The following is a 112,851-nucleotide window of genomic DNA, read 5'->3' as shown; positions in this document are numbered from 1 at the left end:
CGACCCTGTCCGGTGCGATCAAGTACAACAAGGTCAGCGGCGACGATCAGCTCGTTCAGACCGCTTTCGTCGGGCTGCCCTCCAGTGCAACGCCCGTCGATGGCTTCGACATGAACTGGGTGACGGCGGATGTCGGGATCGACGTGCCGCTCAGCCAGACCGGGACGTTCTCCTCCAGCCTGCATGCCGGGATCTCGGGGACCTTCTCGAGCGACTATGAGAGCCACGCGCTGCAGCTTTCCTTCAACGCGAAGTTCTGAGCGCTCACAGGCCTAAACGAAGACACCGCGGCGCTTTTCGGCGCCGCGGTGCATTTATATTCACAGGTCGATAACGGCTATTCCGCGCCGAGCGGGCGTTACCCCTGCATCCCGATCCGTTCCCGGCGCAGCGTCGACGCCCCGGATTTCGCATGGCTGGCGATCTCTTCCATCGGCGCGAACCAGACGTCGCCCGCCTCCACGGCACGCTCCAGCAGACGCTCCATCTCGCGCCAGCGCGCCAGACGGCCCGTCAGGAACGGGTGCAGCACCGGCATCCAGAACCCGCCCGCCTCGTGCATCGCGTCGAATTCCTCTGCGAAGGCACGGATGCCATCGGAGGGCGCGCGGATCGGCATCAGGTAGTCGATCTCGCCGAAATGCGCGAAGGGCGGCCAGTCATCGGTGCCCCAATGCGGCGGGACCTCGATCAGGCTGCCTTTCGGCGTCTCGACCAGATAGGGCAACTCGTCGGCCATCATCGAGCTGTCATAGAGAAACCCGTGCTCAATCAGCCGGTTAAGCATCGCGGGCGTGAAGGAATAGACCGGGGCGCGATAGCCGCGCGGCTTGCGGCCCGTCATCGTGACATGGACCTCCAGCGCGCGTTCGAACAGTTCCGCTTCGCGTTCGTCGGAATGCTCCATCGGATCTTCGTGCATCCACGAATGATGCCCGATCTCGTGCCCTGCTTTCAGGATCGCCTCGACCGTTTCCGGGTAGGTCTGCATCACCCAGGCGGGCATGAAGAAGGTCTGGGTCAGGCCCAGACGACGATAGGTCTCGAGGATGCGCGGCACGGCGACCGTCGGCCCGTAACGGCCCATCGAGATCGGCTGCAGACGCAGTTCGGCGTCCTCGGGCCGCGCCGTACGGATCAGCGAATCCGCGTCGATATCGAAGGTCACGCAGGCGGCGCTGCGCTTGCCCTCGGGCCAGGTGATCGGGTTGAGAAACATGTCACTCTCCGCTCAGGAAGGATCGGCAGGCACCGGGAGCGTCACCGAGAACAGCGCCACGAGATCGTTGCGCAGCCAGGTCTCGATCTCGTCCCGGCGCGCGGCGTCGGTGGAAATGAACTGGATGAAACGGGCGTTTTGCAGCTGGAACAGCGCCCGGCCCAGATGAAGCGGGTTCAGATCGGCGCTGAGCCTCCCGTCCCGCTGCATCGCCTCGATCCGGCGCACCAGCACCGAGGCAAGCTGTTCGTCGAGCTTGAAATAGGCCTTGGAAAGCTGCGTCCCCGCCTCGATCGTCACTGCCGCGATGACCTGACGCCAGATGTCTTTCTCCAGCGTCTGCATCGCGTGAACCATGATCTCGTGCGCGAAGGCCACCGTCAGCTCGACGAGCTCTGCCTCCGGTCCGGGCAGCGTCGAATCGAGCCGTTCCAGCAGCTGTTTGTCGCTTTCGATCACCAGCGCGAGCAGCACCCCGGCCTTGGTTCCGTAGTAGTTATGGACCGTCACGCCCGAGACGCCGGCCGCCACCGCGATCGCCTCGATCGTCGTCTTGTCATAGCCCTTCTCGCGAAAAAGCTCTTTGGCCGATGTGACGATGCGGTTGCGACGGTCTTGTTTTTGTTGGGCGCGCAGGTTGCTCACTAAGTCCTCCTAGGGTTGCGAACAGTTTTCGGCAATTGCCCATCTTTGGTCAAGACAAATTTTTTATTGCATAAAAGTTTTTATCGAATAAAGTTTTTGCACAAGATCAAGAATCCATACCAACAGCGAGGTCCGCTTATGCGCTCCGTACTCAAACTCGCCGCCGCCTCCGCGGTCGCCCTCTCCGCGGGCAGCCTCTCCGCTGCCGCCGCTGAAACCGTCAATGTCGGGGTCTGCGTCTCCTGGCCGGGCTATGCCATGCTCGAAGTCGCCAAGGAAAAGAACCTGATCCCCGATTACGACCTGAACATCACGATCTTCGAAGATCCGCTGGGCGGTCATGCCGCCCTCGCCGCAGGTCAGCTCGACGTCTATGGCTGCACCGCCGATTACACGCCGCTGGTCGTGGATCGCGGCACCGATGTGGTGAACGTGGCCCAGCTCAACCCCTCCTACGGGGTCGATCACGTCATTCTCGCGCCCGACACCGAGCCCGCCGACCTGCCCGGCAAGAAGGTCTCGGCCCCGCAGGCCTATATCGGTCAGCTGCTGATGGGGATCTGGCTCGATTCCGAGGGCATCACCCCCGATCAGGTCGAGTGGGTGAACCTGAATGCCGATGAAGCCGTCGGTCCGATGATGTCGGGCGATCTGTCGGCTGCCTACATGTACGAGCCGTGGATCTCCAAGGTCCTCGAAGCCAAACCCGGCGCGCGGTCCATCGTGAACACCGCCGATCCGGAGATGCTGAAGACCGGGATCTTCATGGACGCTCTGTATATGAACAAGAACTTCATCGCCAATGACCGCGAGGCGGCGCTGGCCGTGCTGAAAGCGCGTTGGGAAGGGCTGGCCTACTGGAACCAGCACACCGAAGAGACCAACAAGATGCTCGCGTCGTTCCTGCAGTGGCCCGAGGAAGATATTGGCTACGTCATCGGGACCAACGGCAAGTCCTTCGAGGGCGGCATCTACATGATGGACTTCGACGAATCCGCCCGCCTGTGCGGCGTGCTCGACGGCGAAGGCCCGCTCGGCATGGCCAACGGTTCGATGGTCGACTCGATCGCGATGACCAATGACTGGTGGATCAAGCTCGGTCTGATGGAAAACAAGATCGACGCGTCGAAAGGCATCGACTGCTCGCTGATGGGCGATCTGGTCAAAGCCGGATACCGCCAGAGCCTGACCGCACACTGACCCCCTCGGGAAGCGCCGATGCCCGGCGCTTCCCTTCCCCCCAAGCCGGAGCATCTACCTTGAGCGCCCGACCCACTCCCTTTCTCCAGCTGCGCAAGCCCGTGAGCCGCCGTCAGAAGCTGCTTTCCGCGCTCGCCATCTGGGTGCTGTTCTTCGGCATCTGGATCGTCGCCTCGGCCAGCGGTCTGGTGAACCCGCTTCTCGTCCCCGCCCCGCAACAGGTCTTCGCGACCACTTTCGATCTGTTCTTCAGCCGCGGGTTCGGCAGCGACGTCCTGATCTCCATCAGCCGCGTGCTGATCGCCTTCGCGCTTGCCAGTGCGGTCGCGGTGCCGCTGGGCGTGATGATGGGCTCCTTCCCCGCGATCGAGGCTTTCTTCGCCCCCTTCGTCTCGGCCTGGCGCTACCTCCCCGCGCCGTCCTTCATCCCGATCCTGCTGATGTGGTTCGGGACCGGCGAGGCGCCGAAACTGGCGCTGCTGTTCCTCGGCGTGATCTTCTTCCTGATCACCCTGATCATGGATCACACCAAAAATGTGCGCGAGGAGCTGGTCGAGACCGCCCTGACGCTGGGCGCACCGCGCCACAAGGTCGTGGCCCGGGTGATCTTCCCCGCCGTGCTGCCCGATATCGTGACCGCGATGCGCCAGATGCTGGCGATGACCTGGACCTATCTGGTGATCGCCGAGATCGTCGCCTCCACCACCGGTATCGGCGCGATGATGATGCGCGCGCGGCGCTTCCTGAACACCGATGAGATCCTGTCGGGGATCGTCGTGATCGGGGTGCTGGGGCTGCTCTTCGACCTCACTTTCTCCGCCCTGCACCGCTGGGCCTTCCCCTATCTGAGAAAGGCGTGACCATGAGTGCCGAAACCGCATTGGAAATCCGCGAGATCTCGAAGGAATTCGAACTCTCGGGCGGCCGCAAGCTGGTCGCTGTCGAGGGCGCGGGCTTCACCGTCGAACGCAACTCCATCTGCGTCCTGCTCGGCCCGTCGGGCTGCGGGAAATCGACGATCCTACGCATGATCGCAGGGCTCGAGACCCCGAGCGGCGGCGAGATCGTCATCGGCGGCCGCCGCGTCGAGGGACCGGGCCGCGACCGGGGCATGGTCTTTCAGGCCTATACCTCCTTCGACTGGCTGACGGTGCGCAAGAATGTCGAGTTCGGGATGCAGATCAACGGCGTCCCGGCCGCCGAGCGCCGCGAACGCGCGGAACGTTTCATCAATCTCGTGGGGCTCGGGAAATTCGCCGAGGCCTACCCGTCGCAGCTCTCGGGCGGGATGCGTCAGCGCGTGGCGATCGCGCGCACGCTGGCCAACGACCCGGAAGTGCTGCTGATGGACGAGCCCTTCGGCGCGCTCGATGCCGAGACCCGCTGGCTGATGCAGGAGCTGATGATCGACGTCGCCGAGAAGACCAACACGACGATGGTGATCGTCACCCACGATCTGGAGGAGGCGATCTTCCTCGCCGACAAGATCGTTTTCCTGTCGAGCCATCCGGGCCGCGTGAAAGAGGTGATCGTGCCCGAGTTCAAGAAAGGCGCACGGATCGCCGACAAGGAAAGAGCCGTGAAACTTGACGGCTATTCCGATCTGGAAGCCCATCTGATGCGGCTGATGCGAGAGGAAGGACGCGGCAAGGAATGAGCGTGACATTCGACTTCACCGGCAAGACCGTTCTGGTCACCGGCGCTTCGAGCGGGATCGGTTATGGCATTGCCGAAGGCTTCGCACGCGCCGGCGCCGATCTGATCATCCTCTCCGAAACCGAGACTATCTATGAGGCTGCCGAAAGCCTGCCCGGCAAGGTCCGCGCGATCCGCTGCGATATCGCCGACGCCGCGATGGTGACCGAGGCGCTGGCCGATATCGAACGCGTCGATGTGCTGGTGAACAATGCAGGCCTCGAACGCCCTACCCCGCTCAACGGTGCGAACCCGTTGGGCAATGCGACCTTCGAGCGGATCGTGGCGATCAACATCACCGGCACGCAGAACGTGACCGACGCGCTGATCTCGCGCATCCCCGAAGGCGGGCGCATCCTGAACACGGCCTCGATCTGGGCGCGCACCGCCGTGCCGGGCTTCTCGGCCTATGTCGCGAGCAAACACGCGCTTCTCGGCCTGACCCGGACATGGGCGCAAGAACTGGGCCCCCGCGGCATCCGCGTCAACGCGATCTGCCCGGGCTGGGTAAAAACCGGACCGGCGGCCAATTCACTGAGGGAGCTGGCGGAATCCAGCGGCCGCAGCGAGGCCGAGGTCGAAGCCGAGATCATGGCCGCACAAGCAATCGACGGGCTGATGGTGCCCGCCGATATGGCCGATCCGTATATGTTCCTCGCGTCCGAGGCGGGCGCGAATATCACCGGTCAGGCGCTCAACGTCGACCGCGGCGAGGTAATGTCATGAGCCTTCAGGGAAAAGTCGCGCTGGTCACCGGCGGCTCGCGCGGGATCGGGCGCGCCATCGCGCTGGCGCTGGCCGAACAGGGCGCGAAAGTCGCCTTCTGCCATCCCGACGATGCACAGGCGCATGACACGCTGGCCGAGCTTCAAAAGTTGACCGAGGCGGAATCCCTGCCCGCCGATGTCGCCGACGAGGCGCAGGTCGAGGGGATGTTCGACGCCGTCATGTCGCGCTTCGGGCGGATCGACATCCTCGTGAACAACGCGGGCATCCTGCGCGAAAGCCCGCTCGCCGAGACGAAGATTGACGAATTCGACCGCGTGATCGCGGTGAACCTGCGCGGCACCTTCCTCGCCGCACGCGCCTTCGTGCGCCGCACCGAGGAAGGCCGGATCATCAATATCGCAAGCGATCTGGGCATTCTCGGGCGCGAAGAAATGTCCGCCTATACCGCCTCGAAAGGTGCGATCATCGCTCTGACCCGGACGTTGGCGCGCGAGCTGGCGCCGAACACCCTCGTCAACGCCATCGCGCCGGGCTCGATCGAGACCGATATGACGAGCCCCGCCTCGATGAGCCCCGAACAGCTGGCAATCGACATGGCGACGCCGCTCGCCCGGTTCGGCCAGCCCGAGGATATCGCCGCGATGGCCTGCTATCTCGCAGGCCCGCAGAGCAATTTCATCACCGGTCAATGCTTCGGCGTGAACGGTGGCAGTGTCATGACCTGACAGGAGCGACCCCATGTCCAGCGATTCCTTTTTCCACCCGGTTTCCGGCTTCGATCTGCCGCGCTTCGCGGGCGTGCCGACCTTCATGCGCCTGCCGCATGTCGAACTCGACAATCCGCGCCTGAAGGATGTGCAGGTCGGGTTCATCGGCAGCCCCTGGGATTCCGGCACCACCAACCGTCCCGGCCCGCGCCACGGGCCACGCCAACTGCGCGATCTCTCGACGATGATCCGCGCGCAGAACGGTGCGACCGGCGTGCGCCCCTTCGAGATGGTCAACTGCGCCGACCTCGGCGACGTGGCCCCGAACCCCGCCGACATTCAGGATGCGATGGACCGGATCACCCGGTTCTTCGAGACCGTCCGCGCCCATGGCATCCGCCCGATCACGGCAGGCGGCGACCACCTCAATTCGCTGCCGATCCTGCGCGCGCTGGGCACGCCCGAGCCGCTCGGCATGGTGCATTTCGACAGCCATACCGACCTGTTCCACAGCTATTTCGGCGGCAATATGTACACCCACGGCACGCCCTTCCGCCGCGCCATCGAAGAGAGTCTCTTGGACCCGAAACGCGTCGTGCAGATCGGCATTCGCGGCTCGACCTATGACAGCGAGGATCGCGATTTCGCCGATAGCGTCGGCGTGCGCGTGATCCCGATCGAGGAGTTCCATGCCCGCGGCGTCGAGGATGTGATGGCGGAAGCGCGCGAGATCGTCGGCACCAAGCCCACCTATCTCTCCTACGATATCGACTTCATCGACCCGGCCTTCGCCCCCGGCACCGGCACACCCGAAGTGGGCGGCCCGAATTCCTATCAGGCGCTGCAGGTGATCCGCCTGCTCGACAGGGTCAACATCGTCGGCGCCGATCTGGTCGAGGTCTCCCCGCCCTTCGACGCCTCCGGTGCGACCGCTTTCCTCGGCGTCTCGGTGATGTTCGAGATTCTCTGCCAGATGGCGGTGACAATGACCCGCGGGTGATCGCAGAGCTGCCCGCTCAGCCCACGCGGCGCATCCCGTCCGCACGGCTGCGATAGACCGGGGTCATGTTGTTGTCGAGGCTTGCGCCGAGGTCGAGATCCGACTCTTGCAGCCGGGCGACCTCCTGCAGGGCGAGGCCGAGATAGCGCGCGATTTCCTGCGTCGAGAGCCCGAGATCGCTCAGCGCCGAAACTTCCAGCGCGCGATCCGGTCCCGTTTTCTCAGCGCGCGCGCCCGACAAAGGCCAGGGAATGGTCTTCGTCGCGCGGCTGTCCTGCCGTGGCTTACGCGGCAGCGGTAGAAGGTCAGGGCTGTTTTCTGGGGTGATCCAACGAAACATCCGCACACTCCTTCGAGCTTGGCTATGAGGCCCGTTCAGCTAAACCGCATCCGGCCCGCCGCGCCATTGACCGCCGTCAATGCAAACCGCGCAGACCCGGTTCGGTGCGCTCTCTGGGCGGGGTTTTGCCAATCCACGCAGGGCGCCCGGAGGGGCAACACGTCTTTTCACACTTCAGGCACTGAACTGGGTCGGAGCGCGGACCGAAACCCGAGCGCTGATGCGCAACCTGACGAAGGGCCGCAGCCTGCGCGGTCATGGCTGCGATTGACGCCCAATAATGCCGCGCGCGCCGCGCGGGGGTATACTTGGATATTCGCGGAGGGTTGGGGCTACCTCACCCGTTCGAGTCTGCTCGAAGAGCCTTTCGCGAAACCCGCCGGCCACCGCGCGTCTGTCCCCAAGGCTCGGCCGGCGGGGCCGTTTTCATGCGCATTTCAAAACTCCGCCGATGGCGCACTGCAGATCAGTGAGCGCGCCACGATACGCAATATTATTGCGCGAAATGCCTCTCATATTTCGGGAATCTACATTTCTCTACAATTTCTCGCCTGACAGATGGCCCCTGAGGCGGCAAGATTCCTGCAGTCACAAAAGACGCGTGTTGCCCGACCACTGCCATCGATCGGGGGGCATAAAGGGGGGGAATATGTTCAATACTCAGGCCATACGGCCGCAAGTCGACGCGAAATGCGAGGACTGCATCGCGCGCCAGACAGGACTTTGTAGCGCCTTCGAGAGCGAAGCGCTCCTCGATTTTGCGCATCGAAGCTATCGTGAAACCTATCACCAGGGGGCCGAGATCGCGGCTCAGGGCGAAGTGGCGGAACGGGTCGGCATCGTCGCCTCCGGGCTGGTGAAGGTCGTCGTTCTGACCGAAGGCGGGGACGAATACGTTCTGCAAATCCTACGCGCGGGGCACCTGATCGGGGATCCGGACCGCGAGGTGAACGGGTTTTCCAGCGAGGCCGCCACCGATACCGCGATCTGCTGGATGCCGCGCCAGACATGGCACAATTTCCTGCAAACGCATCCGCAAATCTTCCGCGGCTGTCTGTCGGCGCTCAACCGGCAGTTCGAAGAGCTGCAGTTGAGCGTCGTGAAAATGCGCGGGCGCAGCACCGTGCAGCGGCTCGCGCTTTGGCTGATCGAACAGCTCCCCGGTGCACCCGACGGCAGCACACCGCAAATTCGCATCGTGCTGACCCGGCGCGATCTGGCGTCGCTGTTGGACATGACGGTGGAGACCCTGTGCCGCGCGCTGCACCAGATCGAAGAGCGCGGCGCGATCCGCCTGCTTGCGCCCGACCATCTCGAAGTCAGGGATCTCGGACGACTGCGGCGGCTTGCCAAATACCAGAACGAGCGGATCGGCGCGGCCCTTGCCGAGCCCGATCCCGCACCGCGCCTGTCTCAACGCGAGACATGGTCCAGGGGCGGAAAAGCCGCCGTCTCAAAGCTCGGGTCCGAGGGACATGCGCCCGGGCGCACACCGGACTTCGCCACACGCGGAGGGCAGCGATAGAACGAGGACGCGCCGGCCCGGAATGTCTCGGTGGATCACACATCGCGCAACCTGCATTGATCGTGGTCAATGCGCGCGGCCTCACGCGCGGCAAAGCTCGCGATGTGTCAGATCACATCCCGGGAGGCCCCTATGCCACGCAAATCCGACGCGACCGCCCGCACCAACGCGGGCTATGCTGAGCTCGTGAAGCGCCTGCTTCCGCCCGACGGGCCGGACCCGGCACTGCTTGGCCCGTTCGTCGCGATGCAAACTCAAGCGGCCGATCGACTGTTGCAGCTCAATCAGGAATGGCTGCGCTTCACCACCGATCGCATCACCTGCGACCGCGCCCTGCTCGCCAGCCTGTCCAATCCCGGCGATCCCGCTGCAATCGCCTCCGCCTGGTCGGAGTTTTACTCCGGCGCGATCGACGATTATTCCGCGCTCTATCGCCGCCTCTGGGGGCAATATGCCGAGGAGATGACGGAGGCGGTGTTCGACAGCCAGAAGCAGGTGCAGGACCTGTTAATGACCTCCCTGCAAGGGGCGGGTTTCGGCGAGCACCGCCACGCGACCCCGGTCTGAGCGACCGCAATGGGAAGGCCGGATCTGCTTCTCAGCGGCGGGCCCGGCAGGTATAGTTTTGTGCGATTTTTCGTCTTTCCTCCACGGCGGGACACGAAACCGAGTATGATTTCATGAGTGATCAGGGAGTGGTGCCAAGCGCGAAATGAGGTGGCGCCAGTGGTAAATTCCAAACGCGAAGAGACCGGATCGAAGACGCATGCCTCGCGCACGGCGCTTGCCGATGGTATGGGAGACATGATCTCTCTGATGCCGATCCCGGTCGCGGTGTTCGACACCGCAACGCGTCTGGTTGCGACCTCGGCGGCGTTTCAGGAGAGCTACGGCGTCGATCTCTCCGGCGCGAGCGGACCGGGTGACGGCGACCTGCTGCCCTGGCTGCCAGAGGGCTACCCCGCCGCGCGCGATAAAGCGCTCGCCGGAGAGGTCGTGCAATGCGACGAGACCCGGACGACGCTCCCCGATGGGCGTGTGATCCGGAACCGCTGGATTGCCGCACCGATCCACCGCGACGGCGGCGTCGCGGGGATCATCCTCATCATCGAGAATATCAGCGCCGGGAAGGAGCTACAGCCGCCGACCGCCCTGCGCGCGGAACGGATCGCCGAGGCGATGGATGCCGCCGGGATCGCCCTGTTCGAGGTGGATTTCGACCGCGATGCGTTCCTCGCGACCGGATCCGCCCGGCAGCTTCTGGAGACGCAGGAGGTGCCCGACAGCTACGAGAAATGGCTCGCCCTCGCCGCGCCGGAAGATCGTGCGCAGTTCGACGCGGTCTATCGCGCGGCGCTGGACCCGACGGGCAGCCGAAAGTTCTCGATCGAGTTCAAGCTCGCCGATAGCGCCGAGCCCAAAGTGATCGAGTTGCGCGGCAATATCCGGTTCGACGAGGCCTGCGATCCGCCCCGTCCGCTGGGCGTCGTCGGCGCGATCCTCGATCGCACGGAACGCGCGCGGATATCGGAGGCGCTGGTACAGGCGCAGCGGCTGGAAACCGTGGGCCGAATGGCAGGCCTGATTGCACATGACTTCAACAATTTGCTGACCGTCATCCTGTCCAATCTGGAGCTTGCCTCGCGCGCCGAGATGGCCGAGATCGCGCGTGACCATCTGGAACGCGCGATCGACGCGACGCAGATCGGCGCTGGGTTCAATCAGCGGCTTCTGGCGCTTGCCGGAGCGCGGACGCCGAAACCGGTGTGCTTCGACCTCGATGCGCAACTCGCCGAGACATGGACGCTGCTAGAGCGGGTGCTGGGCGAACAGGTGCATCTGCGTCTCCTGCCCGGCGCCGATCATGGCCAGATCTACATGGATCGCGGGGAGTTGGACGGCGCGCTGCTCAATCTCGTCATCAATGCGCGCGACGCGATGACGGCCACCGGTACGATCACCATTCAGACCGGCTGCGCGCGGTTTGACGCGCATCAGGCCGCCGAGATCGACGGCGCGCGGCCGGGCTGCTTCCTCACGGTGAGCGTGACCGATACCGGGCAAGGCATGCCCCCGGACGTGCGCAGGCAGGCTCTCGATCCGTTTTTCACCACCAAGGATGCGCATGTCGGGAACGGGCTCGGTCTGACCAGCGTGGCGAGTTCGGTCGCGCGGGCGGGCGGGTTTCTACACATCGACACCGCCCCCGACAAAGGCACCACGATCACGCTCTATCTGCCCGAGACCGAGGGGGAGCCCACGCCCGCGCCTGCCGACCATCACGACGCGCTGCGAATGGGCGATGGTCAGCTGGTGCTGGTGGTCGAGGACGATCCGCTCGTACGCGAGGCGGTTCTCGACCGGCTGGAGGCTCTGGGCTACGCGGTGATCGAGGCCGCGAACGCGTCCGAGGCGCTGGAGCAGATCGAGGCGGGCGAGCCGGTCGAGCTACTGTTTTCCGACGTCGTGCTGCCCGGCACCTTTTCGGGCTTCGACCTTGTCGATCGCGCCCGCGCCCGCGATCCCGCATTGCCCGTCCTTCTGACCTCTGGCCATACGTCCGAGCATTTCTCCGGGCGCCCCGAAGCCGAACGCGAGGTGGAATTGCTCACGAAGCCCTATTCTCTCTCGACGTTGAGTGCGGCGGTCGCGCGTGCGCTCAAGCCGGAGGGACCTCCCCCGTGATCTGGCCGGTGAAGACATAGCCCACGCCGCGTACGGATCGGATCATCCGATTGGCATCATCCGCCGGTTCGATCTTGCGTCGAAGCCGGGCGATATGGGTGTCGATGGTCCGGTCATAGGGCGACCAGTCGCGCCCGTGCAGCACCCGGTTGATGTCGTCGCGCGAGAGCACCTGCTCCGGGCGGCTGAGGAACAGTTCGAGCAGTTTCGCCTCCGTTCCGGTCAGATCCTCGCGGCGACCGTCATTATGCTCGATCACGCCGTGACGCAGGTCGATACTGCTGTGATCGATGCGCAGCCGCTCGCGCGGCAGGTTGCGGGTCCGATAGCCATCGAGCACCCGACGGATGCGGATCGCGACCTCGCGCGCGGCGAAGGGTTTGACGATGTAGTCATCCGCCCCCGCCTCCAGACCGCGCACCCGGTCGAGCGGTTGCCCTTGCCCCGTGATGAAGATGACGGGAATATTGCTGCGCCCGCGCAGGACACGGGCGAGTGCGAGCCCGTCATCCGCGCCCAGCCCCAGATCGAGTGTCACGAGATCGACGTCGCCCGCTTCGATCTCTTGCATCATGCCAGTGGCGTCCGATGCCTCGCGTACCGCCCAGCCTTCCGCCTCAAGGCAGTCCCGCAGCGCTCCGCGTACGCAAGGATCATCTTCGACGACGAGAATTGTCTGCTGTTCCACAGGCGCGACCTCCTATCCCCTCCGCACCTATCGGGAGCGTCCCGGCGCTTTCCATGGCACCGCAAACCCCTGTCCCGAATTATGTCATGATCGGCGCCCCCTGTCCGCCCTGTCTTTGATGGTGATCAAGCTTCAGAAACGGTACACGAAATTAAACGTGATCGTTCCCTCAAACCCGTGCCGCCACCGGATTTCGTCATGCCGGATGGTCTCGCCCGCGGTCGAGAGCGCCGCCGCCGAGACCGAACCGGAGCCCACCGTCGTCGTCCCCGAAGAGCGCGAAATGAGCGACGCCTGCCCCGTCTCCTGCACCCCCAGAGAGACGGCGAAGGCGCTGTTCCGGCCGATTTGCTGTTCGAACACCATGCCCGCCCGCAGGACCGGTTCCACACGGGAATATCGGGACCGCTCGGGCGCGTTGCTGGCCGAGGCGAGCCCCGGGATCGAGAGGGTTTCCTCACTGCGCCCGCTTGCCGACACCGCCTTCGCGCCGAGGTCGAGATAGAGGCCGAAGGACAGGTCGCTGGTCACCAGACGCCGCCCGCCCAGCCCCAAGGTGAGGCTCTGGCTGCGCTCGTGCAGGCGCGTGCGACGGGCGCTCTCGATGGCCGGGATGGCCCGGCTCGCCGTGAGGGAAGCCGTCGTCGTGTAGGTCTCGCCCGTGTGGCGCGACAGATCCCCGAAGCCGAGACGCGGGCCCCAGCTCCAGTCGCGGCTGTGACCCAGCGGGCTCGCGATCACGCCGCCCAGCTCGCGCACCCGGCTATGCGCGCTGACCCGTTGCGCGACCTTCACGCTGTCCGGTTCTCCAAGCCCGATGACGGAGAACCCGCCCGGATCGAACACCGCCGCCAGAGCTGTGGCCTCTCCGGAAGCGCCATCGAGACTGAGCGCCGCGAAGCCTCCTCCGCCTGCGCCGGGCGAAAACGCGTAGGTCTCGATGCGATTGCCAGTGACTGCGGGCGAGAAGGACTGTTGCTCGATATGAACGGTGCCGCCATGCCCGTCGGGAAGGGACAGCGAGGCTGTCGCATTCGCCCCCGACAGCGTGCCCCCCGCGCCAAGCATCGGGTTCAGATCGATCGCGATATTGCCCTGTCCCGTGCGCGGCCCCGTCAGAAGGAGCGTACCGGAACTCGGCAGACCCGACACAGCTTGCGCCTGCGCGAAACCGGAGCCGCGCCCGAAGCTCAGACCGAGTTGAGGCCGGGTCGAGAAATCCGGGGTCCAGCCCGCCTGCGGAAGGATTTGCAGAGGGCGCACGGGGCCTTGCAGCCCGAACTCCACGCCGCGCCCCTCCTCTCCGGTGATCTGAGAGCCCAGCCCCGGCACGAACGGTCCGCGTTGGGGCGGCGCGAGCGACCAGCCCTGCCACATCGAGGGCGGCTGCGCCTGAACCGGAGGCGTCAGAGCGGCCAGCGCGACCAGCCCGCCAAGGGCGCAGCCGAGGGGGTGAAATATGCGCTCACGCCGTCGCATTGATCGTAGCAAGGCGGCTCAGAAGGGCCACCAGCTCCTGTTGGCGCGACGTTTCGGTCTTGCGCATCACCGCCGCGAGCTGATTGCGCAAGGTTTCCTTCGACATCCGCCTGCGCAAAGCCAGCTCGCCGATCGACTCCCCCGCCAGCAGCGCCAAAGCGAGATCGGCCTCCTTCGCGTTCATGCCGAAGAGCCGCCAGAGAAAATCCTGATCCAGTTCGAGCGGCATATCGAGGTCTTCGTAGATCACCGCAAAATTCGGCCCGGCGCCCGGCAGGCCAACCGCCTCGCCCGCGGCCAGCCGGATGATTGTCAGGATCTCACGCGGCTCACCGCGATTTCGCGGCACGGACATGACCGCGACGCGCTGGCGCAGGCTGCCTTGCAGCGATTGGATCTGCGTCGCGAATTCGTCATCCACGATGGGATCGGACAGCCGCAACGTCCCGTCGGGCGAGACCTGCAGCGCGCGGCCATTGCGCAGGATTGCCCGCGCCCGCCCGTTCATCCGCGAAACGCTGCGCCGCTCGTTGCACAGCACCACCGAGAAGGGCAGGATTTCCAGAAGATTACCGCTCAGACGCTCGGCCGCGTCGAGCCGCTGGCGCACCTCCATGATCCGCGTCGCCACATCGAGCTGCCGGGCGAGCCGGGTCAGGAAGTCCTTCAAAGGCCGCCGCAGCTCCGCCTCCAGATGGCGCGGATAGCGCAGTTCGATCCCCAGAAGATGACGCTCACCACGATCGAACAGGACACCGGCGAGACAGGTTTTGGGCGGGCTCGTCCGGCGCAGCACCTGCCCCATCGGCCCGCCATTTACCGTCTCCGCACCGAGATCGCCGTCGTCATAGACCCGGCCGATCTCCTGCCCGTGCAGACTGTGCGCCCAGCCATCGGGGGCGCGCATCTCCTCGGCAAAGGCCCGGCGCAATTCCGGGTTCGGCGTATCGAGAAGCAGGAAGTTCCCTGCGCCCTGCATCCGTTCCAGCCCGACAATCATCGGCGTCGCTTCGGGAAAATTCATCGCGACGACCGCGAGCACGGACCGAAATAGATCCCCTTCGATGGCAGATGTGAAAATTTGATCGACCGCTGCGCCGTTCTCAGCGTGCATGCTCAAAGACATGGCGAAATCCCCTTAACCCTTTGATTAAGGAAATCCTCCGCCACGGAGAAATTTCGACAATGACAGTCATCAAGCCTGCCTATGCGCGCCGACAATGTGCGGCGCGGACAGAGGCGGAATCAGCGGGTCCCGACGATCACTTTTTTGCACTGCAGGTCACGCCACCCTCGCCTTCGACGTCCAGTCGCGCCGAGACGACGGCATGTGGACCGGCGGAGACATAGACCTTGGACAGCGTCTGCGCCTCGTCCGCGCGGGTGGCGAAAGCGCCGCCCTGCGTGGTGCTGGAGGTGCCGCCCGCACCGCTCGAGATCACGGTGAAGGAGTAGCGCCCGCGCATTGCGCGCGCCGATTGCACCCGCGCGGTCAGCTCGAGATGCGGAGCTGCGGGGCGCTCTGCGATCTCGCAGCTGAGAGGGGCTGCGCCTTGTGAGCTTTGCGCGCTCATCGCGAGCGCCATTCCGAATGGCATCCCTCCGATGAGGACAAGCAGCCCTCCGCGACGCAGGTAGTCGAGCATTTGCAGGTTCCGAGGCATGGTGTGCCTCCTTTCTCGTCCCCCTGCCCCGCACGCGTTGCGACGGGCGGGGCTAAACGGACGGCTATCGGTTTCATTTCAGCTCGAACTGAATGCCGATCGAGCCGTTTCCGCCAACGCCGCTCCCGCTGCGGGTCACGCCCAGACGCGTCTCACCCTGGAAATGGGTCTCCGTCTGGTAGTTGCCGAGCTGAGAGATCGAGCTGCCGAAACCAGAGCCCGATTGGACGGTGCCCGCGACATTGTTGTGGCCGCTCTGCGTGGTTGAGGCGTCATTATAGCTGCCCTGCTGCTGCGTGACGGCCACATTGCCGCGTGATGGCTGCGGGGTGATGGATGCGATGGGGGCGCTACTCGGATCATAGAAAGGCCGGCTCTGCGCCGCAGCTTCCTTCGCGAAAACGCCCAATCCCAGAGCGGCCAAAAGCCCGGTCGCGAGTATCGCGGGGGGCGCCGTGGGGGCTCTCATCTGTGTTGCGAAACTCATAACCTTTCTCCTTGTTGCTGTCGCGACGGCACAGCAGCCGCCTTCAAGACGTTGATCGGGCGGATCGCAGCCCGCCCGATCAACCATGGGACGTCAGTTCTGAACGGTGCTCGACACGTTGCCGACACCGGTCTGGACCGTGGCCGACGAGTTGCCGACATTGCCCTGAATGGTGGACGAGTAGTTCCCGAGGCCCAACTGATCGGTGATCGAGTTGTTGAACGCGCCGGTCTGACCGGTGCCCGAGAAGTTGGCGATCCCACGTTGCACCGTGGTGCTGGTGTTGCCGTAGTCGCGCTGCACGGTGATGGCCGAGTTGTTCATGCCAAGCTGCGTCGTGCTCGACCCATTGAACCAGCCCATCTGGTCGGTGAGCGACACGTTACCGCCTGCGAGGGCGGCCCCGGCGCCGGAGAGAACGACAGCGGTGGCGAGAAGCAGATGTTTCATGGTGATGGTCTCCAGACTAAAGAATGTTGATCGATCCGGATCCGCGTCCCGATCGTTCCTCCACGCTACGCCGGAGCTGCGCCGGGATCGGGGACGCAAACATCATCGAAGACGCCCCGATCGCCATGCGCTTCGGCCTGAACGCTGCCCCTTCGGCACCGCCCGACCGCGGACCGCCCGCGATAGTTCACCCACCGGCGCAAGTGGTCCGCCAGACGCGATATCCTTGGCCACTGCGCGCATATGGCCGCGCAGGTGCCCCGAACGGGTCATCGCGTGACGCGGGCGTGCGGAGCGTTGCAGCGGATGGGGTGCGGGCGATGGCGGTCTCGCTTGCGCCCGCGCAATGACGGAAGGCCCTCTGCGTGAGACGCAGGCCGCCATTCGGAGGGTTGCCCGGTGGCGAAACCCACAGCGCGTCCCGGCGCATTGACGCGCGACAAGACCCGGCCGGAAAACCGCACCGCGTCGATCGAGGCGCCTCTGGAAATCGGGAATATCTCGGGCCTGATTTGCGATATCGCTTGGTGGCGGCCGTGCTTGAGTAGAGAGCCGCGCGACTCGGGCCGGAGGGAATTGGGGAAGACCGACACGGACCACGCGGCGACGCGCCCCCGAAATGCGCAGCGCGCGCTCCCGATACGGAAACGCGCGCCACTCCCCCCTGACAGACACTGCGAGCGGTGTCTCTTTATCGACCCCTACCGCCCGCGCGGCCTGCCCCCACACACATGCCAGTTCCTCTCAATTGCGACGCTCCATCAGCAGCGCGACCAGCAGGCCGGTTCCGACCATACCAAGAAGCACCCCGGCCCACGGCACGGGATGGCTGCGAACGCTTCGACGCAAGTCATGCTGCGCCTCTGCCAGCGAGTGGCGCATTTCGAGCACCGCGTCGCGGGTATCCTCTACGAGATCGTGGCCCCGCCGCGTCGCCTCCGCGCCAAGATCGCTGGCCCGCAGCCGACCATGGCGGCGAAGCGCCTGCGCCAATTCGCCTACATCATCGCGCAGCTCTTCGAGATCGGCGCGGATCGCCTCGACCGCATGGCGTTCGTGGTCCTCGATATCGGCGCGTTCGTGTGCAGCGTCGCTGGATGTCTTGGCCATGGCGTTTCTCCTCTGATCCGGTTTTGAACCGTGCGACAGGTAGGCAGGATGCAAAGCCGCAAGGCGTCGCGCATTGATCGCCGTCACTGCAAAATGCAAAGGCGCGGCTCAGGTCACCTTCAGCGCCTCTTGCAGCTTCTCACGGAAATGGCGCGGCGAGAGGCTCGCGAGGTTGGAGTGGATCTCCCGGCTCACCCGCGCCGCCAGAGCCGCGGACATGGCGTCGCGCATTGCGCCCAGCATCCGCGGCGGCGCGACGAGGACGAGCGTGTCGAATTGCTCTCGCCCGAGGCTCTCTTCGAGACGATCACACAGCTGATGCGCGAAAGCGATCTCCGGCGCGTGGTCCGGATCGCCATGCGGCGCCATCGTGGCCCGCCGCCCGGGCGACCCGCTCGAGAAGCTGCGACCCGCCTTATCTCGCGGGCTCTCATGCGGCGCTTCCAGCTCGAAGACCGCCTTGCTTCCCTCGGCATCGGCCAGCACATGCGCGCTGGCGGCGTTCATCACCACGATCCATTCGGTTTTCTTCGGCTGTCGCATCGGCTCACCTATTTTGAGAACAGCACCGGCAGGTGGGATTTTTCCAACAGGCGCGTGGTCACCGCGCCGATCACGAAGTCATAGAGCCGCGAATGGCCGTAAGCGCCGACGGCGATCATCTCGGCCCCGCGTTCGCGCGCGGTGTGGAGCAACGCATCGCCCGCTTCCGAGGTCGTCTTCATCCGGTCCAGAAGCGTCACGTCGAAGCCGCGCCGGTCCAGCGCCGCCGCGAGGTCGTCGCGCAGATCGTCCACGGCCTCCCGCTCGCCTTCCGACGGCGACACGGAAAGCAGATCGATCCGCGCACCGTGCGCCGCAAGATAGAGCATGTCATGCACCGCCCGCATCGCCTCGCGGCTGCACGAAACCCCGACGAGGATATGCTGCGCGGGCCTATCGAGTTGCGCAGCCTCGCTCACCACCAGGACCGGACGCCCGGCCTGGCGGATCAGTTGCTCTTGCATACGCAGATCGCCCGCGCGCCCGGAATGGGCCGGCACCCGGGCAGAGATGACGAGGTCGGCGGCGCGGCAGCTATCGACGAGAAAATCGATCAGCGCGTCACGCACACCACTGGGGGTCCGAAATTCGCCCTGCACATCTTCGGCCTTGAGCGCATGTTCAAACGTCTCGCGGATCTCAGCCGCCTCCTTGCGTTGCCAGTCGACGAATTCGGGATAGACGATCGGATCGCTCGCAAGATCGCCGCCCAACAGCGGCAGCGGCTCGACGCCATGCGATCCGATCAGATGCGCCTCGAAGCGGCGACACAGCGCGGCCGCCATCGGGGCGAGCCAGCGGGCTTCGTCGGTCTCTAGAAAGGCAGCGGCAAGGGTGCGCGGAATCATCTTGGGGCTCCTGAATGGTCACATCGGCCCAAACCTACGGCGCTGCGCGCAAAATGGCATTGATCGTGCGCAACGTCGGATCCTTTCGCGAGGCCGCGCGCCGCTATGCGCGCCGTCAATGCGGGCGCCGCGCCGGTCATCAAAGCTTGATGCCGTTCCATCATTGAGATTCTTCGCACGGGAGATCCAGCATGACACCTCAAGCCAAAGAGATTGGCATCAAACACGAGAACACCCCGCCGACCAACAAGACCCCGAGTGCCGAAACACCCGCGAAAGGCGCCGCCACCAGCGCTTCTGCGCCCGCCCGCGGGCGCGATGTGTTCGGGATGTTGCGCGCGGAGATCGATCGCCTTTTTGACGATTTCACACATACCGGACGCGATTGGTCCCGCGCTCTGAGCCTGCCAGCGGGCTTTGGCGCTCTCTCCGCCCCGGCGATGGATTTCGTCGCGAATGACGGAAGCTACGAGCTGCGCGTCGACCTGCCCGGCCTCAAGCCGAGGAGATCGAGCTCAAGCTCGAAGACGGGCGGCTCAAGATCCACGGCGAACGCACCAGCGAGCGCGAGGCGCATGAGGGCGACTACGTCCTGCAGGAGCGGAGTTCCGGCAGGCTCGAACGCATGATCGCTCTGCCGCGCGAGGTCGACCCCGACCGCATCGAGGCGGTTCTGAGCGACGGGGTCCTGACCGTGACCCTGCCGAAAGCCGCCGAAGCGCGCGAGAAAGATCGCCGCATCGACGTCAAGGCGCGATGAGCGCGCATCACCCGGGCGGCCCTTCGCGCCCCGAACTGTCAGCGCGACGGACCGCCCCCTGAACCGGAAGGACAGTCCGATGACCAGAGCCATTCTTGCAACCCTCGCAGCCCTCGCATGGGCCCTTCCCGCCAGTGCGGAAGAGGCCTCCAGCAGCCCGATGACCGCGGCGCAGATGGGGGCCGATCTTTACCAAAATTACTGTGCCACCTGCCACGGCAAGAGCGCGGCCGGCGATGGGCCGCTCAGCGAATATTTCACCACGCAGGTGCCGGCGCTCACCCAGCTTTCGGCGAATAATAATGGGGAATTCCCGCTCGCGCGGGTCGTGCATCTGATCGACGGCGGCCAGCAGATGCCCTTCCACCGGGGCGCGATGCCCAGCTTCGGCCCGACGATGATGGAGGATACCGCAGGGACGCTCGGAGCGCTCAACGCGGAGGTCTATAGCCGCGGGCAAATCCTGCTGATCGCGGAATATCTCGCAAGCATTCAAAGCTGAGGCAGCGTCCTCAGCGCTCCAACCGGGAGGTTTGACCGATGAAAGTGACTGGCCTGAGTGCCATCGACCACGCCCCGCAGATCGTGGCGGAATGGCTCAACGATCTCGAATATCGCTTGGATAACAAGGACCGCAGTCACGCCTATCTGCTGCTGCGCACGACCTTGCATGCGATCCGCGATTTCCTGACCACCGCGGAAGCTGCCGATCTCGGGGCGCAACTTCCGGTGCTGCTGCGCGGGATTTACTACGACGGCTTCGTGCCCTCGCGCCAGCCCGCGCATCCGCGCAATCGCGACGCCTTTGTCGGACGGGTGGCGGAGGCGTTTGCCGACCGCCCGCTCGACGATCCCGAAGCGGAAGTGGCGGCGGTGTTCGATCTGCTGCATGAACGGATTTCCGAGGGCGAATACCGGCAGGTAACGCAAGCGATGCGCCACTCGCTGCGCAGCCTGCTGGCCTGAGCGGGAGGGACTACTAGGCCCGATCCTTGCGCGACGGTCGCGCCTGCGCCGTGGCGAGGATTTGCGCGACCTCCGCATCGGGAACCTGCCCGAAATAGGTGTAATAGGCCCCGACCGCCCCAAAATACGACGGCACCAGCGGGCAGATCACGCGGTCGGCCTCGGTGCGGATCGCCTCCAGAGCGTCCTCTGACGCGACCGGGATCGCGCAGACCAGCTCTGCGGGACCGGCGGCCCGAACCGCCCGCAGCGCCGCGCGCATCGTGGCCCCCGTCGCCACCCCGTCATCCACGAGGATCGCGACCCGCCCGGCCAGCGGCAGCCCCGGCGCGCCGTAGCGCTTGATCCGGTCCGCGATCACCTCGCGCTCGCGGGCGGCGAGGCTCTCCAAAGTCGCCTCATCGCAGCCGCTGGCGCGGATCACATCGGCGTTGCGCACCAGCACCTCGCCACGCAGCCCCGCGATCGCCGCAAGCGCCACTTCGGGATTGCTGGGCGCGCCGAGCTTGCGCACGAAGACAAGATCCAGCGGCAGATCCAGGCGCTCGGCCACCTCCCACGCGACCGGCACTCCGCCACGCGGCAGCGCAAGCACCACCGCGTCGCGCCCGCGATAGGCTTCAAGCTGACGCGCGAGGACGATCCCCGCCTCGGTCCGGTCGGTATAGCCTTCGAGATCACTCATGCGGGCCTCCTTTGCCCATGGGTGCAGTCGGAAGCCAGCGTGCCGTGCCATCGAGGGTGCGGCATTGATTTTCAACAACGGCACACCGACGCAATCGCCGCCTAACCGCGCCGTGCTCCGCACAAAGTGAAAAGAAATTCGGGACCGCCGCACCCGCGGCCCTATGTCGATTTTGAGTGGTCGCCGCATGGCAGAGCGCGACAGCTCGAGAACAGGAGATCAGCGCCATGAGTTTGAAAGATAACCGCATTCTCGTCGTCGGCGGCTCATCGGGCATCGGTTTCGGCGTGGCGCAGGCGGCGTTGGACCGCGGCGCACGGGTCACCATCGCCTCGCGCTCGGCGCAGAAGGTCGAAGGGGCCTGCGAACGGCTGGGCGGTTCCGTCGAGGGCGTGTCGCTCGACACCGGCGATGCCGCCGCACTGGAGGCATTCTTCGACGAGCGCCCCGAGTGGCACCACATCTATTGCTCGGCGGCCAGCACCAAGGTCGCCGCCGTGAAAGAGTTGCCGCTGGAAGATGCGCAAGCCTCTTTCGACTCGAAATTCTGGGGTGCCTATCGCCTCGCCCGCGTGGCGAAGATCGCGGATGGCGGCTCGCTCACCTTCACCTCGGGTTTCCTGTCGCAACGGCCCAAATCCGGCGCGGCGATTCAGGGCGCGATCAACGCAGGGCTCGAGGGGCTGACCCGTGGCCTCGCGCTGGAATTCGCGCCGGTGCGGGTTAACTGCATCTCCCCCGGGCTGGTGAAAACCGAGATGTACGAGAGCCTTGAGGGCGATGGACGCCGCACGATGTTCGACAATGCGGCCGAGCGTCTGCCCGTGGGCCAGGTCGGCCTGCCCGAACATATCGCCATTCAGGCGCTCGCCCTGATGGACAACCCTTACATGACCGGCTCCACCGTCTTTGTCGAAGGCGGCGGGCTGCTGATCTGAGCAAGCGAAAGGACCTCCCATGAAACGCACCCCCCTCGGCACGACAGGCTTCGAAATCGCCCCCATCGTCTTTGGCGGCAACGTCTTCGGCTGGACGCTGGACGAAGCCGAGAGCTTCCGCATCCTCGACGCCTTCGTCGACCACGGGTTCGATGCGATCGACACCGCCGACGTCTATTCGAAATGGGCCGAGGGCAATTCGGGCGGCGAGTCCGAGACCGTTCTGGGCCGCTGGTTCGAGGCGCGTCCCGGCATGCGCGAGAAGGTGAAGCTGTTCACAAAGGTCGGCTCCGATATGGGCGGACCGGGCGAGAAAGGTCTGGGCGCGGAGTGGATTTCCAAAGCCATCGACCGGTCGCTGGAGCGGCTCAAGACCGATCACATCGATCTCTATTTCTCGCATTGGCCCGATGACAGCGTCAGCCATGCCGAGACGCTGGGCGCCTATGACACGCTGCTGAAGGCAGGCAAGGTTCGCGCGATCGGCGCGTCGAATTACGATGCCGACCTGCTGACGGCGGCGCTGGAAACCGCCGATGCAGAAGGTTTGCCACGTTATCAGGTGATCCAGCCGGAATATAACCTTTATGACCGTGACGGCTTCGACGGGCCGCTGCGCGACCTCTGCCTGCGCGAGAATATCGGCGTGGTCACCTATTTCTCGCTCGCCGCCGGGTTCCTGTCGGGAAAATACCGCTCGAAAGCCGATCTGGAGGGCCGCAAGCGTGGCGGGATGGTCGAGAAATACCTGACCGATCGCGGCATGGCGATCCTCGACGTGCTCGAAGACGTCGCTAGCCAGAAAGGCGCGAAACCGGCCGAGGTCGCGACGGCATGGTTGATCAACCGCGAGGGCGTCAGCGCCCCGATCGCGAGCGCCACCAGCTTGTCGCAAGTGGAAAGCTTCGCGAAAGCCGTCGAAATGAGCCTGACCGACGAAGAGATGCGCCGCTTGACCGATGCGGGCGCTTAATCTTTCCTAACACTCGGGTGGCCGCCGGGCCGCCCGATCCTCCCCTCCCGACCGGACGCCGTTTACATGTATGAAACCGTATTGCTGATCGTGGCGGCTCTGATCGTCGGGATGTCGAAGGGTGGGCTTTCGACCGCCGCGGCCATCGCGGTGCCGATGCTGGCGCTGTTCATGAACCCGGTGAAGGCGGCGGCGACGCTGCTGCCGGTCTATATCGTGACCGATTGGGTGGGCGTCTGGCTCTACCGCCACCATTTCTCGAAGCGGAACCTGTTCATCCTCGTGCCTGCGATCCTCGCGGGCGTCGCCATCGCGACGCTCATCACGCCCTACACACCCGAATGGGCGCTGCTGATCTTCACCGGGCTGATCGGGATCTGGCATGTCGCGCGGGCGTGGTTAAAGCGGCATGACGATAGCCAAGCCGAGGCCCGTATCGTGCCGGGGCTGTTCTGGGGGACACTGACCGGGATCGCGAGCTTCATCACCCATTCCGGCGCGCCGCCGGTGCAGGCTTACCTCCTGCCGCAAAAGCTGCCGAAGCTCGAATTCGCGGGCACCATCGCCATCGCCTTCGCGATCGGCAATATCGTGAAACTCCCTGCCTATTGGGTGATCGGGCAACTCGACGGGCTGAACTGGTCGCTCGTCGCGGGACTTGCGGTGGCGGGGATCGCGGGCACCGTCGCGGGGCGCTGGCTGACCGCGCGGCTGTCGCAGCAGCTCTACATGCGGGTCATCCAGATCATGCTGGCGGTGCTGTCGGTTCTGCTGCTGATCCGCGGCGGGATGCAGGTGATGTGATCAGCGCGGCGGGTAATGGCTGCGCAGGGTCATCGCGTCCTGCCCGATCAGCCGCGTGACCGAATTCCCGTTTTCCGAGAAGATCGAGCTTTGCGTATAGTACGGGTCTTCCAGATCGGTCGAGAAACCCAGCGACTGCACGATTTCCTCCAGCACGACCGAGCGGATATCGCGCATCTGGATGTCTCGACTGAAGGCGATATCGGCATCGGTGATCCGGCCCGTATTCGTCTGCCAATAGAACGTCACCTTAGCGACCGTGCCCGGTCCTAATCGCCTGCCGTTGAGACGCATCGACGGCGTTCCCCGCACGGTGCCGCCCACGGGCGTGTCGGTCAGATAGAGATTGATATCCGCGGGACGCGCCCCGGCGTAGCTCAGATGTAGCGCGGCGCCGGTCTTGTTGATCTGGTCGATCGCCGCGCGGGCGGCCTCTTCGATGGCATGGGCGCGCTTCGCGGGGAAATGCTTTGAGCGGAATGCAAGGCCCACCGTCAGGTCGCGGCACTTGCTGGCGGCCCATCGGCGATAGGGCAAGGTGCAGGCGCCCCCGGGTCGCGCGGCGCAGGCCATCGCCCGGTAGAAGTCGCGATCGCTCATCTTGCCGGAATTGGCGATGTTGCGATCAGCGGCGGCGTCGCGCGCTTGCGCGGGGAGCGCGAGGCTGAGAGCAAGCGCAAGGCAGGTCGCGCCGGGGGCGACGCCGCGGGCAATACTTATTGATTTCTCAAATAGTTGCAGACCGATCTTAAAGCCCTCTCTTAACTCAGAACCGAACAGGCGCGGCGGGTGGCGAGGGCATAACCCTCGATCCCGAAGCCTGCCAAAACCCCCTCCGCGCGTTGCGAGATGAAGGAATGATGGCGGAAGTTTTCCCGCTTGTGAACATTGGAAATGTGCACCTCGAAGACTGGACCCTCGAAGGTGTTGAGCGCATCGAGGATCGCGACGGAGGTGTGGGTATAGGCGCCGGCGTTGATCACGATCGCGCAGGCCGCGTCGCGCGCGCGGTGGATCTGTTCGACGATCTCGCCTTCGAAATTCGACTGAAACAGCGCGACCTCGAAGCCCTTGGGCTGCGCCTCCTCGCGGCAGATCCGCTCCACATCCTCGAGCGTGTCCGAGCCGTAGATCTCGGGCTGGCGCTTGCCCAGAAGGTTCAGGTTCGGGCCGTTGAGGATATGGATGGTCTTCGACATTCTGCGCTCCGGATGGCGCGTGGGACGGGTGCGCCCTGCCCCCAGCGCGGATCATTTCCCAAAGCTATAGGGCCTTGCGCGGGTTCGCGTCCAGCAAAAGGGCGTGATCGGCTGGTGTGGTGGCGCCTTGGTCACGCTCGACGAACTGGCGCAGCTTGGAGAGGTTCTTGCGCGCGAGCACGCCGAGCGCCGAGACAGGCCCGCCCAGATGATTGGTGCGGATCGCCCGATAATCTTCGACCATCTTGCGGCGCAGGTGCGCCAGAGAGCGGTTGCTGACGCCGCCCAGCCGCATCTTGTAGAGAAGCTCGGGCAGGTAGACCGCGCGACCTTGGAGCGCGCTGAAGACACGCAGCATGAAGTCATAATCCGCCGCGATCCGGTAAGAGGTGTTAAAGCCTCCCAGCCGCGCATAGGTGGCGCGGCGCAGGTAGAGCGTGGGATGCGCGGGCGCCCAGCCCCGGCGCAGCTTGGCCGGGGTGAAGCCGCCATTGGCCCAATGCCGGATAACAGTATCCGGATCGCCGCGCAGGACATAATCGAGATTGGCGAAGACGGCCTCGACCTGCGGATCGGCAAAGGCGGCGGCGACATGGGCCAGCGCATCGCGATGAGCCAGCATGTCATCGGCATGAACGAAGCCCACGACCTCACCCGTCGCCCGCGCGATGCCCTTGTTGAGCGCATCGTAGAGGCCCCCATCGGCCTCGCTGAAAGCTATCATCCGAGAATGGCGCGCAGCCTCGATCGCCGCGAGAGAGCCGTCGTGCGAGCGCCCCTCGATGATAAGATGCTCGAGATTACGGTGGCTCTGCCGCGCGACCGAGGCGATGGCATCGCCGACGGTGTCCTCAGCGTCATAGACCGCAGTAATCAGGGAAATCTTCATCGACCTTACCCATCCGTTAGGAACTCCACTAACGCTGCGTCAACACGATTAAGAAATCCCTAACGCCACTCTGGCCCCGCCAACGCGCCGCATGGAAAGGCCGGGCGCTGCGGCCCGGCCTTCTCTCGTCATGGGTCTTGCGATCACTCCGCAGGGTTGGCCTGCGCCCCTTGCGGTGCCGGTGGCGGGGTCGGATCGGCCCCGTAGAGATCGCCCGGCAATTCGGATGGCATCGCGTGATCGGCCTCCTCGTCGCTCTGGTAGCGCTGGTTGTGGCGATAGAGCATCAAGGGGTCCCATCGCAGCGCTTTCAGCAAGCCGATGAGGATGAAGAAGCACACGATCGCGAAGGGGAAGCCCGCCACGACCGCCGCCGCCTGCAGCGCGTTCAGCCCGCCTGCGAGCAGCAGCACCGAGGCCACCGCGCCTTCCGTGACCGCCCAGAAGATCCGCTGCACCTTCGGCGGATCGGCATCGCCGCCCGCGGTCAGCATGTCGATCACGAAGGAGCCCGAATCCGAGGAGGTCACGAACCACATCACGATCAGGATCACCGTGAAGCCCGACATCACCTTCGCCGCCGGGAAATGGTCGAGCAGCGCGAACATCGCGTCGCCATAGGCGTTCTTCGTCGCGTCCACGATGGTGCTGTCACCGCCGAGCGAGATGTCGAGCGCGGTGCCGCCGAAGGCACAGAACCAGAAGAACATGATCGTCGTCGGCAGCAGCATCACGCCCACCACGAATTCGCGGATCGTGCGCCCTTTCGAGATACGCGCGATGAAGACGCCGACGAAGGGCGACCAGGAAATCCACCACGCCCAGTAGAAGATGGTCCAGCTATTCTGCCACGAGCCGTCCTTCTGCCACGCCTCGGTCCAGGAGCCCCAGCTGACGAGTTCCGCGATGTAATCGCCATAGCTTTGGACGAAGAGGTCGAAGATGAAGATGGTCGGGCCGACGATGACCATGAAGGCGAGGAACACGATCGACAGGCCGATATTGAGGTTCGACAGCCGCTTGATCCCGCCATCGAGGCCCGCCACGACCGACAGGGTCGCGGCCGCCGTGATGCAGGCGATGATGATGATCTGCACGAAGGGGGATTGGTCGATACCGAAGACGGTGCCGAGGCCCGAATTGATCTGCATCGCACCAAGGCCCAGCGAGGTCACGATCCCGAACATGGTGCCGAACACCGCGAGAATATCGACCGCAGAGCCCCACGGCCCGTAGATTTTCTCGCCCAGAAGCGGATAGAGCGCCGAGCGGATCGTCAGCGGCAGGCCCTTGCGGAAGTGGAAATAGGCCAGCGCCAGCGCCACGACCGCATAGATCGCCCAGGCCTGGAAGCCCCAGTGCATGAAGGCGATGGTCATCGCTTGCCGGGCGGAGGCTTGGGTTTCCGCCTCGCCGACGGGCGGGGCGAAGAAGTGATACAGGGGCTCGGCCACGCCCCAGTAGATCAGACCGATCCCGATCCCGGCCGAGAACAGCATCGCCGTCCATGAAAAAAGCCCGTAAGCGGGCTTGTCGGTCATGCGACCCAGTCGGATATCGCCATAAGGTCCGAAGGCGAGAAAGACGGTTGCGGCAAGGAATAGGTTCACCTCGACGATCAGCGCCCAACCGAGGTTGGTCGCGAGCCAGTCCTGCAAGCCGGTGAAGAGCGCCTTGGCCTGATCGCTGAACATGGCGCCGAAGATGATGAACCCGATGATGAGGACCGCAGAGACGAGGAACACCGTCTTGTGGACCTTGGGGAATATGAACAGCCGTTCTTGCGGCATCTTATCGTGCATTGGTCTCCCTTTCTGTTGGTGCGCCGGATCGCGTCGGTTGACGAGACTGGGCGCCCAATCCCCGCACGTCTCGGCAGGGTTCCCTCGGATCGATCAATGTTTCATGCGTGCGCCGGGTTCCGCCGATTTATGAAAAAGCAAATCGCACCCGACGGAATGGATGGGCTTGGCAGCGAGGCGGTTTTCGCTCAATCTGCCGCTCAGGGCTGAAGGCGATGGCGTCGCCGGCGCAGCTTGCGCCCGCCCTGTCTCACCCATCCTGCACGCCGGGATCTTGCTTTGTCGCAGCGCGCGACGGGGGAAGATCATCCCTCGGCGCGCTGTGGCCTCTGATAAGGAAGAGTGCCGATGGACCGTCCTGCTTTTTACCGATTTCACCAAGGCGAGCGCATCCTGCCCTTCGCCGCCACCGAATACGACGCACGGCTCGCGGGTCTGCGCGCGGCGATGACCGAGGCGGGCATTGACGCCTGCCTGTTCACCTCGATGCACAACATCGCCTATTACTCGGGCTTTCTGTATTGCGCCTTCGGGCGGCCCTATGCGCTGGTCGTGACACCGACCGACAGCGTGACAATCTCGGCGGGGATCGATGCCGCGCAGCCGTGGCGGCGCTGCCATGGCGACAACATCACCTATACCGACTGGGCGCGGAACAATTACTGGCGCGCGATCGCTTCGGTGACGGGCAAGCGCCGCGTGCTGGGCGTCGAATCCGATCACCTGACGCTTGCGCAGGCGGCGCTCCTGCAGGATTTCCTCGAGCCCTCGCAGACGCATGACATCGCCCCCGCCACGATGCGGCAACGGATGCACAAATCCCCCGCCGAGATCGCGCTGATCCGGCAAGGCGCGGCCGTCGCGGATGTGGGCGGCTATGCGATCCGCGAGGCGATCCGCGAGGGCGTGCGCGAGATCGACGTTGCGATGGCGGGCCGCGACGCGATGGAGCTGGAGATCGCCAAGCGCTTTCCCGAGGCCGAGTATCGCGACACCTGGGTCTGGTTCCAGTCGGGCATCAACACCGACGGCGCGCATAACCCGGTGACGGGACGCGTCCTGCAGCGCGGCGATATCCTGTCGCTCAACACCTTCCCGATGATCTCGGGCTATTACACGGCGTTGGAGCGGACGCTCTTCGTGGGCGAGGTCGACGACGCCTCGCGCGCGATCTGGGAGGCGAATGTCGCCGCCCATGAATACGGAATGAGCTTGCTTAAGCCCGGCGCGAGCTGCGCCGACGTGACCGAGAAGATCAACGCCTTCTTCGCCGAGCGCGACCTGCTGCAATACCGCACCTTCGGCTATGGCCACAGCTTCGGGGTGCTGTCGCATTACTACGGGCGCGAAGCGGGGCTGGAGCTGCGCGAGGATATCGACACGGTGCTGGAGCCCGGCATGGTGATCTCGATGGAGCCGATGCTGACGATCCCCGAGGGCCAGCCCGGAGCGGGCGGCTATCGCGAGCACGACATCCTCGTGATCACCGAGGACGGCGGCGAGGACATCACCGGCTATCCCTACGGGCCCGCGTTCAACGTGGTAGGATGACGTGACCCGGACACGCGGGCGGCGCGCCTGCCCGCGTGGACATGGTCGAAAGGAGATCACGCGCGGCCAGCGCAAAGCGGGTATTATTGGCGAATGCTGGGGGATTGTGGCGGAGCGGAAGGGATTCGAACCCTCGAGACGGTTCCCCGCCTACACACTTTCCAGGCGTGCGCCTTCGACCACTCGGCCACCGCTCCGCCGGCGGGTTTATCCGCAAATCCGGGCGGGATGCAAGACCCGATCCGGAATAATGCGCAGGTCATGAAAAAGCCCTGAAATCACGCGGGTTCGGCGCTTGCGCGCCTGCGCGGCGGCTCCTAGCATAAGAAAAACAGGTTACGCCCCCGTCAGGGTCAGGCACAGGAAGATGATGAAGATGAAGGACACTCCCGATGAGGGCCACCCTGCCCTGATCGATGGACGCGCGTTCGAGCCGCGTGCGCTCACCAATGTGCTTCTGGGCATCATCGCCTTCGCGCTGGCGCTGTTCCTGATGGTGCAGGCGAAATTCATCCTGATCTCTCTGGCCATCGCGATCATCCTGTTTTCGCTGACCTCCGAGGCGATCAACGCGGTCGGGCGGCTGCGGATCGGGCCGGTCTCGATTCCGCCGCGTCTGGCGTCGCTGGTGGCGCTGGCGCTGATCGCGGGCGGGCTGTTGACGCTGAGCGCGGTGCTGATCTCTCAGGTGAACACGGTCGTGACGATGGTGCTGAACTATGCGGGCCCCGCGCAGCAGGCGATCGCGCAGCTCTTCGGCTGGATGGGCCCCGAGGTCGAACAATCGGTTCTGGAATCGATGCAGAGCATTCAGGTGGCGGGCTATCTGACGACCTTGGCGGGTCAGGCCTCGAACCTGCTGTCGGCCACGATCCTGATCATTCTCTTCGTGGGCTTCCTCTTTGCCGAGCGGATCTGGTTCGACGCCAAGCTCAACTCGCTGATGGGTGATTCCGAGAGCGCCGAGCGGATCGCGCGAATGGTCGGCACGATCATGCGCCGGGTGAACCACTACCTTCTCGTGAAAGCCATCGTCAGCGCGGTCACCGCCGTCGCGGTCTATGGCGTCTTCACCGTGGGCGGGTTCGATCTGGCGCTACCCGTCGCGATCATCACCTTCGCGCTGAACTTCATCCCTTCGATCGGCTCGATCATCGCAACCGTCATCGCGACGCTCGCGGTCTATGTGCTGACGCAGAACCCCTACACCGCAGGCACGGTGCTGGTCGCGGTCGGCATCCTGCAATTCGTGATCGGCAACGTGATCGACCCGATGCTGATGGGCCATGCGCTGCGGCTGTCGAGCTTCGGGATCATCATCTCGCTCGCCTTCTGGGGGGCGGTCTGGGGGCTGCCGGGGATGTTCCTCGCCGTGCCGATCATGGTGGCGCTGATGATCATTTGCGCCCAAAGCCCGCGCCTGAGGCCCTTGGCGGTGCTGCTATCGCGCGAAGGCCTGCCCGATATGGACCATTGAGGGCTGCGGGTCATCCGCGGGGATTGGATTGACCGGCACATGGCTTAGATAGGGAGGCAAGGAGACCCCATGACCATTCCCTTCGACAACAGCTATGCCCGCCTGCCCGACAGCTTCTTCGAGCGTCAGCCGCCCCAACCGGTCAAAGCGCCCGAGCTGGTGATCCTGAACCGCGACCTTGCCGCGCGTTTGGGCCTCGATGCCGATTGGCTGGAAAGCCCCGAGGGGCTCGCGATGCTGGCGGGCAATACGATGCCCGACGGTGCCGAGCCGATCGCGCAGGCCTATGCGGGCCACCAGTTTGGCGGCTTCGTGCCGCGTCTGGGCGACGGGCGCGCGGTGCTGCTGGGCGAGATCGTGGCGCCGGACGGCGCGCGGTTCGATCTGCAATTGAAAGGCGCGGGCCGCACGCCGTTTTCGCGCGGACGCTCTGACGGGCGGGCGTGGATCGGCCCGGTGCTGCGCGAATATGTGCTCAGCGAAGCGATGGCGAAGCTGGGCGTGCCGACGACGCGCGCGCTGGCGGCGGTGCGCACGGGCGAGACGGTGGTGCGCGACGCCTCGGGGCGTCCCGGTGCGATCCTGACCCGCGTCGCGCGCAGCCATATCCGCGTCGGCACCTTCCAGTATTTTGCGGCGCGCAATGACCGCGATGGATTAAGGACGCTCCTCAACACATTGATAGAGCGCCACTATCCCGATTGCGAAACGCCGCTAGAGGTGCTGCGCGCGGTCGCAGCGAAGCAAGGCGAGCTGGTCGCGAAATGGATGGCAATCGGCTTCATCCATGGCGTGATGAACACCGACAACATGGCGCTTTCGGGCGAGACGATCGATTATGGCCCCTGTGCTTTCATGGACCATTACCATCCGGGGCGCGTGTTCTCTTCCATCGACCAGCAAGGGCGTTATGCCTATGCGCGCCAGCCGCAAGTAGCGGTCTGGAACCTCGCGCAATTCGCGACCTGTCTGATGCCGCTGATCGGCGAGGACGATGCCGCCATTGAGCAGGCGAGCGCCGCGGTCGACAGCTTCATCGGCGTCTATCAGCGCGAATGGCTGCGGCTGATGGGTCGCAAGATCGGCATCGCGGAGGCGACCGAAGACGATCTGCCCCTGATCGAAGACCTGCTGAACCGCATGTCGACCGAGAAAGCCGATTTCACGCGCGTCTTCAGTGCGTTGCGGCGCGATCCTAAGGCGGCGGGAAAGGAATTCACAGAGCCGATGGCCTTCGATCTCTGGCGCGAGGGCTGGGAGAAGCGGATCGCCAGCGAGGACGATCCGCGCTCCGTCATGGCCGCCGCGAACCCGCTCCGCATCCCGCGCAATCACCGGATCGAAGAGATGATCGCGGCGGCGGTCGATGGCGATGACGGCCCGCTCCATAGCCTCATGGCCGCGCTCGCGGATCCCTATGCTGAAGATCCGCGTTACGCCGAGTATGAAGCCGCGCCGAAATCCGATGAACGGGTGTATCGGACCTTCTGTGGCATATGAAGATCACCCTGTAAGGCACTCATAAAAATGACACTTCGGATCGCCTCCTACAATCTGCACAAATGCGTGGGGACCGACCGCAAGCATGATCCGGCGCGGGTCGTGAATGTCATCAATGCGCTGCATGCCGATGTGATCGCCTTGCAGGAGGTCGACAAGCGCATGGGCGAGCGACCGGCGGCGCTGCCGCAAAAGCTGATCGAGGAAGAAACCGACTTCATCCGCCACGACATGCCCCGCACCACCGCCGCCTCGTTGGGCTGGCATGGGCAGGTCGTGCTGGTGCGGCGCGGCTCGCGGGTGCTGGGGGTCGAACCGGTCACCCTGCCCGGTCTCGAGCCACGCGGCGCCATCGCGGTGAATATCGCGCCCGACAGCGGCGCGCCCTTCCTGCTGATCGCGGCGCATCTGGGGCTGCGGCGCACGGATCGGCGCGAACAATGGGCGCGGATCGCGGAGATCATGGCCGGGGTGAAACCGCACCCCGCTCTCGCCATCGGTGATTTCAACGAATGGCGCGCGCGGCACGGGTTCGAGGCGCTGACCGGGTTTCACATCCACGCGCCGGGCGCGACCTACCCCTCGCGCGCGCCGATCGGCCAGCTCGACCGGATCGTGACCTCGCCGGGGTTGCGGGTGGTGCGCAAGGGCGTACTGGATACGCCGCTGGCGCGGGTGGCCTCGGATCATCTGCCGATCTGGGCCGATATCGGCGGCATCGTCACCCGGGCGCATCCCAGTTCGTGACGCGCCTTGAAGGCCGATCACGCCCGCGCTAGGTGGGCCTTGACCATCCGGTCAGGAGCGCCCCATGATACCCGAACCCACCGACCACGACAACCTGCGCGGCTCTATGCTGATGATCCTCGCGATGGCGGGGTTCGCGCTTGAGGATATGTTCATCAAGATGCTCGCGGGCGACTGGCCGGTGGGGCAAATTCTCGCCGCCGTCGGGCTTGGCGGCGCGACGATCTTCGCGGTGCTCGCCAAGATGAAGGGCGAACGGATCTTCACCCGCTCGTTGCTGTCCTCGGCGCTCTGGCTGCGCAACGTTGGCGAGATCGTCGGCACCGGCTTCTTCGTCTCCGCCGTGGCTTTCACGCCGCTGGCCCAGGCGACTGCGATCCATCAGGCGACGCCGCTTGCGACCACGCTTGGCGCGGCGATCTTCCTCAAGGAGCGGGTCGGCTGGCGCAGGCTCTCCGCCATTCTGATCGGTTTTCTGGGCGTGCTGGTCGTGATCCGCCCCGGCACCGACGAATTCTCGATGCTCTCGCTTCTCGCGGTCGGCGCGGTCATCGGCCTGTCGATGCGCGATGTGACCACGCGACGCGTGCCGCGCGATGTGACCTCGCTGCAGGTGGCGACGCTGGGCTTCTTCTGCGTGCTGCCGCTGGGGTTGGTGCTGTTGGCGGTCCTACCCGAGCCGATCGTTGCGCCCGAGCCGATGGATTGGCTCTACCTTGCGGGCGCGCTCGCAATCGGGCCGGTGGGTTACTACGCGCTGATCGCCTCGGTGCGGCTGGGCGAGATCGCGGTCATCATGCCGTTTCGCTATTCACGTCTCGCCTTCGCGGTGGTAATTTCGACCGTCGTTTTCGCCGAGCCGCCGGATCGCTGGACACTGATCGGCGGGGCGGTGATCGTGGGCTCGGGCCTCTACGCGCTGTGGCGGCAGGCCAAACTGCGCCGGGAAGGCCGCCGTTAGCGGTAACATTTCTTCCAGAAATTGCCCTTACGGCCTTTTCGCAGGCGCAGCACGGGTGTATGCAGCTAGCCAAGCATCAACCGGAGCCCGAGGAGAGCGCCCCCATGAGCACCATCATCGACATCCACGCCCGCGAGATTCTCGACAGCCGTGGCAACCCCACCGTCGAAGTCGACGTGATCCTCGAAGACGGCACGATGGGCCGTGCGGCCGTGCCTTCGGGCGCCTCCACCGGCGCGCATGAAGCGGTCGAGCGCCGCGACGGCGACAAGGCCCGCTACATGGGCAAAGGCGTTCTGGAAGCCGTGATGGCCGTGAACGGCGAGATCGCGGAGAACCTGGTCGGCGAGGACGTCACCGAGCAGGTCGAGATCGACCGTGCGATGATCGAACTCGACGGCACCGAGAACAAGGGCCGCCTCGGCGCCAACGCGATCCTCGGCGTCTCGCTCGCCTGCGCGAAAGCCGCCGCCGATTTCTCGACCCTGCCGCTCTATCGCTATGTCGGCGGCACCTCGGCGCGTGTCCTGCCGGTGCCGATGATGAACATCATCAATGGCGGCGAGCATGCCGACAACCCGATCGACATCCAGGAATTCATGATCATGCCGGTCTCGGCGGGCAATATCCGCGACGCGGTGCGCATGGGCTCGGAAGTGTTCCACACGCTGAAGAAAGAGCTTTCGGCGGCGGGCATGACGACTGGTCTGGGCGATGAGGGCGGCTTCGCGCCGGAACTCAGCTCGACCACCGCCGCGCTCGACATCATCCTGAAATCGATCGAGAAAGCGGGCTACAAGCCGGGCGAGGACATCTACCTCGCGATGGATTGCGCCTCGACCGAATATTACAAGAACGGCAAATACGAGATGAAGGGCGAAGGCCTGTCGCTGACCTCGGAAGAGAATGTCGACTATCTCGAGAAGCTGCTGGGCGCCTATCCGATCATCTCGATCGAAGACGGCATGGCCGAGGACGACTGGGAAGGCTGGAAGCTCCTGACCGAGCGTCTGGGCGACAAGGTGCAGCTGGTGGGCGACGATCTCTTCGTGACCAACCCGACGCGTCTGGCCGATGGCATCAAGCAGGGCGTCGCGAACTCGATGCTCGTGAAGGTCAACCAGATCGGCACCCTCACCGAGACGCTGCAGGCCGTCGATATGGCGCATCGCGCGGGCTACACCAACGTGATGAGCCACCGTTCGGGCGAGACCGAGGACGCGACCATCGCCGATCTCGCGGTCGCCACGAACTGCGGTCAGATCAAGACCGGCTCGCTGGCCCGTTCGGACCGGCTCGCGAAATACAACCAGCTGATCCGTATCGAGGAATCGCTGGGCGAGACCGCGGAATATGCGGGGCGTTCGATCCTGCGCTAAGCGTACCTTGAATTGAGACACCCAAGCCCCCGGCGGAGCACGCGCTTCGCCGGGGGTTTTCGTTTCGCCTTCGGCGAGGATATTTGAGCCAAGCCGAAGGGGCGATTGCGCTGCGCCGCGATCCGCGTCACTGTCGGGCCATGATCAAGGCTCTGATTTTCGATGTGTTCGGCACCTGTGTCGATTGGCGCAACTCGGTCGCGCATGAGGTGGAGATCGCCTTTCCCGGGATCGATTCCCTTGCCTTCGCCGATGCGTGGCGCGCCGAATACGATCCTGCGATGCGGCGAATTCGGGACGGCGGACGCGGCTATGTGGCGCTCGACGACCTGCATCGCGAGAACCTGCACCGGGTGGCGAAACGCTTCGCGGTCTCGGCGCCCGATAGCCTGTCGCATGTCTGGGAGCGGCTCAGCCCGTGGCCCGATGTGGTCGGCGGTCTTCACGCGCTGAAGCGTCATGCGATCATCGCGCCCTGCTCCAACGGGTCCATCGCGCTGATGACGCGGCTTGCGCGCCATGCGCGGCTGCCGTGGGATTGCATCCTTGGCGCGGATATCGCGCGCGACTACAAGCCCAAGCCCGTGGTCTACCTGGCCTCCTGTGCCGCGCTGCGCCTGCCGCCCGAAGAGGTGATGATGGTGGCCGCGCATAATGACGATCTCGCAGCCGCCCGGCCCTTGGGGCTACGGACCGCTTTCGTTCCGCGCCCCACCGAATACGGGCCCGCTCAGGACAAGGACCTTGTGCCGAGCGAGGAATGGGACGCGATTGCGCCCGATTTCGAGACGCTGGCGAAGGAGCTTTTCGCATGAGTGAGGCCGACGCGATCATCGAAGCCCTCGGCCTCGCGCCCCATCCCGAGGGCGGGCATTACCGCCAGACCTGGGAGGCGGAGGCCGCAGACGGCGCGCGCCCTTCGGGTACGTGCATCTATTTCCTGCTCAAGGCGGGCGAGCGCAGCCATTGGCACCGGGTGGACGCGACCGAGATCTGGCATTTCCACGCAGGCGCCCCGGTGCAGCTCGACATTGCGCCGCAGGAGGCGGGGCCGGTGCTGGAACTACTGTTGGGCCCCGACGTGCTTGGCGGCGATCAACCGCAGGGGATCGTGCCCGCGGGCCAGTGGCAATCGGCGCGCTCGACCGGGGCGTGGAGCCTCGTCAGCTGCACCGTCTCGCCGGGCTTTCGCTTCGAGGGGTTCGAGCTGGCCCCGAGAAGCTTCGACATCCCCCGCTGATCACCAGAGCCCGATGCTCGCCCAGCGGGACAGTTGATCGAGCCAGCTGACCGGCGGCCACCAGAGCAGCGTCAGCACGATCACCGCACCCACCAGCCCGACCGCCAGCGCCAGTTCGCGCCGGTGGCACAGCGTCTGCGCCGCCGCCGACCACAGCAGGTTGCGGATCACCGGCCAGTGCAGCTTGATGTGCCAGACCCCGGCGAAGATGAAGAGCACCCCCATCGCGAAGTGCAAAAGCTCCCAATCGGCGCGGTTCAGCGCGAGGAGCGACCAGTCGATATCCCGCGCCACCCGGCCCGAGGGCGCGATGCTGACGACGAGGCCGGAGATGACCATGACGACGAAGCTGAGCCCCGCGAGAAAGACTGCGGCGGCCCGGTTCGAGAACGGGGCCTGCTTGCGCGCCTGCGGCGTGGGACAGGGATCGGTTGGAGTTTGAGACATAGAATTACCCTCTGCGTTGAGGCCAATCCTAGCGCCGTCCGCCGCGGCGCGGCATGATCGGCGTCAAGTGATGCGAAATTAGCCGGGCCGCGAGACCTTGCCGCCGCCGATCAGCGCCGAGACCCCGGTCGTGGAGGGCCCCGAGGTCGCCATGCCGCGCGCCACCCGCACCGCGAGATAGGCGAAGGCCTGTGCCTCGAGCATGTCGCCATCGAGCCCGATATCCTCGACGGGCTGCACCGGCACGTTCATGCGCCGCTGCAACGCCACCATCAGCGCGGTGTTGAGCCGCCCGCCGCCGCAGACATAGATCGCTTTCGGCGGCGTCGGGTAATGCTCGCCCGCGCGCGCGACCGAAGCAGCCGCACAGGCCGTCAACGTGGCCGCGGCATCCGCGTCGTCCAACTCCGCGACGCGGGTCAGGATGTCGTGGAAATCGTTCCGGTCGAGCGATTTGGGCGGCATTTTCAGGAAATAGGGATGCGTCAGGAAAGCCTCCACCACTGCCACGTCGACCGTGCCCGCCAACGCCAGCTCTCCGCCCGCATCGAACTCGGCCTTGCGCCGGAGCCGCATCAGGTCGTTGATCGGCGCGTTGGCGGGGCCGGTATCGAAAGCCAGAACCGCGCCGGGCACCTCTGCCGAAGGCTGGCGCGGATCGACCCAGGTGACATTACCGACGCCGCCGAGGTTCAGAAACACCGCTGGCGCGTCGAGCTTGGCGTATTTTGCGCAGGCGAAATGGAAGAACGGCGCGAGCGGCGCGCCCTGCCCGCCCATCTCCACATCGGTGGAGCGGAAATCCCAGACCACGGGGCGCGACAGCACCTCGGCCAGAACCGAGCCATCGCCTGCCTGATGGGTGCGGCGCGGACCCTGCATCCCGTAGGGATCATGGGCGAGCGTCTGGCCGTGAAAGCCCACGAGCTGCGCCTCTCCCAATCCGCTGAGCAGTTCCGCATGGGCGGTCTCGACCACCTCGCAGGCCTCTTCCACACCGGGCTCTCCGGGCCAATGCCCGAGAGCTGCATGGAGCGTCGCGCGCTCGGCCTCGGTATAGGGGCGATAGTCGCTGCGGCCGAAATCGAGAATGCGGGTTCCGTCGGTCAATACGAGCGCCGCGTCCACCCCGTCCAAGGACGTGCCCGACATGGCGCCAACTGCCCAGACCGGCCCGGATTTCAACATGGCTTCCCTCTCGTCGCCTGCCCCGATATACGCACGCTCAGACGAAAGGAACAAGCACGATGACCTACCATCCGAAATCAGACTTCATGCGCGTGATGATCGAGCGGGGCTTTCTGGCCGACTGCACGGATTATCAGGGGCTGGACGAGGCTTTGGCGAAGGGGGTCGTGCCGACTTATATCGGCTATGATGCGACGGCGAAGTCGTTGCATGTCGGCCACCTGCTGAACATCATGATGCTGCGCTGGCTGCAAAAGACCGGCCACAAGCCGATTACCCTGATGGGCGGCGGCACCACGAAGGTCGGCGACCCGTCGTTCCGCTCCGATGAGCGCCCACTGCTGACGCCCGAAGCGATCGACGAAAACATCGCCGGGATGAAGCAGGTCTTCGCGAAATACCTCGATTACGGCGACGGACCGACCGATGCGCTCATGCTGAACAACGCGGAATGGCTCGACGGGCTGAACTACCTCGAATTTCTACGCGATATCGGGCGGCATTTCTCGGTCAACCGGATGCTGTCCTTCGAGAGCGTGAAATCGCGGCTGGATCGCGAGCAATCGCTGTCCTTCCTCGAATTCAACTACATGATCCTGCAGGCCTATGACTTCCTCGAACTGAACCGCCGCTACGGCTGCCTGCTGCAGATGGGCGGCTCGGACCAGTGGGGCAATATCGTCAACGGGATCGACCTGACGCGCCGTGTGCTCGATCACGAGATCTACGGGCTGACCTCGCCGCTTCTGACCACCTCGGACGGCCGCAAGATGGGCAAGAGCCAGGGCGGCGCGATCTGGCTGAACTCGGACATGCTGAGCCCTTACGAGTTCTGGCAGTTCTGGCGCAACACGACCGACGCCGATGTGGGCCGTTTCCTGAAGCTTTACACCGAGCTTCCGGTCGAAGAATGCGAGCGCCTGGGTGCGCTGGAAGGCTCCGAGATCAACGCGGCGAAGGTGCGTCTGGCCAACGAGGTCACTGCGCTCTGCCACGGCTGGGACGCGGCGCATGCCGCCGAGGCGACCGCGCGCGAAGTCTTCGAGAAAGGTGGCGTGGGCGACGACCTGCCGACGCTCACGCTGACGGTCGAGGAACTCGGCGACGGGATCAGCCTCGCGCAGCTCGTGGTGCGCTCGGGCCTTGCGAAATCGGGTAAGGACGGCAAGCGGCTGATCGCGGAAGGCGCGCTCAAGGTCGACGACGAGACCTGCGCCGATCCGGGCCGCATGTTCACCGCCGCCGATCTGGAGACCCCGGTGAAGCTGAGCGCGGGCAAGAAGCGCCACGCGCTGGTCGAAGTCGAATAAACCTTTCGGGCGCGCCTCATGCGGGCGCGCCCAAGCCCCTTTCCCGATCCGGTCGGCTGTGGCACTCTTTGCCTATGAGCAAGGTCAGCAATCTCAATCAGTTTCGCAAACAGCAGGCCCGCGTGAAGAAACGCGAGCAAGGCTCTGTGAACGCTGAGAAATTCGGGCGCAGCAAGGCAGAGAAGACGCTGCAGGAAAGCCGCGCCACGAAAGAGCGGCGCGATCTCGACGGGCATCAGCGCGAGCACGACGAATGAGCCGACCGAAGAAACGCTCTCTGACGCTGGGCGGGCACCGCACCTCGGTCACGCTGGAGGACGAATTCTGGCGCGCCTTCCGCGATATCGCGACCGAAAAAAACCTTGGTCTCAACGAGTTGGCAGCCGAAATTGATGTGGATCGCGGCACCGAGACGGGGCTTGCCACGGCCATACGCCTCTACGTTCTGGCATATTACCGGGCGCGCGCGATCTCGTAAGGCAGCCCGCGGCGCACGGCGCTTTCCGCCGCCCATGCAAGCTCCTTGCGCGAGCGATAATCGGAGACGGAGAGCGGCGTGTGGAACACCACCTCGACCGCGCCTTGCCGCTTTTGGGCCAGCACTTTTATCAGATGCGGCCCGAAGCCCATATCGCCCCACCAGCCATAGAACCGCACGTCCTCGCCCGCGGGGGGCGTGTAGACGACGGTGACCGGCTGGATCTGCATCACGCGCTCCAGCCCGTGGCTGTAGAAGGCCTGAAACAGCGTCGGCTTGAAGGGTAGTACGCGGCGCGCATCGGTCGAGGTGCCTTCGGGGAAGAACAGCAGGTGATGGCCCGCGCGGATGCGATCCTCGAACAGGCCCTGCTGCGTCTTGGCCTCGCGCGGGTCGCGCTTGATGAAGACGGTGCCGGTGGCCCGTGCGAGCCAGCCGACGAAGGGCCATTTGGCGACCTCGGCCTTGGAGACGAAATAGACCCGCTGGCAGGCGTTGAGCGCGAAGATATCGAGCCATGACCCGTGATTGGCGACCACCGCGCCGATCTTGGTCATCGGACGCCCGGTGACGCGATAGGAGATCCCGAGGATCGGGAAGCTCATCCGGCAGACCGCCTGCGTGATCCACGGCGTCCAGGGGCGCACCAGCCCGTGAACCGGGCGCTCCACCAGACGCACCAGCAGCAGCACGATCAGCCCGATCAGCAGCATCAGCCCCCAGATCAGCCCCCGCAACACAGCCCGCGTCCAATCGAGCGCGCCAAGCGGTTTGGGATCGGGCTCGTCCTCGATCCAGCTCACGCGCGGCCCTCGAAACGACGGGTGTAGAAGCTGCGATGCTTGTCGCTCATCGCCTTGGTATCCATCAGCAAAAGGACATCGGTGGTGTTGAAGGGACGGTCGATGAAGGCACCCTCGCCCACGAAGCCACCAAGCCGCAGATAGGCCTTGATCAGATTGGGCATCTGAGCCAGCGCCGCGCGCCGGTCCAGCGCGTCCTCGGGCACGAGGTCCATCGGCTGATAGGCTTCGGGCCGTGCGCGCGGGCGCATATGTTCGGGCGCAAGATGGTGGTGATGCAACCACGAGAGCGGCGCTTTCAGCGTCTCGGCATCGGTGCCGTGGAAGGAGGCCACGCCGAAGAGAATCTCGATGTCATGGGCCAGCACGTAATCGGCCAGCGCGTTCCACAGAAGCAGCATCGCCGCCCCGCCGCGATAGTCCGGATCGACGCAGGAGCGGCCAAGTTCCAGGAGCTTGCGGCCGGTCCCGATCAGCGGCGCGAGGTCATATTCGCTGTCGCAATAGAACTGCCCCGCCCGCTCCAGCCGATCCGAGGGCAAGAGCCGGTAGGCCCCCACCACATGCTCGCCTTCCGCGCGTGCGGGATCGACCAGCAGCAGGTGATCGTAGACGGGATCGAGCCGGTCGCTTTCGAGACGATTTTCGTGATCGACCGTCTCACCGCCGCCGCCGAGCTCTTCGACGAAAACGCGGTAACGGAGCCGCTGCGACGCCACGAGATCGGCGGCATCACGGGCCAGCCTGATTTCGAATGCGGCGCTGTCGATCACGGGCGTCCTCCTGCCGATCTTCGATGGCCCGGTTTAGAAAGCCGCGCCCGGATTGGCAATATCGCGCGGTGCGCGCCGTGTCATCGGCGCATCACGGAGGGTTCAATCGCCACATCCCAAGGTTGAAGGTTTCCCACACGACCTCACGAAGCTGTTAACCATTCGTCAACTTTGTTCAGAGAAAACCAATTCCAGCGCGACCCGCCGCCCGTCCAGGACAAGCTTGCCTTGATGCTCGAAATTTACCGTCACTTTTTCGCCGATACGCGATTGAACCTGTCCGGTGCCCCAGTCGGGCTGGGCCGGGTTTCTGACCAGCATGCCGGGTTCGAGAATTTCATAGATCACATTTCACCTATTGGAGAGTTTAATGCCATTCGAGACCGCCAATGCCGGTACGGACGACGATGATTTGACCGCCCTTGTGGGCTCGCGCCTGTGTCATGACCTTATCAGCCCGATCGGGGCGATCGGCAATGGGGTCGAATTGCTCTCCATGACGCACGATACGCCCGGGCCCGAGGTCGAGTTGATCGCCCAAAGCGTGGCGGCGGCGAATGCGCGCGTCAAGTTTTTCCGGGTGGCCTTCGGGCGGGCCGGCGCGGAACAGCAGCTTGGCGAGGCGGAAGTCGCCGGAATGTTGGGCGAATTATCGGCGCAGAGCCGTCTGGACTACGAGTGGAAAGTACCGGGCGATGCGCCGCGCGCCGAGGTGAAGCTGGCGTTTCTCGCGATGCTCTGCCTGGAGACCGCGCTGCCCTTCGGCGGCACGCTACGCGCGCTGCCCTGCGGCGATGGTTGGATGATCACCGCGCGGTCCGAGAAAGCACGGCCTAACCGCGAGGTTTTCGCCGTGCTCGACGGGGCCCAGATGGAACTGACGCCCGCGCGGGTGCAATTCGCGATTCTACCGCGCGAGGCATCGCGGCAGGGCCGCAGGCTCGACTGGTCGGTCGACACCGACGGCGGCACGATCGCGTTCTGAGGTCTCAGGGATGTTCGGTGCGCCTTAGGGGCGCACCGTGCCATGCCCCGTCACCAGATATTTGAACGACGTCAGTTGCTCGGCGCCCACCGGGCCACGCGCATGCATCTTGCCGGTCGCAATCCCGATCTCTGCGCCCATCCCGAACTCGCCGCCATCAGCGAACTGGGTCGAGGCGTTACGCATCAGGATCGCGCTGTCGAGCCGCTCGAAGAAGCGGTCGGCGGCCGCGTCATTCTCGGTCAGGATCGATTCCGTGTGCTGGCTGCCATAGCGGCGGATATGCTCGATCGCGCCATCCACGCCATCCACGATCTTCGCCGCGCAGATCATATCGAGGAATTCGCGCCCGAAATCTTCCGCGCTCGCCTCGGTGACGCCCTCGATCGACAAGAGTTCGCCGGTGCCGCGCACCTCGACGCCCGCCTTCAGCAGATCTTCGATCAGCACGCCGCCATGGGTGTCCCAGAAGGCGCGGTCGATCAGCAGACATTCCATCGCGCCGCAAATCCCGGTGCGCCGGGTCTTGGCGTTCACCACCACGGCCCGCGCCTGCTCCAGATCGGCGGCGCCGTCGGCATAGATATGGCAGATGCCCTCGAGATGGGCGAAGACCGGCACGCGGGCTTCGGCCTGCACCAGCCCGACGAGCCCCTTGCCCCCGCGCGGCACGATTACGTCGATGAATTCGGTCGCGCGCAGCATCTCGGCCACGGCGGCGCGGTCACGGGTCGGCACCAGCTGGACCGCCGCTTCGGGCAGACCCGCGGCACGCAGACCTTCGAGCAGGCAGGCGTGAATGGCGCGGCTGGAATGGAAGCTCTCCGAACCGCCGCGCAGGATCACCGCATTGCCCGATTTCAGGCACAGCGCGCCCGCATCCGCGGTCACGTTGGGCCGCGATTCATAGATCACGCCGATCACGCCAAGCGGCGTACGCACGCGCTTGATATGCAGCCCCGAAGGCATGTCCCATTCCGCGATCGTGTCGCCCACCGGATCGCGCTGCGCCGCCACCGCCCGCAGCCCCTTGGCGATCGCCTCGATCCGCGCGTCGTCCAGCATCAGCCGGTCCATCATCGCGGGGCTCAGCCCCTTCTCGGCACCGTAGGCCATATCCTCGCCATTGGCGGTGATGATCTCGCCCTTGCGCGCGAGCACCGCATCGGCGGCCGCTTCCAGCGCCTTTTGCTTCACCTCGGCGCTGGCAAAGGCCAGCTCCGCGCTCGCCGCGCGCGCGGCCGCGCCCATCGTCTCGATCAGCCCCTTGGCGTCCATGTCGTCTTTCATTGCGCACCTCTCCCGGATTTCCCGGTCTGTCCCGTCTTCACCCATTGCGCCAGCTTCGCCGCCAGCACGATCCACGGCAGTCCGTGCATGACCAGATCGAACCAGTCGATCGGACGCACTAGCGTGCCCGCCACCAACATCTTCAGCTTTTCCCAGATATGTGGCTCTGGGGTGAATGGCGCGAGACCGAGCAGTGCAGCGAAAAGCACCGCTTGCAGCAGGGTGATGTGGTCGAAAACCTGTTTGATCCAGCGCATACGCTCCTCCCGAAACTTCGCCCGGATATAAGCGACAGATGCGCGTTTCACAAACGCAACTTTACCGTAAAGGAGGGGAAAGTGGCGCGGTTGACGGGGCTCGAACCCGCGACCCCCGGCGTGACAGGCCGGTACTCTAACCAACTGAGCTACAACCGCGCATCTGCGCTCGGGGCGATCCGGATGATGGCGCGGTTGACGGGGCTCGAACCCGCGACCCCCGGCGTGACAGGCCGGTACTCTAACCAACTGAGCTACAACCGCTCGCATCATCTGCCCGGATCGCCGTCCGAGCGTGGGGAGGGTATTACGCGGGCGACCTGCCCCCGTCAAGCGGCCTGAGAGCAAAAATCCGACGAATTTTCACCTGCCGTTCGGGCAAGCAATTCGCGGCTCCTCAGCGCGCGCCCGCGACCCTTATTTATCGCGCCCGCACGCGCCCCGATGAGATGCGCTTTCTGCTTCCTCTTGGCAGAAATATCCCGGGGGAAACCGAAGGTCGGGGGCAGAGCCCCCTCCCTACTCCGAACTCACCGCTCCGGCGCAGGAATGAACTCCGCATCGTCGGCGGGGGGCAGCTGGAAACGGCCATGCGCCCAGTCGCCCGCGCGCCATGCCTCTTTCGCGGCGTCGATCTTGTCGCGCGAGGAGGCCACGAAATTCCACCAGATGTAGCGCGGACCGCCCATGGTGGCACCGCCCAGCACGATGAGCCGCGCGCCCTGCCCGCCCGCCTTGAGCGACACCCGGTCGCCGGGGCGGAAGACCAGCATCCGGCCTTCCTCATAGGTCTCACCCGCCACGGTGACAGAGCCCTGAAGCACATAAACGCCGCGATCTTCGTGATTGTCGGGCAGCGGGAGCTGCGCGCCCGGATCGAGATTCGCATCGGCGTAGAACATCTCGGAGGGCAGCTCGATCGGCGCATGCGCGCCCCAGGCATCGCCCAGCACCAGCCGCACGGTCTTGCCCTCGGCCTGCAGTTCGGGGAGCACGTCTGCGCCCACATGTTTGAACGCCGCCTGCCCTTCTTCCTGATCTTCGGGCAGTGCGACCCAGGTCTGGATGCCCGCAAGATGCTGGCCGGTGTCGCGGACCTTGCCGTCGGTGCGCTCGGAATGGGTGATGCCGTAGCCCGCATTCATCCAGTTCACCGCGCCCGGCGTGATCCATTGATCGGTGCCCAGCGAATCGCGGTGATGCAAGCGGCCTTGCAGAAGGTAGGTCACGGTCGCGAGGCCGATATGCGGGTGCGGGCGGATGTCGATGCCACGTTGGCCCGAGAGGAATTCGACCGGGCCGATCTGGTCGAAGAAGATGAAGGGGCCGATCATCTGCCGCGCGGCGGACGGGAGCGCGCGGCGCACCTCGAATCCGCCAAGGTCACGCGCCCGCGGCGCGATGACGGTTTCAATGGCGTCGACGGCGTCGCCAATCGGGATTTCGGGGTCGAGGGCGGGGTTCCAGCTCATCGGAGCGCTCCTTTCCTGTGGTTGAGGGAAAGGTAGCATCGCGGCGCGCATATCATAGAGCCGTGTGCGAACAGAATCTGAGCGCGGCCGCGCAACGACATTCAAGCCGTTGATATCATTACACTTAAGGGGAATGGTGGGCGGTGAGGGGCTCGAACCCCCGACATCTTCGGTGTAAACGAAGCGCTCTACCAACTGAGCTAACCGCCCCCGGCCCTTCCTCTAGCCTCGCCTTGCGCGGGGATCAAGACCTCAGATGCCCTCGCGCATCCGCACCTTTCGGGTCGAGGAGAGTTTCATCCCCGGCGCAGTCAACCGCGCCTCCGGCCCGACCCAGGCATAGGCCAGCAGGCAGGGGTCGAGATCGGCGGTGGTGATGCGGTGTTCGTGATCGGGACGGTTCAGGATCAGCGAGCCCGGCGCATGCACGGCAGTATCATTCTCCGACCACGGGCCCGCGACCGAGATATAGCTCTCCTCGATCTCTTTATGGCTGTGCTGCGGATAGGTCGTGCGCGGCGCAAACAGAACGAATCCGAGCACCAGCCGATCCGAGGCCACCGGCCCGCGCGGACCCAGCACCTCGCAATAGGCATATTTGCGCGCCAGCGCCTTTGGCACTTTCTCGTAGCCATATTCCCATGTCAGCTGCCCCGTCACGCGCGACAGCGCCCGCGCCATGCCCGCGACCGCGCCGCGCTCGCCAAGATCGAGCGCACGCGACAGATGTGCTGTCACCGGTTTCGGCTGCGGCTGGCGCGGCGTCACCGGGGGATTGGTGTCGATGATCTGCGAAAGCGTGTCGCGCACCCGTTTGCGATGGCTGCGGATCAGGCGGCTGCCGCCAGCCGAGCCGTGCCGGTAGAGCGTGTCGAATTCGCGCAGCAGATACAGCCAGTCTGGACAATCGGAGACGCGCAGCCCCTCGTCGGGGGACGCATCGTTCATCGGCATCGTGTCGGTCATCGCATCCTCCGCATCTCGCGCCTCGGGCGCATCTCTGGCGTGCTGTCTGGCTCATAATCTGACGCCGCTGGGCGCAGAAAACCAACCGGAAAACGACAAAGGCGCGTCTATTCAAGACGCGCCTTCATAGGAAAATGGTGGGCGATGAGGGATTTGAACCCCCGACATCATCGATGTGAACGATGCGCTCTACCACTGAGCTAATCGCCCTCCGTGGCGGGCTTTTAGCGCCCCTCTTCTGGCTCCGCAAGAGGGTTTTCGTCGAAATCTCCACCCTGCTCCGCTCGGGAATTTTCGGCCGCATTCGCCTCTGCCGCGACCTCTTCGAGCATGCCCGAAGGGCGGCGCAGTTTGACCACGAGGATCTCGTCGCCGTTCTTCTCGAACTGGCGGTTGATCTTCAGCTTGCCGAGCGGCGGGATGCTCAGCTCCTCGCCTTCCGAGAGCGCCTCGCCCAGAACCTTGAGAACCGCTTCCGACATGGCTTTCGCCTCGCCGCGCTTCACCCCGGCCTCGACCATCACCCGATCCACGAAGCTCCTCTTGCGCACGAGCGCCTTCGCCTCGCTCGGCTCAGGCGCCGGATCAGGCGTGGCGGGCGTGAGCGTCGCGGCGGAGGCCGGAGGCGCCTCGGGCGTCACGACGGGCGGCTTGCGGGTCGATTTCGGTTTCTGGCTCTTGGCCATAGCGGCTCCTTTTTTGATCGCAATACGAAGAGGTTAAGGGCAAACCTGTTCAAATGCAAAAACGCCCGCCGCGATATGCGACGGGCGTTCTCGATTTCAATTCAAAGGCGATCAGTGCGCGGTTGCGCCCTGCCCGTCCGATTTGGCCGCAGCGGCGGCAGCGGCTGCTGCCTCTTCGGCCTCTTCGTCCCAATCGACCGGCTCAGGCTGGCGAACCAGCGCCCGGGCGAGGACTTCGCGAACGTGGGTCACCGGCACGATCTCCAGCCCCTCCTTCACGTTGTCCGGGATATCCGCGAGGTCTTTTTCATTCTCCTCGGGGATGAAGACGGTCGTGATTCCGCCGCGCAGCGCCGCGAGCAGTTTCTCTTTCAGGCCGCCGATCGGCATCGCGTTGCCGCGCAAGCTGACTTCGCCGGTCATGGCGATATCCTTGCGCACTGGAATACCGGTCAGCACCGACACGATGGAGGTCACCATCGCCAGACCCGCAGAGGGCCCGTCTTTCGGCGTCGCACCATCCGGGACGTGGACGTGGATGTCCCACTTCTCGAAGCGCGGCGGCTTGATGCCGAATTGCGGCGCAACCGAACGGACGTAGCTGGACGCTGCGTCGATCGATTCCTTCATCACGTCGCCCAGCTTACCGGTGGTCTTCATCCGACCCTTACCCGGCAGTCGCAGAGCTTCGATCTGCAGCAGGTCGCCGCCCACGGAGGTCCAGGCAAGGCCGGTCACGACGCCCACCTGATCTTCCTTCTCGGCCAGACCGTAGCGGAACTTCTTGACGCCCAGGTAATCGCCCACCTTCGCCTCGTCGACGGTGATGTGCTTGGTTGCACCCTTCGACTTGATGATCTCGGTCACCGCTTTCCGGGCGAGCTTCGCGATATCGCGTTCGAGATTCCGCACGCCCGCCTCGCGGGTGTAGTAGCGGATCACGTCGGTCAGCGCGCCATCGGTCAGTTCGAACTCGTTCTTCTTGAGCCCGTGACCCTTGATCTGCTTCGGGATCAGGTGCTGCTTGGCGATCTCGGCCTTCTCGTCCTCGGTGTAGCCGGCGAGCGGGATGATCTCCATCCGGTCCAGAAGCGGGCCCGGCATGTTGTAGGAGTTCGCCGTCGTCAGGAACATCACGTTCGAGAGGTCGTATTCCACTTCGAGATAGTGGTCCACGAAGGTCGCGTTCTGCTCGGGGTCGAGCACTTCAAGCATGGCCGAAGCCGGGTCGCCACGGAAGTCCTGACCCATCTTGTCGATCTCATCGAGCAGGATGAGCGGGTTCGTGGTCTTCGCCTTCTTCAGCGCCTGAATGATCTTGCCGGGCATCGAGCCGATATAGGTCCGACGGTGGCCGCGGATCTCAGATTCGTCGCGCACGCCGCCCAGCGAGATGCGGATGAATTCGCGCCCCGTTGCCTTGGCGACAGACCGGCCGAGCGAGGTCTTACCCACGCCGGGCGGACCCACGAGGCACATGATCGGGCCTTTGAGCTTGGCCGAGCGCGCCTGCACCGCGAGATATTCGACGATGCGCTCCTTGACCTTCTCGAGACCGTAGTGATCGGCGTCGAGCACGGCCTCGGCCTTGCTGAGGTCCTTCTTCACGCGGGATTTGGTGCCCCACGGGATCGACAGCATCCAGTCGAGATAGTTGCGCACGACGGTGGCTTCGGCCGACATCGGCGACATCGACTTGAGCTTCTTCAGCTCGGCCTCGGCCTTTTCCTTGGCCTCTTTCGAGAGCTTGGTGTTCTCGATGCGCTCTTCGAGCTCGAGGATCTCGTTCTGGCCGTCTTCGCCATCGCCGAGTTCCTTCTGAATGGCCTTCATCTGCTCATTCAGGTAGTACTCGCGCTGGGTCTTCTCCATCTGCGTTTTCACGCGGGATTTGATCTTCTTCTCCACCTGGAGAACCGAGACCTCACCCTGCATGAGACCGTAGACCCGCTCCAACCGTTCGGAGACGTCGAGCGTTTCCAGAAGCTCCTGCTTCTGGGCCACTTCCAGCCCCAGATGGCCCGAAACGAGATCGGCCAGCTTGTCCGCTTCGGTCGCGTCGGCCACGGCCGAGAGCGCCTCTTCGGGGATGTTCTTCTTGATCTTCGCGTAGCGCTCGAATTCCTCGGCGACCGAGCGCAGCAGCGCGCGGATGGTCTCCACGTCGCCCTCGGTCTCGATCAGCGGTTCGGCATTCGCTTCGAAATAGTCGTCATTCTCGACGAAATCGGTGATGCGCACGCGGCTCTTGCCCTCGACGAGCACCTTCACGGTGCCATCGGGCAGTTTCAGCAGTTGCAGCACGTTGGCGAGCACGCCAACGCGGAAAATCCCGTCCGTATCGGGGTCGTCTTGCGACGGATCGACCTGGCTTGCGAGCAAGATCTGACGGTCTTCCGCCATCACCTCTTCCAGTGCGCGCACGGATTTCTCGCGCCCGACGAAGAGCGGCACGATCATGTGGGGGAAAACCACGATGTCGCGCAGCGGCAGGACCGGATGGGTGACAGAGCTAAATTCGGTCATCGGCGTTCCTCTCTTGGCAGGAGGGTCCGGCCCCGTTTTCGGCGACCACGTCCCTCCCCTGTTCAACCCAATATCTAGGAGCCGTGAAGCATCCGTTCAACTAGGGCATGTCACTCACCCGTCACAATGCGTGGCCCCGGGACAGGCCGCAAGAGGCGATCTCGTTGCCGTGAGCGGTTCGTGCGCGCGCGTGATCGAATGTGTAGCCGATCACCGGGGTAGGATCATCTCGGCCATCAAGCCGCCAAGCCGTTCGGATCGCCCAAGTTTCAGCGATCCACCGTGGCGGCGCAGGATGTCGGCGGTGATCGAAAGCCCCAGTCCGACGCCCTGCCCGCGATCCTGATTGCGCGCCGGGTCGAGCCGGGTAAATGGCCGGATCGCCTCCTCGCGGCGTTCGGGCGGGATGCCCGGCCCGTCATCATGCACCGCGATTCGCCACCCCGTGCGCGCGATCGAGACGGTGATCTCCGCGCGCGTGCCGTAGCGCACCGCGTTGCCGATCAGATTCGCCAAGGCGCGTTTGAGCGCATCGGGGCGGAAGGTCGCCTCCTCTTCGCTGTCGCAATCGACAAGCGCCACATCGCGCCCCATCCGCCGCATATCCTCCACCACGCCGGCGACGAAGCCGCAGATCGGCAGCGTCTCCGGCTCGCCATGCGACGCCCCGTCGCGCGAGAATTCGAGAAACGCATCGACAAGGCGCCCCATCTCGTCGACGTCACGCTCCATCGCGCGGACCTCGTCGTTCTCCTCCATCATCGACAGCCCGAGCCGCAGACGCGTGAGCGGCGTGCGCAGATCGTGGCTGACACCCGAGAGCATCAACGTGCGCTGTTCGATCTGCCGCTCGATCCGGTTGCGCATATCGAGGAAGGCGCGGCCCGCAGCGCGCACCTCCGTCGCCCCCGAGACGCGGTAATTCAGGTTGCGCCCCTTGCCGAATTCCTCCGCCGCATGGCTCAGCCTGCGGATCGGACGCAGCTGATTGCGCAGGAAGATATAGGCGATCAGCGTCATCAGAATGGAAACAAAGACCATCAGAACGAGCAATTGGTGCGGATTCGACGCCGACACCCGGCTGCGCGCGAAGGTCACCGCGAGCGGTCCGTTCGGCGTCTCCTGCACCACCCGCACGGAATTGGTGTTGTTGTCGAGATCGATGGAGCGGATCTGCGACAGGTTCGCCCGCAGCGTCGAGATCACCACGATCCCGGTCAGATCGAAGAAACTACGTGTATCGCCCCGCTGCGACGCAAGATTCGTGGGCGCCGGAAATTGCGAGGCGAAGTTCAGCGTCTTGTCGAGCACGTCGAGCCGTTCGCGCGCAACCTCCGCCGTCGGCGCATTGGTCGCGACCTGATCGAGCAGAGCGATCTCGCGCACCATCCCTTCGGTCATCTGCTGCGTGACACGCTCGAAATGGCGCTGAATGAAGACGACCGAGACCACGAGCTGGATCGTGACCACCGGCAGAATCAGGATCAGCGCGGCCCGCCCATAAAGCCCGCGCGGCATCATCTGTTTCAGCCAGCGAAATTTCATGCCAGAACCCTAACGATGGCCGCGATGGAGGGAAAGATGGAAGAATTGCAGCCCGGCTTGCGTCGGATCATCGCACCGAACCCGTCCCCCATGACCTATACCGGCACCTGCACCTATGTCATCGGCACGGGCGAGGTCGCGGTGGTCGATCCCGGCCCCGCCGATCCTGCCCATCTGCAGGCGCTGCTCGACGCGCTCGCACCGGGTGAACGTGTCAGCCATATCCTCGTCACCCATGCGCATCTCGACCATTCCCCCGGCGCACGGCTCTTGGCCGAGGCCACGGGCGCGCCGATCCTCGCCTTCGGCCCGCCCGAATCCGGGCGCGCACCTGTAATGGCGGAACTCGCGGCGCGCGGCCATGCGGGCGGCGGCGAAGGGGTCGATAACGCCTTCGACCCCGACATCCTCATTGAGGACGGCGAGACGCTGAGCCATGGCGACTGGTCGCTCACCGCGCTGCACACGCCCGGCCATTTCTGCAACCATCTGAGCTTCGCGATGGGCGATGCGCTTCTGACCGGCGATGTGGTGATGGGCTGGTCCTCGACGCTGATCTCGCCACCCGACGGCGATTTGGGCGACTATTACCGCTCGCTCGCGCGGATCGAGGCGCAGAGCCCGCGCATCCTCTATCCCGGCCACGGCGACCCGGTGACTGACCCCCAAACCCTGATCGCGAGTCAGCGCGCGCATCGCGACGCCCGCACCGAACAGATCCGAAGCGCCCTCACCGAGCGTCCGGCCACCCCGCAGGGCCTCACCCGCGCGATCTACACCGACGTGCCCGCAGCCCTCCTGCCCGCGGCCGAGCGCAACGTCTTCGCGCATCTCGTTGAAATGTCAGTGCAAAACCAAGTCACCGCCGCGCCCGACCTGCGCCCGGAGGCGCTATTTTCGCTGACGTGACGAAAGCCTGAAATTTTTCGCCAGAACCCTCTGGACATCCCAATTCGAGATTCATATACACCCTCACATGTTCCGGCGTAGCTCAGCGGTAGAGCAGTTGACTGTTAATCAATTGGTCGTAGGTTCGATCCCTACCGCCGGAGCCAACTTTCCCTTAAGCCTTTGATTTCATTGGCGACACCTTAAGTTGGCATCGTATCTGTCACACCAAGGTGTCACACCAGATAACTAGGTTCCGCGCGATCCGCCCCAGTTGGGGAAACGCGCATGCTTCACTCACAACCACACCTCTCGAAACGCGGCCAGACCTATCAATGGCGGCGAAAGATTCGTTCGCAATCCACAGGAATCTGCGACCTACAGGTCTCTTTGCGCACCCGCGACCGCGAGAAAGCCATTATAATCGCTCGCAAATTAACCGTGGAGAGCGAGCAAGTGTTTGAAGCAATCGATAAGAACTACCTGACGAAAACTGAGGCGCGAGCCTGGCTCAGCCAAGTGGCGCAAGCCGAGATGGCTAAGCTCGAGAGGTTGCAGCTGATCCAGAAGATGGATGGCGGCTACGATGACGAAGATCGCAGGCTCGACTGGGCCCATCGCAAAGCGTGGCGTTTGCTTGCAGATCGAGGTCTGGAGGCAACCTTAGATGCCCCGCTCCGTCTTCAGCTCGAAGCGGAAGGTGCAAGTTGCGGGGATATTGAATGCCTCGAAAACACGCTCGATCTCCTGTCACGCAGCCTTTTGAGCGAAGGCATGTCTAACCGCCATAGGCGCGAATTCCTTGAGCTCACGGACCGAGACACCATGGGTGCGTATGAAACTTTGCAACTCCGTCAGTTGACCGCTGCAGCTAAGGCGGCTGCATGGGAACGATTTTCCTCCGCCCCGCCTCAGCCCGCGCAGGACATGGCAGCTGAAATTGTTGAAGGGCTCGGTTCGATGCTGTTCGCATCACCTGTTGACACGCCCGAAGGCTCAAAGTCCGACCACACGCCGCGCGCTGAGACCATGGCGAAACCTGAATCTGGCATTTCGCGCCCCATTGAAGCAAGCCCAGACCCAGACTCCGCCGAAGTCGGACATGACTATGACCCGGACATCTTCGCCGTGATCGAGCGCATGAGCGCGGCCAAGCGCAAAGAGGGAATCGAAGAGAAGACACTTCGGCAATACGTCACCTTCGGGCGCCTCTTTGTCACGCTGACGGGAAAACGGGACCTGACAAAGATTCACAAGAGCGACGCCGCCCGATTCCGCGAGTTGCTCTACAAGGTGCCGAAAAGCTGGGGCAAAAGCTCCAAGGACGCCAACGCCACGTTGAAACAACTATTGGATCGGTCGGCCAGTCTGCCTCCCGAAAAAGTCGGCCTCGCGATCGGCACTCTGAACCGGCATATCGACCATCTTCAACAAGTCGTCACCTGGGCGCAGGAGGAAGGGATCAAGGTCGACCCCGCCCTGCAACCGAACAAGCTTCGCCGCCGAGAAAAGGAACGCGCCAACCAACGTCGCGACAAGTTCACCGCGGAGCAGCTGCGCGAACTCTTCACGTCTCCAGTCTGGACCGGCTCGAAATCGGAATATCATCAGCTGCGACCCGGTTCCGTAATCTATCGGAACGGCATCTTCTGGGTCCCGCTGATCTGCGCCTATTCCGGGCTTCGTCGTGCCGAGATTGCCGGGCTGCCGACAGCTGCTATCAAAGACGATAATGGCATCGCGTATTTCGACATCGACTTCACGGAGGAGCGGCGGATCAAAACCCAAGCTTCCAAACGCCGCATCCCGATCCACTCCCGCCTGATCGCGCTCGGCCTGCTCGAGCATGTCGAGGCACAACGAAAAGCAGGCGAGCGCTTTCTTTTTCCGGACCTTTATGACGCAACGCTCAAAGTTTTTGGTCGCGATGTGTCAAGAAGGATGCGCCAGATCATCGATCAAACGATCGGCCCTGAAGAAGGCAAGAAGCTCTCGCTGCATTCGATGAAGCACTATGTGCAGAATATTCTCAGCCGCGACACCACCGTGCCGGAAGTCGTCGTGCGCGAAATCGTCGCGCACGAAGGTAAGGATGTTCACGAAACTGATTACGAGAAGGGCTCCGAAATCGAATTGCTTAGATACGCGATCGAGAGGTTGCCGATCGTCTATTGAGCTTGTGACGCCCAAAGCGCTCACGGCCCGTCGGGAAGAAGTTCGTCGTTCTCCTCGGGCGCGCCGATCTCTGCCGGCTCGAGCGCGTCTTCGATCTGTTCGGCCCCATCGCCCTGAGAGGCCCCAAGGCGGGCAAGCAGCGCTTTGATCCGCGCGTCCAACTCGCTCAATCCGAGCGCTGCAAGCGCTCGTGAACCAGCGCCATCAATTCGATGACCTCCATCTCTCGTTTCTCGCGTTTCTGCGCGTCCTTTTGAAACGCTTCGATCGCGTCGCCCATCATACTCGCGGCGCCCGCGATCTGCTGCGAAATCGCGCCGAGATCCTCGATCATCTGATCCAGTCGTTCGACCACCCCGCGCTCCTTCTGGATCGCCAGGAGCGCCTGAAGATCTGGAATGAGCTCCGCGATACGTCGGTTCGACTCGATCAGATCCAGGATGTCCTGAAGTTTCACTTGGTTCCTGTTGTTTTGCATATCGGGCATTGAGGGCCTCCAATTTTTTGAGTGGGTCGCAAAAGAGGTTTTCGGGAAGCGCGGTGACGAGACGCGCGACAAGCCCGCCCATCAGGTGCTCGGTTACAAGACGATGAAGGAGGCAGGCGATCGGCTGGAGTCCCCTGTCCTTCTGACGAAAAGCGCGGGGCGCTGGCTTGGGTGCGGGTTCGAGAAATTCAGACAGCGCTTCGAAGCTGTCGGGCTTGTCGAATTTATGCCGCACGGAAACATCGTCTGCCATTTCGAGCCAGCGCGAGGCGAGCCTCTCAGGGGCGGCTCTCAATATCTTCTGGCGTTCTTCGTTCCAGCTCGGCCAGCGTGAGACGGTTTCATCGCATTCCGCGCTCATCAGCGGGCCCCGAAAGGTCACCGGCTGTTCAATCCCCTCGGAGCGAAAGACAAAGGTTGTTCCGAAGTCCGAGCTTTCTTCGAACGTCAGGCCGATGTTTTTCGCGACCGGCATGATCGCCTTTTGTAAGTCCTTGCGGTTCAAAGCCCCGCGCTCGGCGAGAATGCTCGACGCCTCGTTGATGACTGCAGGGATGAACCCTTCCAGAACTTCATAGGGAGAGCTTCGCAGGTTTCTCCGCGCTTCAGCCAGCTGCTTGACGATGCCATTCGGCAGCTTGATGAGCCGGGCATGATCCAGATTTCCCGGGTCATCAAAGCCGAAATGCGCGTTGACGGTGTCGACGAAAGCCCACCAAGCGTCATGCGCGCGCTTGCTCGGCGGGGAAGGATTGTGCGCTCGCACCCGGCCATCCGCGCGGATCACGCATCGCGGGAGCGCGAAGTTCAACTCGAGCTTTCCGGTATGCGTATGTGTCGTTACAAGAGCTGCGGGCCGGCGATCTTTGGGCACACCGGGAAACGCGACCTCCAGGGCCAAACCGACAATGCGCCGCACCGTGTCGCGCAGATCCGGATCGCCCGCATTAAAGGAGCGAACCGAGATATCGTCCTCCGAGAATGTGAGCGTGAAAGCCGACAAACGGTGCTTATGGTTCAGGGCTCCAAGCGTGGTCAGGACGTGCGCAGGAGTGCCGCGCAGCAGCTCTGGTGACGGATGCCGCCGCACCAAAATGAACGAGGTGTTCACCCGCTTTTCGGCCGTTTCTGCGGCGAAATAATTGACCAGCCGCTGATAGTCGCCGAGGGTGTGCCCCTTGAATTTCGTCCAGCCGATGATCATTGCACCGGCCCGCTTTTGCGCAGCGCGCTCTCCACCTTGATCAGCATGCCCTCGCATTGCACGAGAACATTCAAGGCCTTCGGCTCGATCTTGCCCGTAGAGACCAATTCCCGCGCAATGCCGCGAAGGATTTCGTTGAGCTCACAGAGCGCCCATTCGATCCTGATCAGGATTGCAGGCGACTTCTTGCTGCGCGGTAAATTGCCCGTCGCGAGAGCGCATCGACAGACGTAATCGGAGATCGAGAGATCAGCCGCCGAAGCTGCGTTCTTGATCCCGGCCCATTCGGCATCCGTTGCCCGGATCTCGCGCCGCTTGCGCTTGTCTGTGACCTCACATTCAACTTCTGTGTCTTTCATCTGCGCTTCTCCTTGGACATGGGATACCCGGCACGCGGGTTCACTTGATGGGTGGTGTCCTCAGTATGGAAAGCGGACCTGAAAAAACGGTCAGACAAAATCACGCAAAGTGAGAAGCTTGGCGTTGATCGAGAAAACCCCGCGCCGCGCCCTGCCCCGGACACGCACCCAATTGCGCCTTGCACTGGAACCGGCGAGAGAACATCCTGTGCGCGAATTTCGAGGGATCCATGAGCAACAACGACATCAAGAGCTTAAGCAGTTTCGTCTGGTCTATCGCAGAACTTCTCCGCGGCGACTTCAAGCAATCCGAATACGGAAAGGTCGTCCTGCCTTTCGTGGTCCTGCGCCGTCTGGACTGCATTCTAGAGGCGAGCAAGCCTGATGTGCTCGCCATGGCCGAAAGCCTGCCCGCGGACATGGACGATGACGCGCGCGACACGCTTCTCTCCGGCGTCGTCGGCCAGAACATCCGGCTCTACAACAAGTCCCGTTTCACCTTCGCCTCACTTAAGGGGCAGGATGCGAAAGACATCCACCGAAACCTGATCGACTATATCACCAACTTTTCGGGCAATGTCCGGGACATCTTCCTCGACAAGTTCCTGTTCACCGATCAGCTCAAGCGCCTCAACGACGCCGGGCTGCTCTACCAGGTCTTCGATCGCTTCACGCAGATTGACCTGCACCCGGACGCCATCTCGAACATCGAGATGGGCTATCTCTTCGAAGACCTGATCCGTCGCTTCTCGGAGATCTCGAACGAAACCGCCGGTGAGCACTACACCCCGCGCGAGGTAATCCGCCTCATCGTCTCGCTTCTCTTGGTCAACGACAAGGAAGCCCTGACCGGCAGTGGCGTCATCCGACAGGTCTATGATCCAGCGGCAGGAACCGGTGGGATGCTCTCGATTGCCGAGATGGAGATGAAGGATCTCAACGACCGTATCCGGGTCGAGCTGTTCGGTCAGGAGCTGAACCCGGAATCTTTCGCGATCTGTAAATCCGACATGCTGGTGACCGGGCACAATCCCGAGAACATCGCGTTCGGCAACACGCTGACCCAGGACGCGCATCAGGGCAAACGCTTCCACTACATGCTCTCCAATCCGCCCTATGGGGTTGACTGGAAGAAATACGCAGACCCGATCAAGGACGAGGCGGCCGATCTTGGCATGGAGGGCCGCTTCGGTGCTGGCCTGCCCCGGATCTCGGACGGGCAGCTCCTGTTCCTTCAGCACATGATTTCCAAGATGCGCCATGACGAGCAAGGCTCGCGCATCGGGATCGTCATGAACGGCTCGCCCCTCTTCACCGGCGGCGCTGGTTCAGGCGAGAGCGAGATCCGGCGCTGGATGCTGGAAAACGACTGGGTCGAGGCGATCATCGCGCTTCCGACCGACCTCTTCTACAACACCGGGATCCAGACGTATGTCTGGCTGCTCACCAACCGCAAGGACCGGGACCGGCGCGGCAAGGTGCAGCTGATCGACGCGAGTGGCGAGCGGTTCTGGAAATCGATGCGCAAGTCGCTCGGCTCGAAACGGCGCGAGATCCCGCAGGAAGCCACCGAAGAGATCGCGCGGATCTACCACGACATGCTCAACGGCAATTCGGACTGGGCTGACGTGTCGAAGATTTTTGAAACCACCGATTTCGGCTATCGCGAGATCCGGGTCGAACGACCGCTCAAGCTGGCCTTCTCGGTCACGCCCGAGGGGCTGGAGGCGCTGCGCGAGGCCAAGCCCTTCGCCAAGCTGGATGAGGATGAGCAGGCGGGCGTTCTAGGGGCCTTGGAGGGGCTCCCGAGCGGTGAGCGCTGGATGTCCCGCGACAAGTTCGAGAAGGCGCTCAGCGGCGCTCTGCGGGCCGCTGGCGTCAAGCTGGGGGCGCCGGTGAAGAAGGTGGTTCTATCTGCGCTGTCCGAGCGTGACGAGGACGCCGAGGTCTGCACCGACAAGAGCGGCAATCCCGAGGCCGACACCGATCTGCGCGATCACGAGCAGGTAGCCCTGAACGAGGACTGGCGCGCCTATGTGCAGCGCGAGGTTCTGCCCTTCGTTCCCGCTGCCTGGGTGGACGAGAGCTACACCGACGCGCAGGACGGCGGTGTCGGGCGGGTCGGGTATGAGATCAACTTCAACCGCTACTTCTACAAATACGTGCCGCCCCGCCCGCTCGAGGAGATCGACGCCGAGTTGAAGGCGCTGGAAGCAGAAATCGCTGGCCTGCTGCAGGAGGTGGTTGAGTGACGCAGGTGAAGCTCAAATGGTTGGTGTCAGCTTCGAACGCCGGTGAAGTCATCGATAAATCACATTGGGGGGAGGGCGAAGAGTCTCTCTACACTTGTGCCAGAGGCATCCTGCGGTCTGACTTCAACAACTTCCCCACGTGGAAAAGAACGACATCTGACGATCTGCTGCTGACGAGAAACGGAACGCCATATATCCACATTCCCGTTGAAGGCGCGATCTATTCAAATGTTGTTCAGCGCATTTCGGTGCCCAAGGTAGATAAGTTCTACTTGCGGTATGCTTTAGAGGATCGTGTTCGTAGTTTTAGGGGGTATGGCGTCTCCATCGAGAGTTTGAACTATGAGATGTGGTCGAACCTTGAAGTTGAAATCCCCGACCTCGCGACCCAACGCCAGATCGCCGATTTTCTGGACCGTGAGACCGCAAGAATAGACCTGCTAATCGAGAAAAAGCAGCGCTTGGTGGATGCGATCAAAGCGAAAGTCTCTGACTTTGCTGATCTAGCGGTCACACAAGGTCTCGACCAGAAATCAAGCATGAAGCCCGCGCAGATACCTTGGATCGAAACAATCCCATCGCATTGGGAGATCGTGCGAGGGAAATATCTCGTTCGGCAAATGTCACGACCACCACGCGACGGAGACGAGGTAATCACAGCGTTTCGGGACGGTCAGGTGTGTTTGAGATCGAAACGGCGCACCGAGGGGTATACTTTCGCGGAACTTGAGGTTGGTTATCAACACATCAAGCGGGGTGATCTTGTGATCCACACGATGGATGCCTTTGCAGGTGCCATCGGAGTGTCTGAAGACAACGGCAAGTCAACTGGCGAGTATGCAGTCTGCACATCGATCGGCGACCATAATGCGACCTACCTCGCCTACCTGCTGCGATGCATGGCGAAACGGAAATATATTTCCGTGCTTTGTCCTTCTGTTCGCGAACGGGCACCAAGGTTTCGCTTTGTCCGGTTCGCTCCTGTCTTTCTTCCTGTTCCACCGAGAAACGAACAGGACGCAATAGTTGATGCGATTGAGCGGATACGATCTGGTCTGAGCGCAGCGCAGACCAAGACCGCTGCCTCCATCGACCGCCTCAAAGAATACCGCTCCGCCCTGATCACCGCCGCTGTCACGGGTCAGATCGACGTGACGACCTACTCAAAATCTGGCACCCCCGACCGCCAGCTCGATGCCATTCAAGAGGAGATGGGCGCATGACGGGCCGGAACTTCAAAGCATCCGCACAAGGGTCTTTGGATGGGCTATGCGGTATCTATGCAATCATAAACGCCTGCAACGTGATGCTTGGTGGCGGGCTCGATCGCGATCACCAGATTTCACTTTTCTGCAAACTCACGAGTCTTCTCGATGATGGTCGCCCCATAGGCGAAGTTGTGCATGACGGGATCGGGTTTCGAAAGCTTGGAGAACTCATCGATGTAGCGAGCCGGACGTTGACCCATGATCATGGGGTCTGCATCGAACGCAAGGTTGCGTGGAAGGCGAACAAGGGGAATCTGTCCGCGTTTTGGAATGATCTGCAGCAGCACGTTAACACAGATGAACAGCGCGTTGCACTTCTCGGCGTCGAGGGTAAGCATAGCCATTGGACCGTTGCCCGGAAAGTGAGCGAAGCGTCGATCACGCTGGCCGACTCCGACAATCTCAAGCGTTTCAACAGATCGGATTGCCACCTGAGGCCGGGGAAGAAACCCCACCAATTGCAACCGACCCAAACATTCTTCCTACGATGCGTTACAGTGGACAGTATTTGATGACCGAAACCCACACCACCGCCGACATCCACCAAGAGAAGGTCTTCGAGGCGCATATCGTCTCCTACCTGACCTCCGAACAGGGGTATCTCGAACGCAACTGCGCGTCTCATTATGACGTCGCCCATGCGCTCGACACCGAGTTGCTGTTCCGCTTCCTCAAGACGACGCAACCCGAAGCGTGGCAGGTGCTGGAGGAGCACTACAGCGCGCAGGCCGAGGCGGAGGTTCTCAAACGTCTCGACAAGGCGCTGAAGGAACATCCGACCCATGTCGTGCTGCGCGAGGGCATCAAGCTGGTGCCGAACATTCGCTTTGCGCTGTGCTTCTTCAAACCCGCATCGAACCTGAACCCGGATCTGACGCGGCTCTACGAGGCGAATATTCTCTCGGTGATGCGCCAGGTGACCTATTCGGCGAAGAACAAGAACGCCCTTGATCTGGTGACCTTCGTCAATGGCATTCCGGTCACGACGCTTGAAGTGAAGAACCTGCTGACCGGCCAGAACGTCAAACATGCCGAGAAGCAATATCGGAAGGATCGGTCGCCGGCGGGTGAGCCCCTGCTGACCTTCAAGCGCGGCGCCATCGTTCATTTCGCGTTGGATCAGGACAATGTGTCGATGACCACGCGGCTGATGAACGGCAAGACGCGGTTCCTCCCCTTCAACCGCGGGCGCAATGGCGGTGCCGGTAACCCTGACGTGCCGGGTGAGAACCGTGTCGCCTATCTCTACAAGGATCTGCCCGATGGAAAGGCCGTCTTCTCGCGAGAGGTGCTTCTCGATCTGATCGGGCGTTTCATCCACCTCGAGCGCGGCGATGGCAAAGAGGTGCTGATCTTCCCGCGTTTCCAGCAGCTCGATGCGGTGCGCAAAGTGCTCGCAGACGCAAAGGCCCAAGGCCCAGGCCAGAACTACCTGATCCAGCACAGTGCGGGGTCGGGCAAGTCGAACACGATCGCCTGGACCGCGCATCAGATCATCAACCTGCATGACGGGAACGACCAGCCGCTCTTCGACACAGCGATCATCGTAACGGATCGCCTGGTGCTGGACCGGCAGCTTCAGAACACCATCGGTGGGTTCGCGCAGACTGAAGGCGTGGTGAAGAAGATCGACGGCACGTCCCGCGATCTGAAAGATGCGATCATCAAGGGCGCGCGGATCATCATCACGACGATCCAGAAGTTCGGCACCGAGCATCTGGCGACGATTTCGGGACAGGCCGGCAAGAACTTTGCGGTGATCATCGACGAGGCGCATTCCTCGCAGTCCGGTAAGGCGGCTCAGGCGATGACCGACGCGTTGACCCGCGATGATACCAGCCCCGAGGATATCGAGGACCTCGTGCTGGCGTTCCAGAAAGCGCGCGGCCCGCAGAAGAACATCTCGTTCCTTGCCTTCACCGCGACCCCGCGCAACGTCACGCTGGAGCGCTTCGGGCGCATCGGATCTGACGGCAAGCCACATCCGTTCCACCTCTATTCGATGCGGCAGGCGATCGAAGAAGGGTTCATTCTGGACGTGCTCCAAAACTACATGACCTACAAGGCCTACTATCAGCTCGAGAAGACGATCGAAGACGATCCGGCCTTCAAGGGACGCAAGGCGCAAGCGCGCGTCGCGCGCTACGCCTCGTTGCACCCGACAGCGATTGACCAGAAGGTCGAGGTCATCGTCGAGCATTTCCGCCGCCACGTCGCGCGGGAGCTCGAGGGCAAGGCGAAGGCGATGATCGTCACGCAGAGCCGCGAGCACGCGCTGCGCTATTGGCAGCGCCTGAACGACTATATCGCAAGCAAAGGCTATACCGATCTCAAAGCGCTCGTCGCGTTCTCCGGCGATCTGACGGTCGACGGCAATGAATGGACCGAAGCGACTGCGAACGGCTTCGCCGAAACCGAGTTGCCGAAGAAGTTCGACACAGATGCCTATCAAGTCCTCGTGGTCGCCGAGAAATATCAGACTGGCTTCGACCAGCCGAAACTGGTCGCGATGTATGTCGACAAAAAGCTGGCGGGCCTTCAGGCGGTGCAGACCCTCGCGCGTTTGAACCGGACCTATCCCGGCAAGGACCGCACCTTCGTGCTCGATTTCCAGAACACGATGGAGGACATCAAGGAAGCCTTCGCTCCCTTCTTCGAGGCGACGGCCCTCGAAGAACGAACGGATCTCAATCAGGTCTACGATCTCGAACAGCGGATCTCGAATTCAACCTATATCAACAAGGACGAGGTCGAGCGCTTTGCCGGTCAGTTCTTCAAGGGTGACCTGACCGAACAGGATCGTCTGGTTCTGGAGGGAACCGTGCGGCTCGCTGTCGAACGCTTCTTGCTCGACGAGGATGAGACGCAGAAAGAGGAATTCCGGCAGCTCCTGAAGAGCTTCCAGCGCTTCTACGCCTTCGTCGCTCAGGTCGTGAACCTCAACGATGCCTGGCTAGAAAAGCTCTACGCCTACAGCTCTTGGCTCTCGCGCCTGCTCCCGTCGCGCGACGTGCCAGCCGATATCACGGTATCGGACGACATGCTCAACCTGGCAGCCTTCAAGCTTCAGAAAGGCGAGGAGGGAAGCGCGTCCCTGACTGCAGGCGACACCAAGACCCTGCAGCCGATCTCCGAGTTCGGCGCCAATTCCTACACCGAAGAAGAGGAACGCTCTCTCTCGGAGATCATCGACGCGTTCAACGATCGCCATGGCACCAAGTTCTCGCGCGAAGACTTCCTGCGCTTCGAACGCGTGACCCGCGACGTCATGGATGACGACATGACCGAGATGATGCGCAACAACCCGGCGGACGTGGTCTACAACGCGTTTTCTCAAGCGTTCTTCCAGCAGATGGTGAAGATGTTCCAGCAGGATAACGAGATGCGAAATATCGTCATGACCGACAAGGACGCGCGCGAGCAAGCGACACGTCACTTCTTCAAGCGGGCGCAGAGGCAGGCACGTGAAGCAGGTCGATCATGAGATGAGGTCGCGCGCGCCCAAGTATCTCAGACCGGATAGTCCACACCGACAGAATACCCTCGGACACCCCACTCTCTTTTGAGCATCAGTCAATCACCATGTTTCTTCCAGATTTCAAATTATTCGCAAAACTTTGCGGAGCAACCTCCTTAGGTGAGGTGATGCTACCTAGCGAGAAGTCGAGTTACAGAGCCGTAAATGGGGCTGTCCACAAAACGTTGAGGGAGGCTCTCAATGGAAAGCACATGTCTGGAAAGCGACTAGCCAAGCTCTGCCATGCGTCGATCGACCATCTGCTGGGAGACGACAAGGCGCTCTGTGAGCAAGCCTATGCTAACATTCTGAAAGAAATTTCATCTATAAGACAAGTGGAAGCCGCATCTCCGGACGAGGTTACTCTGGAACTTTGGTATGGCGTTTACCTTCAGTTTCCTGACGATAAGGCTCCCAAAACAAAGGCTTACCTGTATCGCCTGCTGGCATCGTCTCAGTCCTTGACCAGAAAAATAAATGAAGAAGGCCCCATTTACCTTAGGGAATTACTTCGCGCAGAAGGCACGCCCGAATGGCGCACTTGGTTCAATCTTCTGTCTCAGCGGCTAGAGAGTCAGACATCAGCTCCAGAAGATGTCTCGGAAGCGCTGAATATCATGGGGATACTCGGGCTCGCAATTGTCTGGATCTTAGAGCGCGTAGAAAGGACAGGATTGGATCACACAGATCAAAAAAAGTATCTACAAAATTACTTCGAAATTCTATTCGGTGAAGAGGAGGGACGAGCAAATCCCGCGAAATCTGTCGCAAAGCTCCTGAAATATGCTTTTCAAGAATCAAAGCTCGAGAAAAAAAGCGAGTTCATCCATCACGCCTTTGGTGCTTCAGAAAGTCAGGTTCGAGAAGCAAAGAGGTTTTTCGCTGGATCGGCGATCCCTTCTTATTCACAAACTATACATGCTCTCGAAGTAGCCATAGAGATGGACGAAGATGATCGAAAAGCATGGCGTTGGTTTGTAATAATTGCACAGCTGATAGGCCGATCGAGTAGGCGTCTTGAGCAGTTGAAGACGCCAATACCCAACGGCCAACAACCGCATGCCATATATTACGAAGCGATGCGGACCCTTCTGCGCGAAAGGCCCGCATCTGCTATGCCTTCAGATTAGAAGAGATAGCACTCAAAATCTCTATCTGCGAACGCCTCCCAGTCATCCGGCCGACCGTCTTCGCAACCCCGGCTTTGCCAGTAGGCGTCGTTGTTCGGATTGAGTTGGTTTGCGTGGTTGTCCATATCGTCTTTGGAAGACATCTTTTCATCCTTCTGAGTTTGAGCCTGAATGCTCAAGAATTGCATTTGTTCGCATTGGCCAAGGCGACATCAATGAAAGTAGTGACAACCCAAAACTCTGTCGAATGGGGAAAATGGGAAGATTTGCCAGAGCGTGACCTGACGTTGTTGCAAGTTTAGTGACACCAAACGGGCTCCAGTCGCTCCTGGATGACAAACACATGGCAGGTCAGCATGTGCCCCCTGCCGATCCGGCACGGGATCTATACGCAAATAACCACTAATCCGCACCTGAACCGCTCACATTCACGGCTCTTCACATCCAAATTGCTTGATGCACAACATCGCGAATACGTTTTACTGTGGCCTCACCAATCCCGAAAATGGCGTGGAGTTCTTTATCGCTTGCGTTTCCGAGTTCCTCTACAGAATTTATTTCGGCGCCACGCAGCCGATCAATTTTATCATCGGTCAATCCATAAGGGTATGCATTGGATTTCTTTAGTACCGAAATATCCTGTCGGAGGATCTTCAGCTCATCGCCATCGAGCACATTTGGCAGAGTTATATTCGCAAACAACTGGCCGCTCAAATGTACCTCAGCGGGCTCCAAGCTTCCTTCCACCCACTGCCCAATACCATCAATAGTCAGGCGACCAGAGGGCATTTCCTCAATTATATTACAAAGGTTCAGGGCGAATACTGGCCCTCGACCGCCGGACTTCATCCCCCTTGAGGCCTCTCGCTTTGAGAGAAACCCTAAGTACTCAAGGATCTCGAATGCTTTGGAGAATTTAGATACCAGCTGCCGATGAATCAGGACACGATCTTGAGCCAGAGCTCTGCTATCAGACCCCATGCTTCTAGTAACATTGGAGACCAAGAGTTCGAAAATCTCGGTCGCGGGCTCGATCAGCGGCTCGTAAAGGCCAAGCTTGGGTTGAACCTCTTCCATAAGTGGCCAATAGTAATCCGTCGCCATCGCAATGAGTGTCTGATTTAGACTTGGAACACTAATTTTTTCCATGTCCAAGAACTTATTGCAGGTCAATACAAACGCCCGCATGTTTCCGACAACGGCGCGCGCTATGAGCCTAGAAAATATTTGAGAACTCAGTCGATCGGAGTAAGTCGCAGATTCTACAAGATTAGGGTAACGTGCGCTCAAGACATCATAGAAGTACGAAGAATCCTTTGATACGTCTGATCGATTCAGGTCAATGACTGTCGCATCATTGTATACATCGAATCGAATTCCAAACTTAGTCACGCCTGGATATATCGCGGCCTTGCAAGAGACCGCATTGCTCGAAAGCGTTCGGAATAGATCGAAGAACACCTCAAGCGGCTTCTCACGTCCAATGTGTGCGGCATCATCGAAAAGCAGCACAATCCGCTTTCCTTGGCTGTTGGAAAGATCGCTCAGCGCAAGCTGCATGCCCAGCTCATCGACAGCATCAGGGAAGCCGTCAGGCTGCCCTCGTTCGTGGAGCTCCTTGTTAATGCTTTTGGAAAGAATTTTTCCAAAGTGGTTGATGTACTCGTCTCCATCGGACTTTAGCAAAGGGAGGTGCCGCAAGCTTACATACGCGCAGAAAATGGTGTCTGAGCTTCTCAGGCGCCGATGTGCTTCGATCATTAGAGCACTTTTACCGCTGCCCCGTCCGCCGCGCAAAAGCACCGGACCGTGGGCTGACAGCTTTCGAATAATCAAGTCATCACTTGAGGCAAAGGAATGAATTCGCTCGAAGTCTTGGGGCGGACAATCTTCAGCTGCGAGTATCAGATGTATGTCATCGTCGTTCACAAGTGGTTGCGTCATGATACGTGGCTCCGCATTTGAGCATAGATACCAAAGGCATCGTCCGGCATCAAAGATGAGTATGCCGTCGGAATAAAGTGCGAGGTCAATCCTAGAATTGAGACCCGGGAGAAAAGGTCTTGGAGATTTGCCTTAATTGAGCTCTCGTCGTATTCAATCGCTGAATTAAAAAAATCCCAATGCACCCCCTTTGAGAGGCTTGAGTAGAGACGGCCAAGCTCACCCTTCATGCGCGGAACGAACGCCTCAGGTTCAATGCTGACAAGTTCTTCAAACCCATCACGACCAGAGCTCTGAATTTGGTCGAGTAGCTCACTATAGGCCGGCCTCCATATAAGGTGATCGAAGTGCTCAGAAAACAGAGAGCGGCTGATCTTCGCAATATCGACGTCGCTCGACCAAATTCTGTCTTGCCCAAGCGGCTTGTCCGGATTCATGACATCGCCTTGCCATCTGAAGCCGGACTTCGCGGGGGCGCCGTGTTCAAAGCTGGGTTGGCTTTGGAATTCATTGAGATATAGAAGCCGAAATGGATCTAGGCGGCCAACAATCGCAGCGCTGGAGTTCTCCAAAACAACGCGAGCACAGAAAGCGCTAAAGTATTTAGATTCTTCAGAAAATTCTTCCTGGAGATATCGAACGCCCTTTGTCGAGAAGGTGTTTATGGTTCTGCTGAGGTGCTGGAGAGTCTTGTCAGCCTTTGCATCGCCGTGGGGGCGTCCACATACAAGTTCTCCTAGCACACTATCATGCCACTGCATCTCCGTCATTTCATCTGCACCTTGTCTTCCTGTCAGGCCAGATAAGGTCGACCAGATCCTGGAAAGCATTTGCTATCCCTATTTTGTCCTAGCCACGCTGATGGAGGCCTAATCGACATAGCGGACATGACGGAGCCATGTCTAGGGTTGCGCCCCTAGTGATCGAGGGAGAATTTCTTGGAAAGGGCTGGTGACTTGTTCCCGACGGATCATCCGCTTGTTTGCGCTTTGCGATCATTGATCCAAGACGCAGCGAAGGTCCGCTCCCCGGCCTTCCTGTTTGGGCGCAGTGAACGGCCCTCTCCGGACATTCGCCCGAAGGATCAGCGCTGCGGCGCTGCGACTCCGAACCGGTCATCAAGGCCAATGTGCAGCAAGGTTGGGCACGCCGAGGTCTACTGTGCGGACAGAAATGCCGTTCGCGGCAACCGCGTATTAGTTCTATGAACTTGAGTGCTCAGTCGACCATGAAGGCAGGGTCGGGGAAGGTCTTTTAGGGATTCGTGACGGCCTGAACACGAGCAAGAATGTCGTTCGCGAGTTTGGCTCGGCCTTCCCCGTTGTTCAGGTAATCCAGATAGCGGATCGGACGCAGATCAAAGGGAACATCGTCGTGCGACTGAGTAATCAGGATAACCTCTTTCCCGAGTGTGTGGGCAATTCCCGCCTCGTAAAACACATTGGGGTTTTTGCCAGACAGATCGCAGACGATAACCGCCGAGGTGCAAATCAACTCAATAATGTCAGTCATGATGTGGGCGTGAACCCACATATCATCTGCTCGCTGGCACTGGTAGCCGTCTGCTTCAAGGGCGGCCTTTACGTCCTGATAGACCGATGTGAATTGCCCCGAAAATGGCATCATGAAGGACACAAGTTTCGGATTGATTGGCTTTTCACTCAACTGAAATACAGTCGGAGCAACTCGCTTCCCGGTCGATTTGCGAAATAAAACCTCGAAAAGGTCAACGTCTTTAATCGCCCAGTGGTTGGTTCCCAGCTCCCAATCGTGCATATCAAGTTCAGATTGAAGCGCATCAATGTCGGCATTGGTTAACTTGGGTAGGTCAGGATCAATGGTGTAGTCAAGCTGGTAGTCAGAGCCTTTCCGCGTCACCCGCGAGAGCCACGCAATACGCGCCACCTCGTCGCCCCTGCCTTCCTCCATCAGAAGTGTGGGGAATTTCAAAACGGATTGAAAATCAATACTCGTGTCGTTCACAAACTGGTTCTTGACCTCGTCGGTCGTATATCCAAAGACCCGCTCGGCCATAATGAAGCCGCGACGGTCATTTTCCACTCGTCCTGAAACAATCAAATTGAACATTCGTCCCCTCCGGCGTCGACTAGGGCGTAGTAGCCCATTCGACGGGCGCTCTCAATGCGCGTGGAGCATTAGTCAACTTGGGCGCGGAGCAGTCATGCGGCGACGCAGCGGGTCGGTCGCCTTGTAAGCAGCAGCGGCCGGTGCTCCCGGCTAGAACCAGCCCTTCGCCAGACCTGATGGGGACACGACCGCCATCGGCCGCTCGCTACATCCCGCGAGTCTCTGAGACTGTCAAACTCGGGTGACTTCGCGGGATCGCCGCTTCTTGACACAACAGCAGTCCACTATTCGCCGAGCTCTTTCATCTTCTTGTCCAAGTATGCCTCGACCGCCCGCCGGATAACTTCCGGCCGTGTCGGCAGATCTTCCGCGATGCGCCGATAGGTGTCGATCGCCTCGACCATTTCATGGGTCATGCGGACCATGACGGGTTCCGTTCCTGCTGGCGGTCGGCCCATCTTTTTCTTCTCTGACATGAAAACTCCTCACAAAGGGGATTGACTTTGTGATTACAACATTACATGTTATGCGAGCGAAGGCAAGAGTTGCAGCTCCCGCCAACGCTCTAACCCCAGCTCTCTCGTCCAAGGAGAAAACCATGGCTACCTACCCGCTTATCACGCAGCTTCTGGCAAAAGAAGACGCAACCGACGATCAGGAACCGCGGATCCTGACCCTCTTCCCGCAGTTCTTCGAGGCCCTCGCTGAGTTCCTCGACTACGAACACGACCTGTCCCGCACCGAGAGCTGGGATCCGGCTTTCGCGGCTTGGCAGAGGGCCTCCGACGAAGCCCAGGGCACGATGCTGCAACTGCAGGATCAGATCCTCGAACTGACGCCGCGCGTGCCGGTCGAGAAGCCGCTCAAACTCCTCACCTTCGGTATTCGCCTCGCGCTTCTGGACGAGGACGGCGAACACCGCGAACGCTTCCGCGATCTCGTGCGGCGGCGCGGGAGCGACCTTCTCGTGCCCGAGGTTTGCGACACCGATCGCGAAGTGAATTTCCTGCTCAAACGGATGCTGATCCTTTTCGATCAGTTGCTCGACCTCTATACCGACGAGCCGGTCGAAGCCTCCGCGACACTCTGAGCCGATCGCATTCCCGGCGCTGTTCCGGCCGGGATGCATGCCTCTCTCAACCAGAGATTCCACGAAAATGCCGAGCGCGGGTTACCGCGCCCGTTTTCCCCTGCACGTTCACAAGGAGGGTCGAGCATGACCCAGCATCAACCGATCATTCTGCACATTCGCTGCGAAGACCATGCGGTCCAGCCCGGCGAAATCCACGCGCACTGGAGCGATGCCGCCGAGACAAAGGGCTACCGTATCGTCGCTCGGGTGAAGGACAGATACAGCCTCGCGCTCGAATGCAAGAGCTGCGGCGGGCTGCATGTCAGTCGCCTCTTTGTCGTGCTGAACTTCCAGCCAGAATGCCCGCATTGCGTCGAGGCGCGCTGGCGCGAGACAGCGAGAAGGGCCGGGCTTGAGATGCTCCGTCGCGATCCTTCCGACCGGAAGTATGCTTTCTACCGCGCGTCCTGCGGTCACGAAATCCGTCGTCAGTTTGAACTCGTCGAGCGCATGGCGCAGGGCGAAACCGGTGCGCGCTGCGAAATCTGCCACCACGAGCGAGAACAGGAAGAAGCGGCGCTGGAGGGCTGGGAGTTGGTCGGACCGGACCCGCAGGGCAATCGGAACTATCGGCTCTATCGCCATGCCGAGGGGTGTGGAGCCGAGGCGCGGATCGCCCGTGCCAACATGCAGACCGGGCGCTTCACCTGCCCCGGTTGTGGCGAGAGCTGGGCGACAGGGCCGAGCTTCTTGTATGCGATGAAGTTCAAGCTCGAAACCGGGAGCAGCGCGATCAAGCTCGGCTTCTCGCGCAATCCGGACTCGCGCATGAAATACCAGCTTCACCGCCATCCCGATTTGCCGCGCGAGCTGCTCCTAAAGGTGCCGATGCGAACCGGGCGTCACGCGCAGCGCGTCGAGAAGCGTTTGCACAAGTGGCTCATGGCCGAGTTCCCCGACGAACTGGTGGCACCGGAGGAGTTCACCGATCTGCTCAAGGTCAAGTCTGAGCTTTATCGAGCCGGTCTCGAAGAGACGATCCTTCGCCAGATGCATCGCATCGCGCGGAAGGAAAACCGCGCGGCCGAACGCAGCCGGACCCGCAGCAGGTCGCGATCCAAGCGTATGCGCAAGACCTGAACCACGCCGACAATGCGCCACGACAAAACCTCTCGCTCCGGCGGGAGGCCTCCCCTACCCTTTCAAAGGACTGATCCAATGACTCTCCCCACTCTTTCACCCACCTGGGGGCCGCTCGCGCGCACCGCCATCCTTCGTCTTCAGGAAAAAGCCGCTGCAAGCGCGCGATCGGCCAAGAGCTCACCAGCTGCTCGCACGCGTAAAATGAGCGACTATGGCGATTCTTTTGACGATTTCGACGCGTTCGAGGAGGCCGAGGCGCAAGTCGATGCCGATCTCTGCGCAGATGAGGAAGCGACACAGGAAGCGCTCGCCGCCCTGCCCGGCGCGATCCTTCCCGCTCGAGACCTGAGCCTTGCGTTGCAACTCGCCGCCACCTTCGAGAGTGCCGAACGGATCGACGCGCTTTTCGCGCCGAAGGCGCTCACGATCCTCGAGGTGCCGCCTGAGATGATCGATCCGCTCGCGACGGTCATTCGATACGGCTTCATTCCCGCGCATGTGACGTGCCTGGGCCGCAACATGGACGCCCGCCGCTCCGGCTCAAACCTGCGCATCGTCACGCTCACAGACCGCTCTGATCTCTCGGACCTGCTAGCGAAGCCCGAACCGATCCTTCTGCTCTTCGCCCAAGGGAAATCGGCGCCGCCCAATCTGAGCGGAACGCCCCCGCTGCGCCTCTCCTCTTTCAATCGCCAGATCGCTGTCGCACAGGTTCTGATGACCTATGCCGATACCCCGACCGTCTCGGCCCAATTCTCTGCCCTGCCCGACGACACCGCGCTTGCGGAAATCTCCCCGCTCGCATGGGCCTTTGCTTTTCGCGCACCCTCCGCCGCCGACGCCTTGAGCCGCCTCGATGCCGCCCTGCCCCGCCCCATCGCAGGCACCCCTTCGCTCGATACGATCCGGGGCGACGGCAGCGCTTTGCGCACAGCACGGCGCATGGTCGCAGACCTACAACTTTGGAAAGACGGAAAGGTCGCTTGGAGCGAACTCACAAGATCTTTGCTCCTTTACGGCGCACCCGGCACCGGCAAAACCCACTTGGCCCGCGCGATGGGTGTGAGCGCAAACGTGCCTTTCTTCCAAAGCTCGCTTGCAGAATGGCAAGCGGCCGGACATCTGGGCGATATGCTCGCCGCGATGCGCGAGACATTCGCCAAGGCCCGCGCCGCCGCTCCTTCGATCCTGTTTCTCGACGAGATCGACGCCGCTGGCTCGCGCTTCGATCGCGACCGGCACGGCAGGACATATCACCGTCAAGTCGTGACCGGCTTTCTCGAAGAGATCGATAAGGCCGCCCGCACCGAGGGCGTGTTATTGATCGGCGCGACGAACGATCGTGCAGCGATCGACCCGGCCCTGCTCCGCCCCGGACGCTTCGATCTGCACCTCGAAATGCCTCTGCCTGATGCAGAGGCGCTGCTGGGCATCCTGCAGACGCATTGCGATCACGGCGAGGCCGATTTGCGTCCTCTGGCGCAACAGGCTGTCGGGCTGAGCGCGGCCGATCTCGATGCCGCGATCCGTGCTTCCCGGTCCGAAGCGCGCGCGAATGATCGCCCTTGGCAGCCCGCCGATCTGAGCCCGCATCTGAACCACGCATGCGCCACGCCAGATGCCGATCGCCGCATCGCACTTCATGAATGCGGACACGCGATCGTATTCGATGTGCTCAAGCTCGGCAAAATCGAGCGCGTCCTGATCCGACACGGCGATGGCGGCGAAGTGCATTCTATCGCAACTCGCGCGATTCACACGGACAGCGACTATGACGATCAAATTGCCTACATGCTCGCCGGGCGGGCCGCCGAGGCACTGATCCTCGGCCAGGTCTCGAGCGGCGCGGGCGGCACACAAGCCTCGGATCTCGCCCAGGCAACGCGACTGGCGATCGCCATCGAAACGCGCCTCGGCCTCGGCCATCATGAACAGCTCTGGCTCGACCAACCCGACCACCTCACCCTTCAGAACCAAACCGTTTACGCGAAGGTGCGCCGCCGCTTGAGCAAGGCGGAAGCCCGCGCCACGGAGATCCTCAACGAGCGGCGTGAGGGGTTGGAAGCGATGGCTGAAGTGCTTTGTGAGCGTCGAGAACTTAAGGGGCATGAACTCACAAGATGCTGGAAAGCGCCCGACGGTGCATCCGTTGAAGTTACACCTTCTTGTGTGGATGATACGTTCGCACGATAGGGTCGAACATCAGGCCTCTTTTGACCACGAAAAGCGGTGTGACAACTGTCACACCAACCTGTCACACCAGCGGAGTTCGAGCGGAGCCTGAATCAAATATTTTCAATAGGTTAGATGGTCTCAAAGTTGGCTCCGATCCCTACCGCCGGAGCCATCTTCCCCTCTCGGGTGTTGATTTAGCTACAAAAAGCCTTTCATGGCTTCGTAGGTGTGGCATATGGGTGTTCCATTACCCGAGTTTTGCGTGGGTCCGTCCGAAACAAGGACGACGCAAGACCATGCACGGCCAACCTCATCTCTCCCGTCGCGGCACTGCCTATCAATGGCGCCGTCGAATCCGGGTGTTTTCCACAAAATTCGTTGACCTGAAGCTCTCCTTGGGGACGACGGATCGCCGTGTGGCGACTATCTTAGCACGCAAGATTAGTGCGGAGAGCGACACATTTATGGACGGCATCATCAGGACCGAGATTTCCCCTCAAGAGGCGCGCGCCTGGCTGGCGGATGTAATCAAGCGCGAGCGGGCGAAGATCGAAGAGTTGCAGATGCTGCGCCGGTTCGACTCTCTCGACCCGCTCGATGATATGCGCCACGTCAAAACGCTCTCCTCCTGTCGTATCGTGCCGATCCATGCGCGCCTGATCGAGCTCAGGTTTCTCGACCATGTGACGAAGATGAAGCGTGCCGGGCACCGTGATCTGTTTCTGGACCTTCGGGAGCCCAAGAGCGGGAAGCACGGCAAGAAACTCGGACGCCGGATGCGACAGATCATCGATGACACGCTGGGTGCCGACGGCGCGGCACTACCTTTCCACAGCTTACGCCATTACGTGCAGAACGCACTCGAACACGCGGCAATCGACGATAAGATCATTCGCGACATCGTGGGCCATGAAGGGCGCGATATTCACGAGAAGACTTACCACAAACCGACCCCACCCAACCTGATGCGCCCAGCAATCGATGCTCTGCCACTTTGGGTATGACGGGGATGTGTCAGGCGCTTTTTGGGCGGTGAGCGGTCATTCGCTGCGTCTTGGACGAACGGCAGCGATGGGCAAACGAGAGACCCGACGCCGAGAACTCAGGGGCGATTCAAACGAACACGAAAACGACGCGCCATTGGCGCGAACAAATCCGATTCAAGCGCTTCCGACTATGGGCTCAGGTCACATCCTATGCTCAGGATGCATCACCAGAACAGGGCAGTCGCGGCGAGCGCTATAGCGGAGAGGAACACCTTCGGACATCTATCTTAGCGGATCGCTACGGTGAGATCATGATCGGCACTGGGTCGAGAGAACGGTCGAACCCAGTCCTCAAACCTACCGAACATGATCTCGATCCGGTTTTGGCGTTGTAGCACCGCTTATCGTATTTTCCGGCGACCTTGCGCGACTTGAGGTCCGCAATGCAGCCCCCGCCCCTTCGCTCCGCGAAGCTTCACGAAACCAGTCGGCGTCATAGCGTCGAACCGGGGACAGGCGAACCAGAAGAGCTGCCGCGCCGGTGTCGTCAATGATTTGGGCGGGGAACATGAAGAACCGGATCCAGCAACCACTTGTGTAGGCCGTTTGGCAGAGCAATGCTAACAAACAACCCGGTCAGCAGGGGCAACAAGCAGCTTGATTTCCACCAAATCCTGTCCAACGACTTGGGAGTAGCGAACCTCGAGAAGAGTGGCTGAAGTTGCGCGGTCCGTTCGTCGGTCAGCCAGAAGAGATTTATCATCGTCCCGTCTTAGTCGGGGAGGCCGGGAACATGCCGCCAACGGCGGCGCAAGCCACTTAATGAGCCCCGAGCCTACGAAGAGCGCAGGGATGCTCGCCATATGAACTAACGAGCTGACACTCCGCGCATGAACAGGCGCAATGCCCTTTTCGCGACCATGGGCATCGCCGCCATGCGTCCGAAGGACCTCTCCTCCGCCCGTAATCTTTGCCAGCCCAGAAAGAACCTCCCAAACTTCATTGGCGATCAAGGGATCGACATCTGAGCGGTCCGGCAACAAGCCAAGCGGGTCTATTCAGGGCGCTTCGGCGCTACAGAGCAAATGCACTTCCTTATTGGGGGGGAAATGCCTCACCCAATCTAAAATGAGTATTGAACGACACACACTTTCGACCTCGCCAGGCCCGGCGTTGACAGCATCCTCGCGATCGGTGGCCGCGCTTGCGAGTGCGAGATCCAGGTCAAGGCTCACCGTGCCGAACCCGTTCACCTCGGACTGGAACGACGACGCTCGACCCTCGTCGTCTTCGAAATATGGCGGTGAGAGCAACTGATACAGTGACCGCAAGACCGCATCGGCTTGCATCAGTAAATCGATGTTTTCGCACCTGACTGCCGTCTTTATCGGGCACCCTCGAGCGAGCGCCCCCGCGCCGCCCACCGCATCCCGCGCCGGATGATTTCGGTCACCTGATCGACCCGCAGATCGTCGAGCGTGTGGCCAATCGAGCAATAGAAGATGCGTCCCTTGTCCCAACGCCGCTTCCAGACGACCGGGATCACCGTGCCTTCGATCCACCACAGGTGATCGCCGGAGAAGGTCGTCGTCGCGAGAACCTCGTTCGACGGATCGGTAAGCATATAATATTGCTCGGACTTCAGACGGAAACTGGGGATGCCTTTTACGATCGGATCAGCGGGGCGACAGATCGTGACGTCGTAATCGACGTAATCGTCCGAGGGCACGAGGTTGTCGGGCCAGCCCGGAGGATGGGCGACGAACTGCCCGCCGATCAGGAAGTGATAGGTCGGGCGGTCGCGGAACGCATCGCCCATATGCCCGTGCCAGCCCGCAAGACCGCAGCCATCGGCGACCAGCTTGAGAAGCCCGTCCTCCTCCGCTTTCGTCATATTGCCGAATTCCGGCTGATGGGCGGAGCGGGCCGAGGACCAGATCGGCACGATGAGATCGCAATCGGCCATCTTCTCGGGCTCTGCGAGCGGGGCGAGCGTGTCATGCACGACCACTTCGAACCCGTCGGCCTCCAGCAGGTCGCGGCACCAGTCGGCAAAATCGGTCGGCGCGTGGCCTTCCCAGCCACCAACGAAGAGAACAGCTTTCATGATTTATCCTTTCGGGTGAAATCGACCATCGAGGCCATGTCGCGCGCGCCACGGCCCGCCGTCTCGGCAGCGCGCAGCCGCTCCAGCACGACAGCGCCTTGCGGCAGCGCGACGCCAAGTTGCGCGGCCAGCGCCTGCGTGACCTCCATATCCTTGCGCGCAAGCGCCACGGTGAAGCTGACGGGATGCGCCGCCTCGTCGAGATAGAGCGGCTTGCGGTAGCTCAGCATCGGCGCGGCGGCGGCCGACGCTTCGATCGCGGCGAAGGCCGTGCCTGTGTCGATACCTGCCGCGTCAGTGAGGCTCAGCGCCTCGGCCAGGGTCTGGTTGAGGCTGTGGATCAGCATGTTCACCGCGAGCTTCATCACCGCGCCGTCGCCCACATTGCCCAGACAGATCACCGTCTTGCCCATCGCATCGAGCGCGGGGCGCAGTGGCGCGGCCTGATCTTCGGTGCAGCCCGCCATGATCATCAGGCTCGCGCCCTCTGCCGCCGCGGTCGAACCGGAGACCGGCGCGTCGATCACCTGCCAGCCCGCAGGCGCCTTGCCCGCGAGATCGGCGATGTGATCGGGGCTCATCGTGCCCATCTCCAGAAGCGTCAGCGGGCCGGAAGCGGCGAAGAGACCGTCCTCACCGAGATGCACGGCAGAAGATGCCGCATCATCGGCCAGCATCGTGACGACGACCTCCGCGCCTTCGGCCAATACGCGCGGGGTGGCGGCCACCCCTGCCCCGGTTTCGAGCGCAAAGGCCTCGGCACGCTCGGGCGAGCGGTTCCAGACACTCACCTCGTGCCCCGCGGCGATCAAGTTGCGCGCCATCGGGGCGCCCATGCGCCCTAAACCTGCAAAACCAATCCGCATCACGCCACCTGTTCTTGCTCGATCCCGGAGATCGCGGCGACGAGGCTGTCTTCCGTCACCTCCTCGGCGGTGAAGCGGCGGATCACCCGACCATGATACATCGCGAGGATGCGATCCGAGACATGCAGCACTTCGGGCATTTCCGAGGAAATCACGATCACCGCGTAGCCCGAGCGGGCAAGCTCGCGGATCAGGTCGTGAATCTCGGATTTCGAGCCCACGTCGATACCGCGCGTCGGCTCGTCCACGATCAGGATGCGCGGATGCATCGCGAGCCATTTGCCGATCACGATCTTCTGCTGGTTCCCGCCCGAAAGGTTGCCGACCGCCTGCCGCCAGCTGGGCGTCTTGATCTTCAGCGTGTCGCGATACTGGTCGAAGATCGCGATCTCGGCCCCGTCCGAGACGAAGGGCCCCGAGGTCAGATCGCCGACCTGCGGCAGGGTGATGTTGTCGCGGCAGTTCATGCCGAGCACCAGCCCCTGCTCTTTGCGGCTTTCCGGCACAAGCGAGATACCCTTCGCGATCGCATCGGCGGGCGAATGGATCGCGGTTTCCTTGCCGTCGATCTCGATCGTGCCGGCGGTGGGACGGCGCAGGCCGAACAGCGTCTCGGCGATCTCGGTGCGCCCGGCGCCAACGAGACCGTAGAAGCCCAGCACCTCGCCCTCGCGCAGCTCGAAGCTGACGTCCTGGAACAGCTTGCCGCAGCTTAGTCCTTCCACCTTCAGCGCGACGTCACCGGTCTTCACCTCGGCATGTTGACGGCGCGACAGGTCGAGCGAGCGCCCGATCATCAACTGGATCACCTCGTCCTCGGTGGTGTCGCCCGCGACCAACGTGCCGCGATAGCCACCGTCGCGCAGCACCGAGATCCTGTCGGCCTGCGTGAAAATCTCGTCCATCCGGTGCGAAATGTAGACGATGCCCACGCCGCGCGCTTTCAGGTCGTTGATGATCTCGAACAGCACCACCTTCTCGGCGTCGGTCAGCGAGGCGGTCGGTTCGTCAAAAATCACGACCTTAGCATCCACCGTCAGCGCGCGGGCGATCTCGACCATCTGCTGGTTGGCGATGGAGAGTGCGCCGACCCGGTCCTTCGGGCCGAAGCCGCAATTGAGCCGTTTGAGGATTTCCTCCGACTTCGCGAAGAGCGTCTTCCAGTCCACCCGACCGAGGCTCCGGCGCGGCAGCTCGCCAAGGTAGATATTCTCGGCGACCGTCATCTCCTCGGCCAGCGACAGCTCCTGGTGGATTAGCACCACGCCGCGTCGTTTCGCCTCGAGCGGCGTGCGCATCGTGACTGGGGTGCCTTCGATCTCAATCGTGCCCTCGTCGGGCTGATACATCCCGGCGAGCACCTTCATCAGGGTCGACTTGCCCGCGCCGTTCTCGCCCAGCAGCGCATGGACCTCGCCCGCGCGGACCTCGAATGTCACGTCGTCGAGCGCCCGCACGCCGGGGAACGTCTTGACGATCCCCTTGAGTTGCAGCGCAGGGATTTTGGTTTCAGCAACGTCGCTCATACCCGAAGCTCCTCTTTGCCCTTGCGGTTCAGCTGCTTGTCGAGAAGCAGCACGGCGATCAGGATCGTCCCGAGGATCACCAGCACATAGAAAGCGGGCACCTGCATCAGGTTCATCCCGTTGCGCAGGATGCCGATCGCGAGAACCCCGCCCAGCGTGCCGAGGATCGTCCCTGCCCCACCATTGAGCTTGGTGCCGCCAAGAACGACCGAGGTGATCACCCAAAGCTCGTAATTGGTGCCGAGGTTCGGGGTCGCAGCGCCCATCTGCGAGGACAGCGTCACCCCCGCGAGCGCCGCGAAGAAGCCCACGATCATGAAGTTGATCAGCATATGTGGCCCGACCCGGATCCCGGCATTCACCGCAGCCGAGCGGTTGCCGCCCACCGCATAGGTGTTTCGGCCATGAACCGTCCGCGCGAGCAGGAAATACACCGCCGCCGTGCAAACGAGGAACAACACCGCCAATGTCGGCAACGGGCCCATGTTGCTCGAGCCGAAGTCCGAGAAGGCGAAGTTCATCGCGAAGAAGGATTGCTCTTTGGTGTAGACGAAGACGAGGCCACGTACGCCGAGCATCGCCCCCAGCGTGACGATGAAGGCATCGACCCCGGTCTTCCAGACGATGAAGCCGTTGAGCGCACCGAGCGCGGTACCCGCGACAAGCGCCGCGATCACGCCCGGCAGGATCGCCCAGTTGCCCCAGTCCGCAAACATCTCCCAACCTTGGATATCGACGCAGAGGCTGGCCGCAAGCGCCACGACCGCACCGACGCTCAGGTCGATATTGCCGTTGATCATCACCAGCGTCATGCCAAGCGCGATCAACCCGATGGTCGAGGTCTGCACGAGGATGTTCTGGAAGTTCTGCAGCGCGAAGAAATAAGGGTTCGCGAAGCTGAAGAACACGAAGATCAGAACGATGAAGCCCCAGATCGGGTTGGCAGCGAGCCAACGCACGGGCGATTTGATAACGGTATCCGCCATTGTCTCCTCCTCAGGCGATCGGGGAAAGCAGCCGGCCACGCTTGGCCGCGATGTCGAGCCAGACCGCAAGGATGATCACCACCCAGGTCACCAGCCACTGCACGTAATATTCGAAGCCCATCAGCAGCAGGCCGTTCTGGATGAAGCCGAGGATCAGCACGCCGATCACCGTCTTCCAGATCGTGCCCGCCCCGCCCAGCAGCGAGGTCCCGCCAAGGATCACCCCGGCCAGCACCTGCAGCTCGTAGCCTTGGCCGACATTGTTCTGCGAGCCCATGACCCGGCTGCCGAGGATGATCGCGGCGATCGCGACCCCGGAGGCCGAGATCAGATAGGTCAGGAACACCACCCGCGAGCGCCGCACGCCGGAGAACACCGCCGCGGTCGCATTGCCGCCCGTGGCGTAGATGCGCCGCCCGAAGGGCGTGTAGGCCATCATCAGGTGCAACAAGATCGCGCCGACCGCGAAAATCACGATGGGCGTCGGAATATCCGCGATGGTGCCGCGCCCGAAAATCTTGAACCAGGTCTGATCCTGATTGACGATATCGACGTTCTTGCCGCCCGAATAGATCAGCGTAAGCCCCTGAATCGCCGAGAGCATCCCGAGCGTCACGATCAGCGAGTTAAGCCGCGCGACACCGACCAGAAGGCCATTCACCGCCCCCAGTGCCAATGTTGCCACAAGCATCACGCCGATGGCCGGGGCCGGGCCGATCTTGTCATGCAGATCGACCACCAGAACCGTCGAGAAGGACAGCATCGAACCCACGGACAGATCGAGATTGCCGCCGATCACCACCACCGTCACGCCAAGCGCCATCACCCCGATGATCGCCGAGGAGCGCATCACCGAAAGGATGTTCTCGGGAGACAGGAACCGGTCCGAAAAGATCGAAAACCCGATCAGGAACAGCGCGAAGGCCACCAGAATGCCCTGTCGCGCCAGAACGCTCGCGATCGTTTTCCACCTGTCTCGGTTCATTCCACCCCCCCTGATGTCACGCGCCACGCGCGCAGTTTGCTGGCCGCGCGAGGCGACCGGCTTCTCCACATGAAAATTCGCCATTTTCTCCTCCCGTCGGGCAGCCTCCTCGCTGCCGCTGACGGCGGGTCAGACCAAGGTCATCCCACCGTCGATCATCACGATCTGTCCCGTCATGTAGTCGCTGTCGGGCGAGGCGAGGAACGTCGTCGTTCCGGTGATGTCGACGGGGCGCGCCACGCGTCCGCGCAGGATACCGGAGGCGAATTCCTCCATCGCCTGCCCCGGCATCTTCGCCGCACCGATTTCCATCAGGTCGCGATCGACCTCTTCCCACATCTCGGTCGCCACCACGCCCGGAGCAAAACCTGTCACCGTAATATCGTGCTTCGCGAGATCGCGCGCACCCGATTGCGTGAGCGAGACAACTGCCCATTTCGAGGCACAATAGGGCGCGACATTGTCGAAGCCCTGACGGCTCGCGATCGAGGCGGTGTTGACGATCTTGCCGCCTCCGCCCTGCGCGATCATCTGCCGGGCCGCTTCCTGCATCCCGATCAGCGTGCCGAGCGCATTGATATCCATGATGAAATGCCAGTTTTCCTCGGTCACATCGAGGAAATTCATCGGCCGGTTCACCCCGGCATTGTTGAACACCACGTCAACTCGGCCAAACTGTTCAGCCACCTGTTCCATCATCGCGCGCACCTGATCGCGCTTGGTCACATCGACCTGCGCCGACATCGCCCGGCCGCCTGCGGCCTCTGCCCGCGCCGCATTCTCTGCGGCAAGTTCAGCGACCCGTTCGCCGTTGAGATCGGCGAAACAGACATCCGCCCCCTCTTCCAACAGCGCCTCGGCAATTGCGCGTCCAATTCCGCGCGCAGCGCCCGTCACGAGACAGACCCGTCCTGATACGCGTCCCATTAAAATCTCCATTTTGCCTGCAATAAGTTGGGCATGGGCCGGCCCGTCGCCTGCGCCCATGCCCGCGGGGAGGAGAGATCAGAAGGCGGGCTTCTCGAACTGGTCCATGTTCTTCTCAGTGATCTGGGGCGTCTTGAAGTAGTTCATCTTCGGAACGTCCTTGCCCTGGATCACGTCGATCGCGGTCTGAAGCGCGTTTTTCGCATCGTCGATCGGCGACTGGTAGACCGAGCCGTAATACTCGCCCTTCTTCATCGCCTCGTAGCCGACCGCGAAGTTGGTGGCGCCGACGAACTTGATGTCCTTGGCACGGCCCGCAGCCTTGGCGGCGTTGAGCGCACCGACGCCCATGTTGTCATCGGCCGCATAGACGCCGTCGATCTGCGGATATTTCACGAGGAAATCTTCCATGACGCGCTGCGACTTCTCGCGGTTCCAGTCACCCGGCTGGGTATCCATGATCTTCACGTCCGGGCAGGCTTTGGCCAGCTCGTCCTCGAAGCCCTTCTGGCGTTCGATCGCGGTGGTATAGCCCGGCTTGCCCGAGATCTGCACGATGTCGCCCTTGCCGTTGAGCCCGGTGCACATCATGTCCGCCGCTTCCTTGCCCTGCTCGATATTGTTCGGGCCCGAGAAGGCCGCGATGAAGGGCATGCCCTGCTCGGCGATGTTGGAGTTGGTGATGATGACGGGGATGCCCGCGTCATGCGCCTTCTTGACCGCGGGGACCACGGCCTTGCCGTTGGTCGGCCAGACGATGATCGCCTGCACGTTCTGCTGCACGAGATCCTGGATTTGCGCGATCTGGCGCGCCACGTCGCCGCCCGCATCGAGCACGACCGCATCGACGTCAGGATTGGCCGCAGCCGCTTCCTTGAACGCCTTCTCGTAGGTGGTCTGATAGCTGTCCACCCCGACGTTGTTCTGCGTGATGCCGATCTTCATCTGTTCGGCCCATGCACCGCCAGCGAACGCGAGCGTTGCGACTGCGGTGGTTCCGGCGACAAGCGCCTTCATCGATCTTTTCATTGTTATCCTCCCATGAAGTTTCAGTCCGGCCGGTGAGACCGTGGCAGTCGCCCCCTCCTGAGCTCTTGCCATGCAGCCCGAATCCACCGGCGGCACAACCTGATCATTCCGACAGCCGCCCCCGCTTTCGCCCGCCAACTTATCCATTTCGGATATTGAAGCATCCATAATGGATATTTTCGTTAAGGTGAACGATCCTCGATTTGGACATCTTTCGGAGGACCCTATGGCGAAGCAACCAAAACCACAGCTCGGACCAGAACGCGTGACCAAATTCGATCCGCAAAATATCCAACATGGACATATCGGCGCTCCGGCGTCGAGCGCGTCCGTCGTTCAGGATAAGGATACCGCGCTGTCGATGATTGATCTGCTCGAGTCGCTGGCCGAGGAGATCGATTCCACGCTCTCGCTTTCCGCGCCGAACCCTTATTTCGCGATGGCTACCCATCTGGTGCGCTGCCATCTGGAGGGAAAGATCGTCACGCCCTCGTCGCTCGTCGCCGCCTCGGGTGTGCCCTATGCGACCGCGATGCGCAAACTGTCGGATATGGTCGATGCAGGGATGATCGAACAGCGTCCGCGCACCCGCTCGGGCAAGACGGTTTCGCTTCATGCCAGCACGCAACTGCTGACGAACTGGGGGCAGCTGTCGGACCGAGTCGGTCGCCTGGCGCGCCGTCATCTCGCCGAATCCGACGGGGGCGAGCGCGACTATTACTTCGGCGGCACCTATCTTGCCGGGCATTCGATCGCCCCGCCCTCGGTACTGCCCGAGCCGATTTCGGTGTCGGGCGGCCTGCGCGTTCTGGTTCATGGCGACCCGACCTTCATGGTGATGGAGAACCTAAAACGCCAGTTCGAACATATCGTGGGCACCTCGATCTCGCAGCGGGCCTTCTCGATCGACCGGCTACACGAAGAGACTCTGCGCAACGCGGCCCGCAAGACCAGCCATTACGACATCATCGCCGTCGACCTGCCCTGGATCGGAGAATTCGCGAAAAAGGGTCTTCTGATGCCGCTCGACGAGGTGATGGACATCTCGCGCCTCGATCCGAGCGATTTTCACACCGCGGGCTGGCGCGGCGCGCATTGGGAAGGCCGTCCCTATGGCGTGCCCAGCCAGACCACGCCGGAGCTGCTGTTCTACCGCAAGGACCTCTTCGCCGAAGCCGGGCTGACGCCGCCGACCACGTCCGATCTCGTGCTCGAGGCCGCGCGCCATTTCCACGACCCCGCGCATGGCCGCTACGGCATTGCCTGGAACGCCGCGCGCGGCACTGCGCTGGGACACACCTTCATCATGGCGATGGCCGATTTCGGCCAGCCGGTCGTCAATCTCGACCCGGTTGCGGGCGGGTTCGACGCCGATCATCTCGACCGCGACGATTTCGTGGCGCAGTTCGACACGCCCGCGACCGAGGCGGCCGCCGAGTACCTGCTGGAGCTGATGAGCGTCTCGCCGCCCGATATCCTGTCGATGTCGTGGTACGAACGCGTGCGCCCCTATGCGGCGGGCAAGGTCGCGATGGCCTATGGCTATACGCTGCTCGCGCCGTATTTCGAACTCGACGCGAATTCGCCGGCCCATAACACGACCGGCTATCTTCCGCACCCGACGGGGCTTGGTGCCAAGCCTGTCGCCCCGGTGGGCGGCTATGTGCTCGCGATCCCCGCCAACCTGCCCGAGGAGCGGCGCGCCGCCGCCGCCGAGGCGCTGATCGCCTTCACATCGCCCGCGGCGCAGAAACTTTACGTGCTCAACGGCAGCCGGACGGTGCCGCGCTACTCGGTCGGCGCCGATCCTCAAGTACAGCATCTGTCGCCGATCTTCGAAGCGGTGGATGCGATGTCCTGGCGCGATGAGCTGCAATTCTGGCCGCGCCCGCCGCTGCCGCGCATCTGCGAGTTGATCGAAATTTGCGGACAGGAAATCCACGACATGCTGCGCGGGGTCATTCCCCCGCGCAAGGCACTCGGAAAGATCCAGCAACGCGCTGACCGGGTGCTGAGAACACCATCAAGTTAGGGAGGAATAACATGGACCCCGATCGATTGAAGGGAAAGAACATCCTGATTACCGGCGCAGGCCAAGGGATGGGCGCGTGCAACGCCGAATATTTCGCGCAGCAAGGCGCGAATGTCTGCCTGGGCGATATCGACCTCGACGCAGCGCAGGAGACCGCCGAAAGGATCAACAAGGGTGGCAATGGCAAAGCGATCGCGGTGCGCATGGATGTCACCAAGCGCGAAGACAACGCTGCGGCGGTCGGCGCCACCGTGGATGCCTTCGGGATGATCAATGTGGGTCTTTTCAATGCGGGCCTGAACAAGCCCCGGTTCTTCATGGATATCGATGAGGACAACTGGGATCACATCATGACGGTCAACACCAAGGGGATGTGGCTCGGCATGCAGGAAACCGCGAAGCAGATGATCGCGCAGGGCAAGCAGGACTATCCCTACAAGCTGATCAATGTGGGCTCCGTCGCCTCGCGCAAGCCGCTGGTCGACGTGACCGTGTACTGCACCTCGAAATATGGCTGCCTCGCGCTGACCCATTGCGGCGCGATCGCGCTGGCGGAACATGGCATCACCGTGAACGGCTATGCACCCGGCGTGGTGAAGACCCCGCTTTGGGAACAGCTCGACAAGGACCTCGTCGAGATCGGCTTCAAGGAGCGCGAAGGTCAGGCTTTCGACGATCTGGCCGAGATTCTCGCGCTCAAGAAGGTCTCCTACCCGGATGACATCAAGGGCACGGCCGCGTTCCTCGTCAGCCCCGACAGCGACTACATGACCGGACAGATGCTCCATATCGACGGCGGCTGGGTGATCCAGTGACCCCCCGCTGAGGCGGGACCGACCCCGACCCTCTTACGCATTTTCAACCAAACAGGCGCGCCGTCAGGGCAGCGCCGGGAGACCCATCATGAACACGACCGCCCTCAACCCGCGCATTCTGCAACCCGGCGACATCGACCCGAACTGGCGTTGGGACAAGCACATCCCCGCTTGGGGCCACACTGCCGTGGATTTCGAACGCCGCGTCGATCACGACCGTCTGCGTCGCTATCGTCTGAGCCGCACCAAGGACGCGCTGAAGAAATCGGGCTGCGGCTCGCTTCTGCTCTTCGACGTGAACAACATCCGCTACATCTCGGGCACCAAGATCGGCGAGTGGGAACGCGACAAGATGTGCCGGTTCTGCCTGCTCGCGGGCGATGATGAGCCCTATGTCTGGGACTTCGGCTCCGCTGCCGTTCATCACCGCGAATATTGCGACTGGCTCGACCCCGAGCGGATGCTGGCAGGCGTCGTCGGCATGCGCGGCACGATCCCGCCCTCCTTCGGGCTGATGAAGAAATATGCCGAGGAAATCGCCTCGCTGATCAAGAAGGCCGGGATGGCCGACATGCCGGTTGGCGTGGACTATGCCGAAACGGCGATGTTCTTCGCGCTAAAAGAAGCCGGGTTGAACGTCGTGGACGGCCAGCAGGTCATGCTCGGCGCCCGCGAGATCAAGAACATCGACGAGATCCAGCTGCTCAATCAGGCCGCCGCGATGGTCGATGGCGTCTACCACATGATCCATGAAGAGCTGCGGCCGGGCATCCGCGAGAACGATATCGTCGCGATGTCCAACAAGCTGCTCTACGAGATGGGGTCGGACGACGTGGAGGCGATCAACGCGATCTCGGGCGAGCGCTGCAATCCGCACCCGCATAACTTCACCGACCGTCTGTTCCGCCCCGGCGATCAGGCCTTCTTCGACATCCTGCAAAGCTATCAGGGCTATCGCACCTGCTATTACCGGACCTTCAACATCGGCCGTGCGACGCCCTCGCAGAACGACGCCTATATCCGGTGCCGCGAATGGCTCGACAATGCGATCGCCCTGATCAAGCCGGGCGTAACCACCGATGTCGTCGCGAAGGCTTTCCCGAAATGCGAGGAATTCGGCTTCCCCGACGAGCTGTCGGCCTTCGGCCTGCAATTCGGCCACGGGCTGGGTCTGGCGCTGCACGAACGCCCGATCATCAGCCGCGCGGTCTCGCTCGACAATCCGATGGAGATCCAGACCGGCATGGTCTTCGCGCTCGAGACCTATTGCCCGGCCTCGGACGGCTATTCGGCGGCACGGATCGAGGAGGAGGTCGTGGTGACCGACAAGGGCTGCACCGTGATCAGCCTCTTCCCGGCCGAGGACCTGCCGATCGCGGCCCGCTACTGACCGGCTCCCGGGTCCGCGCCATCCCGCGCGGGCCCGGACATTACGCATAACGCATACGCCAAAGGGGGGAGCGCGCCATGGCCAAAGCCACCAAGCGCAAGACGAATACCGAAGACTACCTGCGCATGTACCGCCAGATGGTGCGCATCCGCAGTTTCGAGGACAACGCCAACCAGCTCTACCTGTCCGCCAAGATGCCGGGCCTGACCCACATGTATTCCGGCGAGGAGGCCGTGGCTGTGGGCATCTGCGAGGCGCTGACCGACGACGACAAGATCACGTCGACACACCGCGGTCACGGCCATTGCGTCGCCAAGGGGGCCGAGTTCAAGCAGATGTTCTGCGAGCTTCTGGGCAAGGTCGAGGGCTATTGCCGCGGCAAGGGCGGCTCGATGCATATCGCCGACCAAAGCCACGGTAACCTCGGCGCCAACGCCATCGTCGGCGGCTCGATGGGGATCGCGACGGGGGCCGCGCTCTCGGCACGGCGGCTCGGGCGCGACGACGTGACCGTCTGCTTCTTCGGCGACGGCGCGACCGCGCAGGGCCTCTGGTACGAGGTGATGAACATGGCCGCGCTGTGGAAGCTGCCGGTGATCTACGCCTGCGAGAACAACGGCTATTCCGAGTACACCAAGACCGACGAAATCGCCGCAGGTTCGCTGACCGCGCGGGCCGAGGCATTCGGGATCGAAGCCTTCGAGGTCGACGGTCAAGACGTGCTGGCGGTGAACGAACTCGCCCAGCGACTGGTCGCCCGCGCCCGCAAGGGCGAAGGCCCGTTCTTCATCGAGCTCAAGACCTATCGCTATCACGGCCACCATGTCGGCGACATCAACCGCGACTACTACCGTTCCAAGGACGAAGAGACGATCTGGAAGGAGCAGCGCGACCCGATCATCAATTTCGGCAAATGGCTGGTCGGTGAGGGCGTGGCGAGCGACGCGAAACTCGAGGAGATCCGCGAGGCGGTGAAGAAAGACGCCGCCGACGCCGTCGAATATGCGCTTGCCGCCGACTACCCCGACGTGGGCGAGGTCGACATGCATGTCTACGCCCCCAACGACGCCGCCTGAGGAGGAAATCATGCGCGAGATCACCCTGTCCAAGGCCGTCAACGAGGCCATCGCGGAAGAAATGCGCCGCGATCCCACGATCTTCCTGATCGGCGAGGACGTGGCCGAAGCCGGCACCCCCTTCAAGGTCCTCTCCGGGCTCGTCGAGGAATTCGGAACCGAGCGGATCATCGACACCCCCATATCCGAGCCCGGTTTCATGGGCCTCGCTGTGGGCGCCGCGATGACCGGATCGCGGCCCATCGTCGATCTGATGTTCGGGGACTTCCTGTTCCTCGTGATGGATCAGCTCTGCAATCAGGCGGCCAAGACGCATTACATGTCGGGCGGCAAGCTGAGCGTGCCGCTTGTGCTGCGCACGAACCTCGGCGCGACCCGACGCTCGGCGGCGCAGCACAGCCAGTCGCTGCACGCGCTGGTCGCGCATATCCCGGGACTGAAGGTCGCCCTGCCCTCTTCGGCCTACGAGGCCAAGGGGCTGATGAAGACCGCGATCCGCGATAATAGCCCGGTCGTGATCTTCGAAGACAAGCTGATGTATAATGACAAGGCCCCGGTGCCCGAGGAGGAGTATTACATCCCCTTTGGCGAGGCCAACGTGCTGCGCCAGGGCAAAGACATCACGCTGGTCGCGACCTCGTCGATGGTGCAGGTGGCGCAGGCCGCCGCCGAGACGCTGGCCGCCGAGGGTATCTCGGCCGAGGTGATCGACCCGCGCACCATCGTGCCGCTGGATGAGAAGACCATCCTCGACAGCGTGCGCAAGACCAGCCGCGCCATCGTCATCGACGAGGGCCATCAGAGCTACGGCATCACCGGCGAGATCGCCGCGCGCATCTCCGAGAAGGCCTTCTACCATCTCGATGCGCCGGTGCTGCGGATGGGCGCGATGGACGTGCCCGTGCCCTTCTCACCCGCGCTCGAGGATCTGACCGTGCCCACGGCCGAGGGCGTGGCGCAAGCGGCCCGCCGGCTGGTCCGGCAGGAGGTGAGCGATGCCGCATGAGGTCATCATGCCCGCGCTCGGCATGGCCCAGCAATCGGGCCAGCTGGTCGCCTGGCTGAAAGAGCCGGGCGATGCCGTGAAGGCGGGCGACCCTCTGATGGAGGTCGAAACCGACAAGGCCACGATGGAGGTCGAGGCGCAGGCCGACGGTTTCCTCGGTGGGCTGCGTGCGATGGCGGGCGATGACGTGCCGGTGGGCGCGGTGGTCGCCGTGATCGCGGAAAGCAAGGAAGCCGCGGAGGCCGAAGCTGGCGGGGATGTCGCGCAAGACGCCCCGGCCCCCGAAGCGACGCCCGAAACCTACAGTAAGCCCAAAACCGACGATGCGCTCCCCGAGGGCGCGGAGGTCATCATGCCCGCGCTCGGTATGGCGCAGGAAACCGGGCAGATCACGACATGGCTGAAGGAGCCGGGCGACGCGGTAGGCGCCGACGACATCCTTTTCGAGGTCGAGACCGACAAGAGCGCGGTCGAAGTGCCCGCCGGTGCCTCGGGTTATCTCGCCGCGATCCTCGCCGAACCCGGTGAGGAAGTTCCGGTCGGCGCGCCGATCGCGATCATCTCGGCGGAGGCGCCCGCGAACCCGGTCCGTCGCAGCCATGCGCAGAAACCGGCCGCGCCCGAGCCTGCCAAGGCAGAAGCCCCGGCTACGAAACCGACGCCGGAGAAGGAGGCCGCACCGAAGTCAGAACCGGCCAAACCGTCTGAGAAACCCGCGGCAGCACCCGCGCCCGGCGGTCGCATCCTCGCCTCGCCTAAGGCGAAACGGCTGGCCCGCGAACAAGGGCTCGACCTTGTACGACTGGCCGAGGCCGGGATCGCGCAGCCCTATCACGTCTCGGATCTCGAGACGCTGCGCACCCTGCCCGCCCCGCAAGCCGCGACGGCGACCGCCCCGACCGCACAGGCGCTGCATCTGAGTGCCGAGGTCTCAGCCCAGGGGTTCGCCGCCTTCTGCGAATGGATCGCGGCGGAAACGGGCGAGACCCCCGACCCGGGCGCGCTGCTCGCCGGTCTCGCGGCAGGCGCGGCGCTGTCCGGCCCGGTCGCGGTCTCGCGTCACGGGCGCAGCCGCTGCTTCGCCGATCCGGCGCGTCATCCGCTGGGTCAGGCGCCTGAGGCGGAAGAGGATGCCACCGCAGCGCTCCTGATCCGCGATCTGCGAGGCAGCGCGTTGCAGCGGATCTCGCTCGGCGCGGAGGCGCAGCCGGTGTTGACGCTCACCGGCTCCGATCCGCTGACCCTCACGCTCGAGGCCGATCCCGGCCAGCTCGCGCCCGAGGCGGCGCTCGACCTGATAACCGGATTTGCCGCGCGGCTGGACGAGCCGCTGCGCCATCTCCTCTGATACAAGGAACCGGACCGACATGGACCAGACCGATCTCTATATCGACGGCGCGTGGCGCCCGGGCGCGAAGGGCACCCGCTTCGATGTGATCAACCCCGCGACCGAGGACGTGCTCGCCTCCGTCGCCTCCGCCGAGATCGAAGACGCGGATGCCGCCCTCGATGCCGCGCAGAAAGCCTTCGTCGACTGGGCCGCACGCACGCCCCGCGAACGCTCGGAAATCCTGCGCAAGGCGTTCGAGCTGATGACCGAACGGCTCGATCACTTTGCGCATCTCATTACGCTGGAAAACGGCAAGGCTGGGACCGACGCGATGGGCGAAGCCCGCTACGCCGCAGAATTCTTCCGCTGGTTCGCCGAGGAAGCCGTGCGCGCAGACGGCATGATCACCCGCGCCCCGGCCTCCGGCGCGCGGATCGTGGTGCAACACAAGCCGGCGGGCATCGCGGTGCTGGTGACGCCCTGGAACTACCCGGCCGCGATGGGCACCCGCAAGATCGCGCCCGCGCTCGCCGCTGGCTGCCCTGTCATCATCAAACCCGCCTCCGAGACGCCGCTGACGATGCTCGCGCTGATGCCGCTGTTGGAAGAGGCAGGCGTGCCCAAGGGCCTCGTGAACGTGCTGCCGTCTGAGAACTCCGCAGAGATCGTCGATCACATGCTGCACGATCCGCGGGTGCGGGTCGTCAGCTTCACCGGCTCGACCGGGGTCGGTCGGAAGCTTCTGCGCTCCGCCGCCGATCAGGTACTGAAACCGGCAATGGAGCTGGGCGGCAACGCGCCGCTGATCGTCTTCGAGGATGCCGATATCGACGTCGCCGTCGAGGGCGCGATGCTGGCCAAGATGCGCAACCTCGGCGAAGCCTGCACCGCCGCGAACCGGTTCTATGTGCACGAGGCGGTGGCCGAGGAATTCACCGCGAAGATGACCGCGGCGATGGGCGCGCTGAAGGTGGGCAACGGCGTCGAGAAGGATGTCGATGTCGGCCCGCTGGTCAACGCCAAGACCCGCGACAAGGTGGCGAGCTTCGTAACCGACGCGCTGGAGCGTGGCGCCGAGCTGAAACTGGGTGGCAAGGTCCCGAACGGGCCGGGCTATTTCTACCCGCCGACCGTGCTGACGAAGGTGCCGCAGGATGCTGCATGCGTGCATGACGAGATCTTCGGCCCGGTTGCCGCGATCCAGACCTTCACCGACGAGGAGGACGTGATCGCGCGCGCAAACGACACCGAATACGGGCTGGTCGGCTATGTCTTCACGCAGGACATGGCGCGCGGGATGCGGGTCTGCGAGCGGCTCGATTACGGGATGGTCGGCCTCAATCGCGGTCTGGTCAGCGACCCGGCGGCACCCTTCGGGGGCTCCAAGCAATCGGGTCTGGGCCGCGAGGGCGGGCATGAAGGCATGCTCGAATTCATGGAAACGCAATACATTTCGGCCAGTTGGTGAGGAGGAAACCATGAGCTATGTCGCAAGCCCATCGGTGCGCAGCTATGCCGCCGAGCGTGGGGTGAACCTCGACCGCCTCGCACAGGAAACCGGACGCGAGACGCTCGCGCGCGAGGATGTGGATCGCAAGGCCGACGGGATGACCTCGTCGGCGCCAACTGCCTCGCCTGATGCTGCGCGCTACTGGGATGTCGATCATGCGGCCTTCGGGCCCGTCACCGAAGAACCGCTGTCGCGCATCGCCCGCGTGGCCGCCGACAACCTCTCGGCCGCGAATGCGTTGATCCCGCAGGTCACGCATCACGACAGCGCCGACATGCGCGCGGTCGAGGCGTTCCGCAAAGGCCTGCGCGACGAGGCGCGCGAACGTGGTACGCGCCTGACCGCCCTCGCTTTTCATGTGCGCGTCCTCGCGCGTTGCCTGCGGGAATTCCCTCGCTTCAACGCCTCGCTTGATGCCAGCGGGGAGACGCTGGTGCTGAAGGATTACGTCCATGTCGGGATCGCGGTCGACACGCCGAACGGGCTGATGGTCCCGGTGATCCGTGACGCCGACCGCAAGGGACTGTGGGAGATCGCGGCGGAGATCACCGACCTCTCGCGCAAGGCGCAGGGTCGCAAGCTGCGTCCCGAGGAGATGGGCGGGGCGTCGATGACGATCTCCAATCTTGGCGGGATCGGCGGCAGCGCCTTCACCCCGATCGTGAACCCGCCCGAAGTCGCGATCCTCGGGATCACCCGCAGTCAGGTCATGCCGGTCTGGGAGGGCGAATGGGTCCCGGTCCCGCTCTGCCCGCTCGATCTGAGTTATGACCACCGGGTCATCAACGGGGCGGATGCGGCACGTTTCCTGGCGCGCTATGCCGCCCTGCTCGCCGACCCGCGTCGGATGCTGATCTGAGTGCCGGATGGGGGACGAAATGCGCCGTCACGGACGGTCTCGCCGTGACGTGGCCCTCCCCGCGTCGGGCAACCGCTCGACCTCCGCCGAGCGGCGTTAGGTAAGGACCGACAGGTCGATGGACTGCGGCGTCAGTCAGCCCTCGGCGCCTCGGCCTCGCGCGCCTTCTCCAGCATGTCCGCAACCACCGGGTTCGGAAACCGGCGCTGCAGGGTCACGGCGTAGAAATCCTCGCCAATATCGAGATCGAAGGGCGCGGTCACCAGGAAGCCCTCGCGAAGCTCGTCGGCCAGAACCACCGCGGGCGTGATCGCAAGGCCTGCATCCTCCCGGGCCAGAAGGCGGATCATGGCCATGTCGTCGACTTCCGCCGCCACTTGCGGGCGCAGCCCGAGTCGCGTGATCAGACTGTCGAACCCGGTCCGGATCGAACTGTCGGTCGGCAGGATCACAGGCTCCTCGCGCAGCATCTCCTCAAGCGTGGCGTGCCGCAGCCGGTGCGGCGTGCCATGCAAGAGAACCTTCTGTTCTGCGACGCGATGCGCGATGAAGCTCGAGAACACGTCACGGGCGGGCGGCTCGGTCGTCAGAACCACGTCGAGCGCCATCGCCTGCAGCGCCTCGAACAGCACGTTCGCGCTGCCTGACCGCAGCACGATCTCCACATCCTGACGCCCGATGATCGGTGCGAGAAACCCGATCTGGAAGTTCCGCGAAAGCGTCGAGAGCGCCCCGATGCGCACCGCTTGACGCCCCGCCGAAGCCTGCCGCAACGTGGCTTCAAGTTCTTCGCCTGCCTCGAAAATACGCTCCGAATAGTCGAGCGTGATATGACCCACCTCAGTCAAAACCAATTGGCGACCGCGGCGCTCGAACAGCTGGTGCCCGATCCGCGCCTCTAATGTGCGGATCTGCGTCGAGAGCGCCGATTGCGAAACGTTCAAACGCTCCGCCGTGCGCGTCAGGTTTCCGTCCTTCGCAACCTCGTGGAAATAGCGCAGATGATGATAGTTCAGCTCCGACATCGTTCCATTAAACAGAACGATATGAGGCAAACAATGAATTTTTATTCAAGATGAACCACCGCTACCTCTCCCCGGAACGGAATGGAGGTTGCCATGTCCTATCTTCTACTGCTGCCCTCGGCGCTTTTGATCGCGGTCGGGACAAATCTGCTTCTTCGACCTGCGACACGGGCCGGGGCGCGCCTGCGTGGGCCGGAACTGGCCGCGGTGCTGGGGCTGCTCGCGACACTCATCGCGGCGGTGACGCTTGCGCTGTCAGGGCCTCAGACGAGCCCGCTCCTTGGCGCGGCGAGCATCGGGCTGTCGGCGCGCAGCGATATCGTCAGCATCTCGCTGGCGCTGACGGTCGGCTTCGTCGGCTGGGTGACGCTGCGCTTCTCGCGGGTCGCCCTCGATGGCGAGGCGCGGCAAAGCTGGTTCATGGGCTGGATGAGCCTGACACTCGCCTGTGTGCTGGCTCTGGTGGTGGCGGGCAACCTGTTCCAGCTGATGGTCGCCTGGGTCGCAGTCGGCACCGGCCTGCACCGGCTGTTGCTGTTCTATCCCGAACGGCCCGGCGCGCAGCGGGCGGCACGCAAGAAATCCCTGAGCGGGCTGATCGCAAGCGGCGCGCTTCTGATCGCGGTGAGCCTGCTCGCGTATGGTTTCGGCACCACCGACATCGCGCGTATCGCCGAGGCCGCGCGCGCCGGAAACGGGTCGTCCTCGCTCTGGATCGTGGCGGGCCTTCTCGGCCTCGCGGCGGTGTTCAAATCCGCGCTGATCCCGACCCATGGCTGGCTGACCGAGGTGATGGAGGCCCCGACCCCGGTCTCGGCGCTGATGCATGCGGGCGTGGTCAATGCCGGAGGGTTCCTGCTGATCCGCTTCGCGGACGTGATGCTGAGCGCGCCCGGCGTCCTCGCGGTGCTGGCGCTGATCGGCGGGCTTAGCGCATTGATCGCGGCGGCTGTGGCCACAACGCAATCGGCGGTGAAGACCTCGCTTGCCTGGTCCACCTGCGCGCAGATGAGTTTCATGGTGCTGCAATGCGGACTGGCGCTGTTCCCGCTGGCGCTTCTGCATATCGTGGCGCATTCGCTCTACAAGGCGCATGCCTTCCTGTCCTCCGGCAGCGCGGTCGCCGCAGTGGCGCAGCAGCACCGGCCCGGCCCTGTCGCGGTGCCGGGCGCCGGGGCGGTGCTGCGTGCTTTCGCGCTCTCGCTTGCGATCTATGGCGGGGCGCTCGCGCTCTCCGGGCTCTGGCACGAGCCGCCACAGGCGATCGCGCTCGGTGCCATCCTCGTCTTCGGTGTGGCCTACCTGATCGCGCAGGGGCTGGCGGAGGCCGCACCCTGGCCTCTGTTCTGGCGCACGACGCTGATGTCTCTGGGCGCGACCCTTGGCTATTTCGCGCTGCATTGGGGGGCGAATGCGCTCTCGGCGGGCGCCCTGCCGCCGCCGCCCGTCGCCGATCCACTGGTCTGGCTGGTGATGCTCCTGACCGTCGTGGGCTTCGGTCTCGCAGCATGGGCGCAGGCGACCTTCCCGCTCTGGGGCAGCCATCCGGCTGCGGCGGGGCTGCGGGTCCATCTGATGAACGGTCTCTATCTCAATGCGCTCACCGATCGGTTGATCGGGCAGACACCCCTAAAGAAAGGTTAAGGCAATGAGCTTCCACAGCTATCAGTTTCCCGACGCCACGCTGCAACTCTTTGCCGCCGCCGAAGATGCGTTGGCACAGATCCCGCCCGCCTTCGGCTTGGAGGCGACGGTCGCGGTGAACCCCTACCTCGGCCAGGCCGGAGAGAGCCGCGTTCAGGCCGCAACCCGGCTGGCGCGCGTGGCAGGCGCCCGGATCACCGCACCGCGCGAGGTGATCGCCGCGTGGCTCAAGGCCGGGCGCGTGACAAAACAGGACATCGCCACCGCCGCGGTCGGGGCCGGGCTCGAGCCCGATCAGGTGCAAAGGGCGCTTCATGACCCTTCGCCCGCCTATTGCCCTGATCCAACGCTGGTCGATCTGGCGGCGCGTGAAACCGGGCAGGATTGGCCCGCGCTGATCGCGGACCGGGTCGGCCTGTGGGCTGGCGGGCATTTCGACAAGGGCCAAGCGCTCTGGCCCGCACCGGGCGGATCGGCCTTCAAAGCGTGGCGGGCGTTCGCGCTGCGCGACCTGACGCCGGGCTTGCACGGACTGCGCGGCTTCTGCGCCTTCGCGGCGAGCCTGCCCACGGATCCACGCGCGGCCTTCGCGGAGCTGACGGGACGGCTTGGTCTGAGCACCGAGGCGCCACCGCTCTATCTGCACCGGCTCGCGATGAGCCTTGGCGGCTGGGCACAATATGTGCGCGGGCTCGGCTGGGCCGATGGGCTGAAGGGCGAACGCAACGCGCTGGGGTTCGAGATGTTGGTGATCCGGCTCGCGTGGGAGGTGGCGCTGCTCGACAGCTTCGGCGAGAAGCTATCCACACCCTGGGCGCAGGCACTGAAAGCTCATGCGGCGCCGCTGGAGCCGAGCCTCGATCTACGCATCGATCTGGCCCTGCAGGAGGCTGCCGATCAGGCCGAGGAGCGGGCGCTGGCCGAAAAGCTCCCCACCTCGGGAGGCAGGGCTGGCGCACCGACGCCGGACATTCAGGCGATCTTCTGCATCGACGTGCGCTCCGAGCCGTTCCGGCGGGCGCTGGAATCCGCTGATCCCGGGGTGCAGACACGTGGCTTCGCGGGGTTCTTCGGCCTGCCGATCGCACATCGCGGACTGGCCTCGGATCAGCGCGAGGCGCGCGCGCCGGTGCTGCTGGAGGCGGCGCTCAACTCGCAGGTCGCGGTGAGCGGCAAGGCCGATCAGGCGGAACGGATCACCCGGCGCGCGACCCGCGCCTGGGGCCGGTTCAAGCTGGCCGCGGTCTCGTCCTTCGCCTTCGTGGAGGCGGCCGGACCACTCTATCTGGGCAAGCTGTTCGGGTCGGCGATGGCGCAGGACGACGCCCCGTCCCCTGACCCCGTGCCCGCGCTCGACCTGCCCTCGGACGCGCGGATCGCACTCGCGGGCCGGGTGTTGCGGGCTATGTCGCTTACCTCCGGTTTCGCGCCAGTGGTGCTGATCGCGGGGCACGGTGCGCATGTCACAAACGCGCCGCATGCGAGCGCCCTGCAATGCGGGGCTTGCGGCGGCCATGCGGGCGATGTGAACGCGCGGCTTCTGGCCGAGCTGCTCAATGATCCGGTGGTGCGCAAGGGACTGTCGCGCAACGGCATCGCGATCCCGCCAGAGACGCGCTTTGTCGCAGGGCTGCATGACACGGTCAGCGATGCGCTGCAACTGTTCGACGAAGGGCTCGGCGCGGTGCCGCAGGCGCATCTGGTGCGACTGCAGGCGGCGCTCGCGAGGGCGGGCGAAATCGCGCGGACGGCGCGGGCGCAGGCCCTGCCCCGCGCGGAATCCGGGGCCGACCTGCCCCGGCGCGGCAAGGACTGGTCCGAGCTGCGCCCCGAATGGGGACTGGCCGGGTGCCGTGCCTTCATTGTGGCACCGCGGGAGCGCAGCCTGGGCTGTGATCTTGGCGGGCGAGCCTTCCTGCACGATTACCATTGGCGGCAGGATGAAGGCTTCGCGACGCTGGAACTGATCCTGACCGCCCCCGCAGTGGTCACCAGCTGGATCGCGCTTCAATATCACGGCTCGGCGACCGCGCCCGACGTGTTCGGGGCAGGCAACAAGCTTCTGCACAACGTGGTCGGCGGTATCGGCGTGTTTGAGGGCAATGGCGGCGATCTGCGGGTCGGCCTGCCGATGCAATCGCTTCATGACGGGGAACAGTTGCGCCATGATCCTGTGCGGCTCTCGGTCGTCGTCGCAGCCCCGACGGAGGCGATCTCCGGCGTGCTGGAGCGGCATCCGCAACTTAAAACCCTCTTCGACAATGGCTGGCTGTCGCTGCAGGCGATGGATGACGCGGGCCGGATCTGCGCGCGCTATGAACGGGGCGCATGGATCGCGAGAGATCAGCCGCCCGCGATCCGAGCCGCCTGAGCGCACATGTCGACGATCAAAGCGCGGCCCTGCCCCCTCGTTGCGGCGCAAGGGGCCGGGCCGCGCGATCGTCGGTCTGCGTTGCGCCGGCCGGTCCGCGTTCAGTAAAAGCCGATTTCCTTAACGTCGACGGAGGCCTCATAATCCTTGCCATAGGCAACCACGCCGATGGATTTGAGGTTCTTCGCGCGAGGTTCGGCCCGCAGCATTCCGCCCGACGGCGTGAACGCCGCGAAGGGCAGTTTCACCTCCGTCCAGCCCGCAGTGGCATGAAACCGCGCCTGATAATACTGCCAGGGTAAAAGCATCGCGCGGCTGCGCAGATGAACAAAGTAATCCTCGTCATTGCCGCGCATGACGATCCGCACACCGCGCGCGCCCTCTGGTGGCGCATCGAGTTTCATCTGCATCTGGATGAAACCACCACGGTTCTGCGTGCTGACCTTGCCGCTGAGGCGGGCGAAATGCGTGGCTCCCTCGCGCTCGAAGCTGACCTGTCCCGTCGAGACGCCGCCCATCACCGTATCGGTGAAGACACGCCAGCGGGTCTCTGGGTGGTTCGAAAAGGTCTCTGGGGGCATCGGTTCACCTCGGGCAGAAATCGTCGCGCCAAGCAGCATTGCGATCGGGAGCAGGGATTTGAGGGTCACGGGCATCCTCCAGCCTCAGGTTGCGGGGTCGAGAATGTCACGCGGCAAACGAAGCACGAGGGCGATCGCCGCCAATTTCAGCGCGCAGGGCACAAGCGCATAGCTGACATTGAGCGCGTCGAGCGCCCTCCGACTGTTCTCGCCATCGGGCTGGTAGCCGAAATACTGAAGCAGCGGCAGCACGGTCCCGGCGGCGATCGCCAGCGTCCCCTTGGCGCTGAAGTTCCAGATCCCGAAGGCCTGCCCCGCCTGAAGCCCCGCACGCGACAGGGCGGCGGCAAAGAGCGCCGAGAGGATCACCATATCCGCGCCAAGCGCGATGCCCGAGCCGATGCAGATCGCCGCGAAGGACAACGCGGCGCCCGGCGGCAGGCTGAATGCGCCGATGAAGCTCACGATAGCGAGGATCATAGCAGCCAAGAGTACCCGGCGGGCGCCGACACGCCGGGCGAGACGCCCCCAGACAGGCGCACTTGCACCGGCGGCGACGAAGAACAGGATGAGGAAAGGACCGGCCATGTCAGGCAGGCCGAGCCGATCTCCCACGAAGAACAGAAAAAGTGTCGATGTGACGGCCACGGGCAGGCTGTTGACGAAGGCCAGCAGCAGGAGCCAGCCCGCGCCGGACCCGATCAGCCCCCGCCAGTTCAGTCGCATCGACGCCACTTGCGTCTTGCGCCACAGCGGCCGCGCCAGCACGATCGCGATCAGAGCCAGACCCGCGATGAGCCAGCCGAACGCCACATAACCATCAGCCTGCGCGGAGACGTTCGCAAGCAAAGTCGGCGCAATCGCCCCGAGCGTCACCCCGAACAGAACACCCGTTTCGCGCCAACTCGCAAGGCTCAGCTGCGCCCGGGTCCGCCCCGTGCCCGCGAAGGCGGCGCTCTGGCCGTAGATTAGGATCGTCCCAAGGCTGTAGCCCGTAAACGCCACGACCAACCCACCGGTCAGCCAGAGCGCAGGGTGTCCCTCCGGTGGCAGTGAAAAAACCGCGACGCAGCCCGTCGCCAGTAGCCCCATCGCGAGCGCCGCGAAGCTAGAACGGTAACGCGTCCAGCGATCGGTCATCCACCCCAAGAGCGGGTCTTGCAGGAAGTCCACGATACGGATCAAAAGCAGGATCGCCCCGACCTGACTGAGCGACAGGTCCAGACGCGTGGCCGCGAAACTCGGCAGGTGGATATAAATCGGGATGCTTGCTGTGGCGAGCGCCATCGCGAGAAAGCCCACACGCCAATAATCCTTTGGCTGATCCACCGGCGTCGAACTCATCGGACGCGCCGCCCCGTGAGCCTTACAAAGAGCCGGACGATAACGGGGCGGAGCTTCAGAAAGACGCGATAGGTCAGTTCGAGGAGGGTCTTGACGAGCGGCCACCGTGCGATGCGCGCCAGACCACGCCAGCGCGGAAGATGCGACCAGAGTTCGGCGAAAGCGGCAGCCCCCGAGACGAGATGCCCATCCCCGGTTCGGACGTGGAAGCGAGCCAGCGCATCGTCCCGGCTCAGCCCGTCAGGCAGTTTCGCGCCCGGCTCGGAGAGATCGACAAACGCCAGCGCTTCCGCGCCCGGCGTCTCCTCATAGAGACCGATCTCCGCGCGACACAAAGGACACCCTCCGTCAAAGAAAACGGTCGCCTTGGAGGTTTTGTGCATCGCAGCATGGCGCACGCTATCACCCATCTTCAGTTTGGTTGATGAGTGTTACGCGATTTGACGATACGAGGATCTTTTGCCGGACGGAGCTTCTCCAAAATACCCCGGCGAGAGCGCTCGCCATTGATCGTATACACAACAGCGGTCAACGCGCCTCCTACTCCCAGCAAGCCGTCGTTGCTTCGGGTTGGCACGCAGTGCGAACAATGAGCATCGCTTTCGCCGTGCCGAGCCGAGCCGAGCCGAGCCGAGCCGTTTGACCGGAGCATTATTCTCAGTAACGGGCCAAACGCTTTCTTTGATCCGAAATACTTCAGAGCTGTCATTCGCTGCGTTAGGTGCAAAGGGCGGCTAAGGGCGGCCCGGTGGATCAGATCTCAACGGCCTCAGAGATCGCAAGCGTATCCTCCAATTCGACCCCCAAATATCGGACCGTGCTGTCCATCTTGGTATGGCCAAGCAGGAGCTGAACGGCGCGAAGGTTCCCCGTCTTCCGATAGATCTGCGCGACCTTGGTGCGGCGCATCGAGTGCGTGCCGTAGGAGCTGGGTTCGAGGCCGATGGAGGTCACCCAGTCACGACCCAGGCGGGCGTATTGCCGTGTTGAGATGTGAAGGCGGTCATGGAAACGCCTAGACCAAAGATACTCTGACCCAGTCATCATCGGGTCGTCGAGCCAATCCGCGAGCGAATTGCGGGTTCCCACAGTGATTTCGAACCGAACCGGCTTCCGTGTCTTGCTCTGGATGATCGAAGCTCGTTCTTTCACCTGCCCAGCGGCCAAGACGTCAGCGACCTTCAATGTCACGAAATCACATCCACGGAGCTTGCTGTCGATGGCGAGGTTGAAGAGCGCCAGGTCGCGCACCTTATCGGCGATCTCCAAACGCACGCGGATCGCCCAGACGTGCTTTGGAAGGAGCGGACGTTTCTGGCCGACGAGGCGGCCCTTGTTCCAGGCTTGGCGTTTGGCCGGATGGCAGGCAGGTTCATGGTAGGCATGGCGGTTCCTCCGATCCACCCAGCCCTACCGCAGCACCAACCCGGCGTTGGCATCCCAGTCTTACCTCTTCTCAGGTTGTCCTTAGATATTTTCCGCGCCGGGTGCGCCAATCGAACACAGAACTTGGCCCCCGATCATATCCCTACGCACGATACCGCAGGGCATCCACGAGCAGACGAAAAGCCGGCGAAGCATGGCGACGATTGGGATAGTAAAGGTGATACCCGGGCAACGGCGCCGTCACATCGCTCAGCACCTGTTCCAGCCGGCCCTCTTGCAGATCTTCCGCAACCATATCTGCGGGAAGCATGGCAAAGCCGAGCCCCTCGCGCGCCGCCTTGTGCATCAGCTCTGCGGTGTTGGAGATAACCGGGCCGGATACGCGCACTTGGGTCTCGCGATCTGCCGCCACGAAACGCCACGAATAGAGCGTCTCGGAACTCGGGAGGCGCAGGCAGATGCAGCGATTCTCAACGAGGCTTTCGGGCCGTTCGGGACGTCCATGCGCCGAGATGTGCTCGGGCGTCGCGACAACGGCCATTGGGATGTCGGGCGAGATGCGCACCGCTATCATGTCCTTCTCGACCTGCGCGCCAAGCCTCACGCCGGCGTCGAACCTGTCAGCGACCACATCGACCAGGCCGTAATCGACAATCACTTCGACCGTGATCTCGGGATAGTCAGAGAGCAGGCGCGCCAAAGCGGGGAGCACATAAGCCCGCGCTGCATGTTCGACGCTGGTGATACGGATATGGCCGCCGGGCCGGTCCCGGGTCTCGATCAGCTCGGTCAATCCCGTTTCAAGGTCCCGCAACATCGGTGCCATTCGCGCGACGAGGCGCTCTCCTGCAGCAGTGGGCGCGACCGAGCGCGTGGTGCGGGCCAACAGGCGCACGTCCAGCCGTTCCTCCAGCCTTCGCACGATCTGGCTCAGGGCGGATTGAGTAATCCCCAATTGTCGGGCGGCTTTGGTAAAGCTGCCAGCCTCGGCCACCATCACGAAGGCAGAGATATCCGCGATATCCTCTCGCCGCATTCATCACCTGATTTATAAGTCCATTAAGATTTTGCCATCTAATCACTTTGGGCGCCAGGCCGCATATTGTCTCCATCGAAAGGGCAAATGGCCCATCCCAAGGAGATTGAGACATGACTAAGATCAGCTTTGCGAACTCCAACAATCCCGACATCGAGATGTCGGCCATCCTCAACCTGCCCGAAGGGTTCGACGAGACCCGGAAGTATCCCGCAATCGTCGTGACGCATCCGGGCGGCGGTGTGAAGGAACAGACCGCGGGCACCTATGCGGCGGAGCTCGCCCGTGCGGGCTTCGTCACGATCGCCTATGACGCCTCCTATCAGGGCGAGAGCGGCGGCGGGGTGCGCCAGCTCGAGAACCCCTATATCCGCACCGAGGATGTGAGTGCGGTGATAGATCACCTGACCACGCTGCCTTTCATCGACACGGACCGGATCGGCGCTGCCGGTGTCTGTGCCGGAGCTGGCTACACCGCCAATGCCGCGATCAACGATCGCCGGATCAAGGCGGTCGGCACGGTCAGCGCCGTGAATATCGGCTCCATGCTGCGCAACGGCTGGGAAGGCGAGCAGCCCTCGGAGGCCGCGATGCCCTACATTGAGGCCGGCTCGGCGGCGCGCAGCTCGGATGCAGCTGGTAACCCGGTCGCGCAAATGCCGATGGCGCCGCTGAACGAGGAAGACGCTCCGAGCGAAGAACTGCGTCAGGCTTGGGAGTATTACCACACGCAACGTGCGCAATGTCCGACCGCACCGGGCTGGGGCACAGCGCGCAGCCTGACCCAGCTGATCACCTACGACGCTTTCAACATGGCGGAGACCTTCCTGACCCAGCCCCTGCAGATCGTGGCTGGCTCCGAGGCAGGCAGCAAATGGATGAGCGACGATCTCTTCGAGCGCGCCGCCAGCAGCGATAAGGCCTTCCATATCGTCGAGGGAGCGAACCACATGATGCTCTATGATGGTCAGCAATATGTGGCCGAGGCGGTCTCGGTTCTCGCGCCTTTCTTCAAGGAGCATTTGGCAGCGTGACGCAGTCACCGACCCCGCCCGGAAACCCGGGCGGGGTTTTTCTTTGGCATCAGAGGGATCCGTGCCAACCTGACGACAAAGAGGACAGGAGACGCCGATGCCCACAGGAATTCGCCCCCTCATCGCCCGCGATCCGCGCGAGGGCCACCGCGCGGCCACGCAGCTCGAACTGTTTTTCGATCTGGTCAGTGTGGTCGCCATTGCTTCGGTCACGGTGACGCTACACCACGCGATTTCCGAAGGGCACGGGCCGGAGATGCTGCTCAACTTCATCGCCCTGTTCGCGGTGATTTGGTGGGCCTGGATGAACTTCACATGGTTCGCCTCAGCCTTCGACAATGGCGATGCGCTGTTCATCCTGCTGACGATGGTGGTGATGAGCGGAGCCGCGGTCTTTGCCGGCGGGGTCGAGTCCATCACCACCTCGCTCGATTTCAGCTACGCGCTGGTCGGCTGGATCATCATGCGCATCGGAATGATCGCGCTGTGGCTGCGGGCCGCGCGATCAAACCCCGACTATCGGCGCTCGGCGGTGCGCTATGCCATCGGCATCGCGGTGGCTCAGGCGCTCTGGATCGCGCTTTATTTCGCAATGCCGCCCAACCACGCCGCCTTCCTTGCCGTGTTCGCCGCGATCTTTGTGGTGGAGCTGGCCGTTCCGGTCTGGGCCGAGCGCGCCCGCGAGACGCCTTGGCATCGCCACCACCTTATCGAACGTTACGGCCTGTTGAACATTATCGTTCTGGGCGAGGTCGTGGTCTCGATCTCGCTGATGTTCGGTCATCTCTATGAGGGCCAAGCCGAGGCGCCGCTGATCTTCGCCGCAGTCTCGGGGCTGGTGATCGTCTTCGCTCTGTGGTGGCTCTATTTCCTTGAAAGCGAAGACCATTTGGAAACGTCGGAATTTCGTCGCGCCATCGTCTGGGGCTACGGCCATGTTATCGTCTTTGCCGCCGGCGCGCTGGTCGCGGCAGGCTTGGGCGCGGTGATGGATGTCGTGACCCATCATTCCGAGATCGACGCATCCACCGCTTCAGGCTGGGTCGCAGGTCCCGTTGCACTTTACCTGTTCGGATTATGGTTCATCCGGGACAGGTTCCGCGAAGGTCTGCTGCGCCAGCACCTGCTCTTGGCCGGGACCGCTGTGGTCGCGATCCTCGCTTTCGCTGGCGCTCCGGTCTCGGTCACCGCCGTAGCGCTGGTCCTGTTGACCGCGATGCGAGCCGCAGGCACCGCTCGCGCAAGCGACTAAGCCGCTGTCTGAGTTAGAGGCTCCGTTGAACGCAACGTAGACTTTCGCGGCGCACCGCCCCGCACCGAGGACCGCTATGGGCCGGCTCAGGACATCAGTTATGGGCTCCTGGCAGCGGCTTATCAGACCTCGTGCAAGATCGCTTCACGCCATCTCTCGAAATACGCCTGCAAAGCATCGGCTTGGGCCGGGCGTGGATGAGGGCGAGCTTCGGGAGGCGCATTCTCCGGCAGCGCAAGCAAGGCCGCACCCACGGATGTTCCCGTCGCCGACTGCGCGACCCGAACGCCATCGGGCCGCAAGGCTGCGAGCATGTCGAGATAGGCCGGGTTCGATGCAAACGGCCCCTCGACGATCGCTGGACCGAGCGCACCGATCAGGTCGAGGCAGCTTTCCGTCATCATCGCGAGATAGAAGTCGATCGCGGCCATCCGTTCGGTCGGCGTTCTTGCCTCGCCGATCCATTTGAGCGCCTGCTCGGGGAAAGGTCCTGTCCCGGGCACCGCAGAGGGCAGGATCATCGTCCCTTGCGCGAGGATCTTGGCACAGGCCTGCGGAGTGGGCGTCGCGTCACTGCCTTCCCGCAGCAACTCGTATTCGCGCCCGCCCATGAAACGCGCGGAGGGCACCGGCGCATCCAGCGCATTGACGTTGATCAGCGTATCGCGCGCAGGATCAAGCGGCTTGCGTGCAGCCCCGATCGCCATCGCGATCACCCACGTTCCGGTGGACACGACGGAGAAAGGTTCCTCCGATCCGAGATAGGGCAGCAGCGACGCGTTGGAGTCGTGGATGCCGACCATGACGGGAGTCTTCGGGGCGATACCAGTCCGCTCTGCGAGTTCGTCGCGCAACGTGCCGAGCACCCTGCCCGGCTGCTGTGGCGGTGCGATCTTCTCGGCGATCCCGAGGCGCTGCGGCAGTTCGGAGAAGCGCGCCTCCCAAGGGCTCCACAGGTCCGTATGGCAGCCCAGCGACGTCACGTCCGTCGCGAGGTTCCCGGTCAACAGCAGACCCCAATATTGCGGATAGGTCACGATATGCGCGACCCGGTCATGCAGATCCGGCCATGTCGTGAATTGCCAATGGAGCTGCGCGCCGAGATTGAGCCCGACCGGAAGCCGCGGCGACCCGGTGCGCGCGAAATCCGGGCGCAGGCGGTCATATTCCGCGGCGCTGGCCTCCGGGCCATCGTGTTCGTAATCCAGCATCGGCACGGCAAGCTGGCGCTCCTCGTCCAGCAGCACCGCCGAGGCGCCATGGGTCGTCACCGAGATCGCGTCGACACCATGTTCGGCATGGAAGGCGCTGAGGTGCTCGAGAAAAAACGCCCAGTGCCCCTCGAGATCGAAATGCGGCCAGGGCGGCCCCGGCAGCACCCGGTTCGGGCGCGTGACGACGGCGATCTCTTCGAGGCTTCGGGCATCGACCAGCGCGAGTTTCGCATTGGTCTTGCCGACATCGATCACGGCGATATGGCGCGGCGCGGTCATTTCAGATGAAACACGGTCTCGAGCGGAACGGAAACCGGGGAATTATCCGGGTTCGTCGCCATGATATCGGCCATATGGGCCCACCATTTCTGCATCACCGGATGGTCCGGCAGACCGTCCATTCCGTGATCCTCACGCCGCCAGAGCACACCGAACAGCGAGTCCGTCTCGGGATCGAGATGGATCGAGTAATCCTCGACCCCGGCCTCTTTCAGCAACTGCACCAGCTCAGGCCAGATCTCATCATGGCGGCGGATATATTCCTCGCGGCAACCGGGGTTGAGCTGCATCCGAAAGGCGAATTTCTCCATTATTTCCTCCACTTCGCGATCAGGCGCGGCAGCGCGATGACCCCGATCAGAAGCGCCCCGGTGAAGATCGACATCACGATGCCCGGCACGTTCAGCAGGCCCAGCCCGAAGGTCACGAGCCCGAGCACGAAGGCCGCGATCACGACGCCCGGGATCGAACCCGCACCGCCGAGGATCGACACGCCACCCAGCACGACCATCGTGACCACCTCGAGCTCCATGCCCAAGGCGATGGACGGACGGGTCGAGCCCAGCCGTGCGGTGAGGCAGATCGCAGCCACCCCGGACATCAGCCCGGTCAGCAGGAACAGCGTCATCTTCACCCGTTGAACCCGGATACCCGAGAACAGGGCCGCCGTCGGGTTGTTGCCCACAGCATAGACCGCGCGGCCGAAATTCGTCTTGTGCAGCAGGATACCGAAGATCACCGCGAGCACGGCGAAGAGCGCGAACTCGAACGAGATCACCCAGAACACGTAGCCCTGCCCGAACCATTGGAAGGTTGCGGGATAGCCACGATAGGCGCCGTCGCCCAGCACGATATAAGAGATGCCGCGAAACAGACTCATCGTCCCGATGGTCACCACGATCGAAGGAAGCCCGAGCCGCGTGACGAGTGCGCCGTTGAACGCACCGCATAGCAGGCCCGTCCCCAGCCCGATCAACACCAGAACCGGCGTCCCCGCCCCCGCCGTCGCGGCGGCCCCCATCGCGGTCGAGGCCAGCGCGATGATCGAGGCGACCGAGAGGTCGATCTCGCCGGCGACGATCAATAGCGCCATCGCGAAGGCGATCATCGCCTTCTCGGTGAAGTTGAAGGTCGCGTCCGACAGGCTCCACGCGCTCAGGAAATAGGGCGAGGCGAAAGAGTTGAGGATGAAGATCGCGATGCCCACGATCAACAGCAAGCTCTCCCAACCCAGCAGGTTGCGGCGCAGCGGCGAGGTCAGCCGGTCGGGGATCGACCGCGAGGTGCCAGTGTCAGTCATGTCCGCATGGGGCTCATACAGGCTCATGGGTATGCTCCGCTTTCTTGAGGATGATGCGCCCCTTGGGCCGGTTCGACCGCGCGTTCAGCGCCACCGCGATGATGATCGCAGCGCCCGAGATCGCGAGCTGCCAGAAGGGCGAGATGTTCACGACCGGCAGCGCGTTCTTGATCACGCCGAGGAACAGCGCACCAAGCACAACGCCGCCGACAGAGCCCGCACCGCCCGCGATCGCCACGCCGCCGATGACGCAGGCCGCGACCACGTCGAGCTCGAACCCGTTCGCGATCTCGACATAGGCGACCGCGTAGCGCGCGACCCAGAGATAGCCGGTCATCCCCGCAAGCGCCCCCGACAGAACGAAGGCGAGGACCTGCGTCTTCCCCACGTCGATGCCGGTATAGACCGCGGCATGGGGGTTGCCGCCCACCGCGTAGAAGGCGCGCCCCAAGGGCGTGCGCGTCACCAGCAGGTAGACGCCCGTGACAGCGATAACGGCGATCCACGCCAGCAACTCGACCCCGAGGAAAGGGATGCGCGGGAACTGGGTGAAGCTGTCGCTCATCTCATGCGCGTTGACCCACGACCCGCCCGAGAGCAGGAAGATGATACCGCGAAACACCGTCATCGTGCCGAGCGTGACCACGATCGGCGGGATACCGACTTTCCACACCAGCGCCCCGTTGACCGCCCCGAGGAACGCGCCGACGATCAGCGCGAGCGCCAGCATCAGCACCATCGGAAAGCCCGGCATTGCCATGTTGAGAAGCGCGCAGATCATCCCCGTCAGGGCGAGGTTCGCGGCCACCGACAGGTCGATGCAGCGCGTCAGGATCACCGCGAATTGGCCAAGCGCCAGCATGATCAGGGGCGCGGTGTCGGTCGCGACGCTGAGCAGGTTCGAAGGGCGCACAAAGGCGGGGAAGCGCGCCGCGATCACGCCGCAGAGCGCGACGATGACAAGCCCGAGGATCGCCTCGCGCGGGATGTTGCGAATGTTCATTGTGCCGCCTCCATCGGCTCTTCGATCCCGGCGGCATGGCGCACCAGCACTTCCGGCGACAACTCGTCGCCTTCCAGTTCGGCCACGATCCGGCCCTCGCGCATCACGATGACACGGTCGGACATGCCGAGGATTTCGGGGATTTCCGAGCTGACCATGATCACGGCCAGTCCTTCGGCGGCGAGCTCCGCCATGAAGTCGTGCACCGCCGCCTTGGAGCCGATATCGATCCCCTTGGTCGGCTCGTCGAGGATGATCACCCGCGGCTGCGTCGCCAGCCATTTCGCGATGACCACCTTCTGCTGATTGCCGCCCGAGAGCGACCCCACGGTCGTATCCAGCGAGGCCGCGCGCAGATCGAGCCGTTCGCAATAGGTCCGGGCCAGCGCGAATTCTTCGGCCATCCGGGTGAAGCCGTGCCGCGACGTCTTGCCCAGCGAGGGTAGCGTGACGTTCTGGAAGATCGGCAATTCGGTGATCGCGCCCTGCTTGCCACGGTCTTCGGGCACATAGACGATGCCTTCGTCGATCGCGGCGGCGGGCGAGCGGATCACGCGCACATGATCGTCGATACGCACCGCGCCTTTCGACGGTTTGGTGATCCCGATCAGCGACTGCATGAATTCCGACCGGCCCGCGCCGACCAGCCCGTAGAAGCCGAGGATTTCGCCGCGTCGCAGGGTGAAATTAATGTCTTCGAATTCGGTCGGGTGCGAATAGCCCGCGACCGTCAGGACCGGCGCGCCGATGGACGGCGTGCGCTTGGGGAAGACTTGATCGACCGCGCGGCCCACCATCATCTTCACCAGATCGTCGTGGGTCACATCGGTGATCTTTCCCTCACCGACGAATTGCCCGTCGCGGAACACCGTATAGCGGTCAGCGACACGGAAGATTTCGTCGAACTTATGCGAAATGAATAGGATCGCCTTGCCCTGGCTTTTCAGCATATCGACCAGCTCGAACAGCTCCTCGATTTCCTTATGCGAGAGCGCGGCGGTCGGTTCGTCCATGATCACGACGCGCGCATCGACCGAGAGCGCACGGGCGATGGCCACGAGGTGGCGCGAGGCGATCCCGAGATCGGCGAGCTTCACCTCGGCGTCGATATCGGCCCCGATCGAGCGCAGGATCTCGGTGGCGCGCTTGCGCATCGCGGCCCAGTCGATCATCCCGAAACGTCCGCGCGGCGCGTGACCGATGAAGATGTTCTCGGCGACCGTCAGCTCTTCAAACAGCACGGTTTCCTGATGGATCGCGGTGACACCGGCGCGCGCGGCGGCATCGGCGTCGGGAAAGCGGGTCGGCGCACCATCGAGCAGGATCTCGCCCCCGTCGGGCTGGTAGATCCCGGTCAGGATCTTCACGATCGTCGATTTGCCAGCGCCGTTCTCGCCCACCAGCGCCGTGACCTCGCCGGCCCGGAGCGACAGGTTCACCCCATCGAGCGCCTTCACGCCGGGAAAGGTTTTCACGATGCCTTCAAGGTCGAGCACGCGGGCTCCGCCCGGGCTCTGATCTGTCTGTGTCATGATCAGCCTGAATTCATTGGGCCCACGCAGGGCCGGGTGTGTCGGGCAGGCGCGAGGCCCCGCGCCTGCCGCTCGTGCGGTTCAAAGATCAGAAGATGTCTTTGAACTGCTCGATGTTCGATTTGTCATAGACGAAGGGATCGGCCATCGCGCCCTCGGTATTGTCGTCGAGCGTCACTTCACCCAGACGACCCATCGGGATCTTCGCGCCGGGCTCCGCCTTCGCATTCCCCTTGGCGAGGTTGTAGGCGATCTCGGTCGCGGCATAGCCCAGATCGATCGGGTTCCAGATCGCAAAGCTCTTCGAGGCACCGTTCTCGACATAGGCCGCCATCTCCGAGGGCAGGCCCAGACCGGTCACATTGATCTCGCCGATCTTGCCCGCATCGGTCACGGCTTTGGCCGCCGCCACGATGCCCACCGAGGTCGGTGCGATGATCGCCTTGAGGTTCGGGTATTTCTCGATCAGGCCTTTCGCCTCGCGATAGGATTTATCGGCGAGGTCGTCGCCATAAACGGTCGCGACGAGGTTGATGTTGGGATAGTTGCCCATGTCGTCCTTCATCGCCGCGATCCAGTTGTTCTGGTTCGTCGCGGTCGAGCTGGCCGAAAGCACCGCGACATCGCCGCCATCGGGCATGTTGTCGGCGGCCATCTTGATAAGCATCTTGCCGATCAGCTCGGTCGAGGACGGGTTGAGCTGCATCTCGCGGCCACCGGCTGCGACACCGGAATCCCACGAGATCACGGTGATCCCGCGCTGCATCGCTTTCTTCAGCGTCGGCACGAGCGCGTCGGTGTCGTTCGCGGTCACTGCGATCGCGTCGACATTCTGCGCGATCAGCGAGTTGAGCACTTCGATCTGGCCTTCGGCGGTGGTGTCGGTCGGACCGGTGTAGATCACCTTCACGTCGCCCAGATCCTTCGCAGCCTCTTCCGCGCCCTTGTGAGCGGCCTCGAAGAAGCCGATGCCGAGCGCCTTGACGACGAGCGCGATCCGCATCTCCTTCGCCGACGCCGTGCCCGCCATCATGGCCAGCGCCACAGCAGCGGTGGTGACAAGTTTGGTCAGTTTCATTTCAGGTCTCCTCCCTGTTTTCCGACGCGGCCGGGGCTTCAGGCTCCGGCTTCTTGCTGCTTCGCGGCGGTCGGATGCGCCACGATCAGGTTGACGCCGGCAGCCTCAAGCATGGCTGCCGCACGATCGGTGATCTCGTCATCGGTGATGATGGTATGCGCCCGGTCGAGCGGGCACAGAACCAGAGACGAGCGTTTCTGGAATTTCGTCGAATCGACGAGCACGACCAGTTCATCGGCTTGTCCGATCAACTTGTGCTCGGCCTGGATCAGCAGCGGGTCCGCCTCCATCAGACCCAGCGGCCCCACGCCCTGCGCGCCCATGAACATCCGCTTGGCGTAGAAGTTACGCGTCACGTCATTCTCGAACGGGCTGAGGACGATATTCTGCTCGCGGTAGATGACACCGCCCGACAGCAGGATCGCGTTCTTCGAATTCTTCAGCAGGTGCTCCGCGATCGGGAAGCTGTTGGTGAAGATCTGCATCTGGCGCGTGGCCAGAGGGTGCACCATCTGGAAGGTGGTGGTGCCGCCATTGATGATGATCGGATCGCCATCGTCGCACAGCTCGACCGCCGCGCGGGCAATTGCTTGCTTCTGAGCGATCCTGAGCGTTTCGTTCAGCGTGAAGGGACGCCCGGCCAGCCCGGGGAACTTCGTGGGATTGAGGGCCTCTGCCCCGCCGCGCACACGACGCAGCTTTTTTGCCACGTGCAAAGACGCGATATCGCGCCGGATCGTCGCCTCCGACGCGCCGGTGAGCGCACACATGTCAGGCACCGTCACGACGGGCCTGTCCTGAACCGCAGACAGAATGATCCTGTGGCGTTCTTTCTCGTGCATCGAGTCCTCCCTCGTTTCGAAAGACTGCGCAGGGTTACGGGCATTGTCAATCATTTTCGATCATTAAAATCATAATGCAGCCGCAGCATGATCATTTGTGATCGTTTATGATTGACAATCCGTCGCAGCCCTGCCAGCCTCCAGCCAGATTGATCACGTCCTTTTTCATAGGGCGATCGGGAGGAGACCACCATGAACACCGCGTCCGCGCGGCTTCAGTCCAAGTGGGACGAAGCCAAGGCCAAGGACATGTCCGAAGCCGAGAAACTGCTCTATCGCTCGAACTTGCTGGGGTCCGACAAGCGGATCACCAATTACGGCGGCGGCAACACCTCCGCGAAGGTGATGGAGCGCGATCCGCTCTCGGGCGATATGGTCGAGGTGCTTTGGGTGAAAGGTTCGGGCGGCGATGTCGGCTCGATCAAGATGGACGGGTTCGCGACGCTCTACATGTCGAAGCTCGAGGCGCTCAAAGGCCTCTATCGCGGCGTGGAGTTCGAGGACGAAATGGTCGGCTACCTGCCCCATTGCACCTTCAACCTGAACCCGCGCGCGGCTTCGATCGACACACCGCTGCACGCCTATGTGCCCAAGAAGCATGTCGATCACATGCACCCCGATGCGATCATCGCCATCGCTGCGTCGAAGAACTCCAAAGAGCTCACGCAGGAAATCTTCGGCGACCAGATCGGCTGGCTGCCGTGGAAGAAGCCCGGCTACGAGCTGGGATTGTGGCTGGAAGATTTCTGCAAGAAGAACCCCGACGCCAAGGGTGTCGTGCTCGAAAGCCACGGGCTGTTCACCTGGGCCGATGACGCGAAAGATTGCTACGAGCTCACGCTCGAGATCATCAACAAGGCGATGGGCTGGTTCGAAGAACAGACCGCCGGCAAGGCGATCTTCGGCGGCACCAAGCACGAAAGCCTCGCCCCCGATGCACGCCGCGCCGTCGCCGCCCGCCTGATGCCCGCGATCCGCGGCATGGTCTCTGGCAAGCAGCACATGGTGGGCCATTTCACCGATAACGACGCGGTGCTGGAATTCGTCAATTCTAACCGGATGGAAGAGCTGGCGGCGCTTGGCACCTCCTGCCCCGACCACTTCCTGCGCACGAAAATTCGCCCGCTCGTCGTGGCGTTCGATCCGGCCAAAGGCAATCTCGACGCGGTGCTCGAAGGGCTGCCGCA

108 protein-coding genes, 6 tRNA genes and 2 pseudogenes (2 of these 116 cut by a window edge) are annotated in these 112,851 nt (G+C 63.1%); 53 read left to right on the top strand and 63 right to left on the bottom strand.

The genetic code is table 11. The annotated features are described in order from the left end of the window. On the top strand, positions 1–260 hold the end of the coding sequence (locus AKL02_RS09485; RefSeq protein ID WP_083077893.1) for a choice-of-anchor F family protein. The gene continues 1,960 nt to the left of window position 1, outside the view; only the last 260 of its 2,220 coding nucleotides appear in the window; its start codon lies beyond the left edge, outside the window; it ends in the stop codon at positions 258–260. A gap of 98 nt (positions 261–358) precedes the next feature. On the opposite strand, the gene AKL02_RS09480 is transcribed toward AKL02_RS09485, so the two are convergent. Both AKL02_RS09480 and AKL02_RS09475 read right to left on the bottom strand, forming a co-directional pair. Further along, the gene (locus AKL02_RS09480; RefSeq protein ID WP_083077892.1) at positions 359–1,219 is read right to left on the bottom strand and encodes a polysaccharide deacetylase family protein; all 861 of its coding nucleotides are present in this window, start codon (positions 1,217–1,219) and stop codon (positions 359–361) included. Between the two features lie 12 nt (positions 1,220–1,231). Then, entirely contained in the window at positions 1,232–1,864 is a 633-nt protein-coding gene (locus AKL02_RS09475) for a TetR/AcrR family transcriptional regulator (protein WP_078523171.1), read from the bottom strand. Positions 1,865–2,002: 138 nt separating this feature from the next. Here AKL02_RS09475 and AKL02_RS09470 point away from each other — a divergent pair, with 138 nt between their 5' ends. The 6 genes from AKL02_RS09470 to speB are packed head-to-tail and all read left to right on the top strand — an operon-like array spanning position 2,003 to position 7,195. Beyond that, entirely contained in the window at positions 2,003–3,064 is a 1,062-nt protein-coding gene (locus AKL02_RS09470) for an ABC transporter substrate-binding protein (RefSeq protein ID WP_083077891.1), read from the top strand. A gap of 59 nt (positions 3,065–3,123) precedes the next feature. Further along, positions 3,124–3,924 (top strand): ABC transporter permease, encoded by an 801-nt coding sequence (locus AKL02_RS09465; protein ID WP_078572202.1) that lies wholly within the window; start codon positions 3,124–3,126, stop codon positions 3,922–3,924. 2 nt (positions 3,925–3,926) lie between these two features. Continuing rightward, the gene (locus tag AKL02_RS09460; RefSeq protein ID WP_083077890.1) at positions 3,927–4,721 is read left to right on the top strand and encodes an ABC transporter ATP-binding protein; all 795 of its coding nucleotides are present in this window, start codon (positions 3,927–3,929) and stop codon (positions 4,719–4,721) included. Beyond that, the gene (locus AKL02_RS09455) at positions 4,718–5,485 is read left to right on the top strand and encodes an SDR family NAD(P)-dependent oxidoreductase (protein WP_198453279.1); all 768 of its coding nucleotides are present in this window, start codon (positions 4,718–4,720) and stop codon (positions 5,483–5,485) included. Before AKL02_RS09460 ends, AKL02_RS09455 begins: the two co-directional genes overlap by 4 nt. Continuing rightward, entirely contained in the window at positions 5,482–6,213 is a 732-nt protein-coding gene (locus tag AKL02_RS09450; protein ID WP_083077889.1) for an SDR family NAD(P)-dependent oxidoreductase, read from the top strand. The genes AKL02_RS09455 and AKL02_RS09450 overlap by 4 nt, the downstream gene beginning before the upstream one ends. 13 nt (positions 6,214–6,226) lie before the next feature. Beyond that, complete coding sequence (gene speB / locus AKL02_RS09445) at positions 6,227–7,195, top strand: agmatinase (RefSeq protein ID WP_083077888.1); 969 nt, start codon at positions 6,227–6,229, stop codon at positions 7,193–7,195. A 16-nt stretch (positions 7,196–7,211) separates the two neighbouring features. On the opposite strand, the gene AKL02_RS09440 is transcribed toward speB, so the two are convergent. Beyond that, positions 7,212–7,535, bottom strand: coding sequence for a hypothetical protein (locus AKL02_RS09440; protein ID WP_083077887.1), 324 nt, complete (start codon positions 7,533–7,535; stop codon positions 7,212–7,214). A 649-nt stretch (positions 7,536–8,184) separates the two neighbouring features. Here AKL02_RS09440 and AKL02_RS09435 point away from each other — a divergent pair. The 3 genes from AKL02_RS09435 (at position 8,185) to AKL02_RS09425 (ending at position 11,745) form a co-directional block, all read left to right on the top strand. Next, positions 8,185–9,060: a Crp/Fnr family transcriptional regulator gene (locus AKL02_RS09435; RefSeq protein WP_165756976.1), complete on the top strand. Its 876-nt coding sequence runs from the start codon at positions 8,185–8,187 to the stop codon at positions 9,058–9,060. 132 nt (positions 9,061–9,192) lie between these two features. Continuing rightward, on the top strand, positions 9,193–9,627 hold the full coding sequence (locus AKL02_RS09430) for a hypothetical protein (protein ID WP_083077885.1): 435 nt from the start codon (positions 9,193–9,195) through the stop codon (positions 9,625–9,627). A 159-nt stretch (positions 9,628–9,786) separates the two neighbouring features. Beyond that, entirely contained in the window at positions 9,787–11,745 is a 1,959-nt protein-coding gene (locus tag AKL02_RS09425; protein WP_083077884.1) for an ATP-binding protein, read from the top strand. Here the strand turns inward: AKL02_RS09425 and AKL02_RS09420 are convergent. The 9 genes from AKL02_RS09420 to AKL02_RS09380 all read right to left on the bottom strand — a co-directional run bounded on the left by AKL02_RS09420 (position 11,720) and on the right by AKL02_RS09380 (position 19,014). Then, positions 11,720–12,433, bottom strand: coding sequence for a response regulator transcription factor (locus AKL02_RS09420; protein WP_083077883.1), 714 nt, complete (start codon positions 12,431–12,433; stop codon positions 11,720–11,722). The genes AKL02_RS09425 and AKL02_RS09420 overlap by 26 nt on opposite strands. Positions 12,434–12,565: 132 nt before the next feature. After that, complete coding sequence (locus tag AKL02_RS09415) at positions 12,566–13,912, bottom strand: hypothetical protein (RefSeq protein WP_083077882.1); 1,347 nt, start codon at positions 13,910–13,912, stop codon at positions 12,566–12,568. Further along, on the bottom strand, positions 13,899–14,936 hold the full coding sequence (locus AKL02_RS09410) for a helix-turn-helix transcriptional regulator (protein ID WP_133051957.1): 1,038 nt from the start codon (positions 14,934–14,936) through the stop codon (positions 13,899–13,901). Before AKL02_RS09410 ends, AKL02_RS09415 begins: the two co-directional genes overlap by 14 nt. 238 nt (positions 14,937–15,174) lie before the next feature. Then, a complete protein-coding gene (gene csgH / locus AKL02_RS09405) occupies positions 15,175–15,576 on the bottom strand; it encodes a curli-like amyloid fiber formation chaperone CsgH (protein WP_078541297.1) in 402 nt (133 codons plus the stop codon). Between the two features lie 73 nt (positions 15,577–15,649). Then, entirely contained in the window at positions 15,650–16,063 is a 414-nt protein-coding gene (locus AKL02_RS09400) for a hypothetical protein (RefSeq protein WP_083077880.1), read from the bottom strand. A gap of 93 nt (positions 16,064–16,156) precedes the next feature. Further along, positions 16,157–16,513: a hypothetical protein gene (locus tag AKL02_RS09395; protein ID WP_078541300.1), complete on the bottom strand. Its 357-nt coding sequence runs from the start codon at positions 16,511–16,513 to the stop codon at positions 16,157–16,159. Between the two features lie 744 nt (positions 16,514–17,257). Beyond that, positions 17,258–17,623 (bottom strand): hypothetical protein, encoded by a 366-nt coding sequence (locus tag AKL02_RS09390; protein ID WP_083077879.1) that lies wholly within the window; start codon positions 17,621–17,623, stop codon positions 17,258–17,260. A gap of 108 nt (positions 17,624–17,731) precedes the next feature. Continuing rightward, a complete protein-coding gene (locus AKL02_RS09385; RefSeq protein WP_083077878.1) occupies positions 17,732–18,166 on the bottom strand; it encodes a host attachment protein in 435 nt (144 codons plus the stop codon). A gap of 8 nt (positions 18,167–18,174) precedes the next feature. Continuing rightward, complete coding sequence (locus AKL02_RS09380) at positions 18,175–19,014, bottom strand: universal stress protein (RefSeq protein WP_083077877.1); 840 nt, start codon at positions 19,012–19,014, stop codon at positions 18,175–18,177. Positions 19,015–19,205: 191 nt separating this feature from the next. Between AKL02_RS09380 and AKL02_RS21085 the strand changes: the two genes are divergently transcribed. The 4 genes from AKL02_RS21085 (at position 19,206) to AKL02_RS09365 (ending at position 20,740) form a co-directional block, all read left to right on the top strand. Further along, a complete protein-coding gene (locus tag AKL02_RS21085; RefSeq protein WP_232621758.1) occupies positions 19,206–19,643 on the top strand; it encodes a hypothetical protein in 438 nt (145 codons plus the stop codon). Beyond that, positions 19,556–19,774 carry an Hsp20/alpha crystallin family protein gene (locus tag AKL02_RS09375; protein ID WP_232621780.1) on the top strand — a complete coding sequence of 73 codons (219 nt, stop codon included), beginning with the start codon at positions 19,556–19,558 and terminating at the stop codon, positions 19,772–19,774. The genes AKL02_RS21085 and AKL02_RS09375 overlap by 88 nt, the downstream gene beginning before the upstream one ends. A 79-nt stretch (positions 19,775–19,853) precedes the next feature. Continuing rightward, a complete protein-coding gene (locus AKL02_RS09370) occupies positions 19,854–20,276 on the top strand; it encodes a c-type cytochrome (RefSeq protein WP_083077875.1) in 423 nt (140 codons plus the stop codon). Positions 20,277–20,314: 38 nt separating this feature from the next. After that, positions 20,315–20,740 (top strand): DUF2267 domain-containing protein, encoded by a 426-nt coding sequence (locus AKL02_RS09365; protein ID WP_078523151.1) that lies wholly within the window; start codon positions 20,315–20,317, stop codon positions 20,738–20,740. Between the two features lie 13 nt (positions 20,741–20,753). On the opposite strand, the gene AKL02_RS09360 is transcribed toward AKL02_RS09365, so the two are convergent. Then, the gene (locus tag AKL02_RS09360; protein WP_083077874.1) at positions 20,754–21,425 is read right to left on the bottom strand and encodes a phosphoribosyltransferase; all 672 of its coding nucleotides are present in this window, start codon (positions 21,423–21,425) and stop codon (positions 20,754–20,756) included. A gap of 227 nt (positions 21,426–21,652) precedes the next feature. Here AKL02_RS09360 and AKL02_RS09355 point away from each other — a divergent pair, with 227 nt between their 5' ends. The 3 genes from AKL02_RS09355 to AKL02_RS09345 all read left to right on the top strand — a co-directional run bounded on the left by AKL02_RS09355 (position 21,653) and on the right by AKL02_RS09345 (position 24,140). After that, complete coding sequence (locus AKL02_RS09355; protein WP_083077873.1) at positions 21,653–22,363, top strand: SDR family oxidoreductase; 711 nt, start codon at positions 21,653–21,655, stop codon at positions 22,361–22,363. A gap of 19 nt (positions 22,364–22,382) precedes the next feature. After that, positions 22,383–23,336, top strand: a complete 954-nt coding sequence (locus AKL02_RS09350; protein ID WP_083077872.1) for an aldo/keto reductase — start codon at positions 22,383–22,385, stop codon at positions 23,334–23,336. 66 nt (positions 23,337–23,402) lie between these two features. Then, positions 23,403–24,140 carry a sulfite exporter TauE/SafE family protein gene (locus AKL02_RS09345; RefSeq protein ID WP_078523147.1) on the top strand — a complete coding sequence of 246 codons (738 nt, stop codon included), beginning with the start codon at positions 23,403–23,405 and terminating at the stop codon, positions 24,138–24,140. Here AKL02_RS09345 and AKL02_RS09340 read toward each other — a convergent pair whose 3' ends face one another. From AKL02_RS09340 to AKL02_RS09325, 4 genes are all read right to left on the bottom strand, one after another. Then, positions 24,141–24,740, bottom strand: a complete 600-nt coding sequence (locus tag AKL02_RS09340) for a DUF2927 domain-containing protein (protein ID WP_083077871.1) — start codon at positions 24,738–24,740, stop codon at positions 24,141–24,143. Positions 24,741–24,901: 161 nt separating this feature from the next. Further along, the gene (aroQ, locus tag AKL02_RS09335) at positions 24,902–25,339 is read right to left on the bottom strand and encodes a type II 3-dehydroquinate dehydratase (RefSeq protein WP_078550630.1); all 438 of its coding nucleotides are present in this window, start codon (positions 25,337–25,339) and stop codon (positions 24,902–24,904) included. Positions 25,340–25,403: 64 nt separating this feature from the next. Beyond that, entirely contained in the window at positions 25,404–26,228 is an 825-nt protein-coding gene (locus tag AKL02_RS09330) for a glycosyltransferase family 2 protein (protein WP_083077870.1), read from the bottom strand. A 143-nt stretch (positions 26,229–26,371) separates the two neighbouring features. Then, complete coding sequence (locus tag AKL02_RS09325; RefSeq protein WP_083077869.1) at positions 26,372–28,030, bottom strand: BCCT family transporter; 1,659 nt, start codon at positions 28,028–28,030, stop codon at positions 26,372–26,374. A 348-nt stretch (positions 28,031–28,378) separates the two neighbouring features. On the opposite strand from AKL02_RS09325, the gene AKL02_RS09320 reads away from it, so the two are divergent. Continuing rightward, complete coding sequence (locus AKL02_RS09320) at positions 28,379–29,581, top strand: M24 family metallopeptidase (RefSeq protein ID WP_083077868.1); 1,203 nt, start codon at positions 28,379–28,381, stop codon at positions 29,579–29,581. A gap of 107 nt (positions 29,582–29,688) precedes the next feature. On the opposite strand, the gene AKL02_RS09315 is transcribed toward AKL02_RS09320, so the two are convergent. Next, positions 29,689–29,778 (bottom strand) — tRNA-Ser (locus AKL02_RS09315). A 179-nt stretch (positions 29,779–29,957) separates the two neighbouring features. Here AKL02_RS09315 and AKL02_RS09310 point away from each other — a divergent pair. The 7 genes from AKL02_RS09310 to AKL02_RS09280 all read left to right on the top strand — a co-directional run bounded on the left by AKL02_RS09310 (position 29,958) and on the right by AKL02_RS09280 (position 36,885). Further along, positions 29,958–31,058 (top strand): AI-2E family transporter, encoded by a 1,101-nt coding sequence (locus AKL02_RS09310; protein ID WP_078523178.1) that lies wholly within the window; start codon positions 29,958–29,960, stop codon positions 31,056–31,058. A 69-nt stretch (positions 31,059–31,127) separates the two neighbouring features. Continuing rightward, on the top strand, positions 31,128–32,558 hold the full coding sequence (locus tag AKL02_RS09305; RefSeq protein WP_083077867.1) for a protein adenylyltransferase SelO: 1,431 nt from the start codon (positions 31,128–31,130) through the stop codon (positions 32,556–32,558). Between the two features lie 27 nt (positions 32,559–32,585). Then, positions 32,586–33,305 (top strand): endonuclease/exonuclease/phosphatase family protein, encoded by a 720-nt coding sequence (locus AKL02_RS09300; RefSeq protein WP_083077866.1) that lies wholly within the window; start codon positions 32,586–32,588, stop codon positions 33,303–33,305. Between the two features lie 64 nt (positions 33,306–33,369). Then, a complete protein-coding gene (locus tag AKL02_RS09295) occupies positions 33,370–34,266 on the top strand; it encodes a DMT family transporter (protein WP_083077865.1) in 897 nt (298 codons plus the stop codon). A 104-nt stretch (positions 34,267–34,370) separates the two neighbouring features. Beyond that, on the top strand, positions 34,371–35,645 hold the full coding sequence (eno, locus tag AKL02_RS09290; protein ID WP_078541333.1) for a phosphopyruvate hydratase: 1,275 nt from the start codon (positions 34,371–34,373) through the stop codon (positions 35,643–35,645). Between the two features lie 83 nt (positions 35,646–35,728). Continuing rightward, positions 35,729–36,460, top strand: a complete 732-nt coding sequence (locus AKL02_RS09285) for a haloacid dehalogenase type II (RefSeq protein ID WP_232621757.1) — start codon at positions 35,729–35,731, stop codon at positions 36,458–36,460. Further along, positions 36,457–36,885 carry a cupin domain-containing protein gene (locus AKL02_RS09280; RefSeq protein ID WP_083077864.1) on the top strand — a complete coding sequence of 143 codons (429 nt, stop codon included), beginning with the start codon at positions 36,457–36,459 and terminating at the stop codon, positions 36,883–36,885. The genes AKL02_RS09285 and AKL02_RS09280 overlap by 4 nt, the downstream gene beginning before the upstream one ends. Here the strand turns inward: AKL02_RS09280 and AKL02_RS09275 are convergent, their stop codons facing one another. Beyond that, positions 36,886–37,332, bottom strand: coding sequence for a DUF4405 domain-containing protein (locus tag AKL02_RS09275; protein ID WP_083077863.1), 447 nt, complete (start codon positions 37,330–37,332; stop codon positions 36,886–36,888). Positions 37,333–37,410: 78 nt separating this feature from the next. Continuing rightward, on the bottom strand, positions 37,411–38,520 hold the full coding sequence (locus AKL02_RS09270; protein ID WP_083077862.1) for an anhydro-N-acetylmuramic acid kinase: 1,110 nt from the start codon (positions 38,518–38,520) through the stop codon (positions 37,411–37,413). Between the two features lie 59 nt (positions 38,521–38,579). Between AKL02_RS09270 and tyrS the strand changes: the two genes are divergently transcribed. The 3 genes from tyrS (at position 38,580) to AKL02_RS09255 (ending at position 40,308) form a co-directional block, all read left to right on the top strand. Beyond that, positions 38,580–39,830 carry a tyrosine--tRNA ligase gene (tyrS, locus tag AKL02_RS09265; protein ID WP_078523134.1) on the top strand — a complete coding sequence of 417 codons (1,251 nt, stop codon included), beginning with the start codon at positions 38,580–38,582 and terminating at the stop codon, positions 39,828–39,830. Between the two features lie 74 nt (positions 39,831–39,904). Further along, positions 39,905–40,087 (top strand): DUF4169 family protein, encoded by a 183-nt coding sequence (locus tag AKL02_RS09260; protein ID WP_083077861.1) that lies wholly within the window; start codon positions 39,905–39,907, stop codon positions 40,085–40,087. Continuing rightward, positions 40,084–40,308 (top strand): ribbon-helix-helix domain-containing protein, encoded by a 225-nt coding sequence (locus AKL02_RS09255; protein ID WP_078523132.1) that lies wholly within the window; start codon positions 40,084–40,086, stop codon positions 40,306–40,308. Before AKL02_RS09260 ends, AKL02_RS09255 begins: the two co-directional genes overlap by 4 nt. On the opposite strand, the gene AKL02_RS09250 is transcribed toward AKL02_RS09255, so the two are convergent. The 3 genes from AKL02_RS09250 to AKL02_RS09240 form a co-directional block, all read right to left on the bottom strand. Continuing rightward, complete coding sequence (locus AKL02_RS09250) at positions 40,284–41,111, bottom strand: lyso-ornithine lipid O-acyltransferase (RefSeq protein WP_232621756.1); 828 nt, start codon at positions 41,109–41,111, stop codon at positions 40,284–40,286. The genes AKL02_RS09255 and AKL02_RS09250 overlap by 25 nt on opposite strands. After that, positions 41,108–41,884 carry an L-ornithine N(alpha)-acyltransferase gene (locus tag AKL02_RS09245; RefSeq protein WP_232621755.1) on the bottom strand — a complete coding sequence of 259 codons (777 nt, stop codon included), beginning with the start codon at positions 41,882–41,884 and terminating at the stop codon, positions 41,108–41,110. The genes AKL02_RS09250 and AKL02_RS09245 overlap by 4 nt, the downstream gene beginning before the upstream one ends. 165 nt (positions 41,885–42,049) lie before the next feature. Continuing rightward, a complete protein-coding gene (locus AKL02_RS09240; protein WP_093477165.1) occupies positions 42,050–42,229 on the bottom strand; it encodes a DUF3553 domain-containing protein in 180 nt (59 codons plus the stop codon). 25 nt (positions 42,230–42,254) lie between these two features. Here AKL02_RS09240 and AKL02_RS09235 point away from each other — a divergent pair, with 25 nt between their 5' ends. After that, positions 42,255–42,869 carry a histidine phosphotransferase family protein gene (locus AKL02_RS09235; protein WP_083077860.1) on the top strand — a complete coding sequence of 205 codons (615 nt, stop codon included), beginning with the start codon at positions 42,255–42,257 and terminating at the stop codon, positions 42,867–42,869. A gap of 24 nt (positions 42,870–42,893) precedes the next feature. Here the strand turns inward: AKL02_RS09235 and AKL02_RS09230 are convergent, their stop codons facing one another. The 11 genes from AKL02_RS09230 to AKL02_RS09180 form a co-directional block, all read right to left on the bottom strand. Continuing rightward, positions 42,894–44,159, bottom strand: a complete 1,266-nt coding sequence (locus AKL02_RS09230; RefSeq protein WP_083077859.1) for a glutamate-5-semialdehyde dehydrogenase — start codon at positions 44,157–44,159, stop codon at positions 42,894–42,896. Beyond that, entirely contained in the window at positions 44,156–44,416 is a 261-nt protein-coding gene (locus tag AKL02_RS09225; RefSeq protein ID WP_083077858.1) for an RND transporter, read from the bottom strand. The genes AKL02_RS09230 and AKL02_RS09225 overlap by 4 nt, the downstream gene beginning before the upstream one ends. Positions 44,417–44,498: 82 nt before the next feature. After that, positions 44,499–44,575, bottom strand: a tRNA-Asp gene (locus tag AKL02_RS09220). Positions 44,576–44,603: 28 nt separating this feature from the next. After that, a tRNA-Asp gene (locus tag AKL02_RS09215) sits at positions 44,604–44,680 on the bottom strand. Between the two features lie 266 nt (positions 44,681–44,946). Continuing rightward, on the bottom strand, positions 44,947–45,888 hold the full coding sequence (locus AKL02_RS09210; RefSeq protein WP_165756975.1) for a pirin family protein: 942 nt from the start codon (positions 45,886–45,888) through the stop codon (positions 44,947–44,949). 134 nt (positions 45,889–46,022) lie between these two features. Continuing rightward, positions 46,023–46,098 (bottom strand) — tRNA-Val (locus AKL02_RS09205). Positions 46,099–46,140: 42 nt separating this feature from the next. Next, positions 46,141–46,854 carry a dimethylsulfonioproprionate lyase family protein gene (locus tag AKL02_RS09200; protein ID WP_165756974.1) on the bottom strand — a complete coding sequence of 238 codons (714 nt, stop codon included), beginning with the start codon at positions 46,852–46,854 and terminating at the stop codon, positions 46,141–46,143. 135 nt (positions 46,855–46,989) lie between these two features. Continuing rightward, a tRNA-Val gene (locus AKL02_RS09195) sits at positions 46,990–47,064 on the bottom strand. Positions 47,065–47,078: 14 nt separating this feature from the next. Further along, positions 47,079–47,540: an HU family DNA-binding protein gene (locus AKL02_RS09190; RefSeq protein ID WP_083077856.1), complete on the bottom strand. Its 462-nt coding sequence runs from the start codon at positions 47,538–47,540 to the stop codon at positions 47,079–47,081. Between the two features lie 111 nt (positions 47,541–47,651). Next, the gene (gene lon, locus AKL02_RS09185; protein ID WP_078523364.1) at positions 47,652–50,066 is read right to left on the bottom strand and encodes an endopeptidase La; all 2,415 of its coding nucleotides are present in this window, start codon (positions 50,064–50,066) and stop codon (positions 47,652–47,654) included. Positions 50,067–50,276: 210 nt separating this feature from the next. Next, entirely contained in the window at positions 50,277–51,611 is a 1,335-nt protein-coding gene (locus AKL02_RS09180) for an ATP-binding protein (protein ID WP_083077855.1), read from the bottom strand. Positions 51,612–51,647: 36 nt separating this feature from the next. On the opposite strand from AKL02_RS09180, the gene AKL02_RS09175 reads away from it, so the two are divergent. The 3 genes from AKL02_RS09175 to AKL02_RS09165 all read left to right on the top strand — a co-directional run bounded on the left by AKL02_RS09175 (position 51,648) and on the right by AKL02_RS09165 (position 54,674). Further along, a complete protein-coding gene (locus AKL02_RS09175; protein ID WP_232621754.1) occupies positions 51,648–52,520 on the top strand; it encodes an MBL fold metallo-hydrolase in 873 nt (290 codons plus the stop codon). 71 nt (positions 52,521–52,591) lie between these two features. Then, positions 52,592–52,666 (top strand) — tRNA-Asn (locus AKL02_RS09170). A 121-nt stretch (positions 52,667–52,787) separates the two neighbouring features. After that, positions 52,788–54,674, top strand: coding sequence for a site-specific integrase (locus AKL02_RS09165; RefSeq protein WP_133051955.1), 1,887 nt, complete (start codon positions 52,788–52,790; stop codon positions 54,672–54,674). 20 nt (positions 54,675–54,694) lie between these two features. Here the strand turns inward: AKL02_RS09165 and AKL02_RS09160 are convergent, their stop codons facing one another. After that, a complete protein-coding gene (locus AKL02_RS09160; protein WP_133051954.1) occupies positions 54,695–56,365 on the bottom strand; it encodes a hypothetical protein in 1,671 nt (556 codons plus the stop codon). Continuing rightward, the gene (locus AKL02_RS09155; RefSeq protein ID WP_083077849.1) at positions 56,362–56,724 is read right to left on the bottom strand and encodes a plasmid mobilization protein; all 363 of its coding nucleotides are present in this window, start codon (positions 56,722–56,724) and stop codon (positions 56,362–56,364) included. Before AKL02_RS09155 ends, AKL02_RS09160 begins: the two co-directional genes overlap by 4 nt. 230 nt (positions 56,725–56,954) lie before the next feature. Between AKL02_RS09155 and AKL02_RS09150 the strand changes: the two genes are divergently transcribed. Continuing rightward, the gene (locus AKL02_RS09150; protein ID WP_083077848.1) at positions 56,955–58,976 is read left to right on the top strand and encodes a type I restriction-modification system subunit M; all 2,022 of its coding nucleotides are present in this window, start codon (positions 56,955–56,957) and stop codon (positions 58,974–58,976) included. Continuing rightward, positions 58,973–60,199: a restriction endonuclease subunit S gene (locus tag AKL02_RS09145; RefSeq protein ID WP_083077847.1), complete on the top strand. Its 1,227-nt coding sequence runs from the start codon at positions 58,973–58,975 to the stop codon at positions 60,197–60,199. Before AKL02_RS09150 ends, AKL02_RS09145 begins: the two co-directional genes overlap by 4 nt. Before the next feature lie 119 nt (positions 60,200–60,318). On the opposite strand, the gene AKL02_RS09140 is transcribed toward AKL02_RS09145, so the two are convergent. Beyond that, entirely contained in the window at positions 60,319–60,717 is a 399-nt protein-coding gene (locus AKL02_RS09140) for a hypothetical protein (protein WP_133051953.1), read from the bottom strand. A 38-nt stretch (positions 60,718–60,755) separates the two neighbouring features. Between AKL02_RS09140 and AKL02_RS09135 the strand changes: the two genes are divergently transcribed. Then, positions 60,756–63,728, top strand: coding sequence for a type I restriction endonuclease subunit R (locus tag AKL02_RS09135; protein WP_083077845.1), 2,973 nt, complete (start codon positions 60,756–60,758; stop codon positions 63,726–63,728). A gap of 245 nt (positions 63,729–63,973) precedes the next feature. Then, positions 63,974–64,891, top strand: coding sequence for a hypothetical protein (locus tag AKL02_RS09130; RefSeq protein ID WP_133051952.1), 918 nt, complete (start codon positions 63,974–63,976; stop codon positions 64,889–64,891). A gap of 438 nt (positions 64,892–65,329) precedes the next feature. Here the strand turns inward: AKL02_RS09130 and AKL02_RS09125 are convergent, their stop codons facing one another. The 4 genes from AKL02_RS09125 to AKL02_RS09110 all read right to left on the bottom strand — a co-directional run bounded on the left by AKL02_RS09125 (position 65,330) and on the right by AKL02_RS09110 (position 69,399). After that, entirely contained in the window at positions 65,330–66,835 is a 1,506-nt protein-coding gene (locus tag AKL02_RS09125) for a helix-hairpin-helix domain-containing protein (protein WP_083077843.1), read from the bottom strand. Continuing rightward, positions 66,832–67,665 (bottom strand): hypothetical protein, encoded by an 834-nt coding sequence (locus AKL02_RS09120; RefSeq protein WP_133051951.1) that lies wholly within the window; start codon positions 67,663–67,665, stop codon positions 66,832–66,834. The genes AKL02_RS09125 and AKL02_RS09120 overlap by 4 nt, the downstream gene beginning before the upstream one ends. Positions 67,666–68,089: 424 nt before the next feature. After that, entirely contained in the window at positions 68,090–68,923 is an 834-nt protein-coding gene (locus AKL02_RS09115; RefSeq protein WP_083077841.1) for a hypothetical protein, read from the bottom strand. Between the two features lie 284 nt (positions 68,924–69,207). Next, positions 69,208–69,399, bottom strand: a complete 192-nt coding sequence (locus tag AKL02_RS09110) for a ribbon-helix-helix protein, CopG family (RefSeq protein ID WP_232621753.1) — start codon at positions 69,397–69,399, stop codon at positions 69,208–69,210. Positions 69,400–69,521: 122 nt separating this feature from the next. On the opposite strand from AKL02_RS09110, the gene AKL02_RS09105 reads away from it, so the two are divergent. The 4 genes from AKL02_RS09105 (at position 69,522) to AKL02_RS09090 (ending at position 74,317) form a co-directional block, all read left to right on the top strand. Further along, positions 69,522–70,013 (top strand): hypothetical protein, encoded by a 492-nt coding sequence (locus AKL02_RS09105; RefSeq protein WP_083077840.1) that lies wholly within the window; start codon positions 69,522–69,524, stop codon positions 70,011–70,013. Between the two features lie 126 nt (positions 70,014–70,139). Further along, positions 70,140–71,135, top strand: coding sequence for a GIY-YIG nuclease family protein (locus AKL02_RS09100; RefSeq protein WP_198453278.1), 996 nt, complete (start codon positions 70,140–70,142; stop codon positions 71,133–71,135). A gap of 12 nt (positions 71,136–71,147) precedes the next feature. After that, positions 71,148–73,331 carry an AAA family ATPase gene (locus tag AKL02_RS09095; protein WP_083077839.1) on the top strand — a complete coding sequence of 728 codons (2,184 nt, stop codon included), beginning with the start codon at positions 71,148–71,150 and terminating at the stop codon, positions 73,329–73,331. Between the two features lie 446 nt (positions 73,332–73,777). After that, on the top strand, positions 73,778–74,317 hold the full coding sequence (locus tag AKL02_RS09090; RefSeq protein WP_232621752.1) for a site-specific integrase: 540 nt from the start codon (positions 73,778–73,780) through the stop codon (positions 74,315–74,317). Positions 74,318–74,523: 206 nt separating this feature from the next. On the opposite strand, the pseudogene AKL02_RS21080 reads toward AKL02_RS09090, so the two are convergent. The 9 genes and pseudogenes from AKL02_RS21080 to AKL02_RS09050 all read right to left on the bottom strand — a co-directional run. Next, positions 74,524–74,881: pseudogene (locus AKL02_RS21080) on the bottom strand (hypothetical protein); the annotation flags it as partial. Between the two features lie 38 nt (positions 74,882–74,919). Next, positions 74,920–75,339 carry an abortive infection family protein gene (locus tag AKL02_RS21295; RefSeq protein WP_408648138.1) on the bottom strand — a complete coding sequence of 140 codons (420 nt, stop codon included), beginning with the start codon at positions 75,337–75,339 and terminating at the stop codon, positions 74,920–74,922. Between the two features lie 344 nt (positions 75,340–75,683). Next, positions 75,684–76,406 carry a ThuA domain-containing protein gene (locus AKL02_RS09080; RefSeq protein WP_083077835.1) on the bottom strand — a complete coding sequence of 241 codons (723 nt, stop codon included), beginning with the start codon at positions 76,404–76,406 and terminating at the stop codon, positions 75,684–75,686. After that, positions 76,403–77,230, bottom strand: a complete 828-nt coding sequence (locus AKL02_RS09075) for an NAD(P)-dependent oxidoreductase (RefSeq protein ID WP_232621751.1) — start codon at positions 77,228–77,230, stop codon at positions 76,403–76,405. The genes AKL02_RS09080 and AKL02_RS09075 overlap by 4 nt, the downstream gene beginning before the upstream one ends. A gap of 41 nt (positions 77,231–77,271) precedes the next feature. Further along, positions 77,272–78,798 (bottom strand): sugar ABC transporter ATP-binding protein, encoded by a 1,527-nt coding sequence (locus tag AKL02_RS09070; RefSeq protein ID WP_083077833.1) that lies wholly within the window; start codon positions 78,796–78,798, stop codon positions 77,272–77,274. Then, entirely contained in the window at positions 78,795–79,784 is a 990-nt protein-coding gene (locus AKL02_RS09065; RefSeq protein WP_083077832.1) for an ABC transporter permease, read from the bottom strand. The genes AKL02_RS09070 and AKL02_RS09065 overlap by 4 nt, the downstream gene beginning before the upstream one ends. A 10-nt stretch (positions 79,785–79,794) precedes the next feature. Further along, positions 79,795–80,769: an ABC transporter permease gene (locus AKL02_RS09060; protein WP_078540378.1), complete on the bottom strand. Its 975-nt coding sequence runs from the start codon at positions 80,767–80,769 to the stop codon at positions 79,795–79,797. Between the two features lie 129 nt (positions 80,770–80,898). Further along, on the bottom strand, positions 80,899–81,696 hold the full coding sequence (locus AKL02_RS09055; RefSeq protein WP_078540379.1) for an SDR family NAD(P)-dependent oxidoreductase: 798 nt from the start codon (positions 81,694–81,696) through the stop codon (positions 80,899–80,901). A gap of 78 nt (positions 81,697–81,774) precedes the next feature. Continuing rightward, positions 81,775–82,725, bottom strand: a complete 951-nt coding sequence (locus AKL02_RS09050) for a sugar ABC transporter substrate-binding protein (RefSeq protein WP_083077831.1) — start codon at positions 82,723–82,725, stop codon at positions 81,775–81,777. A 226-nt stretch (positions 82,726–82,951) separates the two neighbouring features. Between AKL02_RS09050 and AKL02_RS09045 the strand changes: the two genes are divergently transcribed. The 8 genes from AKL02_RS09045 (at position 82,952) to AKL02_RS09010 (ending at position 92,743) form a co-directional block, all read left to right on the top strand. Continuing rightward, positions 82,952–84,757, top strand: a complete 1,806-nt coding sequence (locus AKL02_RS09045; RefSeq protein WP_083077830.1) for an ABC transporter substrate-binding protein — start codon at positions 82,952–82,954, stop codon at positions 84,755–84,757. Positions 84,758–84,768: 11 nt separating this feature from the next. Then, positions 84,769–85,572: an SDR family NAD(P)-dependent oxidoreductase gene (locus AKL02_RS09040; RefSeq protein WP_083077829.1), complete on the top strand. Its 804-nt coding sequence runs from the start codon at positions 84,769–84,771 to the stop codon at positions 85,570–85,572. Positions 85,573–85,660: 88 nt separating this feature from the next. Then, positions 85,661–86,962 carry a M24 family metallopeptidase gene (locus tag AKL02_RS09035; protein ID WP_078539269.1) on the top strand — a complete coding sequence of 434 codons (1,302 nt, stop codon included), beginning with the start codon at positions 85,661–85,663 and terminating at the stop codon, positions 86,960–86,962. A gap of 77 nt (positions 86,963–87,039) precedes the next feature. After that, positions 87,040–88,038, top strand: a complete 999-nt coding sequence (locus tag AKL02_RS09030; protein ID WP_083077828.1) for a thiamine pyrophosphate-dependent dehydrogenase E1 component subunit alpha — start codon at positions 87,040–87,042, stop codon at positions 88,036–88,038. Between the two features lie 10 nt (positions 88,039–88,048). Next, a complete protein-coding gene (locus AKL02_RS09025) occupies positions 88,049–89,044 on the top strand; it encodes an alpha-ketoacid dehydrogenase subunit beta (RefSeq protein WP_078539271.1) in 996 nt (331 codons plus the stop codon). After that, complete coding sequence (locus AKL02_RS09020; protein WP_083077827.1) at positions 89,034–90,392, top strand: biotin/lipoyl-containing protein; 1,359 nt, start codon at positions 89,034–89,036, stop codon at positions 90,390–90,392. Before AKL02_RS09025 ends, AKL02_RS09020 begins: the two co-directional genes overlap by 11 nt. A gap of 19 nt (positions 90,393–90,411) precedes the next feature. Further along, positions 90,412–91,842, top strand: a complete 1,431-nt coding sequence (locus AKL02_RS09015) for an NAD-dependent succinate-semialdehyde dehydrogenase (protein ID WP_083077826.1) — start codon at positions 90,412–90,414, stop codon at positions 91,840–91,842. A 10-nt stretch (positions 91,843–91,852) separates the two neighbouring features. Then, positions 91,853–92,743 carry a 2-oxo acid dehydrogenase subunit E2 gene (locus AKL02_RS09010; protein ID WP_232621750.1) on the top strand — a complete coding sequence of 297 codons (891 nt, stop codon included), beginning with the start codon at positions 91,853–91,855 and terminating at the stop codon, positions 92,741–92,743. Positions 92,744–92,874: 131 nt separating this feature from the next. Here the strand turns inward: AKL02_RS09010 and AKL02_RS09005 are convergent, their stop codons facing one another. Beyond that, positions 92,875–93,768 (bottom strand): LysR family transcriptional regulator, encoded by an 894-nt coding sequence (locus tag AKL02_RS09005; RefSeq protein ID WP_083077824.1) that lies wholly within the window; start codon positions 93,766–93,768, stop codon positions 92,875–92,877. Between the two features lie 93 nt (positions 93,769–93,861). Here AKL02_RS09005 and AKL02_RS09000 point away from each other — a divergent pair, with 93 nt between their 5' ends. Together AKL02_RS09000 and AKL02_RS08995 are read left to right on the top strand one after the other, a co-directional pair. Beyond that, entirely contained in the window at positions 93,862–95,412 is a 1,551-nt protein-coding gene (locus tag AKL02_RS09000; RefSeq protein WP_083077823.1) for a proton-conducting transporter transmembrane domain-containing protein, read from the top strand. Between the two features lie 4 nt (positions 95,413–95,416). Next, complete coding sequence (locus tag AKL02_RS08995) at positions 95,417–97,783, top strand: YbcC family protein (RefSeq protein ID WP_083077822.1); 2,367 nt, start codon at positions 95,417–95,419, stop codon at positions 97,781–97,783. A 101-nt stretch (positions 97,784–97,884) separates the two neighbouring features. On the opposite strand, the gene AKL02_RS08990 is transcribed toward AKL02_RS08995, so the two are convergent. The 5 genes and pseudogenes from AKL02_RS08990 to AKL02_RS08970 all read right to left on the bottom strand — a co-directional run bounded on the left by AKL02_RS08990 (position 97,885) and on the right by AKL02_RS08970 (position 102,130). Beyond that, positions 97,885–98,439: a CIA30 family protein gene (locus AKL02_RS08990; protein ID WP_198453277.1), complete on the bottom strand. Its 555-nt coding sequence runs from the start codon at positions 98,437–98,439 to the stop codon at positions 97,885–97,887. A gap of 9 nt (positions 98,440–98,448) precedes the next feature. Further along, positions 98,449–99,708: an MFS transporter gene (locus AKL02_RS08985; RefSeq protein WP_232621749.1), complete on the bottom strand. Its 1,260-nt coding sequence runs from the start codon at positions 99,706–99,708 to the stop codon at positions 98,449–98,451. Beyond that, positions 99,705–100,043 carry a thiol-disulfide oxidoreductase DCC family protein gene (locus AKL02_RS08980; protein WP_232621748.1) on the bottom strand — a complete coding sequence of 113 codons (339 nt, stop codon included), beginning with the start codon at positions 100,041–100,043 and terminating at the stop codon, positions 99,705–99,707. Before AKL02_RS08980 ends, AKL02_RS08985 begins: the two co-directional genes overlap by 4 nt. A gap of 418 nt (positions 100,044–100,461) precedes the next feature. Further along, positions 100,462–101,093 (bottom strand): annotated as a pseudogene (locus AKL02_RS08975) (tyrosine-type recombinase/integrase). Between the two features lie 143 nt (positions 101,094–101,236). Continuing rightward, positions 101,237–102,130, bottom strand: a complete 894-nt coding sequence (locus AKL02_RS08970) for a LysR family transcriptional regulator (RefSeq protein WP_083077820.1) — start codon at positions 102,128–102,130, stop codon at positions 101,237–101,239. Between the two features lie 113 nt (positions 102,131–102,243). Here AKL02_RS08970 and AKL02_RS08965 point away from each other — a divergent pair, with 113 nt between their 5' ends. Both AKL02_RS08965 and AKL02_RS08960 read left to right on the top strand, forming a co-directional pair. Then, positions 102,244–103,164 carry an alpha/beta hydrolase gene (locus tag AKL02_RS08965; protein ID WP_083077819.1) on the top strand — a complete coding sequence of 307 codons (921 nt, stop codon included), beginning with the start codon at positions 102,244–102,246 and terminating at the stop codon, positions 103,162–103,164. A 97-nt stretch (positions 103,165–103,261) separates the two neighbouring features. Further along, entirely contained in the window at positions 103,262–104,416 is a 1,155-nt protein-coding gene (locus AKL02_RS08960; protein ID WP_083077818.1) for a low temperature requirement protein A, read from the top strand. Between the two features lie 122 nt (positions 104,417–104,538). Here AKL02_RS08960 and AKL02_RS08955 read toward each other — a convergent pair whose 3' ends face one another. From AKL02_RS08955 to AKL02_RS08925, 7 genes are all read right to left on the bottom strand, one after another. Continuing rightward, positions 104,539–105,909: an FGGY-family carbohydrate kinase gene (locus AKL02_RS08955; protein ID WP_083077817.1), complete on the bottom strand. Its 1,371-nt coding sequence runs from the start codon at positions 105,907–105,909 to the stop codon at positions 104,539–104,541. After that, positions 105,906–106,220 (bottom strand): L-rhamnose mutarotase, encoded by a 315-nt coding sequence (gene rhaM, locus AKL02_RS08950; protein WP_083077816.1) that lies wholly within the window; start codon positions 106,218–106,220, stop codon positions 105,906–105,908. Before rhaM ends, AKL02_RS08955 begins: the two co-directional genes overlap by 4 nt. After that, positions 106,220–107,236: an ABC transporter permease gene (locus AKL02_RS08945; protein ID WP_408648131.1), complete on the bottom strand. Its 1,017-nt coding sequence runs from the start codon at positions 107,234–107,236 to the stop codon at positions 106,220–106,222. The genes rhaM and AKL02_RS08945 overlap by 1 nt, the downstream gene beginning before the upstream one ends. After that, complete coding sequence (locus tag AKL02_RS08940; protein WP_083077815.1) at positions 107,223–108,212, bottom strand: ABC transporter permease; 990 nt, start codon at positions 108,210–108,212, stop codon at positions 107,223–107,225. The genes AKL02_RS08945 and AKL02_RS08940 overlap by 14 nt, the downstream gene beginning before the upstream one ends. Continuing rightward, a complete protein-coding gene (locus AKL02_RS08935) occupies positions 108,209–109,744 on the bottom strand; it encodes a sugar ABC transporter ATP-binding protein (RefSeq protein WP_083077814.1) in 1,536 nt (511 codons plus the stop codon). Before AKL02_RS08935 ends, AKL02_RS08940 begins: the two co-directional genes overlap by 4 nt. 88 nt (positions 109,745–109,832) lie before the next feature. Continuing rightward, positions 109,833–110,822: a rhamnose ABC transporter substrate-binding protein gene (gene rhaS, locus AKL02_RS08930; protein ID WP_152843906.1), complete on the bottom strand. Its 990-nt coding sequence runs from the start codon at positions 110,820–110,822 to the stop codon at positions 109,833–109,835. Between the two features lie 38 nt (positions 110,823–110,860). Further along, on the bottom strand, positions 110,861–111,664 hold the full coding sequence (locus tag AKL02_RS08925) for a DeoR/GlpR family DNA-binding transcription regulator (protein ID WP_083077813.1): 804 nt from the start codon (positions 111,662–111,664) through the stop codon (positions 110,861–110,863). A 192-nt stretch (positions 111,665–111,856) separates the two neighbouring features. Between AKL02_RS08925 and AKL02_RS08920 the strand changes: the two genes are divergently transcribed. Continuing rightward, positions 111,857–112,851, top strand: partial view of a bifunctional rhamnulose-1-phosphate aldolase/short-chain dehydrogenase gene (locus tag AKL02_RS08920; protein WP_083077812.1) — the 5' portion only. The gene runs 1,102 nt beyond the window's last position; the window shows 995 of its 2,097 coding nt (coding positions 1–995); the start codon lies at positions 111,857–111,859; its stop codon lies beyond the right edge, outside the window.

The sequence above is a fragment of the Thioclava electrotropha genome, assembly GCF_002085925.2.
In the GTDB taxonomy this organism is placed as follows: Bacteria; Pseudomonadota; Alphaproteobacteria; order Rhodobacterales; family Rhodobacteraceae; genus Thioclava; species Thioclava electrotropha.
The sequence above is the reverse complement of the archived record's forward strand: the minus strand, read 5'-3'. Positions and strand labels throughout refer to the sequence as shown.

Bases quoted from the DNA above. Each gene is read 5' to 3' on its own strand.
- AKL02_RS09410 (WP_133051957.1), bottom strand. From the start codon at position 14,936: ATGAATTTTCCCGAAGCGACGCCGATGATTGTCGGGCTGGAACGGATG.
- AKL02_RS09325 (WP_083077869.1), bottom strand. From the start codon at position 28,030: ATGCACGATAAGATGCCGCAAGAACGGCTGTTCATATTCCCCAAGGTC.
- AKL02_RS09270 (WP_083077862.1), bottom strand. From the start codon at position 38,520: ATGTTGAAATCCGGGCCGGTCTGGGCAGTTGGCGCCATGTCGGGCACG.
- AKL02_RS09295 (WP_083077865.1), top strand. From the start codon at position 33,370: ATGATACCCGAACCCACCGACCACGACAACCTGCGCGGCTCTATGCTG.
- AKL02_RS09275 (WP_083077863.1), bottom strand. From the start codon at position 37,332: ATGTCTCAAACTCCAACCGATCCCTGTCCCACGCCGCAGGCGCGCAAG.
- AKL02_RS09180 (WP_083077855.1), bottom strand. From the start codon at position 51,611: ATGAAATTTCGCTGGCTGAAACAGATGATGCCGCGCGGGCTTTATGGG.
- AKL02_RS09095 (WP_083077839.1), top strand. From the start codon at position 71,148: ATGCGCCACGACAAAACCTCTCGCTCCGGCGGGAGGCCTCCCCTACCC.
- AKL02_RS09230 (WP_083077859.1), bottom strand. From the start codon at position 44,159: ATGAAAGACGACATGGACGCCAAGGGGCTGATCGAGACGATGGGCGCG.
- AKL02_RS09065 (WP_083077832.1), bottom strand. From the start codon at position 79,784: ATGGCGGATACCGTTATCAAATCGCCCGTGCGTTGGCTCGCTGCCAAC.
- AKL02_RS09435 (WP_165756976.1), top strand. From the start codon at position 8,185: ATGTTCAATACTCAGGCCATACGGCCGCAAGTCGACGCGAAATGCGAG.
- AKL02_RS09105 (WP_083077840.1), top strand. From the start codon at position 69,522: ATGGCTACCTACCCGCTTATCACGCAGCTTCTGGCAAAAGAAGACGCA.
- AKL02_RS09030 (WP_083077828.1), top strand. From the start codon at position 87,040: ATGGCCAAAGCCACCAAGCGCAAGACGAATACCGAAGACTACCTGCGC.
- AKL02_RS09150 (WP_083077848.1), top strand. From the start codon at position 56,955: ATGAGCAACAACGACATCAAGAGCTTAAGCAGTTTCGTCTGGTCTATC.
- AKL02_RS09305 (WP_083077867.1), top strand. From the start codon at position 31,128: ATGACCATTCCCTTCGACAACAGCTATGCCCGCCTGCCCGACAGCTTC.
- AKL02_RS08985 (WP_232621749.1), bottom strand. From the start codon at position 99,708: ATGAGTTCGACGCCGGTGGATCAGCCAAAGGATTATTGGCGTGTGGGC.
- AKL02_RS08935 (WP_083077814.1), bottom strand. From the start codon at position 109,744: ATGACACAGACAGATCAGAGCCCGGGCGGAGCCCGCGTGCTCGACCTT.
- AKL02_RS09430 (WP_083077885.1), top strand. From the start codon at position 9,193: ATGCCACGCAAATCCGACGCGACCGCCCGCACCAACGCGGGCTATGCT.
- AKL02_RS09395 (WP_078541300.1), bottom strand. From the start codon at position 16,513: ATGAAACATCTGCTTCTCGCCACCGCTGTCGTTCTCTCCGGCGCCGGG.
- AKL02_RS09120 (WP_133051951.1), bottom strand. From the start codon at position 67,665: ATGCTTTCCAGGATCTGGTCGACCTTATCTGGCCTGACAGGAAGACAA.
- AKL02_RS09055 (WP_078540379.1), bottom strand. From the start codon at position 81,696: ATGGGACGCGTATCAGGACGGGTCTGTCTCGTGACGGGCGCTGCGCGC.
- AKL02_RS09440 (WP_083077887.1), bottom strand. From the start codon at position 7,535: ATGTTTCGTTGGATCACCCCAGAAAACAGCCCTGACCTTCTACCGCTG.
- AKL02_RS09370 (WP_083077875.1), top strand. From the start codon at position 19,854: ATGACCAGAGCCATTCTTGCAACCCTCGCAGCCCTCGCATGGGCCCTT.
- csgH (WP_078541297.1), bottom strand. From the start codon at position 15,576: ATGCCTCGGAACCTGCAAATGCTCGACTACCTGCGTCGCGGAGGGCTG.
- AKL02_RS09110 (WP_232621753.1), bottom strand. From the start codon at position 69,399: ATGTCAGAGAAGAAAAAGATGGGCCGACCGCCAGCAGGAACGGAACCC.
- AKL02_RS09090 (WP_232621752.1), top strand. From the start codon at position 73,778: ATGGACGGCATCATCAGGACCGAGATTTCCCCTCAAGAGGCGCGCGCC.
- AKL02_RS09190 (WP_083077856.1), bottom strand. From the start codon at position 47,540: ATGGCCAAGAGCCAGAAACCGAAATCGACCCGCAAGCCGCCCGTCGTG.
- AKL02_RS09345 (WP_078523147.1), top strand. From the start codon at position 23,403: ATGTATGAAACCGTATTGCTGATCGTGGCGGCTCTGATCGTCGGGATG.
- AKL02_RS09255 (WP_078523132.1), top strand. From the start codon at position 40,084: ATGAGCCGACCGAAGAAACGCTCTCTGACGCTGGGCGGGCACCGCACC.
- AKL02_RS09415 (WP_083077882.1), bottom strand. From the start codon at position 13,912: ATGCGACGGCGTGAGCGCATATTTCACCCCCTCGGCTGCGCCCTTGGC.
- AKL02_RS09320 (WP_083077868.1), top strand. From the start codon at position 28,379: ATGGACCGTCCTGCTTTTTACCGATTTCACCAAGGCGAGCGCATCCTG.
- lon (WP_078523364.1), bottom strand. From the start codon at position 50,066: ATGACCGAATTTAGCTCTGTCACCCATCCGGTCCTGCCGCTGCGCGAC.
- AKL02_RS09350 (WP_083077872.1), top strand. From the start codon at position 22,383: ATGAAACGCACCCCCCTCGGCACGACAGGCTTCGAAATCGCCCCCATC.
- AKL02_RS09075 (WP_232621751.1), bottom strand. From the start codon at position 77,230: ATGGCGCGCAACTTGATCGCCGCGGGGCACGAGGTGAGTGTCTGGAAC.
- eno (WP_078541333.1), top strand. From the start codon at position 34,371: ATGAGCACCATCATCGACATCCACGCCCGCGAGATTCTCGACAGCCGT.
- AKL02_RS08955 (WP_083077817.1), bottom strand. From the start codon at position 105,909: ATGACCGCGCCGCGCCATATCGCCGTGATCGATGTCGGCAAGACCAAT.
- AKL02_RS09210 (WP_165756975.1), bottom strand. From the start codon at position 45,888: ATGAGCTGGAACCCCGCCCTCGACCCCGAAATCCCGATTGGCGACGCC.
- AKL02_RS09005 (WP_083077824.1), bottom strand. From the start codon at position 93,768: ATGTCGGAGCTGAACTATCATCATCTGCGCTATTTCCACGAGGTTGCG.
- AKL02_RS09385 (WP_083077878.1), bottom strand. From the start codon at position 18,166: ATGCGACAGCCGAAGAAAACCGAATGGATCGTGGTGATGAACGCCGCC.
- aroQ (WP_078550630.1), bottom strand. From the start codon at position 25,339: ATGTCGAAGACCATCCATATCCTCAACGGCCCGAACCTGAACCTTCTG.
- rhaM (WP_083077816.1), bottom strand. From the start codon at position 106,220: ATGGAGAAATTCGCCTTTCGGATGCAGCTCAACCCCGGTTGCCGCGAG.
- tyrS (WP_078523134.1), top strand. From the start codon at position 38,580: ATGACCTACCATCCGAAATCAGACTTCATGCGCGTGATGATCGAGCGG.
- AKL02_RS09360 (WP_083077874.1), bottom strand. From the start codon at position 21,425: ATGAGTGATCTCGAAGGCTATACCGACCGGACCGAGGCGGGGATCGTC.
- AKL02_RS09300 (WP_083077866.1), top strand. From the start codon at position 32,586: ATGACACTTCGGATCGCCTCCTACAATCTGCACAAATGCGTGGGGACC.
- AKL02_RS09225 (WP_083077858.1), bottom strand. From the start codon at position 44,416: ATGCGCTGGATCAAACAGGTTTTCGACCACATCACCCTGCTGCAAGCG.
- AKL02_RS09365 (WP_078523151.1), top strand. From the start codon at position 20,315: ATGAAAGTGACTGGCCTGAGTGCCATCGACCACGCCCCGCAGATCGTG.
- AKL02_RS09035 (WP_078539269.1), top strand. From the start codon at position 85,661: ATGAACACGACCGCCCTCAACCCGCGCATTCTGCAACCCGGCGACATC.
- AKL02_RS09235 (WP_083077860.1), top strand. From the start codon at position 42,255: ATGCCATTCGAGACCGCCAATGCCGGTACGGACGACGATGATTTGACC.
- AKL02_RS09050 (WP_083077831.1), bottom strand. From the start codon at position 82,725: ATGAAAAGATCGATGAAGGCGCTTGTCGCCGGAACCACCGCAGTCGCA.
- AKL02_RS09340 (WP_083077871.1), bottom strand. From the start codon at position 24,740: ATGAGCGATCGCGACTTCTACCGGGCGATGGCCTGCGCCGCGCGACCC.
- AKL02_RS09450 (WP_083077889.1), top strand. From the start codon at position 5,482: ATGAGCCTTCAGGGAAAAGTCGCGCTGGTCACCGGCGGCTCGCGCGGG.
- AKL02_RS09400 (WP_083077880.1), bottom strand. From the start codon at position 16,063: ATGAGTTTCGCAACACAGATGAGAGCCCCCACGGCGCCCCCCGCGATA.
- AKL02_RS09060 (WP_078540378.1), bottom strand. From the start codon at position 80,769: ATGAACCGAGACAGGTGGAAAACGATCGCGAGCGTTCTGGCGCGACAG.
- AKL02_RS09000 (WP_083077823.1), top strand. From the start codon at position 93,862: ATGTCCTATCTTCTACTGCTGCCCTCGGCGCTTTTGATCGCGGTCGGG.
- AKL02_RS08945 (WP_408648131.1), bottom strand. From the start codon at position 107,236: ATGAGCCTGTATGAGCCCCATGCGGACATGACTGACACTGGCACCTCG.
- AKL02_RS09280 (WP_083077864.1), top strand. From the start codon at position 36,457: ATGAGTGAGGCCGACGCGATCATCGAAGCCCTCGGCCTCGCGCCCCAT.
- AKL02_RS09155 (WP_083077849.1), bottom strand. From the start codon at position 56,724: ATGAAAGACACAGAAGTTGAATGTGAGGTCACAGACAAGCGCAAGCGG.
- AKL02_RS09015 (WP_083077826.1), top strand. From the start codon at position 90,412: ATGGACCAGACCGATCTCTATATCGACGGCGCGTGGCGCCCGGGCGCG.
- AKL02_RS09025 (WP_078539271.1), top strand. From the start codon at position 88,049: ATGCGCGAGATCACCCTGTCCAAGGCCGTCAACGAGGCCATCGCGGAA.
- AKL02_RS09040 (WP_083077829.1), top strand. From the start codon at position 84,769: ATGGACCCCGATCGATTGAAGGGAAAGAACATCCTGATTACCGGCGCA.
- AKL02_RS09480 (WP_083077892.1), bottom strand. From the start codon at position 1,219: ATGTTTCTCAACCCGATCACCTGGCCCGAGGGCAAGCGCAGCGCCGCC.
- AKL02_RS08990 (WP_198453277.1), bottom strand. From the start codon at position 98,439: ATGCCCGTGACCCTCAAATCCCTGCTCCCGATCGCAATGCTGCTTGGC.
- AKL02_RS09165 (WP_133051955.1), top strand. From the start codon at position 52,788: ATGCTTCACTCACAACCACACCTCTCGAAACGCGGCCAGACCTATCAA.
- AKL02_RS08995 (WP_083077822.1), top strand. From the start codon at position 95,417: ATGAGCTTCCACAGCTATCAGTTTCCCGACGCCACGCTGCAACTCTTT.
- AKL02_RS09125 (WP_083077843.1), bottom strand. From the start codon at position 66,835: ATGACGCAACCACTTGTGAACGACGATGACATACATCTGATACTCGCA.
- AKL02_RS08970 (WP_083077820.1), bottom strand. From the start codon at position 102,130: ATGCGGCGAGAGGATATCGCGGATATCTCTGCCTTCGTGATGGTGGCC.
- AKL02_RS09135 (WP_083077845.1), top strand. From the start codon at position 60,756: ATGACCGAAACCCACACCACCGCCGACATCCACCAAGAGAAGGTCTTC.
- AKL02_RS09390 (WP_083077879.1), bottom strand. From the start codon at position 17,623: ATGGCCAAGACATCCAGCGACGCTGCACACGAACGCGCCGATATCGAG.
- AKL02_RS09380 (WP_083077877.1), bottom strand. From the start codon at position 19,014: ATGATTCCGCGCACCCTTGCCGCTGCCTTTCTAGAGACCGACGAAGCC.
- AKL02_RS08940 (WP_083077815.1), bottom strand. From the start codon at position 108,212: ATGAACATTCGCAACATCCCGCGCGAGGCGATCCTCGGGCTTGTCATC.
- rhaS (WP_152843906.1), bottom strand. From the start codon at position 110,822: ATGAAACTGACCAAACTTGTCACCACCGCTGCTGTGGCGCTGGCCATG.
- AKL02_RS09045 (WP_083077830.1), top strand. From the start codon at position 82,952: ATGGCGAAGCAACCAAAACCACAGCTCGGACCAGAACGCGTGACCAAA.
- AKL02_RS09175 (WP_232621754.1), top strand. From the start codon at position 51,648: ATGGAAGAATTGCAGCCCGGCTTGCGTCGGATCATCGCACCGAACCCG.
- AKL02_RS08960 (WP_083077818.1), top strand. From the start codon at position 103,262: ATGCCCACAGGAATTCGCCCCCTCATCGCCCGCGATCCGCGCGAGGGC.
- AKL02_RS09455 (WP_198453279.1), top strand. From the start codon at position 4,718: ATGAGCGTGACATTCGACTTCACCGGCAAGACCGTTCTGGTCACCGGC.
- AKL02_RS09330 (WP_083077870.1), bottom strand. From the start codon at position 26,228: ATGAAGATTTCCCTGATTACTGCGGTCTATGACGCTGAGGACACCGTC.
- AKL02_RS09070 (WP_083077833.1), bottom strand. From the start codon at position 78,798: ATGAGCGACGTTGCTGAAACCAAAATCCCTGCGCTGCAACTCAAGGGG.
- AKL02_RS09080 (WP_083077835.1), bottom strand. From the start codon at position 76,406: ATGAAAGCTGTTCTCTTCGTTGGTGGCTGGGAAGGCCACGCGCCGACC.
- AKL02_RS09010 (WP_232621750.1), top strand. From the start codon at position 91,853: ATGAGCTATGTCGCAAGCCCATCGGTGCGCAGCTATGCCGCCGAGCGT.
- AKL02_RS09130 (WP_133051952.1), top strand. From the start codon at position 63,974: ATGTCTGGAAAGCGACTAGCCAAGCTCTGCCATGCGTCGATCGACCAT.
- AKL02_RS08925 (WP_083077813.1), bottom strand. From the start codon at position 111,664: ATGCACGAGAAAGAACGCCACAGGATCATTCTGTCTGCGGTTCAGGAC.
- AKL02_RS09100 (WP_198453278.1), top strand. From the start codon at position 70,140: ATGACCCAGCATCAACCGATCATTCTGCACATTCGCTGCGAAGACCAT.
- AKL02_RS21085 (WP_232621758.1), top strand. From the start codon at position 19,206: ATGACACCTCAAGCCAAAGAGATTGGCATCAAACACGAGAACACCCCG.
- AKL02_RS09260 (WP_083077861.1), top strand. From the start codon at position 39,905: ATGAGCAAGGTCAGCAATCTCAATCAGTTTCGCAAACAGCAGGCCCGC.
- AKL02_RS09020 (WP_083077827.1), top strand. From the start codon at position 89,034: ATGCCGCATGAGGTCATCATGCCCGCGCTCGGCATGGCCCAGCAATCG.
- AKL02_RS09200 (WP_165756974.1), bottom strand. From the start codon at position 46,854: ATGACCGACACGATGCCGATGAACGATGCGTCCCCCGACGAGGGGCTG.
- AKL02_RS08965 (WP_083077819.1), top strand. From the start codon at position 102,244: ATGACTAAGATCAGCTTTGCGAACTCCAACAATCCCGACATCGAGATG.
- AKL02_RS09115 (WP_083077841.1), bottom strand. From the start codon at position 68,923: ATGTTCAATTTGATTGTTTCAGGACGAGTGGAAAATGACCGTCGCGGC.
- AKL02_RS09355 (WP_083077873.1), top strand. From the start codon at position 21,653: ATGAGTTTGAAAGATAACCGCATTCTCGTCGTCGGCGGCTCATCGGGC.
- AKL02_RS09470 (WP_083077891.1), top strand. From the start codon at position 2,003: ATGCGCTCCGTACTCAAACTCGCCGCCGCCTCCGCGGTCGCCCTCTCC.
- AKL02_RS09160 (WP_133051954.1), bottom strand. From the start codon at position 56,365: ATGATCATCGGCTGGACGAAATTCAAGGGGCACACCCTCGGCGACTAT.
- speB (WP_083077888.1), top strand. From the start codon at position 6,227: ATGTCCAGCGATTCCTTTTTCCACCCGGTTTCCGGCTTCGATCTGCCG.
- AKL02_RS09310 (WP_078523178.1), top strand. From the start codon at position 29,958: ATGAAGGACACTCCCGATGAGGGCCACCCTGCCCTGATCGATGGACGC.
- AKL02_RS09460 (WP_083077890.1), top strand. From the start codon at position 3,927: ATGAGTGCCGAAACCGCATTGGAAATCCGCGAGATCTCGAAGGAATTC.